General features: G+C 58.8%; 110 protein-coding genes, 2 tRNA genes, 1 other RNA gene and 1 pseudogene (1 of these 114 cut by a window edge). 54 read left to right on the forward strand and 60 right to left on the reverse strand.

All coding sequences use genetic code 11. From position 1 onward, the window contains the following. The 4 genes in view from I5L03_RS13480 to I5L03_RS12390 are tightly spaced (at most 5 nt apart) and all read left to right on the forward strand, a layout consistent with a single transcriptional unit that may run on beyond the window. On the forward strand, window positions 1-918 hold the 3' portion of the coding sequence (locus I5L03_RS13480) for an RluA family pseudouridine synthase (RefSeq protein ID WP_197922235.1). 225 nt of this gene lie to the left of the window's left edge; 918 of the gene's 1,143 nt are visible here — the last part of the coding sequence; its start codon lies beyond the left edge, outside the window; its stop codon occupies window positions 916-918. Between the two features lie 5 nt (window positions 919-923). Next, window positions 924-1,574 (forward strand): HAD-IA family hydrolase, encoded by a 651-nt coding sequence (locus I5L03_RS13485; RefSeq protein ID WP_197922603.1) that lies wholly within the window; start codon window positions 924-926, stop codon window positions 1,572-1,574. After that, window positions 1,567-1,794 carry a hypothetical protein gene (locus I5L03_RS12385; RefSeq protein ID WP_197922236.1) on the forward strand — a complete coding sequence of 76 codons (228 nt, stop codon included), beginning with the start codon at window positions 1,567-1,569 and terminating at the stop codon, window positions 1,792-1,794. The genes I5L03_RS13485 and I5L03_RS12385 overlap by 8 nt, the downstream gene beginning before the upstream one ends. Then, on the forward strand, window positions 1,791-2,486 hold the full coding sequence (locus I5L03_RS12390; protein ID WP_197922237.1) for an ATP12 family chaperone protein: 696 nt from the start codon (window positions 1,791-1,793) through the stop codon (window positions 2,484-2,486). The genes I5L03_RS12385 and I5L03_RS12390 overlap by 4 nt, the downstream gene beginning before the upstream one ends. Window positions 2,487-2,489: 3 nt before the next feature. On the opposite strand, the gene I5L03_RS12395 is transcribed toward I5L03_RS12390, so the two are convergent. Genes I5L03_RS12395 through I5L03_RS12410 form a run of 4 tightly spaced genes read right to left on the reverse strand, consistent with a single transcriptional unit; the run spans window position 2,490 to window position 6,034 of the window. After that, window positions 2,490-3,083 carry an ABC-type transport auxiliary lipoprotein family protein gene (locus tag I5L03_RS12395; protein ID WP_325100196.1) on the reverse strand — a complete coding sequence of 198 codons (594 nt, stop codon included), beginning with the start codon at window positions 3,081-3,083 and terminating at the stop codon, window positions 2,490-2,492. 14 nt (window positions 3,084-3,097) lie between these two features. Further along, on the reverse strand, window positions 3,098-4,045 hold the full coding sequence (locus I5L03_RS12400) for an MlaD family protein (protein WP_197922249.1): 948 nt from the start codon (window positions 4,043-4,045) through the stop codon (window positions 3,098-3,100). Between the two features lie 10 nt (window positions 4,046-4,055). Next, window positions 4,056-4,928, reverse strand: coding sequence for an ABC transporter ATP-binding protein (locus I5L03_RS12405; protein ID WP_197922251.1), 873 nt, complete (start codon window positions 4,926-4,928; stop codon window positions 4,056-4,058). Continuing rightward, window positions 4,925-6,034 carry an ABC transporter permease gene (locus tag I5L03_RS12410; RefSeq protein WP_197922253.1) on the reverse strand — a complete coding sequence of 370 codons (1,110 nt, stop codon included), beginning with the start codon at window positions 6,032-6,034 and terminating at the stop codon, window positions 4,925-4,927. Before I5L03_RS12410 ends, I5L03_RS12405 begins: the two co-directional genes overlap by 4 nt. An 88-nt stretch (window positions 6,035-6,122) precedes the next feature. Between I5L03_RS12410 and I5L03_RS12415 the strand changes: the two genes are divergently transcribed. Both I5L03_RS12415 and I5L03_RS12420 read left to right on the forward strand, forming a co-directional pair. Continuing rightward, window positions 6,123-8,822, forward strand: a complete 2,700-nt coding sequence (locus I5L03_RS12415) for a valine--tRNA ligase (protein ID WP_197922260.1) — start codon at window positions 6,123-6,125, stop codon at window positions 8,820-8,822. Window position 8,823: 1 nt separating this feature from the next. Then, entirely contained in the window at window positions 8,824-9,558 is a 735-nt protein-coding gene (locus tag I5L03_RS12420) for a 7-carboxy-7-deazaguanine synthase QueE (RefSeq protein ID WP_197922262.1), read from the forward strand. A gap of 273 nt (window positions 9,559-9,831) precedes the next feature. Here the strand turns inward: I5L03_RS12420 and I5L03_RS12425 are convergent, their stop codons facing one another. From I5L03_RS12425 to I5L03_RS12445, 5 genes are all read right to left on the reverse strand, one after another. Beyond that, the gene (locus I5L03_RS12425) at window positions 9,832-11,550 is read right to left on the reverse strand and encodes an ATP-binding protein (RefSeq protein ID WP_197922264.1); all 1,719 of its coding nucleotides are present in this window, start codon (window positions 11,548-11,550) and stop codon (window positions 9,832-9,834) included. A gap of 84 nt (window positions 11,551-11,634) precedes the next feature. Further along, the gene (locus I5L03_RS12430; RefSeq protein WP_234035243.1) at window positions 11,635-12,408 is read right to left on the reverse strand and encodes a TIGR02186 family protein; all 774 of its coding nucleotides are present in this window, start codon (window positions 12,406-12,408) and stop codon (window positions 11,635-11,637) included. Next, window positions 12,405-13,322: a sulfite exporter TauE/SafE family protein gene (locus I5L03_RS12435; RefSeq protein ID WP_197922266.1), complete on the reverse strand. Its 918-nt coding sequence runs from the start codon at window positions 13,320-13,322 to the stop codon at window positions 12,405-12,407. The genes I5L03_RS12430 and I5L03_RS12435 overlap by 4 nt, the downstream gene beginning before the upstream one ends. Before the next feature lie 54 nt (window positions 13,323-13,376). Next, a complete protein-coding gene (locus I5L03_RS12440; protein WP_197922268.1) occupies window positions 13,377-14,558 on the reverse strand; it encodes a hypothetical protein in 1,182 nt (393 codons plus the stop codon). Next, window positions 14,555-15,970 (reverse strand): glycosyl transferase family protein, encoded by a 1,416-nt coding sequence (locus I5L03_RS12445; protein WP_197922271.1) that lies wholly within the window; start codon window positions 15,968-15,970, stop codon window positions 14,555-14,557. The genes I5L03_RS12440 and I5L03_RS12445 overlap by 4 nt, the downstream gene beginning before the upstream one ends. A gap of 146 nt (window positions 15,971-16,116) precedes the next feature. Between I5L03_RS12445 and nhaA the strand changes: the two genes are divergently transcribed. Further along, on the forward strand, window positions 16,117-17,337 hold the full coding sequence (nhaA, locus tag I5L03_RS12450; RefSeq protein WP_325100197.1) for a Na+/H+ antiporter NhaA: 1,221 nt from the start codon (window positions 16,117-16,119) through the stop codon (window positions 17,335-17,337). 91 nt (window positions 17,338-17,428) lie between these two features. On the opposite strand, the gene I5L03_RS12455 is transcribed toward nhaA, so the two are convergent. After that, window positions 17,429-17,713, reverse strand: a complete 285-nt coding sequence (locus tag I5L03_RS12455; protein WP_197922275.1) for a DUF3297 family protein — start codon at window positions 17,711-17,713, stop codon at window positions 17,429-17,431. Between the two features lie 138 nt (window positions 17,714-17,851). Between I5L03_RS12455 and I5L03_RS12460 the strand changes: the two genes are divergently transcribed. Continuing rightward, window positions 17,852-17,936 (forward strand) — tRNA-Leu (locus I5L03_RS12460). Window positions 17,937-18,000: 64 nt separating this feature from the next. After that, complete coding sequence (tig, locus tag I5L03_RS12465; protein WP_197922277.1) at window positions 18,001-19,587, forward strand: trigger factor; 1,587 nt, start codon at window positions 18,001-18,003, stop codon at window positions 19,585-19,587. Window positions 19,588-19,664: 77 nt separating this feature from the next. On the opposite strand, the gene I5L03_RS12470 is transcribed toward tig, so the two are convergent. The 3 genes from I5L03_RS12470 to I5L03_RS12480 form a co-directional block, all read right to left on the reverse strand. Then, window positions 19,665-21,761, reverse strand: a complete 2,097-nt coding sequence (locus I5L03_RS12470; protein WP_197922279.1) for a TonB-dependent receptor plug domain-containing protein — start codon at window positions 21,759-21,761, stop codon at window positions 19,665-19,667. Between the two features lie 64 nt (window positions 21,762-21,825). Continuing rightward, the gene (locus tag I5L03_RS12475) at window positions 21,826-23,367 is read right to left on the reverse strand and encodes an amidase (protein ID WP_197922281.1); all 1,542 of its coding nucleotides are present in this window, start codon (window positions 23,365-23,367) and stop codon (window positions 21,826-21,828) included. A 41-nt stretch (window positions 23,368-23,408) separates the two neighbouring features. After that, window positions 23,409-25,499, reverse strand: a complete 2,091-nt coding sequence (locus tag I5L03_RS12480; protein WP_197922282.1) for a TonB-dependent receptor plug domain-containing protein — start codon at window positions 25,497-25,499, stop codon at window positions 23,409-23,411. 221 nt (window positions 25,500-25,720) lie between these two features. On the opposite strand from I5L03_RS12480, the gene I5L03_RS13490 reads away from it, so the two are divergent. From I5L03_RS13490 to I5L03_RS12500, 4 genes are all read left to right on the forward strand, one after another. Next, window positions 25,721-27,463, forward strand: a complete 1,743-nt coding sequence (locus I5L03_RS13490; RefSeq protein WP_197922283.1) for a methyl-accepting chemotaxis protein — start codon at window positions 25,721-25,723, stop codon at window positions 27,461-27,463. Between the two features lie 105 nt (window positions 27,464-27,568). Beyond that, the gene (locus I5L03_RS12490; protein ID WP_197922284.1) at window positions 27,569-28,264 is read left to right on the forward strand and encodes an ATP-dependent Clp protease proteolytic subunit; all 696 of its coding nucleotides are present in this window, start codon (window positions 27,569-27,571) and stop codon (window positions 28,262-28,264) included. Between the two features lie 186 nt (window positions 28,265-28,450). Further along, complete coding sequence (gene clpX / locus I5L03_RS12495; protein ID WP_197922285.1) at window positions 28,451-29,722, forward strand: ATP-dependent Clp protease ATP-binding subunit ClpX; 1,272 nt, start codon at window positions 28,451-28,453, stop codon at window positions 29,720-29,722. A gap of 17 nt (window positions 29,723-29,739) precedes the next feature. Beyond that, window positions 29,740-29,994, forward strand: a complete 255-nt coding sequence (locus tag I5L03_RS12500; RefSeq protein WP_197922286.1) for a hypothetical protein — start codon at window positions 29,740-29,742, stop codon at window positions 29,992-29,994. Between the two features lie 116 nt (window positions 29,995-30,110). Here the strand turns inward: I5L03_RS12500 and I5L03_RS12505 are convergent, their stop codons facing one another. The 8 genes from I5L03_RS12505 to I5L03_RS12540 form a co-directional block, all read right to left on the reverse strand. Further along, window positions 30,111-30,656, reverse strand: coding sequence for a fasciclin domain-containing protein (locus tag I5L03_RS12505; protein WP_197922287.1), 546 nt, complete (start codon window positions 30,654-30,656; stop codon window positions 30,111-30,113). 92 nt (window positions 30,657-30,748) lie between these two features. Continuing rightward, window positions 30,749-31,489, reverse strand: coding sequence for an anti-sigma factor (locus I5L03_RS12510; RefSeq protein WP_325100198.1), 741 nt, complete (start codon window positions 31,487-31,489; stop codon window positions 30,749-30,751). Further along, window positions 31,486-32,058 carry a sigma-70 family RNA polymerase sigma factor gene (locus tag I5L03_RS12515; RefSeq protein ID WP_197922291.1) on the reverse strand — a complete coding sequence of 191 codons (573 nt, stop codon included), beginning with the start codon at window positions 32,056-32,058 and terminating at the stop codon, window positions 31,486-31,488. Before I5L03_RS12515 ends, I5L03_RS12510 begins: the two co-directional genes overlap by 4 nt. Before the next feature lie 41 nt (window positions 32,059-32,099). Further along, on the reverse strand, window positions 32,100-32,417 hold the full coding sequence (locus tag I5L03_RS12520; RefSeq protein ID WP_197922293.1) for a hypothetical protein: 318 nt from the start codon (window positions 32,415-32,417) through the stop codon (window positions 32,100-32,102). Beyond that, a complete protein-coding gene (locus I5L03_RS12525; protein WP_197922295.1) occupies window positions 32,414-33,373 on the reverse strand; it encodes a cation diffusion facilitator family transporter in 960 nt (319 codons plus the stop codon). Before I5L03_RS12525 ends, I5L03_RS12520 begins: the two co-directional genes overlap by 4 nt. 5 nt (window positions 33,374-33,378) lie before the next feature. Next, the gene (gene mtgA, locus I5L03_RS12530; protein WP_197922296.1) at window positions 33,379-34,050 is read right to left on the reverse strand and encodes a monofunctional biosynthetic peptidoglycan transglycosylase; all 672 of its coding nucleotides are present in this window, start codon (window positions 34,048-34,050) and stop codon (window positions 33,379-33,381) included. An 82-nt stretch (window positions 34,051-34,132) separates the two neighbouring features. Further along, window positions 34,133-35,035 carry an RNA polymerase sigma factor RpoH gene (rpoH, locus tag I5L03_RS12535; protein WP_197922298.1) on the reverse strand — a complete coding sequence of 301 codons (903 nt, stop codon included), beginning with the start codon at window positions 35,033-35,035 and terminating at the stop codon, window positions 34,133-34,135. Between the two features lie 121 nt (window positions 35,036-35,156). Further along, window positions 35,157-36,110 (reverse strand): RluA family pseudouridine synthase, encoded by a 954-nt coding sequence (locus I5L03_RS12540; RefSeq protein WP_197922300.1) that lies wholly within the window; start codon window positions 36,108-36,110, stop codon window positions 35,157-35,159. A gap of 66 nt (window positions 36,111-36,176) precedes the next feature. Between I5L03_RS12540 and I5L03_RS12550 the strand changes: the two genes are divergently transcribed. The 6 genes from I5L03_RS12550 to rnpB all read left to right on the forward strand — a co-directional run bounded on the left by I5L03_RS12550 (window position 36,177) and on the right by rnpB (window position 40,184). Beyond that, a complete protein-coding gene (locus I5L03_RS12550; protein ID WP_234035244.1) occupies window positions 36,177-36,869 on the forward strand; it encodes a Mov34/MPN/PAD-1 family protein in 693 nt (230 codons plus the stop codon). A gap of 138 nt (window positions 36,870-37,007) precedes the next feature. Then, window positions 37,008-37,661, forward strand: coding sequence for a histidine phosphotransferase family protein (locus I5L03_RS12555; RefSeq protein WP_197922303.1), 654 nt, complete (start codon window positions 37,008-37,010; stop codon window positions 37,659-37,661). Then, window positions 37,661-38,368 (forward strand): N-acetylmuramoyl-L-alanine amidase, encoded by a 708-nt coding sequence (locus I5L03_RS12560; RefSeq protein ID WP_197922305.1) that lies wholly within the window; start codon window positions 37,661-37,663, stop codon window positions 38,366-38,368. Before I5L03_RS12555 ends, I5L03_RS12560 begins: the two co-directional genes overlap by 1 nt. A gap of 14 nt (window positions 38,369-38,382) precedes the next feature. Beyond that, entirely contained in the window at window positions 38,383-39,390 is a 1,008-nt protein-coding gene (locus I5L03_RS12565; protein ID WP_197922307.1) for a sodium-dependent bicarbonate transport family permease, read from the forward strand. A 27-nt stretch (window positions 39,391-39,417) separates the two neighbouring features. After that, a complete protein-coding gene (locus I5L03_RS12570; RefSeq protein WP_197922315.1) occupies window positions 39,418-39,732 on the forward strand; it encodes a P-II family nitrogen regulator in 315 nt (104 codons plus the stop codon). A 46-nt stretch (window positions 39,733-39,778) separates the two neighbouring features. Continuing rightward, window positions 39,779-40,184: RNase P RNA component class A (gene rnpB, locus I5L03_RS12575), an RNA gene on the forward strand. A 41-nt stretch (window positions 40,185-40,225) separates the two neighbouring features. Here rnpB and I5L03_RS12580 read toward each other — a convergent pair. Beyond that, window positions 40,226-41,041 (reverse strand): metallophosphoesterase, encoded by an 816-nt coding sequence (locus I5L03_RS12580; RefSeq protein WP_197922317.1) that lies wholly within the window; start codon window positions 41,039-41,041, stop codon window positions 40,226-40,228. Window positions 41,042-41,352: 311 nt separating this feature from the next. Between I5L03_RS12580 and I5L03_RS12585 the strand changes: the two genes are divergently transcribed. The 4 genes from I5L03_RS12585 to I5L03_RS12600 all read left to right on the forward strand — a co-directional run bounded on the left by I5L03_RS12585 (window position 41,353) and on the right by I5L03_RS12600 (window position 44,732). Continuing rightward, on the forward strand, window positions 41,353-42,123 hold the full coding sequence (locus I5L03_RS12585) for a TorF family putative porin (RefSeq protein ID WP_197922319.1): 771 nt from the start codon (window positions 41,353-41,355) through the stop codon (window positions 42,121-42,123). Window positions 42,124-42,236: 113 nt separating this feature from the next. Further along, a complete protein-coding gene (locus tag I5L03_RS12590) occupies window positions 42,237-42,674 on the forward strand; it encodes a VOC family protein (RefSeq protein WP_197922321.1) in 438 nt (145 codons plus the stop codon). Between the two features lie 58 nt (window positions 42,675-42,732). Continuing rightward, entirely contained in the window at window positions 42,733-44,229 is a 1,497-nt protein-coding gene (gene der, locus I5L03_RS12595) for a ribosome biogenesis GTPase Der (RefSeq protein WP_197922323.1), read from the forward strand. Continuing rightward, window positions 44,226-44,732, forward strand: coding sequence for a DUF2721 domain-containing protein (locus I5L03_RS12600; RefSeq protein WP_325100200.1), 507 nt, complete (start codon window positions 44,226-44,228; stop codon window positions 44,730-44,732). Before der ends, I5L03_RS12600 begins: the two co-directional genes overlap by 4 nt. Window positions 44,733-44,764: 32 nt before the next feature. Here the strand turns inward: I5L03_RS12600 and bfr are convergent, their stop codons facing one another. The 4 genes from bfr to I5L03_RS12620 all read right to left on the reverse strand — a co-directional run bounded on the left by bfr (window position 44,765) and on the right by I5L03_RS12620 (window position 48,153). Beyond that, window positions 44,765-45,256, reverse strand: a complete 492-nt coding sequence (bfr, locus tag I5L03_RS12605; RefSeq protein WP_197922325.1) for a bacterioferritin — start codon at window positions 45,254-45,256, stop codon at window positions 44,765-44,767. A 146-nt stretch (window positions 45,257-45,402) separates the two neighbouring features. After that, on the reverse strand, window positions 45,403-45,594 hold the full coding sequence (locus tag I5L03_RS12610) for a (2Fe-2S)-binding protein (protein ID WP_197922327.1): 192 nt from the start codon (window positions 45,592-45,594) through the stop codon (window positions 45,403-45,405). A 75-nt stretch (window positions 45,595-45,669) separates the two neighbouring features. Continuing rightward, window positions 45,670-46,953 (reverse strand): DUF418 domain-containing protein, encoded by a 1,284-nt coding sequence (locus I5L03_RS12615; RefSeq protein ID WP_197922329.1) that lies wholly within the window; start codon window positions 46,951-46,953, stop codon window positions 45,670-45,672. Window positions 46,954-47,028: 75 nt separating this feature from the next. Then, complete coding sequence (locus tag I5L03_RS12620; protein WP_234035245.1) at window positions 47,029-48,153, reverse strand: SPOR domain-containing protein; 1,125 nt, start codon at window positions 48,151-48,153, stop codon at window positions 47,029-47,031. A 274-nt stretch (window positions 48,154-48,427) separates the two neighbouring features. On the opposite strand from I5L03_RS12620, the gene I5L03_RS12625 reads away from it, so the two are divergent. Genes I5L03_RS12625 through I5L03_RS12635 form a run of 3 tightly spaced genes read left to right on the forward strand, consistent with a single transcriptional unit; the run spans window position 48,428 to window position 51,102 of the window. After that, window positions 48,428-49,138 (forward strand): ParA family protein, encoded by a 711-nt coding sequence (locus tag I5L03_RS12625; RefSeq protein WP_197922331.1) that lies wholly within the window; start codon window positions 48,428-48,430, stop codon window positions 49,136-49,138. Continuing rightward, complete coding sequence (locus tag I5L03_RS12630; protein WP_197922333.1) at window positions 49,138-49,611, forward strand: hypothetical protein; 474 nt, start codon at window positions 49,138-49,140, stop codon at window positions 49,609-49,611. The genes I5L03_RS12625 and I5L03_RS12630 overlap by 1 nt, the downstream gene beginning before the upstream one ends. Before the next feature lie 15 nt (window positions 49,612-49,626). Next, a complete protein-coding gene (locus tag I5L03_RS12635; RefSeq protein ID WP_197922334.1) occupies window positions 49,627-51,102 on the forward strand; it encodes an SPOR domain-containing protein in 1,476 nt (491 codons plus the stop codon). Window positions 51,103-51,176: 74 nt separating this feature from the next. Here the strand turns inward: I5L03_RS12635 and I5L03_RS12640 are convergent, their stop codons facing one another. From I5L03_RS12640 to I5L03_RS12650, 3 genes are read right to left on the reverse strand one after another with little or no spacing between them, the layout of a single operon-like run. Beyond that, entirely contained in the window at window positions 51,177-51,938 is a 762-nt protein-coding gene (locus I5L03_RS12640; RefSeq protein WP_199803283.1) for an SDR family NAD(P)-dependent oxidoreductase, read from the reverse strand. Next, window positions 51,928-53,157: a dihydroorotase gene (locus tag I5L03_RS12645; protein ID WP_197922339.1), complete on the reverse strand. Its 1,230-nt coding sequence runs from the start codon at window positions 53,155-53,157 to the stop codon at window positions 51,928-51,930. Before I5L03_RS12645 ends, I5L03_RS12640 begins: the two co-directional genes overlap by 11 nt. Continuing rightward, a complete protein-coding gene (locus tag I5L03_RS12650; RefSeq protein ID WP_197922340.1) occupies window positions 53,154-54,185 on the reverse strand; it encodes an aspartate carbamoyltransferase catalytic subunit in 1,032 nt (343 codons plus the stop codon). The genes I5L03_RS12645 and I5L03_RS12650 overlap by 4 nt, the downstream gene beginning before the upstream one ends. 158 nt (window positions 54,186-54,343) lie before the next feature. On the opposite strand from I5L03_RS12650, the gene sppA reads away from it, so the two are divergent. The 3 genes from sppA (at window position 54,344) to I5L03_RS13560 (ending at window position 57,332) form a co-directional block, all read left to right on the forward strand. Beyond that, window positions 54,344-56,245, forward strand: coding sequence for a signal peptide peptidase SppA (gene sppA / locus I5L03_RS12655; protein WP_197922341.1), 1,902 nt, complete (start codon window positions 54,344-54,346; stop codon window positions 56,243-56,245). A gap of 91 nt (window positions 56,246-56,336) precedes the next feature. Further along, window positions 56,337-56,411: transfer RNA gene (locus I5L03_RS12660), tRNA-Val, on the forward strand. A gap of 504 nt (window positions 56,412-56,915) precedes the next feature. Next, entirely contained in the window at window positions 56,916-57,332 is a 417-nt protein-coding gene (locus tag I5L03_RS13560) for a hypothetical protein (RefSeq protein WP_325100201.1), read from the forward strand. Window positions 57,333-57,428: 96 nt separating this feature from the next. Here I5L03_RS13560 and I5L03_RS12670 read toward each other — a convergent pair whose 3' ends face one another. Beyond that, the gene (locus I5L03_RS12670; RefSeq protein ID WP_325100202.1) at window positions 57,429-58,694 is read right to left on the reverse strand and encodes an MFS transporter; all 1,266 of its coding nucleotides are present in this window, start codon (window positions 58,692-58,694) and stop codon (window positions 57,429-57,431) included. A gap of 310 nt (window positions 58,695-59,004) precedes the next feature. Here I5L03_RS12670 and I5L03_RS12675 point away from each other — a divergent pair, with 310 nt between their 5' ends. Further along, window positions 59,005-59,769 (forward strand): alpha/beta fold hydrolase, encoded by a 765-nt coding sequence (locus I5L03_RS12675; RefSeq protein WP_197922347.1) that lies wholly within the window; start codon window positions 59,005-59,007, stop codon window positions 59,767-59,769. Window positions 59,770-60,266: 497 nt separating this feature from the next. Here the strand turns inward: I5L03_RS12675 and I5L03_RS12680 are convergent, their stop codons facing one another. The 3 genes from I5L03_RS12680 to I5L03_RS12690 form a co-directional block, all read right to left on the reverse strand. Continuing rightward, window positions 60,267-60,758 (reverse strand): 4-hydroxylaminobenzoate lyase, encoded by a 492-nt coding sequence (locus I5L03_RS12680; RefSeq protein WP_197922350.1) that lies wholly within the window; start codon window positions 60,756-60,758, stop codon window positions 60,267-60,269. Window positions 60,759-60,765: 7 nt separating this feature from the next. Further along, window positions 60,766-62,007: an NAD(P)/FAD-dependent oxidoreductase gene (locus I5L03_RS12685; RefSeq protein ID WP_197922352.1), complete on the reverse strand. Its 1,242-nt coding sequence runs from the start codon at window positions 62,005-62,007 to the stop codon at window positions 60,766-60,768. Between the two features lie 101 nt (window positions 62,008-62,108). Beyond that, window positions 62,109-62,318 carry a hypothetical protein gene (locus I5L03_RS12690; RefSeq protein WP_197922354.1) on the reverse strand — a complete coding sequence of 70 codons (210 nt, stop codon included), beginning with the start codon at window positions 62,316-62,318 and terminating at the stop codon, window positions 62,109-62,111. Between the two features lie 180 nt (window positions 62,319-62,498). Here I5L03_RS12690 and I5L03_RS12695 point away from each other — a divergent pair, with 180 nt between their 5' ends. Further along, the gene (locus I5L03_RS12695; RefSeq protein WP_197922356.1) at window positions 62,499-62,852 is read left to right on the forward strand and encodes a hypothetical protein; all 354 of its coding nucleotides are present in this window, start codon (window positions 62,499-62,501) and stop codon (window positions 62,850-62,852) included. A gap of 76 nt (window positions 62,853-62,928) precedes the next feature. Next, the gene (locus I5L03_RS12700) at window positions 62,929-63,780 is read left to right on the forward strand and encodes an NUDIX hydrolase (protein WP_197922358.1); all 852 of its coding nucleotides are present in this window, start codon (window positions 62,929-62,931) and stop codon (window positions 63,778-63,780) included. 12 nt (window positions 63,781-63,792) lie between these two features. Here the strand turns inward: I5L03_RS12700 and paaZ are convergent, their stop codons facing one another. Next, window positions 63,793-65,835, reverse strand: coding sequence for a phenylacetic acid degradation bifunctional protein PaaZ (paaZ, locus tag I5L03_RS12705; RefSeq protein ID WP_197922359.1), 2,043 nt, complete (start codon window positions 65,833-65,835; stop codon window positions 63,793-63,795). Window positions 65,836-65,876: 41 nt separating this feature from the next. Next, window positions 65,877-66,668, reverse strand: coding sequence for a 2-(1,2-epoxy-1,2-dihydrophenyl)acetyl-CoA isomerase PaaG (gene paaG, locus I5L03_RS12710; RefSeq protein ID WP_197922360.1), 792 nt, complete (start codon window positions 66,666-66,668; stop codon window positions 65,877-65,879). Between the two features lie 111 nt (window positions 66,669-66,779). Between paaG and I5L03_RS12715 the strand changes: the two genes are divergently transcribed. From I5L03_RS12715 to I5L03_RS12750, 8 genes are all read left to right on the forward strand, one after another. Next, complete coding sequence (locus I5L03_RS12715) at window positions 66,780-68,222, forward strand: 3-hydroxyacyl-CoA dehydrogenase NAD-binding domain-containing protein (RefSeq protein WP_325100203.1); 1,443 nt, start codon at window positions 66,780-66,782, stop codon at window positions 68,220-68,222. A gap of 34 nt (window positions 68,223-68,256) precedes the next feature. Then, entirely contained in the window at window positions 68,257-69,456 is a 1,200-nt protein-coding gene (pcaF, locus tag I5L03_RS12720) for a 3-oxoadipyl-CoA thiolase (RefSeq protein ID WP_197922362.1), read from the forward strand. A gap of 78 nt (window positions 69,457-69,534) precedes the next feature. Further along, window positions 69,535-70,533, forward strand: coding sequence for a 1,2-phenylacetyl-CoA epoxidase subunit PaaA (paaA, locus tag I5L03_RS12725; protein ID WP_197922363.1), 999 nt, complete (start codon window positions 69,535-69,537; stop codon window positions 70,531-70,533). A gap of 19 nt (window positions 70,534-70,552) precedes the next feature. Further along, complete coding sequence (paaB, locus tag I5L03_RS12730; protein WP_197922364.1) at window positions 70,553-70,837, forward strand: 1,2-phenylacetyl-CoA epoxidase subunit PaaB; 285 nt, start codon at window positions 70,553-70,555, stop codon at window positions 70,835-70,837. Further along, on the forward strand, window positions 70,837-71,589 hold the full coding sequence (gene paaC / locus I5L03_RS12735; protein WP_197922371.1) for a 1,2-phenylacetyl-CoA epoxidase subunit PaaC: 753 nt from the start codon (window positions 70,837-70,839) through the stop codon (window positions 71,587-71,589). Before paaB ends, paaC begins: the two co-directional genes overlap by 1 nt. A 6-nt stretch (window positions 71,590-71,595) precedes the next feature. Next, the gene (gene paaD / locus I5L03_RS12740) at window positions 71,596-72,102 is read left to right on the forward strand and encodes a 1,2-phenylacetyl-CoA epoxidase subunit PaaD (RefSeq protein ID WP_197922372.1); all 507 of its coding nucleotides are present in this window, start codon (window positions 71,596-71,598) and stop codon (window positions 72,100-72,102) included. A gap of 51 nt (window positions 72,103-72,153) precedes the next feature. Further along, entirely contained in the window at window positions 72,154-73,230 is a 1,077-nt protein-coding gene (gene paaE, locus I5L03_RS12745) for a 1,2-phenylacetyl-CoA epoxidase subunit PaaE (protein ID WP_197922373.1), read from the forward strand. Then, a complete protein-coding gene (locus I5L03_RS12750; protein WP_197922374.1) occupies window positions 73,223-74,008 on the forward strand; it encodes an enoyl-CoA hydratase-related protein in 786 nt (261 codons plus the stop codon). The genes paaE and I5L03_RS12750 overlap by 8 nt, the downstream gene beginning before the upstream one ends. 7 nt (window positions 74,009-74,015) lie before the next feature. Here I5L03_RS12750 and I5L03_RS12755 read toward each other — a convergent pair whose 3' ends face one another. Continuing rightward, window positions 74,016-74,612, reverse strand: a complete 597-nt coding sequence (locus tag I5L03_RS12755) for a TetR/AcrR family transcriptional regulator (RefSeq protein WP_197922375.1) — start codon at window positions 74,610-74,612, stop codon at window positions 74,016-74,018. A gap of 532 nt (window positions 74,613-75,144) precedes the next feature. Here I5L03_RS12755 and I5L03_RS12760 point away from each other — a divergent pair. Both I5L03_RS12760 and I5L03_RS12765 read left to right on the forward strand, forming a co-directional pair. Next, complete coding sequence (locus I5L03_RS12760) at window positions 75,145-75,483, forward strand: SGNH/GDSL hydrolase family protein (protein ID WP_197922376.1); 339 nt, start codon at window positions 75,145-75,147, stop codon at window positions 75,481-75,483. A gap of 3 nt (window positions 75,484-75,486) precedes the next feature. Then, the gene (locus I5L03_RS12765) at window positions 75,487-75,798 is read left to right on the forward strand and encodes a GDSL-type esterase/lipase family protein (protein WP_325100206.1); all 312 of its coding nucleotides are present in this window, start codon (window positions 75,487-75,489) and stop codon (window positions 75,796-75,798) included. Window positions 75,799-75,989: 191 nt separating this feature from the next. On the opposite strand, the pseudogene I5L03_RS13630 reads toward I5L03_RS12765, so the two are convergent. Continuing rightward, window positions 75,990-76,094: pseudogene (locus I5L03_RS13630) on the reverse strand (IS6 family transposase); the annotation flags it as partial. A 268-nt stretch (window positions 76,095-76,362) separates the two neighbouring features. Here I5L03_RS13630 and I5L03_RS13635 point away from each other — a divergent pair. The 5 genes from I5L03_RS13635 (at window position 76,363) to I5L03_RS13640 (ending at window position 79,402) form a co-directional block, all read left to right on the forward strand. Next, entirely contained in the window at window positions 76,363-76,518 is a 156-nt protein-coding gene (locus I5L03_RS13635) for a hypothetical protein (RefSeq protein ID WP_407647640.1), read from the forward strand. Window positions 76,519-76,554: 36 nt separating this feature from the next. Continuing rightward, window positions 76,555-77,082, forward strand: a complete 528-nt coding sequence (locus I5L03_RS12770) for a hypothetical protein (RefSeq protein ID WP_197922379.1) — start codon at window positions 76,555-76,557, stop codon at window positions 77,080-77,082. Then, window positions 77,082-77,717 carry a 4Fe-4S dicluster domain-containing protein gene (locus I5L03_RS12775; RefSeq protein WP_197922381.1) on the forward strand — a complete coding sequence of 212 codons (636 nt, stop codon included), beginning with the start codon at window positions 77,082-77,084 and terminating at the stop codon, window positions 77,715-77,717. The genes I5L03_RS12770 and I5L03_RS12775 overlap by 1 nt, the downstream gene beginning before the upstream one ends. A gap of 2 nt (window positions 77,718-77,719) precedes the next feature. Continuing rightward, window positions 77,720-79,084 (forward strand): NAD(P)/FAD-dependent oxidoreductase, encoded by a 1,365-nt coding sequence (locus tag I5L03_RS12780; RefSeq protein ID WP_197922383.1) that lies wholly within the window; start codon window positions 77,720-77,722, stop codon window positions 79,082-79,084. 96 nt (window positions 79,085-79,180) lie between these two features. Beyond that, window positions 79,181-79,402, forward strand: coding sequence for an SCP2 sterol-binding domain-containing protein (locus tag I5L03_RS13640; protein ID WP_407647635.1), 222 nt, complete (start codon window positions 79,181-79,183; stop codon window positions 79,400-79,402). An 84-nt stretch (window positions 79,403-79,486) separates the two neighbouring features. On the opposite strand, the gene I5L03_RS12790 is transcribed toward I5L03_RS13640, so the two are convergent. Beyond that, the gene (locus I5L03_RS12790; RefSeq protein ID WP_197922390.1) at window positions 79,487-81,838 is read right to left on the reverse strand and encodes a TonB-dependent receptor; all 2,352 of its coding nucleotides are present in this window, start codon (window positions 81,836-81,838) and stop codon (window positions 79,487-79,489) included. A 521-nt stretch (window positions 81,839-82,359) separates the two neighbouring features. Here I5L03_RS12790 and I5L03_RS13500 point away from each other — a divergent pair. Continuing rightward, window positions 82,360-82,731, forward strand: a complete 372-nt coding sequence (locus tag I5L03_RS13500) for a cupin domain-containing protein (protein WP_234035246.1) — start codon at window positions 82,360-82,362, stop codon at window positions 82,729-82,731. 18 nt (window positions 82,732-82,749) lie between these two features. Here I5L03_RS13500 and I5L03_RS12800 read toward each other — a convergent pair whose 3' ends face one another. The 4 genes from I5L03_RS12800 to ilvD form a co-directional block, all read right to left on the reverse strand. Then, window positions 82,750-83,937 carry a molybdopterin molybdotransferase MoeA gene (locus I5L03_RS12800; RefSeq protein WP_197922392.1) on the reverse strand — a complete coding sequence of 396 codons (1,188 nt, stop codon included), beginning with the start codon at window positions 83,935-83,937 and terminating at the stop codon, window positions 82,750-82,752. Then, window positions 83,934-84,539, reverse strand: a complete 606-nt coding sequence (gene mobA / locus I5L03_RS12805) for a molybdenum cofactor guanylyltransferase (RefSeq protein ID WP_197922394.1) — start codon at window positions 84,537-84,539, stop codon at window positions 83,934-83,936. Before mobA ends, I5L03_RS12800 begins: the two co-directional genes overlap by 4 nt. Next, complete coding sequence (gene moaA / locus I5L03_RS12810) at window positions 84,536-85,522, reverse strand: GTP 3',8-cyclase MoaA (RefSeq protein ID WP_197922396.1); 987 nt, start codon at window positions 85,520-85,522, stop codon at window positions 84,536-84,538. The genes mobA and moaA overlap by 4 nt, the downstream gene beginning before the upstream one ends. Before the next feature lie 165 nt (window positions 85,523-85,687). After that, entirely contained in the window at window positions 85,688-87,358 is a 1,671-nt protein-coding gene (gene ilvD / locus I5L03_RS12815) for a dihydroxy-acid dehydratase (protein ID WP_197922398.1), read from the reverse strand. Between the two features lie 77 nt (window positions 87,359-87,435). Here ilvD and I5L03_RS12820 point away from each other — a divergent pair, with 77 nt between their 5' ends. Further along, window positions 87,436-88,371 carry an NAD(P)-dependent oxidoreductase gene (locus I5L03_RS12820; protein ID WP_197922400.1) on the forward strand — a complete coding sequence of 312 codons (936 nt, stop codon included), beginning with the start codon at window positions 87,436-87,438 and terminating at the stop codon, window positions 88,369-88,371. A 10-nt stretch (window positions 88,372-88,381) separates the two neighbouring features. Here the strand turns inward: I5L03_RS12820 and I5L03_RS12825 are convergent, their stop codons facing one another. Next, window positions 88,382-89,179, reverse strand: a complete 798-nt coding sequence (locus tag I5L03_RS12825) for an SDR family NAD(P)-dependent oxidoreductase (RefSeq protein ID WP_197922401.1) — start codon at window positions 89,177-89,179, stop codon at window positions 88,382-88,384. Between the two features lie 217 nt (window positions 89,180-89,396). Between I5L03_RS12825 and I5L03_RS12830 the strand changes: the two genes are divergently transcribed. Next, window positions 89,397-90,275: a helix-turn-helix domain-containing protein gene (locus I5L03_RS12830; protein ID WP_197922403.1), complete on the forward strand. Its 879-nt coding sequence runs from the start codon at window positions 89,397-89,399 to the stop codon at window positions 90,273-90,275. Window positions 90,276-90,283: 8 nt separating this feature from the next. Here I5L03_RS12830 and I5L03_RS12835 read toward each other — a convergent pair whose 3' ends face one another. The 7 genes from I5L03_RS12835 to I5L03_RS12865 form a co-directional block, all read right to left on the reverse strand. Then, the gene (locus tag I5L03_RS12835) at window positions 90,284-92,566 is read right to left on the reverse strand and encodes a molybdopterin-containing oxidoreductase family protein (RefSeq protein ID WP_197922404.1); all 2,283 of its coding nucleotides are present in this window, start codon (window positions 92,564-92,566) and stop codon (window positions 90,284-90,286) included. 29 nt (window positions 92,567-92,595) lie between these two features. Beyond that, the gene (locus I5L03_RS12840; protein WP_197922408.1) at window positions 92,596-93,600 is read right to left on the reverse strand and encodes a Rieske 2Fe-2S domain-containing protein; all 1,005 of its coding nucleotides are present in this window, start codon (window positions 93,598-93,600) and stop codon (window positions 92,596-92,598) included. 146 nt (window positions 93,601-93,746) lie between these two features. Beyond that, the gene (locus I5L03_RS12845) at window positions 93,747-94,892 is read right to left on the reverse strand and encodes an MFS transporter (RefSeq protein WP_234035247.1); all 1,146 of its coding nucleotides are present in this window, start codon (window positions 94,890-94,892) and stop codon (window positions 93,747-93,749) included. Window positions 94,893-94,966: 74 nt separating this feature from the next. Then, entirely contained in the window at window positions 94,967-96,094 is a 1,128-nt protein-coding gene (locus I5L03_RS12850; RefSeq protein WP_197922412.1) for an acyl-CoA dehydrogenase family protein, read from the reverse strand. A gap of 4 nt (window positions 96,095-96,098) precedes the next feature. Beyond that, entirely contained in the window at window positions 96,099-96,737 is a 639-nt protein-coding gene (locus I5L03_RS12855; protein ID WP_197922414.1) for an enoyl-CoA hydratase/isomerase family protein, read from the reverse strand. Beyond that, window positions 96,734-97,462: an enoyl-CoA hydratase/isomerase family protein gene (locus I5L03_RS12860; protein ID WP_197922416.1), complete on the reverse strand. Its 729-nt coding sequence runs from the start codon at window positions 97,460-97,462 to the stop codon at window positions 96,734-96,736. The genes I5L03_RS12855 and I5L03_RS12860 overlap by 4 nt, the downstream gene beginning before the upstream one ends. Then, on the reverse strand, window positions 97,459-99,048 hold the full coding sequence (locus tag I5L03_RS12865) for a class I adenylate-forming enzyme family protein (protein WP_197922417.1): 1,590 nt from the start codon (window positions 99,046-99,048) through the stop codon (window positions 97,459-97,461). The genes I5L03_RS12860 and I5L03_RS12865 overlap by 4 nt, the downstream gene beginning before the upstream one ends. A 99-nt stretch (window positions 99,049-99,147) precedes the next feature. On the opposite strand from I5L03_RS12865, the gene I5L03_RS12870 reads away from it, so the two are divergent. The 3 genes from I5L03_RS12870 to I5L03_RS12880 are packed head-to-tail and all read left to right on the forward strand — an operon-like array spanning window position 99,148 to window position 103,165. Next, window positions 99,148-101,607, forward strand: coding sequence for a TonB-dependent receptor (locus I5L03_RS12870; RefSeq protein WP_234035248.1), 2,460 nt, complete (start codon window positions 99,148-99,150; stop codon window positions 101,605-101,607). A gap of 13 nt (window positions 101,608-101,620) precedes the next feature. Next, entirely contained in the window at window positions 101,621-102,331 is a 711-nt protein-coding gene (locus I5L03_RS12875; RefSeq protein WP_197922419.1) for a GntR family transcriptional regulator, read from the forward strand. Between the two features lie 33 nt (window positions 102,332-102,364). Next, the gene (locus tag I5L03_RS12880) at window positions 102,365-103,165 is read left to right on the forward strand and encodes a hypothetical protein (protein ID WP_197922420.1); all 801 of its coding nucleotides are present in this window, start codon (window positions 102,365-102,367) and stop codon (window positions 103,163-103,165) included. Here I5L03_RS12880 and I5L03_RS12885 read toward each other — a convergent pair. From I5L03_RS12885 to I5L03_RS12930, 10 genes are read right to left on the reverse strand one after another with little or no spacing between them, the layout of a single operon-like run. After that, window positions 103,162-103,974: a citryl-CoA lyase gene (locus tag I5L03_RS12885; RefSeq protein ID WP_197922421.1), complete on the reverse strand. Its 813-nt coding sequence runs from the start codon at window positions 103,972-103,974 to the stop codon at window positions 103,162-103,164. The genes I5L03_RS12880 and I5L03_RS12885 overlap by 4 nt on opposite strands. Next, a complete protein-coding gene (dmpG, locus tag I5L03_RS12890; RefSeq protein ID WP_197922422.1) occupies window positions 103,971-104,999 on the reverse strand; it encodes a 4-hydroxy-2-oxovalerate aldolase in 1,029 nt (342 codons plus the stop codon). The genes I5L03_RS12885 and dmpG overlap by 4 nt, the downstream gene beginning before the upstream one ends. Next, entirely contained in the window at window positions 104,999-105,928 is a 930-nt protein-coding gene (locus I5L03_RS12895; RefSeq protein WP_197922423.1) for an acetaldehyde dehydrogenase (acetylating), read from the reverse strand. Before I5L03_RS12895 ends, dmpG begins: the two co-directional genes overlap by 1 nt. Before the next feature lie 6 nt (window positions 105,929-105,934). Next, the gene (locus tag I5L03_RS12900) at window positions 105,935-106,720 is read right to left on the reverse strand and encodes a 2-keto-4-pentenoate hydratase (protein WP_197922617.1); all 786 of its coding nucleotides are present in this window, start codon (window positions 106,718-106,720) and stop codon (window positions 105,935-105,937) included. Then, window positions 106,720-107,544 (reverse strand): alpha/beta fold hydrolase, encoded by an 825-nt coding sequence (locus tag I5L03_RS12905; RefSeq protein WP_197922425.1) that lies wholly within the window; start codon window positions 107,542-107,544, stop codon window positions 106,720-106,722. Before I5L03_RS12905 ends, I5L03_RS12900 begins: the two co-directional genes overlap by 1 nt. 26 nt (window positions 107,545-107,570) lie before the next feature. Next, a complete protein-coding gene (locus tag I5L03_RS12910; protein WP_234035250.1) occupies window positions 107,571-108,398 on the reverse strand; it encodes an SDR family NAD(P)-dependent oxidoreductase in 828 nt (275 codons plus the stop codon). After that, window positions 108,398-108,967 (reverse strand): aromatic-ring-hydroxylating dioxygenase subunit beta, encoded by a 570-nt coding sequence (locus I5L03_RS12915; RefSeq protein WP_197922427.1) that lies wholly within the window; start codon window positions 108,965-108,967, stop codon window positions 108,398-108,400. The genes I5L03_RS12910 and I5L03_RS12915 overlap by 1 nt, the downstream gene beginning before the upstream one ends. Window positions 108,968-108,969: 2 nt before the next feature. Further along, window positions 108,970-110,301: an aromatic ring-hydroxylating oxygenase subunit alpha gene (locus tag I5L03_RS12920; RefSeq protein WP_197922429.1), complete on the reverse strand. Its 1,332-nt coding sequence runs from the start codon at window positions 110,299-110,301 to the stop codon at window positions 108,970-108,972. A gap of 26 nt (window positions 110,302-110,327) precedes the next feature. Beyond that, window positions 110,328-110,636 carry a non-heme iron oxygenase ferredoxin subunit gene (locus tag I5L03_RS12925; RefSeq protein ID WP_197922431.1) on the reverse strand — a complete coding sequence of 103 codons (309 nt, stop codon included), beginning with the start codon at window positions 110,634-110,636 and terminating at the stop codon, window positions 110,328-110,330. A gap of 14 nt (window positions 110,637-110,650) precedes the next feature. Beyond that, window positions 110,651-111,535, reverse strand: a complete 885-nt coding sequence (locus I5L03_RS12930; protein ID WP_197922433.1) for a VOC family protein — start codon at window positions 111,533-111,535, stop codon at window positions 110,651-110,653. A gap of 211 nt (window positions 111,536-111,746) precedes the next feature. Between I5L03_RS12930 and I5L03_RS12935 the strand changes: the two genes are divergently transcribed. Then, window positions 111,747-112,349, forward strand: a complete 603-nt coding sequence (locus I5L03_RS12935; protein WP_197922435.1) for a TetR/AcrR family transcriptional regulator — start codon at window positions 111,747-111,749, stop codon at window positions 112,347-112,349. The last annotated feature ends 154 nt before the right edge of the window (window positions 112,350-112,503 follow it).

Below are 112,503 nucleotides of genomic sequence, written 5' to 3' on the forward strand. Positions count from 1 at the left end.
GGCGCGCGCACAAAGCGCCAGCGCCGAGAGCTGACCGAGACAGAGATCGCCGAAGCCGAGGAAATGCTGATCACCCGCACCCGGTCGGCGCTGGTCCTCAACAAGCCTCCGGGCCTCGCCACACAGGGCGGCACCAAGACCACCAAGCATGTCGACGGATTGCTCGATGCCTTTGCAAGCGAGGACGAGCAGCGGCCCAAACTCGTCCACCGGCTGGACAAGGATACATCCGGCGTCCTGCTGGTGGCGCGCACATCTGGCAGTGCGGCTTTCTATTCCAAGCGTTTTTCCGGCCGTACCGCGAAGAAGATTTACTGGGCGCTGGTGGTCGGCGTGCCCGATATCCACGAAGGCACAATCGAGGCGCCGCTCGCCAAGCAGCCCGGCACCGGCGGCGAGAAGATGCATGTCGATATGGAAGGCGGCCAGCCAGCGAGAACGGTCTACCGCGTGGTAGAACGCGCTGGCAATGCCGCCGCCTGGGTCGAGCTGCAGCCCTTCACCGGGCGCACCCACCAACTGCGCGTCCATATGGCAGCGATCGGCCATCCGATCGTAGGAGACGGCAAATATGGCGGGCAGGATGCTTTCCTGACCGGCAGTGTAAGCCGCAAAATGCACCTCCACGCTCGCCGCCTGATTATCGACGGGCCGAAGGGCGAACAGCTCGATGTGACCGCTCCCCTGCCCGAACATTTCGCGCAGAGCATGGAGCAACTCGGCTTCGACGAAACGCTGAGCGATGCGGGCCCTGTCGCCACGCCGCCGCCCGAGCGCAGCAAGGAAGAGAAGAAGCAGGCCGCGCGCCAGCACGCCAAGCAATACCGCAAGAACCGCCGCGGCGAACGCAAGGGTCGTGGCCAGCCGGGCGGCAAGAAACGCGGAGCGAAGCCGAAGCCTCAGGGCAAGCGCAAGTGAGCGCTATCCGTCTTGCCGTATTCGACTGTGACGGTACGCTTTCCGACGGACAGGCGGGCGTGTGCAATGCGATGGATGTCGCGTTCGAGGCCGCCGGGCTCGGCACGCCGGACAGGCATTTCGTGCGGCGGATCGTCGGATTGAGCCTGCCGCAAGCCATCCGCCAGCTGGCACCGGAAGCGGACGACGATCAGCTGCTCGCGGCAGTCGAGGCCTATAAATCCGCCTTCCGCCAATCGCGCGAGGACGGTTCGCTGCGCGAGCCGCTGTATGATGGCATTCCCAACCTGCTGCGCCGCCTGCATGGCGATGGCTGGATGCTGGGCGTTGCCACCGGCAAGTCGGATCGCGGCCTCGCCAGCACGCTTTCGGCAAATGACCTGACTGACCTTTTCTCCACCCTGCACACGGCAGACCGGCATCCCTCCAAACCGCACCCGGCTATGCTGGAAGCGGCGATGGCGGATGTTCTCGCAGACCGCGGCGATACGGTGATGATTGGCGATACCGTCTTCGATATCCAGATGGCCGCTGCCGCTGGCTGCCGCGCTATCGGGGTCGACTGGGGCTATCATGAGCCGGACGAGCTGCGCGACGCGGGCGCTATCGGCGTAGCGACCACGATGGAAGAGCTGGAGGCGCTTATCAATGGCTGACAAGGCAGGTGAGGAAGCGCTGGCGAAGAAGCGCTGGATGGCCATTCAAATGCTGCGCATATCGGGCGCGATTCTGGTCGCGCTCGGCCTTGCCATAGCCAATGGTGCATTGGATTGGCCCGATTGGACTGCCTATCTGCTGATCGGGATCGGCATGTTCGATGTCTTCCTGTTCCCGATCATCCTTTCGCGCCGCTGGAGCACCAACAAAGTAAAATGAAGAAATTCTGGAAAGAGGTTTCGGTTCAGCAGTCCGACGCAGGCTGGCAGGTGACGCTTGACGGTCGCGGGATCAAGACGCAGCGCGGGGGGCAGCAGGTGGTGCCGACCCAAGCCTGCGCGCAAATGCTGGCCAAGGAATGGGCCGCGCAGGGCGACGAGGTCGATCCCAAAAGCTTCATTTTCCGCGATATGGCCGATTTCGCCATCGACATGGTTCGGCCCGATCGGGACGGCACGATTGCCAAGCTTTTGAGCTATGCCGACACCGATACGCTTACCTATCGCGCAAAACCTGATGAGCCTCTGTACCAGCGGCAGGAACAGATGTGGGAGCCGCTGGTGACCGCATTCGAAAAGCGCCACGATGTCTCTGTGCAGCGTGTGAGCGGGATCATTCATGCGCAACAGCCGGAAAAGACCATGCAGAGCGTGCGCGAGCGGCTGGAGCAGGAAGATGACTTCACGCTAGCCGCGCTGATGACGCTCGCTTCGCTTGCCGCATCCATCGTCGTGCCGCTGGCGGTTATCGATGATGAGGCAGACAGCGAGGCCATGTTTGCCGCCGCCAACGCCGAAGAGGATTGGCAGGCCGAATTATGGGGCTGGGATGCGCAGGCGGAGCAGGCGCGCAAGGCGCGACTGGAAGCCTTTGCCAGCGCCGCGCAATTTGCGAAAGCTGTGCGCGGCTAGAGCCTAATCGACCCAGTCAGCGACATCCGCAGCGATCTGGTTTGCCGCATCGTTCATCGCCGCACCCACCGCCGTCGCTTCTGCGGGAATGCCCGAAATGCGTTCTTCAAAACGGCGTGTGCGCACCTGCGCGCCGGGGGCTTCCAGCACTGCGTCATAGCGAATGAAGACGCTGCCGGTCTGCGCATCGTAATCCATCGCGGTCAGCTGTCCGGAAAGCTGCGTCTGCGCAACAAATTCCATTTCCGGGCCGCTCGCCACCAGGCGATTACCGCGCGCGCGGATCGTTTCGGCCAGTACATTGCGGAACAGGCGCGCGGGCTTTTCCACCCACCACGCATCGACAAGATAGGCGAGCGAGCTGTCGCTGGTGATCACAGGGATTCGATTGACATTAAGTCGCTGATTGACGCTGGGTACCTGCACCGCGAGCGCGTTGCTCGCCTCACCTTCGGTTCCGCTGCCTGCAGGCGCGTTGGTGGCAGGTGTCAGGGTCAGCAATTGGTCAGGCGCATCGGCACCGCCGATGCTTACACAGCCGCCCAGCAGAGTGATCGCCGCCAGGGTGGCGAGAACGGGTTTGGCAAAATTCGTCACAATCATTCTCCCGCTCAAGGTTCGTAATCGGGCAGCGACGGCCCGCTCAAAATCGAACCGGCGCCTTCGGTTTCAATACGTTCAGTGAGGCTGCGCAGGTTTTCGCTGGTCTCACGCAGATCACGCATCGTAGCCGTCGCGGCAGGCAGCGTGTCTTGCGAAAGCTGCTCGGTCAGCGGCTCGACATTGGCGAGTGTCGCTTCCAATGCTGCCGCTGCCTCGCGCGCGGAGCCCAACGTTGCGCGCAAATCCTCGGTCAGCTGAGCGCCATCGTTCTCGACCAGCGCATCGACGGAAGACAGCGTGTCTTCGAATGCCGCCAGCGTCGCTGTGGACTGGTTCAGCGTGCCCTGCAATTCCTGCAGCGTGCGCTCGATTTCGGGCGACGTGCGCGCAAGCTCTCCGCTGATGGCATCGGTATTGCGCAGAATGCCGGAAATGGAATCCTGATTGTCATCGTCAAGGACGCGGGTCAGCCGATCTGTCAGGGTCGCAAGCCGTTCCAGCAGCAGCGGCGCGCTGGCGAGGATTTCCCCCACTACGCCCGGTGCCGGCGGGATCACCGGCACGCCTTCGGGGCAATCGGTGGTTTCGCAGCTGATCAGCGGCAGATTGCTACGACCGCCGGCAAGCGAAATATTGGAGACGCCGGTGAAACTTGCAGAAACGCTCGCTTCGGTGCCGACATGGATGGGCGTACCATCGTCGATACGCAGGCGCACTTTCACGAATTCGGGATCGCGATCCCAGATGCTGATATCGAGAACTTGGCCCACTGGCACACCTGAATAGGTGACGACGGACCCTTCTGCGACGCCGCCTACCGATTGCTCGAAGAAAATGTCGTATTCCTTGTTGTTACGGTCATCGAGGCCCGCGAGCCAGATAAAGAAGAAAGCTGCGGCGGCGAGCAGCACCAGCGTGACTGCGCCGACCCAGACATGGTTTGCTCTGGTTTCCATATGCTTCGTCCTATGAACCTTCGCCCGCTGTCTTGTCTAATGCTTTCCCGCGATCGTGAGATTCTGCCGCGGCCCGGCTGCGTGGTCCGTTGAAATATTCCTGGATCCACGGATGGTCGGTTTGCAGCAATTCGGGGATTGTCCCGATGGCGATGACTTTTTTGTCTGCCAGCACCGCGACCCGGTCGCAAATCGCATAGAGCGTGTCGAGATCGTGAGTGATCAGGAACACGGTAAGGCCCAGCGTATCGGTAAGCTCGCGCAGCAACTCATCGAACTTCGCTGCCCCCACCGGATCAAGGCCCGCCGTCGGCTCATCGAGGAACAGCAACTCTGGATCGAGCGCAAGCGCCCGGGCGAGGCCGGCGCGTTTCTTCATCCCGCCTGATAGCTCGCTGGGAAACTTGGCTGCGGCATTTTCCGGCAGGCCCGTCAGCACGACTTTGTAACGCGCGATCTCGTCGAGCAATTCCTGGTCCAGCTCAGGGTAGAATTGCTTGAGCGGCACCTGCACATTCTCGGCGACGGTCAGCGTGGAAAACAGCGCGCCGCCTTGGAAGAGCACGCCCCAGCGCGAGCGGACCCCGATTTCCTCATCCGGCTCGGCTTCCACAATGTCGCGTCCAAAAACGTCGATTGCGCCTTCGGACGGACGCTGGAGGCCGATGATCGAGCGCATCAGGACGGATTTGCCTGTGCCCGACCCACCGACGATGCCGAGGATTTCTCCCTTACGCACATCCAGATCGAGATGTTCGTGCACCACGAAATTGCCAAAGGCATTGGTGAGGCCCCGAATGCGGATCGGATAATCCGTATCCTCCACATCGGGAATATTCTCCGCCGCCTCGGCGATGTGATCTGATTGGTCCTGCGCGCTCATCCGAAGCCAATCTCTGTGAAGAACACGGCGAAAAACGCATCTAGCACAATCACCATGAAAATCGCCTGCACCACGGCCATGGTGGTGCGCAGGCCGACCTCTTCGGCGTTCCCTTTCACCTGCATGCCCTGATAGCAGCCCGCGAGCGCAATAATCAGGCCGAATACGGGAGCCTTGATCATACCGATCCAGAAATCGTAAGTCGGCACGACTTCCTGCACCCGGGCGAGGAAAGTCCAGAACGGTATGCCGAGCATCATATCGGCAATCACGGCGCCCCCGATAATCGCCACGACCGAGGCGTAGAAGCCAAGCAGCGGCATCATCAGCACCGCCGCCAGTACACGTGGCAGAACCAGCGCTTCGATCGGAGAAACGCCGATGGTGCGCATCGCGTCGACTTCCTCGGTCAATTGCATGGTGCCTATCTGCGCGGCAAAGGCAGAGCCTGACCTGCCGGCCACCATGATCGCCGTCATCAGCACACCCAACTCTCGAAGGGTAATACGGCCGACCAGATTGACGGTGAACGCCTCTGCCCCGAACTGCTGCAATTGCACTGCGCCCTGCTGCGCGATGACGATGCCGATCAGGAAACTCATCAGCCCGACGATGGGCAGCGCGGTTACGCCGACAAGCTCCATCTGCCGCACCAGCGCGCGGACCCGCAAGCGGCGCGGATGCGCAATTGTACCGCCAATTGCCGCGATGATCGATCCCAGGAAGCCGATGTTGTGTGTGACGCCTTTGCCGAAATCGACGACCTTTTCGCCGACATCGGCAGTGAAATTCTTCAGCGACCTGTCACGTTCCGGCGCGATGTCGGCATCATGCGCGCATTCTTCCACCGCATCGATCAACACCAGCGCAGCTTCGCTCGCGCCGTTGATCTCCGCGCTCTTCTCCTCGGCGAAGCGGTGAACGATCCACGCACCGACCGTGTCGATCCGCTCCACGGCGGAAATATCGATCGTTTGCACCGAATCGGCGAAATCGCGCAGCGCCGGATCGAGCCGCCCGATGCCGGATACGGTCAGCGGACCGGTGATTGCCACGGTCACCCGGCCACCCCGCTCTTCCACAGTGAAATCGGCCCATTCGCGCATATTCGGCACGCTATGCGGGTAAACGTATGCGCCCGCAACACTTTACCATGTTGCCCTCGTTGAAAGAGGCTGGCAGTGGCCAATCATTATGACCCGCGAACTCGACAAAACTTTCGATCCCGCCGCGATTGAGGCGAAATGGTATTCCCATTGGGAGGAAAGCGGCGCTTTCCGGCCCGAACGTCCCGATGCAGAAGCCTTCACGCTGGTCAACCCGCCGCCCAACGTCACCGGCTCGCTCCACATCGGCCACGCGCTCGACAATACGCTGCAGGATATCGTCGTGCGGTATGAGCGGCTGCGCGGCAAGGATGCGCTGTGGGTGGTGGGCATGGACCACGCCGGGATCGCCACGCAAATGGTGGTCGAGCGCCAGCTCGAAGAGCGGCAGGACAAGCGCACCAATTATTCTCGCGAAGATTTCATCAACAAGGTGTGGGAATGGAAAGCGACAAGCGGCGGCCAGATCACCAAACAGCTGCGCCGCCTCGGCTGCTCGATGGACTGGAGCCGCGAGCAGTTCACCATGGACGATCATTTCACCAAGGCCGTGCTCAAAGTCTTCGTCGACCTGCACGAAAAGGGCCTGATCTACCGCGACAAGCGGCTGGTGAACTGGGACCCGAAGCTGAAAACCGCCATCTCCGATCTCGAAGTCGAGACCGAGAATGTCGCGGGCCATTTCTGGACTTTCATCTATCCGCTCGCCGATGGATCGGGCGACATCCGCGTGTCCACCACGCGCCCCGAAACCATGCTCGCCGATATGGCCGTGGCGGTGCATCCGGACGATGATCGCTATAAAGACCTGCTCGCACGCGGTGCGAAGGTTAAGCTGCCGATTACCGGGCGCGAGATACCCATCGTGGCGGATGAGCACGCCGATCCGGAACTGGGCAGCGGCGCGGTGAAGATCACGCCGGGCCACGATTTCAACGATTTCGACGTGGGCAAGCGCGCCGGGATTGCGCCTGCTGACATGCTCAACATGCTCGATGCGGAAGCGCGCGTGTGCCAGACGGCCGACGGGCTGGTGCCCGAAGAGCTGATCGGCATGGATCGCTTCGACGCCCGCAAACGCGTAGTCGAAATGATGAAGGAAGCGGGACATCTCGTTCCCTACATCACCAAGACCAAGAAGGGTGAGGAGCAGGAGCTCGACGCTGAGCCGCGCACCATCCCGACCCCCTTCGGCGACCGCGGCGGGGTGCCGATCGAACCCTGGCTGACCGACCAATGGTATGTCGATGCCGAAACTCTGGCCGTGAAGCCGGTCGAAGCGGTGAAGTCCGGCGAAGTTGAGATCGTACCCAAGACATGGGAGAAGACCTTCTTCAACTGGATGGAAAACATCCAGCCGTGGTGTGTGTCGCGCCAGCTTTGGTGGGGGCATCGCATTCCGGCTTGGTACGACGCTGACGGCAACGCTTACGTCGCGATGACCGAGGAAGAGGCGCAGACCGAAGCTGGCGAAGGCGTTTCACTCACACGCGACGAGGACGTCCTCGACACGTGGTTCTCCTCTGCGCTCTGGCCCTTCGCCACCCTCGGCTGGCCGGACCAGACCGATATGCTCGAAAAGCACTATCCCAACAGCCTGCTGATCAGCGGCTTCGACATCCTGTTCTTTTGGGATGCGCGCATGCTCATGGCGGGCTATTTCAACATGGGCGAACGCCCTTGGGACAGGCTCTATCTCCACGGCCTCGTGCGCGCGGCGGATGGCTCGAAGATGAGCAAGTCCAAAGGTAATGTCGTCGATCCGCTCGGCCTGATCGACCAATACGGCGCGGACGCGCTGCGCTTTTTCATGGCAGCGATGGAAAGCCAGGGCCGCGACATCAAGATGGATGAGAAGCGCGTCGAAGGTTATCGCAACTTCGCCACGAAGTTGTGGAATGCGACGCGTTTCTGCCAGTCGAACGGCATCGGCGCGAGCAGCACGATCAAGGCCCCGCAAGCACGCCTCGCCGCCAACCAGTGGATCATCGGCGAAGTGCAGCAGACGGTCGGGGCGCTCGATGCCGCCATGGCGGACCTGCGCTTCGATGCCGCGGCCAACACGATCTACCAGTTCACCTGGAGCCGTTTCTGCGACTGGTATCTGGAACTGATCAAGCCAGTGCTGCAAGGCGATGCGGATAGCCCCGCTGCCGTGGAAAGTCGCGAAGTCGCCGGATGGGCGCTCGACCAGATTTTGGTCATGCTACACCCTTTCATGCCCTTCGTAACCGAGGAACTGTGGCACGCCCAAGGTGATCGCGACTACGACCTGATCCTTGCCAAATGGCCTGATCCGCGCGCCGAAGTCTCGAAAGAGGCAACCGACGCGATCGACTGGACCATCGCCCTCACCACTGCGACGCGCGGCGCGCGCAACGAGCTCGGCATCTCGCCGGGCGAGAAGCTGGCCGCCTTCGTCGCCAATCCTTCGGCTGTAGCTCAGCGCGTGCTCGACCGCAGCTCTGCCGCCATCGAACGCCTGGCGCGCCTCACACCTGTCACCATTGGCGATGCGCCGGCGGGTGCCGCGATGCAGGTGACGGCGGGTGGGGACGTCTTCATCATCCCGCTGGAAGGCGTGATCGACATCAACGCCGAACGCGCGCGTCTGGAAAAGGCCCTCGCTGCCTCGCAAAAGGAAGCAAAGAGCCTCGAAGGCCGCCTCGGCAATGCGAACTTCGTCGAACGAGCGAAGCCGGAAGCCGTCGAAAAGGCGCGCGAGGATTTGGCGCATCACACGGCGGAGATCGCGCGGCTCGAAGGCGCGCTGGCGCGATTGGGGTGATATGACACTCGTTCTCGCCACCGACGATAGCGGCGGACCTGAGATCTTCGCTTCACTGCAGGGTGAGGGGCCGAGTGTGGGTAAGCCGGTTGCGTTCATGCGACTCTCGCGCTGCAACCTCGCCTGTGTGTGGTGCGACACGGCCTATACGTGGAATTTCGATGGCGACAATCGCCCGCATCGCTCTGGCGAGACCTTTGACCGGGCGGCCAATCAGCTGAAGCTGTCGCCTGGAGAGGCCGCCGAGCGGGTGGCGTCCATGGGGCAGGATCGGCTTGTCATTACTGGCGGTGAGCCGTTGATGCAGGCGGGAAAGCTCGCCGAGATGCTGGAGCATCTCCCCGATACCGCGGTGGAGATCGAGACCAATGGCACGGTGATGCCGCCCGCACGGCTCGATGTGCGCATCGATCAGTACAATGTCAGCCCCAAGCTGGCGCATAGCGGCAATCCGGCGGACCTCGCGCTCAAACCCGACATGCTGGATCACTGGGCGAGCGAACCGCGCGCCTTCCTCAAATTCGTCATCGCCGAGCCGGGCGATGTGGATGAGGTGCTGGCACTGGCAAAGCGCCATGACTTCGACCGCAGCCGCGTCTACCTGATGCCCGAAGGGACCGACAGCGAAACGCTAAGAGCGCGCGAGAAATGGCTCGCTCCGCTCGCTTTGAGGCACGGCTTCAGGATGACAGACCGGCTGCATATTCACCTGTATGGCGATACCAGGGGGACGTGATTGGTTTTTCGCACCGACATCCGTCGGTGCGTCCTCGCTCGACGCGCAGGCAAGCTGCGCCCGCTGCGGGCGGCCGTTCGGCCTTGCGGGCTGGTCGCCCGTACTCCGCGCAACCCATCGCATAATGTGCAAGAATCACTGACCGAAGGTCAGCGACAGCGAGCAACCGCGAAGCCCGCAGGTGCCGCGCAGGCGGACGAAGCCCGCCGGAGCGAATCGCACCGAGGACGCGGCCACGGATGTGGCCGCATGAGACAAGCAATCAAGGCAGCATCAGCTGCCTTGAGATCTCCAGCGCTGCACGGTGCGGTAGACCTTGTCTTCCTCGCCGCCGGACTGGTTCCACAGATCGACGAAGCTCGGGTCTTCGGATGCCGGACGCTTGCTCTCTTCAAGGTTGTCGAAGCTTACGCGGATCGGGATTGAGACACCCTCGCCGCAAATGATGCATTCGCGATTGCGCAGCGCGGGGATCGAGTCGAGGAAGCCGCGCGCGCCTTCGGGCATCGCCGCGCGGACGAAGTCCTGGTCGCGGTCGTTGTTGAGGCGCATCGAGATGATGGTACCGCACTGCGACAGGACGCCTTCGGCAAGGTCGGACGGGCGCTGCGTGATGAGGCCGAGGCTGATGCCGTACTTACGACCTTCCTTGGCGATGCGGCTGAGGATCGTGCCGACCGAGTTGCCATCGGCATTGCGCTCATTGGGAACGTAACGGTGCGCTTCTTCGCAGACCAGCAGGATCGGCGAAGTGCTTTCGCTGCGGCTCCAGATGGCGAAGTCGAAGGTCAGTCGGCTCAGCACGGCCACCACGGTGCTGGTGATGTCTGACGGGACACCCGACACGTCGATGATGGAGATCGGCTTGCCATCTGAAGGCATGCGGAAAATCTTGCCGATGAAATCCGCCATGGTGTCGCCAACCAGCATGCCCGAGAACATGAACTGATAGCGCGGATCGGCTTTCAGCTCGTCGATCTTGGTCTTGATACGCATGTAAGGCGCGGTGTTGGTCGCCTTATCGAGCTTGCCCATTTCATCCTGGATCATGCCGGTCAGGTCACTGAGCAGATAGGGAATGGGCGAATCGACGGTGATCTTCCCCATTGTCTCGGCCAAGCGGTTCTTCTGGCGCGCGGCGAGAAGGCACTTGGCAAGAATATCGCGGTCATTTTGCAGATCGTTGCCGCTGGATTTGAGGAGCACCTCGCAATGCTCTTCGAAATTCATCAGCCAATACGGCATCTGCAGGTTCGTCACGTCGAAGATCATGCCGGTATTGCGGAACGCCGCGGAGTACTCACCGTGCGGATCGATCATCAGGATGTGACCTTCCGGCGCAGCCTGACAAATGCGGTGAAGGATCAGCGCAGCGCTGGTCGATTTACCCGTACCTGTAGAGCCGAGCAGCGCGAAGTGCTTGCCAAGCATCGCGTCGATATACATCCCTGCGCGAATGTCGCTGGTGGGATAGACCGTGCCGATCTGGATCGCGCTGCGGCCGTCCGAGGCATAAATCTGGCGAAGATCCTCGCTGGTGGCGGGAAAAATCATCGCGCCTGGAATCGGATAGCGCGTCACACCGCGGCGGAAGCTGTGGATCTTGCCGGTGAGCTTTTCTTCCATCCCCTCGCCAAGGAAATCGATATTGGCGACAATGGAATTGCCGTCCCCGCGGCGATCCTGGCGCTGGTTGCGTACACTGGCGAGCAGCCAGCCATCATTGGTCTTGATCTTGATCTGCGAGCCGACCTGGCCGGCAAGCGCAATCGAAGGATCGGCATCGGCCATGCATTCATTGAGGCGTTGCAGGTCGAGCGCGATAGCAGAGCCAGAGCCGGCGATTTCGAGCACAACGCCGATCGGTTGCCGTGCGCATTGCACGCTTTGCGCTTCGCGTGCCTGATCTTGGCTATCGGCGCCTGCGGGCGGGGAATTGCTACTATCTACCGGAGTTGCGTTGGCAAACTGATTGGACTGCATGTCGTTCATTTGGCGGCTCACACGGCTGTTAATATGAGCCTGCGCTACGTAAGCGAGGTTAAAATCGCGTCAATTACGCCTTCGTGTAGGCTATCACACGAGCGCGAACAGCCGTCCTGCCGCCCAGCCCATTAGCACTGAGAGGCCGACGGCTAAGAGGCCATACAGAAGAGCATTATTGTTCGCTTCCTCCTCGACGCGCCGCTCGAAACCTTCCTTGAACACCTGCACTTCGGATGTCGCAGAGGTGATCACCCGGCCATCGGCAATGGCGAAAGTTTCCGCGACATAGCGGCCCGCGATCACATTGGACGGGATCGGCAGGCGCGCGCGATACAGCACACCTTCGGACACCTGCACTCCGGTCTCATATTCGGCAAAGAGCCCCTGCCGCTGCCGGAGATCGACGAGGCCGGCGGTAAAACGCGCTTGCTCGTTAGGATCAATCGATCCGGATGGCGAAAGCTGGAGATAATCGAGGCCCAGCTCAAAAATCAGCGCTGTGCGTTCATCGACGATATCATCGATCGGGCGCGAACTGGCGAGGGCGTAATATGACGGCACGGATCGGAAGTCGCTGCTTTCCGCGTTAACCCAGATGAGGCCAAGCCACCGCTCTTTCTCGCGCAGTCGGATTTGCTCGCTTGGGCCTTTAAGGACCACCACGACATCATATTGCCCTTGCGCCCGGCCACCGCGCGGATCGAGAATGGCTCCGAAAAGCAGCAGGTCCGCACCGGTAAAGCCTTGGCGAAGCACAATCTCATGCTCGGAAATATCGGGCACCAGGATGGGATCACGCGTCTGCGCCATAGCGGGTGAAGCGAGCATCATCGTCAGCAGGAGGGCGAGCAGCGCGCGGATCATAAGGGCACCACTGTATACACTTCGTCGGGTCGGACACCGAGGCCCCACAACATGCGTAGCGCAATCGCGACGACGATGGAGGCGAGGATGAGGCGCAGAAATTCGGGCTTCACCAATTGCGCAATCTTTGTGCCGAATTGTGCCCCGATCACAGAGCCGAGCAGGAGCAACCCTGCCAATACGATATCGACTGCGCGTGTGGTGAACGCGTGCACCATGGTCACCAGCATGGTGATAAAAAGGATGTTGAACAGGCTGGTGCCGACCACGACTTTTGCACTCATGCCAAGGATATAAAGCATCGCCGGGACCATGATGAAGCCGCCGCCCACACCCATCAGCATAGTAAGCGTGCCGACGACAATCCCCAGCAACAGCGGCGCAATCGGCGAAATATACAGGCCAGATCGATAGAAGCGCCAACGATAGGGCATGGCTGCGATCAAGGGGTGATGGCGACGCTTGGCCGCGCGCGGTTTGCCGCTGCCCACGCTGACATAACCCAGCGATTGCAGCGCTTCGCGAAGCATGAGCGCCCCGATCGTGCCGAGCAGCAGGACGTAAAGAATATTGATGACGGTATCTATCTGCCCGATCGCGCGCAGGAGATTGAACAATCCGGCACCGAGCAATGCTCCCAGCATGCCACCCGCAACGATCACCCCGCCAAGGTGATAATCGACACCTTTGTTCCGACCATGGGCGATAACGCCCGAAACGCTTGCCCCTGTCACCTGTGTGGCGGCCGAAGCGGCTGCAACGGTCGGCTGGATGCCGAAAAAGATCAGCAATGGCGTGGTCAGGAAGCCTCCACCTACGCCGAAAAGGCCTGAAAGAATGCCCGTCAGTGCGCCCAACAGGACGATCCACAGCCCGTTGACCGACAGATTGGCAATAGGGAGGTAGACGTCCATCCTTTGCGACTAACCCAAGGCGGCGAAGGTTTGAAGACGAATGCGTGCTGGCAGCTAAAAACCGGCCGACAGTGTGAGCGCAGGGCCACTAGATGGCTCAGCTTCGCCCGCCACTCTCAGTCGGTAATCGGCAGACACCCGGCCACGTGCGTCGCCAAGACGGAAGCTGACAGAAGCGCTCGGCCCGATATCCAATCGCCCGGAGCCTTCCTGCACCCCGCCCCAAGCGCCGGCACCTGCTTCAAGCCGGAAATCTTCCGTGCCAACCACGCGGCGGGTAATGCGCGCTTGCCCATCGACAAAGCCAGTGGCGAAGTCACCTGTCACATAGCCGCCTTGGATGTAGGCCTCTCCGGTCAGTCCGGCAGGCAGATTCACAGGCGGGAACTCGCTCACAGCATAGGCTGCGCCGCGCAATTCGGTGCCGCGATCGGTCTCGCTCACCCGCGCTTCTGCCGCCAGCCGAACGGGGATGGCAGGGATAGGCCTCGCCGATGCGCCGAAAGCAGCTTCACGCTCGCGCTGCCCCTCAAGCGCGTGGACACCGCGCAGGTGCAGCTGCGGATTGTGTCCGCTCGACGGGGCGAGATGATATCGAATTACTGCACCTGCTTGGCCGCGCCCATAGCTCGGTCGACCGGAGAGGATTGGTGTCGTCGTATCGTCCCGCCACAGCGCCCAAGCATCGAGCGACCAGCGCCGCAAATCGCCGCCGCCGCGCATGGTCGCGCTTGCCGTCGAATCGGTCGCCGACTGAGCACCGCGAAGTGTGAGCGAGCTGTCGGCAAAAAGGCTTGACGCAGCGACTGGCGCGGCTGCGCTGTTACGATAGCCGGCCTGCAACAGGAGAATGTGACCAACCAAGCGGCCTGCACCGGCAAAGCCGCGCATCGCTCCTGTCGAATGGCCGACCGATTGAAGCGCGCGCGGCTGGGGTTGGTGCGGCGGAGGGATACGCTCCGGCACGGGCTGCGGCACCCAGCGCGGCTGAGGCGGCATAATGCGTCCTGGCAATTGCTCGGGCGCGTCATCATCGCGTTCAGAACTATCTGGCTCGTCAGGCATTGGCGCCACAATGCCGAGCGATGGTGCATCCGCAATCACGTTGAGCGACGCGGGATCGAATGGCGGAGCCCAGGTGATCACACGCACACTCGCCCAAGCGGCGAGCAAGCCGACAAACGCGAATATCGCCTTGCCGCGCGGGCGGTATGCAGGGGCGGCGTTAGAGCTCATGAAGCCTGCTCCGCCAGCTCGTCACTGCCGCTCGCCTGCGCCGGATGATAGGTGTGGTCTGTCACTTCCCATTGCGGGGATTGGCCGCGCAAGGTGCGCGAATAGGCCATCAGCGCACGTCGGCCCGCCATGATCGCGATAATGTTGGAAACAGGGATGCGCAGAACCGCGCGAAACCCTTCGGCGAAGCCATATTCGCGCGTTGTGAAGGAAAATCGCATCACAATTCGCCACGCGAAAGCCAACATATTGGCGAGCAGCAAGCCATAGAGCAGCGGTGACAGCTCCCACGCGTTTCCAAATCCTGCAAGGTCGAGCAAAGCAAGTCCGCCGCTCAGGAGCAGCAGCGAATAGCCTGCAAACAATACGAGCGCCGAGAATGGCCCACGCCGATCGCGCAGTCTCATCCAATTCTCGGCAAGCGAATTTTCCCAGCCGAGCCTGTCCCAACCCTGGAACGCAATGCCATGGATCCAGCGCGATTTCTGCCGCACCGCCCGTGCGATGGAGGAAGGGAAATAGCTGCGCGTTGCAATCAGCTGGCCGTCTTCCCCGCGCACCCGCATGAAGCGGGAGCGACCGCCGAATTCCGCGACGCGCAGGCCCATTTCATAATCTTCGGTCAGCGATTGATCGGAGAATGGCGATTTGTCGTCATTATCCCGCGCCATCAGATCGAGGATGTTCCGCGAAAAAGCGCAGCCGACGCCAGCTGCGGGGAGGCCCGTGCCAAGCGCATCGCGCACGGCCATTGCCTTGCCATGCGCCTCGGCAAATTCCTCGCAATAATGGCTGCCGATCCAGCGAGAGGATGGCTGCGGTATCGGCAGGACAGGCAATTGCACGAAATCGGCATTGTCCAGCGTCCGGTCGATCAGCGCCAGCGCGGCGGGATCCACCAGATCTTCCGCATCATGCAACAGCACGCTTCTGATCGGCTGGTTGCGGCGCTCCTCGTCCTGCAGCATCGCGCGGTACAGGCGATTGAGGCAATCTGCCTTGGTCGATGGGCCATCCTTGTCATGCACCACCAACCGCACGCGGCTATCGCGCGACGCGGCCTTGATCGCGGCCTGAAGCGTGGCGGGATCATTGCGGTAGCAGCCGACGTAAAACACCAGGTCACGCTGCTTCCAGGCATGGAGAGTGTGGCCGAGCATATGTCCGATCACGCGCGCTTCATCCCAGGCCGGAATGAAAACGGCGATCCGGCCGCTCAATTCGCGATGCCGCAAATCGGCGCGCGACACACTGTGGGTGCGGATCTTGCCGCGCAGGCGAAGCCAGGCCCAGGCGAAATCCATGGCGATCTCGTCCAGCGCACCCAGCAGGAAAAAGACCCCTGCAAACAACAGCAATTCATATTCGGCCAGCGCCAGCCATTCCAGCACAGACCATTCCCCCAGGTCCATTCTTGCCCCCTGGAAACCCTGTCTTGGCAGGGTCTACAATCAACAATTGGAATTGCAAACGCTTAGCGCGCCGGGGCGGAGCTTTTTGTGGCGTACGCCCTTTGGATACTTGCATTCTCCGCCCAATTCCGAAATGGGGCATGTCCATGCCGACGATCATTTCCAAAGCCGTTCGAAATTTTTCCGCGCTGTTCAAGGCCGACGCGTTTGCAGGGATCCTGCTTATCATCGTGGCGATCGTCGCGATGGTCGTTGCGAATTCCGGCGTGTCCGATGCCTATTTCGAGCTGTTCAACGGCTATCTTTGGTCGAAAGATGTATTCTACCTCAACACCATTCACCTTTGGGTGAATGATGGCCTGATGGTGATCTTCTTCTTCGTGGTCGGCCTTGAAGTGAAGCGCGAAATCATTGCGGGCAACCTTTCCGATCCCAAGGCGCGCAACTTGCCCATCCTTGCAGCCATTGCGGGCATGGCAGCACCTGCCGCCATGTATTTTGCCATCGCCGGCGGTGACGCGGAGCTTGCGAATGGTTGGGCCATTCCTGCCGCAACCGACATCGCATTTGCAATGGGCGTCGTCGGCCTCCTGGGCACGCGAGTCCCCTCGGCTCTTCGCCTCTTCCTGCTGACTGTCGCCATCGTCGACGATATCGGCGCGGTGACTATCATCGCCATTTTCTACACCGCCAACCTGAAAGTCGCATACTTGCTCGGCGCGCTTGTCGTGCTCGCGGTCATGTTCTTCCTCAACCGCCGCGGCGTCAGCTCGAAGTTACCGTTCATCGCGCTGACGCTGCTGCTTTGGTATCTGGTACTGTATTCAGGTGTCCACGCCACGATTGCCGGCGTGCTCGCTGCGCTGATGATCCCCTTCCAGTGCAAGGACGGGTCTACAATGCTGGAGGATATGGAGCACGCGCTGGTGCCGTGGAACGCCTATCTCGTGGTGCCCATCTTCGGGTTTGCGAACGCCGGTGTGAACATGGCCGGACTGGGCATGGAAGCCCTGATAGAACCGCTGCCGCTCGCCATCGCTGCTGGTCTTGTCATCGGCAAGCAAGTGGGAATTTTCTCCACCGTCTGGGCGGCAGTCAAAATCGGCATCGTCGAGAAGCCGCCGGGCTGTAACTGGACGGAAGTCTGGGGTGTTTCAATCCTGTGCGGTATCGGCTTCACCATGAGCCTGTTTATCGGCGAATTGGCCTTCCCGGGCTCTGGCGAAGCTGCACGTTTGCTACGCGATGAAGCCAAGATCGGCGTCCTCACCGGCTCGCTTATTTCCGCCATCATGGGCTATACGGTATTGCGCCTGACCACATCCCATCCCGAGCAGAAGGACGATCCCAACAGCCCGGTAGTATGACCGGAGGCTAAAGGGCCAACGAAAAAGGCAGGCGGAGCAAATGCTCGGCCTGCCTTTTTGATTCGCATCGCTTGCGTAGCTGGTGTGCGTCTTAGTCTTTCTTATTGACCGGCGCGTCTTCGCCCAGATCTTCATACCATGCTTCAACCGGTCCATTCAGCTTGATCGTCAAAGGGCGGCCCTTGCGATCGACCGTCTTGCCCGCCTGCACGCGTACCCAGCTTTCGGGGATCGAGTATTCCTCAATGTCGGTGCGCACGCGCCCCTTGAAGCGGATGGCTACGCCGCGCTGCAGCTTTTCGGCATCGAAGTGCTTGCTGCGCGGATCGATCGAGAGGTGATCGGGCGGAAGGTCGGTTTGCTGTTCGTCACTCATGGCGCTCGCCCCTAACCCGATTGGCGCAAAAAGCAATCCAATTGCCGATCAGGCGCAAACCCGTCTTGCCCTTTTCCGCAGGGCCTTCTAAGGGCGGCGCTTCGTGCGCAGGCCTTTGCCTGCACGGTTCGCTTGGCCGCGGGCGTGGCGGAACTGGTAGACGCGCTGGTTTTAGGTACCAGTATCGCAAGATGTGGGGGTTCGAGTCCCTTCGCCCGCACCAGTCTCGCCGTGCCGTAAATGGCACGGCGTGAACCGGATAAAGAGAGTTTGAGTAAAGGCTGACAATGCAGATCGTCGAAACCACCAATGAAGGCCTCAAGCGCGCCTACACCATCACCATCACTGCCAAGGATATCGATGACAAGATCGATGCCGAGGTAAAGAAGGTTGCTCCGCAGGTGCGCATGCCCGGCTTCCGTCCGGGTAAAGTGCCCGCCAACCTCGTGCGCAAGATGCACGGCGAAGCGCTGCATGCCGATGTGCTGAACACCACGGTGCGCGAATCGGTCGATGGCCTGATCAAGGACAAGAAGCTGCGCCCGGCTCTGCAGCCCAAGGTCGAGATGACCGAAGGCTATGAGCAGGGCAAGGATGCCGAAGTCAAAGTCGAAGTCGAAGTGCTGCCCGAAATCGAGGCGCCTTCGATCGAAGGTCTGAAGCTGGAAAAGCTGAATGTCCCGGTAAGCGACGAGCAGCTCGACGAAGCCCTGGGCAAGATTGCTGAAGGCCAGAAGAGCTACAAGGACGCTGCGAAGACCAAGAAGGCTGCTGAAGGCGACCAGCTGATCATCGATTTCGTCGGCCGCGTGGACGGCGAAGAATTCGAAGGTGGCAAGGCCGAAGGCGCGCCGCTGGTGATCGGTTCGGGCCAGTTTATTCCAGGTTTCGAAGAGCAGCTGACAGGCGCCAAGAAGGGTGATGAGAAAACCATCACCGTGACTTTCCCGGAAGATTATCCGGCAGAGCACCTCGCCGGCAAGGAAGCCGAATTCGACATCACTGTTCAGCAGGTAAAGACCGAAGCTGAAACGAAGGTCGACGATGATTTCGCCAAGCAGCTTGGCCTAGATGGCATCGATAAGCTTAAGGAACTGGTGAAAGGCCAGATCGAGCAGGAAAGCGCCGGTCTCACCCGCACCCAGATGAAGCGCCAGCTGCTCGATACGCTCGCAGCCGATCACGATTTCGATGTTCCGCCGACCATGGTGGAAGCCGAGTTCGACCAGATCTGGAATCAGCTGACCCAGGAAGCTGCCAAGGAAGACGATACCGAAGCGGCGATGAAGGAATTGGAAGCCGAAAAGGACGATTACAAGCGCATTGCAGAGCGCCGCGTGCGTCTCGGCCTGCTGCTTTCCGAAATCGGCCAGGCCAATGGCGTGGAAATCAGCCAGCAGGAAATGCAGATGCTGATCCAGCAGGCTGCCCAGCAGTATCGCCCGGAAGATCGTGAGCGTTTCATGGAATATGTCCGCAACGAGCCGATGGCCCAGGCCCAGCTGCGCGCTCCGCTGTATGAAGACAAGGTCGTCGACTTCCTGTTCGACAAGGCTGAAGTCACCGAGCGCGAAGTGACGCGCGAGGAGCTGGAAGCTGCGATCGAAGCCGAAGAAGCAGCGCCTGCTCCGGCCAAGAAGAAGGCACCCGCCAAGAAGAAGGCATCGGCGAAAAAGGCTCCGGCCAAGAAGGAAACTGCAAAGAAAGCAGCTCCGAAGAAAGCCGCAGCCAAGAAGGCCGATGACAAAAAGCCCGCTGCGAAGAAGGCTCCGGCCAAGAAAGCGGCTGCGAAGAAGGACGACGCCAAGCCTGCTGCAAAGAAGGCTCCGGCGAAAAAGCCTGCTGCCAAAAAGGCACCGGCCAAGAAGAAGTAATCGCTCTCAGCACGACGTAAAAAGCCCTCTCCGGCCTCACGCTGGAGAGGGCTTTTTCTTTGCCGTGCATTGGCTGCTTAGAAGCTGCCCGTCAGTGTAAGCGTAATGCGCTGTCCCAGATCTCGGCGGCGCTCTTCTGTGAAGAGGATCGGGGCTGTATTGCGCGGTCCGTCGAACACCGTCCGGCGCAGGAAATCTTCATTGTCGAGCAAGTCTGCCAGCCGCACATTGGCGGTCATCCCGAACAGGTCCTTATACTCGACGAAAATTGCGGCCTGTCGAAGTGGCCCGAATTCAAGGATTTCCTGCGTCACACGAAAGCTTGGTGCGGGGTCCACCTCTTCGAAAGAGCCGCCATAGGCCCAGTCTGTCCCCGGGATGTCGTGGCGAAAATCGACCCGCATTTCGAAGGGACGAAAACGGTCGAACCGCCGGGCGGTATTGGTGACGGGATCAATCAGTTCCGACTCTTCCCATTGCACATCGACGTCCAGCTGTCCGCCTTCCAGTCCGATCGGCGCTAGCTGTAATGTGCCGACAAACCGAAAGCCCCGCCTGCTTGCGCTTTCCAGATTTCCGCGTGCTTCACCGCCGCCCGCAACAGGCACGATGATCAGCAGGTCCTCGATTTCCTGATCGAACAGGGTTAGCGTCGCGGAGCCCCATTCGCCGAAATTCTTGGCAATCTCCAGCTCGATTTCCCAACTCTGCTGCGGACGCAGTTCGGCATTCCCAGCGTTCTCCTGCTCTTCCGACAGATCGACGCTGGCGAGGAAATCCCCGAAATCAAGCTGGCCCACGCGGCGCGCGATCTCAAGATTGAGGTCGAGCCCATCGGTCGGCGTCCATGCCAGTGCCAGCGATCCCTTTGGCCGCTGGAAAGAACGGGTGCGCGAATTGTCGCCCGTTTGTGAAAGCTGGGAATATTCACCGCCCCCGATCAGCTGGACGGTGAGGTTGTCGGTGATCGGGAAACCGATGCTCAGCAAGGCTTCGTAGCGATCTTCCCGCACGCCGCCCACGCCCCCGTCGAAATCGACTTCGACGTATTCCGCGCTGACTGGGTCGAAGGCGAAGAGCTCGCCGACCTGGTCGAGCCGATTGAACGCGGCTTCGCCCGACAGCTGCCAATCGGCACCGAGCAAGCTCCAACTATATTCGGCCCGTCCGATCCGCTCGCCCTCTTCTGCCACGCGGACGAATTGCGAGCCGCTGAGCGGCAGCCCAGCCGTGTCGAGCAGCGAGCTCGACGTGCGATCACGGTAATCAAAGCTTTCAAGCGCGATGAGCTTCATCTCGCCGCCGAAAAGCGGGAAAGTGATGTCACCGCCCAGCTCGTAATACCATTCGTCGCTGTCGGTGTTGAATGTCTCCAGGAAAGGCTCGAGCGTGGTGTTGGCGACCCGCTCTTCCGCCTCATCCGCATCGAAGATCTCGATGCCACCGCTGAGGTTCAGATTGACCGCCACATCTGGCGCGACATCGAAAGACAGGAAGGCGTTGAGATTGGGTCGGTTGAACAGATTGGTCGATGTGTTGAGCCGCTCGTCTATCGTTCCATCGGCGAGTGTGATGAAGGACGGGCCAATCCGCCCACGCGCGAAATCGCGGTTTTCCAATGCGATTGTATAATCCACGCCGCCAAGTTGGCCGGTCAGCGACACTTCGCCTTCGAACCATTGCGCAGGAGCATTGCCGAAATTCCATTCAGGCCGCCAGCGAAACTGTCCGGCCGCCCCGCCCTGCCGTACGATGATATTGGCGACGCGCCCCGATAGACCGGGAATATCCAGCGTCGCGCCATCGACAATTTCGATGCGCACCACCTGATCGACAGAAATACGCGCGAGCTGATCTGAGGTGCTGGTGGATTTGCTGGAAATCCGCTCGCCATTGATCAGCAGATTTTCCGAAGCCTGGCCAAAGCCGCGACCTCCACCGCCTCCACCGCGATCAACATTGAAGCCAGGCAACTGCTCGATGATATCGAGGGCATTGCGCGGAGCAAAACGGGCGAAGTCCTCGGGCGCGTAAGTCTCACGAACTTCGCCAGCGGAGCCGCTCTGGATCTCTTCAGCAGCCTCACCACCGTCCTGCGCAAACGCAGGTGCCGACTGACAGACGAGTGCCGTGGCAAGCGCCAGCAATCCGCAGTGCGCAAAACGTGAAGTCACGAAAATCCTGTTCCCAGATCGTTATCAGGCGCGCGAATGGTTGCGCGGGCGCGCCATGGCTTGGTCAGTCAGTGTTTGGCAAGGGGCTTGGTTCCCAGCGCTCCATATCCGGAACGGCCAATTCCGCTGTGCGCGAACGCTCATAGGCGGCCCCAGCCTGAAGGATCGCATGGTCATCCCACGCCGCGCCCATGAAGGATATGCCGACGGGCAGGCCTTCGATATGACCCATCGGGACGGTCAGATGCGGATATCCGGCAATCGCGGCCAGCGAGCCCGCGCCGACGCTGCCGCGATAGTTGTCGCCATTTACAAGGTCTGTCACCCACGCCGGTCCGCGTGTGGGGGCAACGACAAAGGCGACATCGTTTTCCGCCAGCATCCGGTCGAGACCTTCCGGTCCGGCAAGGCGAAGCGCGGTGGCGCGCGCTTCTTCATATTCGGCGCGGTCGGTGGTGCCGAGCGCCATGTGGAACAGGTCCTGATCGAACCAGCGCATTTCAGCATCGGCATTGGCTTCGTTGAAAGTGATCAGCTCTTCCAGGCTGCGCACCGGAATATCGGCGGGCGAGGATTGCAGATAGGCATCGATCCCTTCGCGGAACTCATAAAGCAGCACGGTAAAACTCGCCCCGCCCATTGCGTTGTTCGCATCATAATCGATATCGACCAGCACAGCGCCCTGCGCCTCCAAATCGGCAAGCGCCTGCTCGTAAATCGCCTCCAGCGGTGCAAAGCCGCCCGAGCGATTTCGGATGACGCCGATGCGCACGCCATCGAGCGAAGCGGTCTCCAGCCCGGCAGTGAAATCGAACAGCAGGTCGCCCTCGCCGATTTCCCCATAGTCCGGCCCGGCGATGGCGCTGAGCAGCAATGCCGCGTCATAAACGCTGCGCGTCATCGGCCCGGCGGTGTCCTGCGTGTGGCTGATCGGCACGATATGCGCCTGGCTGACCAGGCCGACGGTGGGCTTAAGTCCCACCACGCCATTCATGCTGGCAGGACAGGTGATCGAGCCGTTGGTCTCCGTCCCGATGGCTCCCCAACTGAGACCTGCCGCAACCGCCGCGCCGCTGCCCGAGGACGAGCCGCAAGAATTGCGATCAATCGCATGCGGATTGCGCGTAATACCGCCCACCGCGCTCCAGCCGCTGCTTGAGCCGGTCGAACGGAAATTCGCCCATTCGGACAGATTCGTCTTGCCGAGCACCACACCGCCATTCTGGCGCAGGCGCTCGATCAGCGGCGCATCGCGACCGGTATCATTCTCCGCGAGCGCTTGCGAGCCAGCCGTCGTGGGAAATTCGCGCGTCTCGATATTGTCTTTCACCAGCACAGTGCGACCGTCGAGGGCAGTGCCGCGCACCGCAATTGCGACTTGTCGCGCAGCTTCAGGCGGCAGGTGAGCGATGACCGCATTCAGCTCCGGGCCGGCATTATCAAGCTGCTCGATACGACGAGATTGGGCCGCGGCGGCATTTCCCATTTCGTCAGAAGCTTCGCGCACAACGACGAAGCCGCCTCCCCTATCTGCTTGCTGCGCATCGGCGATGGAGGGAAGCGAAAGCGAACTCGCAGCGATCAAAAGGGATATGGCAATTTTCATGACGCTCCTTCTGAGCGCCACTGTCAGTTATGACAATACCTCTAAAACTCCCCGCTGAGGCGGAAGTTGAAGATCGGCTGCACGCTCAAATCCTGCGTTTCGCGGAACAGCAGGGGGGAGCGATCACGATAGCCGTCGAAAACGAGGCGGTCCTGCACTGCGCGGCCATCGGTCAGGTTGAACACCGTCAGATTGGCTGTCATGCCGAACACATCTTTATGCTCGATAAAGGCGAAGGTGTAAGTCGGCCCTTCGTAATTCAGCGACACTTCGCCCAGCCGATAGTTCGGCAGCGCATTGTTGTATTCGAAGCCCATGCCCCACGCGAAGTTTGATCCGGGAATATCGTGACGCAGCGTCGCTTCGATCTCGTGATTGCGATTGCCGCTCCAGCGGCGCTCTTCGCCCGTCAGCGGATCGACCAGGCTGGTGCGGTCAAAATCCAAGGTCAGGTCAAGCTGCGCGCCGTTGAAACCGATCGGTTCGAGCTGGAAAGTGCTGTTCCAGCGAATGCCCCATACACTGGCGCTATCGATATTGCCGCGCGTTTCCAGACCGCCTTCGACCGGGATCAATTCGATGAAATCCTCGATCTCGCGGATATAAAATTCGATTTCGGTACTGCCCCATTCGCCCAGGCTCTTCGCAGCCTGCAATTCCAGCTCCCAGCTCTGCTGCGGGACAAGTTCGACATTCCCGGCATTCTGCTGGTCCTGATTGAGCGAGACGCTGGCAAGGAAATCGCCGAAGCTCAGTTGCCCGACACGCCGCGCGAGTTCGAGCGAAATGTCGAAGCCTTCTTCGACCTGCCACGCCAGATTGACCGAGCCTTTCGGACGGAAAAAACTGCGGGTGAGACCCGTCTCGCCGGTCTGCGAAATAGTCGAATATTCGCCGCCTCCGCCGATTTGTAGGGAAAGATTATCGGCCAGCGATCGGCTTTGCGTCAGGATGCTTTCATAGCGATCTTCGGTGACGCCGCCGCTGCCATTGGGAAAAGCGATCTCGATAAGTTCGCCGCTGGGCTCAAGGCCGAAAAGCTGCCTTGTGCTGTCGAGCCGATTGAAAGCGGCTTCCACATCCCATTGCCAATCGCCGCCGAGCATGGACCAGCTATATTCCGCGCGACCGATCCGCTCTCCGCTATCGCTGACAGACGCGAAACGGCTGCCCGTGTCCGGACTGTCGTCGATGAAAACGAGCACGCTGTCAGACGTATTGCGGCTTTCCGAGAATTGCTCGAGCGCGATCAGTTTGAGCCGCCCGCCCATCAAGTCAAATTCGACATCGGCGCCGAGCTGGTAATTGTACCCGCGGCTGACATTGATGAAGTTGCGCGTGCGATCCACGCCAATTGTCAGGTCGCGAAACTGGTCGTCGCGAAAACTGCTATAGACGCGGCCATAGGCGGCATTCGCATTGACGACCGTGTCGCCCCCAGCGCGCCAGGTGATGTTTCCCGAAAGGCGCGGAAAATCCCCGACGAATTGCTGGCGCACGTCGCGTGTCTCGAGCACATTTCCGTCGGGATCGAAAATGAAGGACTCGCCTCCGCCAGCACCACCGCGGCCGACCCCATTGCCGAGCGCCACCGTCCAGTCGAGTGTATCTCCCGATCCGCTAAGCGATACCTCGCCCCCGATAAAGCTCGGCTCGGCATAGCGGGGCCGCGCGCTGGCGCGATAGGTGAAGCGGCCGGAAATATCGCTTGGCCGGGTGATGACATTGGCCACCTGCCCGGACAAGCCGGCAATGCCGAGGCTCGCCCCTTCGACAATTTCGATGCGGACCACCCGGTCAGTCGCGATGCGTTGCAGCTGCGTGAAAACGCCATCGGACTTGTTCGTGATCCGCTCGCCATTAATGAGCACATTTGCGCTTGCCTGCCCGAAGCCGCGCTGCCCGTCTTCTCCGCGCAGGGTAAAGCCGGGAACCTGGCTCAGCATATCGAGCGCATTGCGCGGTGCGAAGCGCTCGAAATCGGCGGGGGTGTAAACGCGCGCTCCGTCAGCGGCTTCGATGGGGTCGGGTGCTGGCTCCAGCACCACATCCCCGCTGCCCGCCTGCGCCATGGCAGGTTGCGCCACCGCCAGAATCGCGAGCACAGCTGCCCCTGACAAAAGCTGCTTCAACACCATTCCCCTCATCAACCACACTTGTAATCGGAAGCCTCTTAGAAGCACAGCGCTGACGATCTGGCGTGTTCATCGACCAGCGACATTTTCCGCCCGACCGGCGCATTTCCTTACGATGAGGCGTTGTTCGCTAACGGTAATTTAACCCTGTTCGCCTTAATCGCAGACGCTGACTTTCGCGCAATGAGCGCAGAAACAGTAATTCTTGGAGAATTGGCGTGAGTGAAGTGCAGCAAGTGGCCGGCGGCAAGCCAAATGGCTTCAGTGCGTGGCTGCAACGCGGATCGCTGGTGCGACAGGTGGGCAATGTCTTCAACCTGTTCGCTGTGCTCGCAGTTCTCCTGTCAGCCTTCACCCTGATTTCTATCTATCGCCTCGATCAGCGCGCAGATACGCTATCGGCGATAACGCGCGTCGCATTCGTTTCCGGCGAGCTCTCGCGGGAAATCACGCAAGCAAAAGACGATATGGGAGCTTATCGTGCGCGCGGCTACGAGGGCGAACTCATCAGTGAGGCTATCGAACACGGTGAGACTGCGATCGATCTGCATAGCGAATTGCATGATGCCGCTGAGGCTGTCGATCCAGAGATTGCTGCACGGGTAGAGGCCCTGCGTAGCGGTGTTGCCAATATCCCGGTCATCATGACAGAGGTGGCCAACACGCCGCAAGAAACTGTGGCGCAGGAGACCTATCTTGGTCCGCGCTACGACGCGATGGATCAAGTACTCGCCGAGCTGAACCAAATTAATGACGATGCCGCCATTCGTGCCGAAGAATTTTCCGCTGAAGGGCACACCGTTATTGAGACCTTGATGTACGCTTTGGGATTTGCTGCCATCTTCGCTATCGCATTGGTCATATTCGGAAAGCGCCTTGTCGCTCGCCAGATTGTCAATCCTATCGTGGACATGAGCGACACCAGTCAGCAGATTGCCTCCGGAGACACTGAAGTCACCATCCCGGGCCAAAACCGCACCGATGAAATCGGCTCGCTGGCAAAGGCGCTGGGCGTTCTGCGCGCAGTGCAACAGGAAGCCGAGCTGACAGCGGCGCGCGAGCTGGAAGAACAGCGCAGCGATGAAGAACAGCGCGAGCAGGACCGTGAAGAGCGCATCGCCTTCGTCCAATCGCTGGCCGACAAGTTCGAAAAGACCATTGCCGATGTGGCGAGCGAAGTCGCCGCTGCCTCTGCGCAATTGCACAATGCGGCAGACGAGCTGGCAAAGAATGTCGAGAATTCGTCCGACCGCGTGGTGACTGCGGACACCAATCTGCAGGAGGTATCGTCCGGCATGACAGGCGCTGCCGCTGCGACGGACGAATTCGTGCTCTCCATCACCGAAGTCAGCAAGCAGGCCGCCACCAGCTCGGACCGCGCCCAGCGTGCCGCAAGCGCCGCGACCGACGCCGACTCCACGATTGGCGATATGACCGATTCCGCCGGCAAGATCAGCCAGATCGTGGAAGTGATCGCCGGTATTGCCCAACGCACCAACCTGTTGGCTCTCAACGCCTCGATCGAAGCCGCGCGTGGTTCCGATGCGGGCCGGGGCTTCGCCGTTGTCGCTGCCGAAGTGAAGGAACTGGCTGCGCAGACCTCGCGCGCCACCGCCGAAGCCGAGGCGCTGATCCAGCTTGTGCAGGACTCGACTGGCAAGAGCGCGTCGGCCCTCACCACCATCGCGAACGAAGTGATGCAGCTACAATCGGCCTCCACCATGATTGCCTCTGCCGTGGATCAGCAGGCTGTTGCCGGACAGGATCTGGCTCGGAGTATCGATATGGCGGCGCGCAATACCGAAATCGTCAGCAGTTCCTTCCGCGAAGTGAGCGAGCTGGCGGTATCGACCGGCGGCACAGCTTCGCAATTGCGCGACAGTTCTGGCCATCTTATCAAGCAGTCGGAACGCCTGCGCCAGCAGGTTGCGGAATTCCTGCAGCATGTCCGCGCGGCCTGATTTGTGGCTTTTTGAAGGCTTTATCGACAGACCAGGGTTAACCCCCTTGCACATTGGCAAACCGCAACCGAAATAGGCGGTCAATCAAAGTGACAAGGAATAGTGATGCTCGACCTGTTCAATGACAATAAAGACCAATTCACCACCGATCCGCTGACCGGCGCGCTTGTGCCCGTTGTCGTGGAATCGACCAGCCGGGGCGAGCGTAGCTTCGATATTTTCAGCCGCCTGCTGCGCGAACGCATTGTCTTTGTCACTGGCCAGGTCGAGGACAATATGGCCTCGCTGATCGTGGCGCAGCTGCTATTCCTCGAGTCCGAGAACTCCAACGATATCTCCATGTACATCAACTCGCCCGGCGGCGTGGTGACGGCCGGCATGGCGATCCACGACACCATGGCTTACATCAAGCCGAAGGTTCGCACCGTGTGCATCGGTCAGGCGGCGTCAATGGGATCCTTCCTGCTCGCGGCAGGTGAGCCCGGCATGCGCGTGGCGCTCCCCAATGCCCGCATCATGATCCACCAGCCGTCGGGCGGTGCACGCGGCATGGCGTCGGACATCGAAATTCAGGCGAAGGAAATCCTGCGCATCAAAGCGCGGATGAACGACCTTTATGTCCAGTACACTGGCCAGAGCCTTGAAGACATCGAAAAGGCAATGGACCGCGACACGTTCCTTGAAGCTGACGAAGCAAAGAAATTCGGCCTCGTCGACGCTGTTTTCGCTCACCGTCCGAAGGATGATGAAGCGGGCGATGTGCAGGGCACAGGCGGCGCGCCGACCAAGGATAGCGAGTAATTCGCAGCCTCCCGGTAACCGGGGAAACCACATTGTAGCATTTTGGCAACCCTGCCTCTTCAGTCTGGAGCAAGGCGGGGATGTTAAGTGTTGCAATGATTGATATTGAATCTCGGTGCCCTAGGATGGGCAGTCGAGTCCCGCCACGCGTCGATTCCCGGCCGGGGCGGACAGGATTGAAGGATTATGACCAAGTTGAGCGGATCCGATAGCAAGAGCACCCTTTACTGCAGCTTCTGCGGCAAGTCGCAGCATGAAGTGCGCAAGCTCATTGCCGGGCCCACCGTATTCATCTGCGATGAATGCGTGGAGCTGTGCAACGACATCATTCGTGAAGAAGCGAAAAGCGGCCTCGGCGGCAAGAAGGATGGCGAAATCGCCACTCCGCATGAAATCTGCGCCACGCTGAACGATTATGTGATCGGGCAGGACCGCGCGAAGCGCGTGCTCTCGGTCGCGGTTCACAACCATTACAAACGCCTCGCCCATTCGGGCAAAGGCGGCGATGAAGTCGAACTTGCAAAGTCGAACATCCTGCTCGTCGGCCCGACCGGCAGCGGCAAGACGCTGCTCGCCCAGACGCTGGCGCGGACGTTCGATGTGCCTTTCACCATGGCCGATGCCACCACGCTGACCGAAGCCGGTTATGTGGGTGAGGACGTCGAGAACATCATCCTGAAACTGCTCCAGTCCTCCGACTATAATGTCGAAAAGGCACAGCAAGGCATCGTCTATATCGACGAGATCGACAAGATCACGCGCAAGGCGGAAAACCCCTCCATCACCCGCGACGTGTCGGGCGAAGGCGTGCAGCAGGCGCTGCTTAAGTTGATGGAAGGCACCACCGCCAGCGTTCCGCCGCAGGGCGGTCGCAAGCATCCGCAGCAGGAATTCCTGCAGGTAGACACCACCAATATCCTGTTCGTGGTGGGCGGTGCATTCGCCGGCCTCGACAAGATCATTGGCGACCGGATGCAAAAACGCTCGATCGGTTTTGGCGCAAATGTTGCCGAGCCGGACAAGCGCAAGATCGGCGAGCTTCTAGAAAAGTGTGAGCCGGAAGACCTGCTGAAATTCGGCCTGATCCCCGAATTCGTCGGCCGCCTGCCGGTGATCGCGACGCTGCACGATCTGGATGAAGACGCGCTTGTCACCATTCTGCAAGAACCGAAGAACGCGCTGGTGAAGCAATATGCCAAGCTCTTCGAACTCGAAGATGTAGAGCTGACTTTCACCGACGACGCACTGCGCGAAATCGCCAAGAAGGCGATTGCCCGCAAAACCGGTGCGCGCGGCCTGCGTTCGATCGTTGAAGCGATCCTGCTCGACACGATGTTCGACCTGCCCTCGATGGATGGCGTGACCGAAGTCGTGGTCGATGGCGATGTCGTACTCGGCAAGAAAGAGCCTGTGCGCGTTGTCGAAGGCAAGAACAGCAAGAAGGAAGAGGCCGCCTGAAGGGCGACTGACTCCAGATGGTTGCCAGCGGCAAAGTCCGGCTAAAGCGCTTCAGCATCGGGATGTCTGCGGGCTGCGGCTCGGCCCTGATTGCTGCACTCACCTTGGGTCCGCTCGTCGCGATGGCGATCGGCTTGATTGCCTTTCTGGCGAGCGTTTTTGTGGCCGATGACGGCGCCGGTACGTTTTTCACACTCGCGCTTCTTGCGGTAATGGCGGTGGTACTCGTGCTCGCAGTGTTCGTCGGCGTCGTTGTGATCAACGCGCCGTAATCTTTCCCGACCGCGTCCCTTTACCGGAAACACAAAACCCCGCCCGGCTTCTGAGCCAGACGGGGTCAGCGCGGCGCCGCGCAGAGGGGGGAACGCGGCACTCAAATCTGGGGTGATCAGCCCGGCAGCAGCACGCGATCGAGCACGTGGATCACGCCGTTCGACGTGCCGATATCGGCATTGGTGACCAGCACCTGGCGATCGGCATTGTCGGTCAGCACGATGTTGCCATTGTTGAGGCGCGCGACCAGCGTATCGCCCGAAAGCGTCTCGATGCGGGCATGGCCATCGCCATCGCGGATCAGGTGGATAAGGTCGTCAGATGTCACGCGGCCGGCGACCACATGGTAAGTCAGCACATTGGTGAGCGCGCCCCTGTTGGCCGGCTGCAGCAGCGTGTCGACAGTGCCCGCGGGCAGCGCGTTGAATGCAGTGTCGGTCGGCGCGAACACGGTGAACGGGCCATCGCCCGACAGTGTGCCGGCAAGGTCAGCAGCCTGAACGGCGGCTACCAGCGTTTCGAAATCGTCATTGGCAGCAGCGGCCTGAACGATATTCGGCTGGCTGTCATGATTGTGATTGTGTGCGGTAACCGGTGCAGCCAGCGCGAGGGTGGAAGCAGCGGCCAGTGCGGCGGCAAAACGTGCGGTATTCTTGAACATAAGTATTCTCCTTGTGTGCAAGTCCCGTCCATTCTTGCTGCACAAGCTACGAAGGCCCGCTGAAGAAAGTCGCAAATTATTTTGAGAAACGGTCAGATGGCCTGGAATTGGCCCTGCGCGACCACCGGCCCTGCATCCGCATCGGCAGGCTTTCCGCCAAGCGGCTCACGCGTGAGGACAAGCTGCGATCCGTCGACGAATTCATCGGCGAGGCCATCCGGCACGGCGAAGCGCGCTTCTTCTCCCGGGACGATAACGCCGAGCGAGTGCAGGTCTCCCTGCCGATCGACCAGCCACAGCTCGTGATCGTGTACGCCGTCCGCGGTCAGCCCTGCCGACGAGACACTCAATTCATCGCGGCCCGGCACATAGGTGAGCGCGAGACGAAGCGGCGTGTCACCGATCGGAATATTCGCGGCAAGCAGCGGCTGATCTTCCGTGACAGGTGCAATGGGCGTGCTCTTTTCGGCACCAGGTCCGACCATGACGACTACCGCAAGAGCGGCAGCAGCAGCCGTCGCCAGCCCCGTCATCATCCGCCAGCGATCGCGCGCCTTGGCGAGCGAGACGATCTGCGCCGACTGGTCTTCGACATCGCCAGAGGTTGCCGAGAAAATGCGCGACCATACCTCTTCGTGCGGATTTGCCGGGGGGAAGCTATCGAGCAAAGGTGCGCAGCGATCTTCCCACCGCGCCACCTCTTCCGCGAACTCAGGATCGCGCGCCAGCATGGCCCGCGCACGCAGCAGCTCTTCGCCCTCGAGCAAGCCGAGGACAAATTCGGTCGCAAGCAACTCACGCGGAGTCATGTCAGGGGCGGCTTCGGTCGTCACGGTTTCTCTATACACTTTTTCAGTTTGGCGAGCCCGCGATGGACCCGCGATTTGATCGTACTCAATGGCACATCGTCTTTTTCGGCAAGCTGGACGTAGGTCGCCCCGCCCAGGAAGGCACGGCGAATGGCGCTCTGTTGCCTTTTCTCGAGCTTGCTCAGGCAATGGTGGATGCGCGCATCGCGTTCGTCGAGCACCAGCTTTTCGTCTGCCGCAATGTCCTTGTCGGGCACATCGAAGGCTGCTTCTTCAGATACCGCACCGCTGCGCACTTTGCCGCCAGCCCGCAGCCGATCGACCGCGCGATTGCGCGCCATCGTGGCGAGCCAGCTGATCGGGCTCGCGCGCGAGGTGTCGAAGCGATCGGCGCGCTTCCATAAATCGATATAGACATCCTGCAGGGCATCTTCGGCTTCTTTTTCATCGCCCAAGATACGCAGGCAAATTCCGAAAAGTTTCGCCGAAGTGGCTTCGTATATGCGTCGCAGCGCATCGTGCTCACCGCCTGCCAGTGCGGCGATATCTGCGCTGAGCGCATCGCGAGCTTGTTTGGCAGGGGACTTATCCATCGGTTGGCTATTCGCAAGCCCGACGGCACTATGTCAATCGCCTAGCGGTCATCGTCCGGTGAAGGCATCAGTGCGGGTGGCGGAGCCAATTCGATACCCGGCGGCGGCTCTGGCGGAGCGATGAGTTCGCGCAGGCTTTCGCAAACATTGTTGCCGCGCAGGAACCCGCCGTCGCGATTGCGTCCGGCATTTCCAGCGACGAGACAGCCATCGCCCTGCGCTTCATGCAGGATCCGCTCATTGAGCGAGGGAGGAACATTGGGCTCAGCCAGCAGATCGCCATTCCCATCGACCCGATGGTCTGGCGAAGCGCAAGCGGCGAGCGATGAGGCCACTATTCCAACGATATAAATTTTCACGCGCAGTCCCCTTCTTTGCCCAGAGAGGCGCAGTCTCTATCAATCTCAACCTGAACGGTAGCATGACCGATGCGATGATGATGCGCGAGTTCTTCGGCAATGTCGCGGAGGAAGGCATCGCCCGGATGGCCGCCGGGCATGACGAGATGCGCAGTCATCGCGGTTTCGGTCGTGCTCATCGGCCAGATGTGTAAATCGTGCACTTCGGTCACACCATCCAGCCCTTCCAGATAGGTGCGCACACCATCGCAATCGATACTGTCCGGCACGGCGAGCAGGCCCATGCGAATACTGTCTTTCAGCAGGCCCCAGGTGCCCCAGGCGATCACCGCGACAATCAAAAGGCTGACCAGCGGATCAATCACGACATAGCCCGTCAGCAGGATAGCCGCGCCAGCGATCACCACGCCGACGCTCACCAGTGCGTCTGCCGCCATGTGCAGGAAAGCGCCGCGAATATTGAGATCGTGCTTACGCCCGCGCATGAACATCAGCGCGGTAGCAGTATTGATGACTATGCCGATGCCTGCGACCCAAATCATCGTCCAGCCTTGCGGCTCAACCGGATCGATCAGGCGATGCACCGTTTCGAACAGGATCGCCCCGATCGCTATCAGCAGCAATATTCCGTTGGCAAAAGCGGCCAGGATGGTTGAGCTTTTGAGCCCGTAGGTGAATTTCGTCGTTGCGGGTTTCTTGGCAGCCACGCTTGCACCCCAGGCGATCATCAGGCCGAGAACATCCGAAAGATTGTGCCCCGCATCCGCTACCAAAGCCATCGAACCGGAGAGAAAGCCGTAGGTCGCCTCGACAATGACAAAGAACGTGTTGAGCACGATGCCGATGGCGAAAGCCCGCCCGAAATCGGCAGGCGCATGGCTGTGCCCATGGCCCAAGCCATGAGAATGACCATGCCCATGATCGTGACCATGCGTATGTGAGTGTGCTGCGCCCATCCGCCCTATTCGTAGACGCAAGCATCGAGCGCGTCACGCCTTACAACGCCGATGCGCGCCTCAATCGTATTTCCATAGCGCGCAGTAAAGCCGCCCGGGTTCACCGCCTCGCGCGTTTTGGGTGATGGCAGGACAGCCGCGATCCGGCTTGCCTCATCGGCAGAAAGCCGCGCGGCGGAATGGCCGAAATAGCGCTGCGATCCGGCTTCGACGCCGTAAGTGCCGAGCCCCGTTTCCGCGACATTGAGATACACTTCCATGATCCGCCGCTTGGTCCACAAATTCTCGATCAGGAAAGTGAAATAGGCCTCGAACCCTTTGCGAAACCAGCCGCCTCCCTGCCACAGGAAGACGTTCTTGGCGGTCTGCTGGCTGATGGTGGAAGCACCACGCTGACGCTCGCCGCGCGCGCGCTCTTCCAACGCCTGCTCGATTGCCTCGACATCGAAACCGTCGTGCTCGCAAAACTTGCTGTCCTCTGCCGCGATGACGGCGGCGACCATGTTCCGGTCGATGCGGCTGAGCGGCTCCCAATCGCGGGTGACCGAGCGTTCGTCCATCAGCATGGTCGCGGTGTAAGTGACCGGCACGAAGCGCAGCACCAGCGTCAGCACAACGCTGAACAGCACGAAGATAAGAACCGTCTTGGCGATGATGGCGAGGATGCGTAGGGCCATGGAGTCTCTTTAAGTGCGCGCGCTGAAAAGAAAAAGGCCGGACGTTTCCGCCCGGCCTTCTATTGTTCGATAATCAGCGCGATCACGCAGCCTGAGGCATCAGCCTTTCGCCAGCGATCCGCTGCATCGCCTTTTGCAGCTTTTCAAAAGCGCGCACTTCGATCTGACGGATACGCTCGCGCGACACGTCGTAAACCTGCGACAGCTCTTCGAGCGTTTGCGGGTTTTCTGTGAGGCGACGTTCGGTCAGGATGTGCTTTTCGCGATCGTTCAGCGCATCCATCGCTTCGATCAGCATTTCGCGGCGCACCTCTGCCTCTTCATTGTCGGCCACGACCGTGTCCTGAAGTGGGCGATCGTCGGTGAGCCAGTCCATCCATTCGCCGGCACCTTCTTCCCCATTACGCATGGGCGTATTGAGCGATCCGTCACCGCCCATCATCATGCGACGATTCATATTGATCACTTCCTGCTCGGGCACGCCGAGATCGGTTGCGATCTTCGCCACATCATCAGGATGCAGATCGGAGTCTTCGTAAGCCTCCAACTGCTTTTTCATCCGGCGCAGGTTGAAGAACAGCTTCTTCTGCGCGGCCGTCGTCCCCATTTTCACGAGGCTCCAAGAGCGCAGGATGAATTCCTGAATGCTCGCCTTGATCCACCACATGGCATAGGTCGCGAGGCGGAAACCGCGTTCCGGCTCAAACTTCTTCACGCCCTGCATCAGGCCGACATTGCCTTCCGAAATCAGGTCGGAAACGGGCAGGCCATAGCCGCGATAGCCCATGGCGATCTTCGCCACGAGGCGCAGGTGGCTCGTCACCAGCTGCGCAGCCGCGTCGGGATCTTCATGTTCCTTGTAACGCACGGCGAGCATGTATTCCTGCTCGGGCGTCAGTACCGGGAATTTCTTGATTTCTGCCAGATAGCGGTTGAGGCTTCCCTCACCACTGAGCGCTGGCACGCTCGGTCGATTATTACTCACTTCGTCCCAAACCTTTCTTGCGTCGACCGCTGCTTACGAGCCCCTGATGGGCACCCGACCTTGCGGCCACATTGAGTGCGTTTATCGTTATATCACGCACGGAACCAATATAGGGTGCAATTCATCGATTAGAACCACCTAGTTCGTCGATCAGTTCCCGCATGTCATACGGTATTTCGCTGGTAAAACGGCATTGGTTACCGTTGACGGGATGATCGAAGCCCAGAGTCGCTGCGTGCAGCGCCTGCCGCTGAAAATTCAAAGCTTTCAGGGTCTGGCGGAGCGGCGATGGCGTGCGCCCATATGTTGGGTCCCCTAATAGCGCATGACCGATTGACGCAAGGTGAACCCGGACCTGGTGCGTGCGCCCTGTTTCGAGGCGACATTCGATCAGCGCGGCATGGTCCAGTCGCTGCACAGTCTTGTAGTGCGTGACCGCGTGTTTTCCGCGTTTCGTATCGTCCGGCAGCACCGCCATTTTCTTGCGATTGTTGTCCGATCGGCCAAGCCGCCCGGAAACCGTCCCAGCGGAAGGATTAGGATGGCCGCCGCAGAGGGCTAAATAGGCCCGCTCCAGCGAATGATCGGCGAACTGTTTCGCCAACCCCTCATGCGCGGCATCGCTTTTGGCGACGACGAGGAGGCCGGAGGTATCCTTGTCGATCCGATGGACGATGCCCGGCCGCGCGACCCCGCCAATACCGGAAAGCTGGCCGCGGCAATGATGCAGCAAAGCGTTCACCAGCGTCCCGTCGGGATTACCCGCAGCGGGATGCACCACCATGCCCGCCGACTTGTCGACAACAATCAGATGCTCATCTTCGAACACTACGCTGAGCGGTATGTCCTGTGGAAAAGCTTGTGGATCGCTTGGGGGCGGAATGTGGATCAAAAAGCTCTGGTCAACTTGAGCTTTAGCCGAGGGGCTGGTGGCGGGTCTACCGTCCACCTCGACCTTGCCCTCGGCAATCAACGCCTTGATCCGCTCACGGGAGAGATCGGTGACTTCAGCGAGCGCCTTGTCCAGCCGCGTGGCTGTGTGGATAATTCCGGTAAGGGTTTGGGGTCGTTTCAAGCGGCTTAGACTCCGATTGCCCTGAGCTTGTCGAAGGGCTGCACTTCACTTAACTCGAGCAGAGCAATGTTCTGGGCCTATATCCTCCACTGCCGAGCGGGCAAACTCTACACCGGACATACTGACGACCTCGAGCGCCGTGTATGGCAGCACGAGACCGGCCAAATCCCCGGTTTCACGCGGAATTTTCTGCCGGTCAAACTGGTTTGGTCTGAAGAATTTGTAACGCGAGAAGAGGCGAAGGAGGCCGAGAAGCAGATCAAAGGCTGGTTACGCCGCAAGAAGTTGGCACTGATCCGTGGGGACTGGGATGCGATATCGCGTTACGCAAAGAGCAAAAGCAGCCCTTCGACAAGCTCAGGGCCACCGGTGGTAGTTTCTGACGAAGTTCACAATCACCTCATCCGCGAAGCCCGGACCGCCCACCCCAATGAATGCTGCGGCATCCTCACCGGACATGGCGCGCAAATCACCGGCCTTATCCCGGCCAAAAACGTCCATTCCGCCCCCGCAACGCATTTCGAGATCGACCCGCAGGTTCTTATCAACGCCCACCGCGCCGAGCGTGAGGGTGGCCCGCAGGTCATCGGCTACTACCACTCCCACCCGCATGGCCCCGCCTATCCCTCGCAAACTGACGCGCAAATGGCCGCTGGCGACGACAAAATCTGGGCGATAGTAGCTCCGGGTGAGACGACGTGGTGGCGCGATACGCCGGATGGGTTTTTGCCGCTTCCCTACACTGTGACGAGCAGCTAAGCGCATCGCCATGGACCTTCACCAAAGCCTTGAAATCACCCGCATCGATCAAGGCGGGTGCATGCACCGGATTTTTGGTTTAGGACACTGTCACACCTGTCACACCCCCTCTCCTTTTGAGCATTGCCAACCCCAGCCATGACATCCTCCACCGATCTTGCCGCCCTGCTTTGTTCGCGCCTTTGCCACGACATGCTGAGCCCTGTCGGCGCGCTCAATAACGGCTTGGAATTGCTCGCGGATGAGAGCGATCCGGCGATGCGCCAGCGTTGTCTCGAGCTATTGGAGCAGAGCGCGCGGACTTCTGCCAGCAAGCTCAAGTTCTTCCGCCTTGCATACGGTGCGGCCGGCGGTTTCGGCGAAGCAGTCCCCTCGGACGAGCCGCGCGACCTGCTGGAAGCGCTGACAGCCGAGAATGAGCGACTGACTTTCGATTGGGCGGTGTCTGAAGCGACGCTATCCAAACCGGCAGTAAAGGTGCTCCTCAACCTCGCGGCCATGGGCCTTGAGTCGTTGGTGCGCGGCGGCACGCTGGCTGTCGGTGCGGAACGGCAGGGCGGCGCTACCGAGATCGCCATCCGCGCTTCAGGCCCCAAAGTCGCCTTCGACGATACCATCGGTCAGGCTCTCTCGGGCAAGCTCGACGCTGCGCAGATCACGGGCCGCACAGCTCCCGCTCATATGATCAAGCTGCTCTGCGATGAGCAGGGTGGCGGTGTGCAATATGCCAATACCGGCGAAGCGCTGGTGTTGGGTGCGGTGCTACCCGATCCCGAAGGGATGATCGGCTGATGCCTGACGAGCTGGTCCACCGCGAGCAGCTGTCGCCCAATTGCAATGACCGGGCGCTGCCCATTTCGATGGTGGTGCTGCACTATACCGAGATGAAGCCGGTCGAGACCGCAATCGAGCGGATGTGCGATCCTGAGGCGCAGGTGAGCGCACACTACTGCATCACTGAAGAAGGCGAAGTCGTCCGCCTTGTGCCGGAGGAAAAGCGCGCCTGGCATGCGGGCGTCTCTTATTGGCGCGGGCATAAGGATGTGAACTCGGCCAGCATCGGTATCGAGCTCGATCATCCCGGCCACGCGCTGGGCTATCGTGGCTTTGCCGATGCGCAGATCGATGCGCTCGTACCGCTGCTGCACCGCATCGTGAAGGCGCACGACATCCCGCGCGCCAATGTGGTCGGCCATTCCGATGTCGCCCCTGCGCGCAAGATCGATCCGGGTGAGCTGTTCCCGTGGGATCGCCTGGCCGAATACAAGCTCTGCCTGCCGCGCCCTGAAAAGCTGGAACAGGGCGATGTGTTCGACAATGATGCGAGCTTCTACCTCGCTCTTGAACGCTTCGGGTACGACATCACCGATGGCTACAAAGCAGTCGAAGCCTTCCAGCGCCGGTGGCGGCCTGAACGGATTGACGGGCAGATCTGCGGAGAAATCCGCGCGATCCTCTTCCAGCTTCTGCTTGATCGCGACCGCGGCCTAGCCCGGTAGAAGGAGCGATCGGTTTGGACGCGCTGCTATCTTTGCTTTCGAGCTTCGCCAACCAGCTGCAATCGCCGACCCTCGCTTTCCTGATCGGCGGCATGCTGCTTGCCGCATGCGGCAGCAAATTGGCGATCCCCGATGCGGTGTATCGCTTCATCATCTTCATGCTACTCATGAAAGTAGGCCTGAATGGCGGCATCGAAATCCGCAATGCCGACCTGGCTCAGCTCGCGCTTCCAGCCGTGTTCGCTGTTGTCATCGGATGCGTCGCGGTGCTGCTGGGGCTGGTCACACTGGGCAAGTTGCCGAATGTGAAGCGGGAAGACGCACTCGCTACATCGGGCCTCTTCGGCGCAGTGAGTGCATCCACACTGGCGGCCGCGATGGTGGCGCTTGATGAAGCCGAGATCACATATGAAGCGTGGGCGCCAGCCCTATACCCATTCATGGACATCCCCGCGCTGATTCTCGCAATCGTGCTCGCAAAGCTGGCGGGTAAGGGAAAGTCTGGGAGCAAGCAAAACCAGCTCACCGCAAAGCAGATCATCGTCGACTCGCTGCGCAGCTCCGCCCTGTCGGCGCTCCTGCTCGGCATGCTGATTGGCTTCGTGGTGCAGCCCGTCGAGCTCTATGAAGGCTTTTACGAGCTGCTTTTCCGCGGGTTCCTCTCCATCCTGATGCTCATCATGGGGATGGAGGCATGGTCCCGCCTGTCCGAACTTCGCCAGGTGGCCCAATGGTTCGCCGCCTATGCAGCGCTCGCGCCGATTGTGCATGGCCTCATCGCATTCGGCCTCGGGTACATCGCGCACATCACTGTGGGTTTCAGTCCGGGCGGTGTCATCATCCTGTCGATCATCGCAGCGTCCAACTCAGACATCTCCGGCCCGCCGACACTTCGCGCCGGCATACCATCGGCCAATCCCTCCGCTTATATCGCCGCCTCCACCAGCGTTGGCACACCCATCGCAATTGCCGTGTGCATCCCGCTCTTCATCGCTTTGGCCGAAGTTGTCTTTCCGGCCTAGGCTCAGTTCAAGTCACTGGAACCTGTCATGAGTGTTGCTGCAACCACCGTCACCATCATCGCAGAGCGAATGCTGCAGAGCCAGATCACGCGCATGCTCGATGAAACGGGCGCTACGGGCTACACCGTGGTGGAAGGCAGCGGCAAAGGCCATCACCTCACCCGCACGCATGAACGACCCAGCATCGTTCGAGACTTCGATATCGTGCGGATCGAATTCGTGATGCTTGACGGCGATCATGCCCGCGAAATCGCCCAGCAAATCGCCGATGATTTCTTCGTCGACTACTCCGGGATCATCTACATCACCCGTGCGGAAGTTCTTCGCGCCGACCGTTTCTGACCCTGCCTGCTTGGCAAAGCTGTAAGTGCGACCTATCTGGGCATGGCCGGGGAGCCGGGCAGCCGCGAGCCTTTGGTTCGAGGAAAGTCCGGGCTCCGCGAAACAAGGGTGGCGGGTAACGCCCGCCGTGGGAAACCACAGGGAAAGTGCCACAGAGAGTATACCGCCGATGGTTTCGGACCTAGTCCGGGGCACAGGCAAGGGTGAAAGGGTGCGGTAAAAGCGCACCGGGGGGCCGGTAACGGTCTCCGTCATGGCAAACCCCACCCGGAGCAAGACCGCATAGGGGTCTCGCGCCACTTGCTGGCAGGAGCGTTTCGCTCCGAGAGACCCGGGTTGGTTGCTGGAGCGCGTGGAGCAATCCACCGCCTAGATGAATGGCTGCCCCTGCAGCGCTGGTCCTTCGGATACCGGTTGCAGGACAGAACCCGGCTTACAGGCTCCCCGGCACTTTACATTTTCCTTTAGAGCTGAATGGCGCGCATGCGAGCTATCAGGCAGGCACTTTTTCGCCATCGACCTTGATATTGCCCTTCTTCGTTTCACGCGCGGTCAGATAACGGCGACCATCATCTTCCAGCACCAGCGCGGTCAAACGGCCGCTGGCATAGGCGCCGGTATCGATGCCGATGCGATTGCCCGTCTGCACCGGCTCATCGGTAATCGTATGACCGTGGACGACCACCACACCGTGCGAGCCGGTATGGCTCAGGAACGGCTCCCTGATCCAGCGCAGCGCGCGTGTCTTCTGCTGATCGAGCGGCACGCCCGGCGAAATGCCAGCGTGAACGAACAGGTAATCGCCAAACTGCACCATATCTTCGCATTTGCGCAGGAATTTGCGGTGTTTGGCCGGAACCGCCTCTTCCATCAATTGCTGGATTTCGGAGACCGAAAGCTTGGAAAAAGCCTTGCGGTCAATGCCATAGCTCATCAGTGTTTCGCGTCCGCCATGGCGCAGGAAGTGGCGCAGCACGTCCTTGCTTTCGAATGCGTCGAGGAACATTTCCTCATGATTGCCGATCAGCGTGCGCACGCTGCGGCGCTTGCCCCAGGCCTTCGCCTGATCGATGACCCCCGCACTGTCCGGCCCACGATCGACCAGATCGCCGAGCAGAATAATATGGCATTGAATGCCATCGGCATCGCATTCGGCAATTTCGGCATCGATCGCATCGGCCAAAGCGGCGAACAGATCCGCGCGGCCATGTATGTCCCCCACGGCATAGACCCTCTGCCCGGCGGGAATGCGGGGCAGGCTCTTCTTCGCCTTCTTGGAGCCAAACATGTTTGTAACGTACTGGATCATGGTCAAACTGCTAGCTGCACATAGGAATTACGCACAGGGACGCAATCAGGTGATCGATCAGTCCTTCTTGACAGCAGACCAATGAGCGCTGCCTTAATGACATTGCACAGGTTCTTAGATAGGCGAGAGTGATGCGTAATTGCCACAGATATTTTGCGGTGCAGCACTGAGTGCAATTTTCCTTGTGCAATGCACCAATTGCCTGCATGTTGATTTCGCTTTTGCACAAACTGGCACAATAAAGATGCCGGACGGGCAAAGCGCAGGTGGGACGAAGCATTGTTCAAAACAGCAATTTAAAGGAATTGCCCATGCTTACGTCCATTCGCGGCTTTTCGGCCGCATCGGTTTTCGCCCTTTGCGCCGCCACGGCCACCCCTGTATTCGCACAGGTCGTCAATCCTTCCGAGGAGGTGGAGGACGACGATGGTGCCGGCATAGACATCTCTGCCAATGTCGCAATCACCAGCGATTACAAATTCCGCGGTGTCTCCCTCTCCGACGGCGATATAGCCATTCAAGGCGGCGTCGATGTCGGCCTGCCCGCAGGCTTTTACATCGGCACCTGGGCCTCTTCGATTGACGAAGACACGGTCGGCTACGGCCATACAGAGCTGGATATTTACGGCGGCTGGGCCGCTGAATTCGGCAATATCTCCACCGATGTCGGTATCATCATGTATATTTACCCGAATGCCGGGGCAGGCGATTTCGACTATGTCGAGGTCTATGGCTCGGTTGGCGCGGCGCTTGGCCCGGTCGAAGCAACGCTCGGCGTTGCTTACGCTCCGGAACAGGATTCGCTTGGCGGCACGGATAATTTCTACATCTACACCGATCTGAGCGCCGGACTTCCCGGCACGCCGGTTTCCGTCTTTGCCCACGCCGGTTACACAGACGGATTCCTGACTTTTACGCAGGATAGCGAGGCATTCGACTACGCGATCGGGGTTGAAGCAGCGCTCGGCTCCGTAGTGTCCGTCAGCGCGGCTTTTGTCGGCGTTGAAGGGGACGTGCTGATCGATCCCGATGGGACGTTTACGGACGATTCTGTGGTGCTGACACTTTCAGCGAGTTTCTAATCGACTATTGCATAACGCGAGGAACCGGGGGGCCCGTGCCGGCAATGGCGTGGGCCCTTTCGCTTGTCCGACCTTCCCTGCTACAGCCGCGGCCAAAGCCAACGGGAAGCCCAATGACCAAATACCTCCACAGCATGATCCGCGTCGCCGATCCTGACGCCACTGTCGATTTCTTCAAGATCATCGGTCTTGATGAAGTCCGGCGGATGGAGAATGAAAAGGGCCGCTTTACGCTGATCTTTCTTGCCGCTCCCGGACAGGAAGGCGTCGCGGAAGTCGAACTCACATACAATTGGCCGCCCGAAGATGGCAGCGCGCCAGAGCAATATGGCGGAGGGCGCAACTTCGGCCATCTCGCCTACCGGGTCGAGAATATCTATGAGACCTGCCAGAGGCTGATGGCGGCAGGCGTCACCATCAACAGGCCGCCGCGCGATGGGCATATGGCCTTTGTCCGCACGCCCGATGGCATCAGTATTGAGCTGCTGCAGGATGGCTATCTCGACCCGCAGGAGCCGTGGGCGAGCATGAAGAACACCGGCAGCTGGTAAGTCAGGGATCACCTATCGCTTGCCTTTCGCCTGTAAGAACGCCACCTGACGGCCTATCATGCCTGCACGCAAGCTCCCCCAGGTCGTTATCATCGGCCGCCCCAATGTCGGTAAATCGACGCTGTTCAATCGTCTGATTGGCAAGCGGTTGGCGCTGGTCGACGATCAGCCGGGCGTTACGCGTGATCGCCGCATGGGTGAGGCAGGCCTGCTTGGCCTCGAATTCGAAGCGGTCGATACCGCCGGTTGGGAAGATGAGGACGATGCCTCGCTCCCCGGGCGCATGCGCGTGCAGACGCAGGTTTCGCTGAAAGGTGCCGATGCGGCGCTGTTCGTAATCGACAGCCGCGCCGGACTGACCCCGCTGGACGAAGAAATCGGCCGCTGGCTGCGCGAGCAGGAAGTGCCTGTAGTGCTGGTCGCGAACAAAGCGGAAGGCAATGCTGGCGAAAGCGGCATTCTGGAAAGCTATTCGCTGGGCTTGGGCGATCCGGTGCCCGTCAGCGCGGAGCACGGCGAGGGCGTGGCCGATCTCTACTCCGCGCTAGTGCCGCTCATCGCCGACAAGGCCGAACAGCTTGAGCTCGAAGCCGAGCAAGCCAAAGCCATCGCCGCAGACGAGCTTGCTGCACGCGCTGAAGCTGCCGCCGCTGCGGGCGAAGAATTCGAGCTTGAAGAGCACGATCCGAAAGCGCCGCTAAGCCTTGCCATCGTCGGTCGTCCCAATGCCGGAAAGAGCACGCTGATCAATCGTCTGCTCGATGAAGACCGCCTTCTGACCGGGCCCGAGGCTGGCATCACGCGCGATTCCATCGCAGTCGACTGGGAGTGGGATGATCCCAAGACCGGCCAGACTCGCATCATCAAGCTGATCGACACCGCCGGAATGCGCAAACGCGCCAAGGTTGTCGAGAAGCTGGAGAAGCTCTCCGTTTCCGATGGCCTTCGCGCAGTGGATTATGCCGAGGTTGTCGTGTTGCTGCTCGATGCGACGCGCGGGCTCGAAGTGCAGGATCTCAAGATCGCCAGCCGCGTGATCGAGGAAGGCCGCGCGTTGATGGTCGCGATCAATAAATGGGATGTGGCGGATGATCCGTCTGCCCTGTTCAATGGTATCCGCAGCGCGCTGGAAGAAGGCCTGTCGCAATTGCGCGGCGTGCCGCTGTTCGCTGTGTCGGCCAAGACCGGTAAGGGACTCGACACCATGCTGGGCGCCGCTTTCAAGCTTCGCGATGATTGGAGCCGCCGCGTGCCGACATCTGCGCTCAACCGCTGGTTCGACGATGCGCTCGGCGCCAATCCGCCGCCTGCGCCCGGTGGCCGCCGGATCAAGCTGCGCTACATCACACAGGTCGGCACACGGCCGCCGCGCTTCGTCATTTTCGGCTCGCGGCTTTTCGATCTGCCCAACAGCTACGAGCGATATCTTCTCAACGGCATTCGCAAGCAGCTGGGCTTTGGCGCGGTGCCGGTGCGACTGTCGCTCAAAAGCCCAAAGAACCCCTATGATGACAATCAGGGCGGCGGGGGCAAGTTCAGCGGGCCCAAGTCGTGATCGAGTATCTCTCGATTACCGGGGATTTGATCGAACGGACATCGAGCACCGCGCGCGTGCAGGAAATGGTGCAACTGAGCCTTGCGCCCGTCTTCCTGCTCGCCGGTATCGGCGCAATGCTCAATGTCATGAATGCGCGGCTGATTTGGCTGGTGGACCGGATAGAATTCGTCGATCGGCGGCGCGAGAAAGGGTTGGCCGGGCGCGATGCGGAAGAATTGCCGGCCCTGCGAGAACGTCAGAAATTCGCCCAGCGCGCGGTAAATCTTTCGACGGCCGCCGCGCTGACGATCTGCGTAGTCATTGCATTGCTGTTTATCAGCGCCTTCATCCAACCGCGCATCGGCACGCTCGTCGCCATCCTCTGGATCGCTACGATGGCTCAGCTATCTGCGGCCCTTTTGCTGTTTTTCCGCGAGACACGGCTCGCGACATCGACAGCTAAAGAGCGGCGCAAATTGAGCCGTGAGATAAAGGCTCGTGAGGACGGCGACTCCGAGTAGATCTCGGAGCGGCGTCCTGACGATTATCTAGCTCAGCCCTTCTCGCCTTCGCCTGCGGCCTGGCTCTGCAGCTGGACGTAGTTTTCAAGGCCCATTCGCTCGATCATGTCGAACTGCGTTTCGAGGAAATCGAGATGGTCTTCTTCATTGTCGAGGATGTAGGCAAACAGGTCGCGGCTGACATAGTCGCGCACGCTTTCGCAATACTCGATCGCATCACGCAGCAGCGGGATGGCATCATGCTCCAGCGCGAGATCAGCCTTGAGGATTTCCTCAACCGTCTCGCCGACCTTCAGCTTATGGATCGCCTGGAAATTTGGCAGGCCATTCAGGAACAGGACGCGCTCTGCCAGCTTATCGGCGTGTTCCATTTCCTCGATCGATTCCTTGCGCTCATAAGCAGCAAGTTTGGTCACACCCCAATCCTCTAGGACGCGATAGTGCAACCAGTACTGGTTGATCGCGGTCAGCTCATTGGTGAGCGCCTTATTGAGATATTCGATGACCTTTTCGTCGCCCTTCATGGGTGTCTCCATATGCGTGTCTTTGGGCGGACTTAGACCCCTTGTCGCATACTCTTGGCAAGCGAAACCGAGTGTCTGAGACACAAAAAAGCGCGGAAAACCGCGCTATTGAGAATGCGTAGCAGGATTAGCGGCGCTCCGGCCAGTCAGGCGGCGATGGCCGGATCGATCAGCGCTTCACGCTCTTCACGGATCACATCTTCAGCTTCTTCAAGGCAGTTGCCGCAATTGGGCTTTTTACCAAGCTTTGCATACACGCTTTCCGCATTGCCATTATGCTGGCGCGCTGCCTGGCGCAGGTCGCATTCGCGGATGGCATTACAGATGCAGGTGTACATGGGCAGCGAATCTCCGTGTTCGCCACCACAGTTAATGCGAGTCGATTGCAATAGCAAGGCTAATGAGAATTATTCTCAACGTTTCAGTGGAAACCTCTTGCCGTAGGTCAAGCAGCGCCACAGCCATTCAAGCGGACCGTAGCGATATTTCTCCAGCCATGGCTTCGACCAGGCAATCATAACTGCCCAACCCAGCGCGACCACCAGATAGAGTTCAGGCCGCGAAAGCTCGCCCCACAGCCCGCCCGCCCATGGGTGGAAAATCAGCATCATCAGCACCGATGTGCCGAGGTAATTGGTAAAGGCAGCGCGGCCTGCCGCCGAAAGCCGCTCCGCCAGCCAGCCCGAGGCATTGGCGCCATACAGCGCGAGCAAAGCCATCAAGCCGATTGCCACCGGAAGTCGCGGGTGGATCGAATAGGCCATGAATGCGGCAATCGATTCCCAAAAGCCGATCCCATTACGCGCCACTGCAATCGCGATAAGCAGCGTCAGTACACTCCCTGAAATCACGCCGATCCAGCCCCAGATGGCAGTCTTGGTCGGATTGAGTTTCCCCTCAAACAGGCCGACCTTGTAGAGGCCCATGCCGATCAGCATCAGCGGCACTGTCTCGAAAATCAGCAGGAAGATACCATTGCTGAAGGGATCGGTCAGGTGCTCGGCAAAATTATGGCGGACGAAGTCGAGATAGTTGCCGGTTGTGAGGATGACGGTCTCTGCCGCATCATCGCTGAGGATCCGCTCTTTCTCCGCATTCATTCCGGCCACGGCATCGGCCAGCATCGGATTACCTGCGGTGTCCATCTGCATCATCAGGTGCGGGACAGCATTAAGGAATGCAAAGACCAATCCGCCGATTACATAGGCAAGGACGCCCAGGATGATCAGCCCCTTGCCTTTCATCCGCAGGAAAATCAGCCCGGCCATACCGGCCATGGCGTAGAGTGTCAGAATGTCACCGCGCCAGATGAAGAAGTAATGGAACAGGCCGAATACCAGCAGGACCGCCATGCGCCTGACCAGCAGCATTTCATCGCCGCCGCGCTCCCACGCCTTTTCCATGAACAGGATGATGCCGACACCGAACAACAAGGTGAAGAGGCCGCGCATCTTCCCATCGATCAGGACGAATTGCGCAATCCACATCCAGCGATCGGGATCGTTCGCGTCGGTCACGAAGCCATCGGGCCACATATAGGCCATCTGCGGCTGCCCGAAGAAGACGATATTGGCCGCAAGGATCCCAAGCACGGCAATGCCACGGATCAGATCGAGGCTTGAAAGTCGTTCCGCCTGCGTTGTTGGCGCAATCGCGGCTGGCTCGCCATCCGGCGTGGCCTCAGGCTGTAATCCCATCACTGATCCCCATTCTCGTCCCCGTTCTTCTTAGCTGAGGATCACGATTAGGGAAGCAGGGAAATCCAGCTGACCTCAGTCGCGGCGCACGAGGCAGTCCACCCCTGCGCTGCGGAGCGAGTTGCACGCCCTTTGCGCTTCATCGCGTGTTGCATATCCCCCTGCCTGCAAACGCGTGACACGGCCTGTCGAGATCAGCAGACGCTCCCGACCGGCAATTTCCGGTCGCGAAGAAAGGCGATTCCACAATCGCTGCGCATTTCCGGCCACTCCGAATGCCCCGAGCTGTACGCGCCAAGGGCCGCTTGTCAGATCGCGAGCAGGAGCCGCAATTTCTGGTGCAGGCGCTGCAGGACGAAGCGCGTCAGCCACCCTTGCCGGCGGAGGCGCAGAACGCGGCTCGCTATTGGCGAAGCTTGCACCTGCATCGGCGGGGCTTTCTGCGCCCGTGGCCTCTCTCGCTTGTCTTACAGCATCGCGCGCAGCGGCAATCGACGGTGACACATCCACTGTCGGGATCGGACGCGGTACGCGTGGGCTTGCAGACGATGGTGGAGGTGCCGGAGAGACCGGAGCCTGTGCTCCCAGATCAGCAGCTGCCAATTCCACAGCCCGCGCTCGCTCCGCATCAGCTTCCAGCTGACGTGCCAAGCCGGCGGCTGCTTGGCGCTGATCGATGGGAATATGCTGGTCCATCTGCGTGATGGCGCTACTCGCTTGAGGCAGGCCAGCTGCATTCGCCAGCGTCAACAGCGCATAGGCGCGCGTCCAATCGCGACTGACGATATCGCCGTTGAAGTGCGCAATACCGAGCAGATATTGCGCGCGCGGGTCCCCGCGGCTGGCGGCACCTTGGACATAGGGCAACGCTTCCTCGCGCCGCCCATCCTGAAACAGCATCAATCCATACGTATCTGCCGCCTGTACATGGCCCGCCTGCGCAGCTTGGGCGTAGAGAGCCTCTGCCCGCGCTTCATCCTGCGGAACCCCGCGCCCCAGCCTGTAAGCCTGTGCGAGATTGAACAAAGCGTCCGCATCGCCCGCTTCAGCGGGAGCCTGCCACTGCGCCACGGCTGCCGCGTAATCTCCCCTGCTCCAGGCCTCGACACCTTCACGCACCTGCGCCCCGGCAGGTGCGGCAAGCGGAAGCATTGCGAGCGCGGCAGCTGCGATTCCAAATGCTTTAATCTTCAGCGACATTTTGGCGATCTCCGGTGGGAAATACGGTTAATGGAGACTGCCATAGTAAACGCCCCTTTAGCAAAGCGTTTATGACCGCCTTTTTATTGCGTCCCACAAGGGAACGGACATCGCATAGGCCTGCGCTCTGGCCGCGACTGGCGCTTGCAATATTGACCTGCCGGCAACTTGGTTCTGTGCAAATTAACTCAAAATAAACGGTATCCTGCGATCTCCATCCCCGGAAAGCCCGCAAACCATCCCGGTGCGGGTAGAGACTTTAGGGGGAACAGCCTTGCGCGTTCTAGCTTTGGCATCGCAAAAGGGTGGTTCGGGTAAAACCACTCTCTCAGGCCACCTCGCCGTGCAGGCTCAGCGTGCAGGCGCTGGGCCCGTCGTGCTTATCGATATCGACCCGCAAGGTTCACTCGCCGATTGGTGGAATGAGCGTGAAGCGGAATTCCCGGCCTTCGCGCAGACGACTGTTGCGCGCCTTGCGAATGACCTCGCGATCCTTCGTCAGCAGGGCTTCAAGCTTGCCGTGATCGACACGCCGCCCGCCATCACCATGGCGATCCAGAGCGTGATTTCGGTTGCCGAGCTGATGGTTGTGCCGACTCGCCCCAGCCCGCACGATCTACGCGCCGTTGGTGCCACAGTCGATCTGTGTGAGCGTGCAGGCAAGCCGCTGATCTTCGTGGTCAACGCCGCTACCCCCAAGGCAAAGATCACTTCGGAAGCCGCTGTCGCCCTGTCGCAGCACGGCACCGTTGCCCCGATTACGATTCACCACCGCACTGATTTCGCCGCCTCGATGATCGATGGCCGCACGGTGATGGAAGTGGACCCCGAAGGCCGCTCGGCACAGGAAGTCACCGCGCTGTGGCACTATGTCGCTGACCGCCTCGAAAAGAATTTCCGCCGCACTGTGTTTGCCGCTCCCGGCCAGCGCGCGCAGGCCAGCAATTCGCAGCAAGGTGGCTTTGGCCGCCGGGTGGCACAGTAATGACTAGCTCGGCAGCTACCGAAACAAAGGAATTTGCCTCTCTCGGGCCGATGCTTCTGGCCCGCAAGGGAACCGCAAAGCCTGCCATGCGCGCGCAGCTGACAACGTCGGATCGCACCGCGCAGCTGGGCGACGATTTCGACACGCTGGCTGACAGCCAGTCGGACCTCGGTTGGAACGACATGGGTGACGACAATCAGGTGATTGACTTCCCCGTCGTCGACAATCGCCCCCGCATCATGCCGAAGGCACCGTCCCAGCCGCAGCGCCAGAGCGCTGTCTCGCAGGGCAAGCGCGCTGCTTTCACTCTACGTCTCGATGCGGAGCGTCACCTTAAGCTGAAGCTCGCCTCGACGATGCAGAACAAGAGCGCACAGACGCTGGTGACTGAAGCGCTCGATCGCTTCCTCAGCGAATTCATCGAACTCGATGCCATCGCCGCGCAGGTGCACGGCAAGACAAGCAAGGCCTGAAGGGGAACTTGAATCATGTATTCACCGGATAAGCGCAATTCTACGCTGGGCTTGGGTCTGACGACAGCCATGGCTGCCGTCTTGCTGACCGGCTGCGCAGGCAATGCAGCCCCCAGCGCCAATGTTTCCGCAGCGCAAGCGCAAGCCGCCATCGCAAACGGGGAAGCCACCGCTGCCATCCAGTCGGCTGAAGCCGCCGTTGCTGCCGATCCGCGCAATGCGGCCTACCGCATGACTCTGGGCAATGCATATCTCGAAGCCGGCCGGTTCGCCTCGGCCTCGACCAGTTTCGAAGATGCGATGGCTCTCGGCGAAAACAGCCCGCGTGCTGCGCTCAGCCTCGCTCTCGCCCTGACCGGCCAGGCGCGCTATCGCGAAGCTGCCGGCGTGCTGAATGAGTGGGAAACCGCCATCGCGGTATCCGATCTCGGCCTTGCTTTCGCGCTGGCTGGAGAGCCGGAGCGCGGTGTGCATATCCTCACCAACGCCATTCGCGGCGGTGATAACACCGTCAAGAGCCGTCAGAACCTCGCCTATGCCTATGCCGTCGCCGGTCGCTGGCGTGAAGCGCGTATGATGGTCGCGCAGGATGTTCCGGCACATGAAGTTGGCGCGCGCATGGAAGAATGGGCGCAGCTTTCGGGCCCGCATGCCTATTCGGCCCGTGTTGCCAGCCTGCTCGGCGTGCCTGCCAACGCCCGCGACAATGGCCAGCCGGTGCATCTGGCGCTCGTCAATTCGCCGAGCGCATCGCAGCTCGCTTTCGAAGCTGCCGCGCCTGCTGCTGCTCCTGCGATGGACAGCGAAACGGGTGAACTTGCCGCGCTTGACGATGCTCCGATGAGCGTTCCTGCCACGACAAGCGAATTGCCTTCGGTCGGCTCGCCTGCGCCGCAGGGCGGATCGTTCGCCAGCGCTTTCGGCGGCACATCCTCGCCGCTCGCGGTGCGTGAGCCTGATGCACGCTATGCCAGCGAAGCTGTCGTGCAGACCGTGCCGGGTTCCGCGCCGAGCGCTTTTGCTCCGCCGCCTGCCGCCGCACCGACTGCCGCACCGCGCATTCCTGCGATCGCGCAGCCGGCGCTTGTGCCATCGCGTCCAGCCGCTGAAGAGCGCGCCGCTGCCCCGGCACCCCGCGCTGCTGCACCTCGCGCTGCTGCTCCGGCAGTAGCCGCAGCTCCCGCTCCGATAGATGATCCGACGCACTTGGTTCAGCTCGGCAGCTTCTCCAGCGAAGCAGGCGCGCAGCGGGCATGGAATATCTATGTCAGCCGCTACCCTGAGCTGGCCGACCGTGAAATGGTCATCACGCAGGCGGTCGTGCGTGGCCGCAATTACTGGCGCGTTTCGGCTGGCGGCTTCGACCGCTCAACCAGCCGCGCCATGTGCAGCCGCGTTGATGCCGCCAATGGTGATGGATGCATCAGCTGGGCCGCCAGCAGCCCGCTGCCCGGCGCCATCGACAATGGCATCCGCCTCGCGCGTCGCTAACGATTGAACCCCTTCTCAGCTGCTGAGAAGACTTGAAGCCCCTCCCCCTACGGGAGGGGTTTTTTGTTTGCTCATCAGAGGCGGAAACCGCCATCCGTGACAAGCGTGGAGCCGGTGATTGTGCCGCCCATATCGGACAGCAGGAACAGGATCTGCCCGGCGATCTCTTCCGAAGAGGCGAAGCGGCCCATGGGGGTGACTTGCTGCGCCATTGTGGCGATTGCGCCGGCCCTGTCACCCTGATGCTTAGCGACCAGATCATCAAAAAACGGCACGCCATCCCATAGTGCGGTGTCCACTCCGCCCGGCGCGATGGCATTCACGCGGATCTGCCGCTCTGCGCCTTCCTTTGCCGCTACTTTGGCGAGATGCATGACGGCCGCCTTTGACGAGGCATAGTGACCAATGCCTTTCTCCGCCTTTACAGCGGTGACCGATGAAGTGAGCACCATGGATGCGCCATTGCCGGCCATTCGCATAGCCGCACGAAGCGACAGGAACGCGCCGTCCAGATTGACGCTCATCACCTTGCGCCATTGGTCCATCGTCATTTTGGCGATGGGCGCAGCCTCGCCCGATATGCCTGCATTGAGGACTGCAAGATCGATCACGCCACCTTCCGCCTCGATATCATCCCACAGGCTTTCATCCGCGACATCGCCTGCATGAATCGCGGTGTCGCACGACAAATCGAGCGCGCCGAGCGCATCGGCATTCAGATCGACCAGGATAAGCTTTGCAGCCCCGGCATCGGCTAGCGCCCTGGCCGTGGCTGCGCCAATGCCCGACGCGGCGCCTGTGACGAGCGCGGTCTTGCCTGCAAAATCAAAGTTCAATGCGATGTCCTCCCTTGAACAGAGCGACAACCCGCCCCTGCACTGGCTGCCGATCGAACGGCGTGTTACCAGCCTGTGCTTCCATTTCGCGCGAGTCCACGATCCACGGTGCTTCGGGATCTATGATCGCGATGTCGGCTTCTGCGCCTTCGGCTATCGTGCCCGCTTCCACGCCCAGCAATTTTGCAGGTGTGGCCGCGAGCAGATCGAAAGCCCGCGGCATATCGATGATACCGTCGCGGACCAGCGTCAGTGTCATGGCGAGTAGCGTTTCGGCGCCCGCCATTCCCGGCGCAGCATCGGCAAAAGGCAGGCGCTTGTCCTCCGGCCCGCGCGGATCATGGCCGCTGGAAATGACATCCATGGTGCCATCGCCAATCGCTTCGATCACAGCCTGCCGGTCATCCTCGCTGCGCAGCGGCGGAGACAGGCTGGCAAAAGTGCGGAAATCGGCGAGCGCCAGATCCGATAGCATGAAATGCGCTGGCGTGACTCCCGCGGTGATGCGCACGCCGCGCGCCTTGGCCTGCCGCACCAGATCGAGCCCGGCGCACGTGGTCACCTGCCGTGCATGAATTCGGGCGCCGCTCGCTTCAGCGAGAGCGATATCGCGGGCGAGCGCAAGTGTCTCGGCTTCCTTGGGCGCGCTAGGCAGCCCAAGGCGTGTCGCCATTTCGCCCGCTGTCGCGCAGGCCTTGCCCACGAGTGCTGCATCCTCTGCATGGGTCACCACGACCAGATCGAGCATCGCCGCATATTGGAGCAGACGCAGCATCAGGCCGCTGTCCCCAATCCACTGCCGCCCGGTTGCAACCGCCTTCGCGCCTGCATCCTGCATCAGCGCAATTTCGGCGAGCTGTTCGGCTTCCAGACCCACGCTCGCGGCGGCCAGCGGATGCACCCAGAAATCGGGCTTTCCACTCTGCGCGGCGAAGCGAACCCGCGCGGGGTGATCGAGCGGTGGCGACTGATCGGGCATCAGCGCAGCGCGGGTGATCCCGCCAAAGTGAAACGCCGGCTTATCGATCGCGAATACACCGAGATCGACGAGACCTGGCGCGACGATTTTGCCGCCCGCATCAACCACCTCGTCACCATCGAGCGGAACATCTGCAAGCCCGACAATCTGACCATCCACACAGCGCACGGCCTTTGCCGCGAGGCCGCCTGCGGTGACGACCTGACCATTGGTGATGGCGATGGGCTGCTGCTGGCTCATACCCATTCTCCTTCGCCCCAACCGGCGATGCCGCGCGCTTTGCGGGTCAGCACATCAAGGCAGGCCATGCGGATCGCGACGCCCATTTCCACCTGGCTTGTAATGAGCGATCGTCCCGCAAGATCGGCCACATCGCTGTCGATCTCAACGCCGCGGTTCATCGGGCCGGGATGCATCACGATGGCATCTTCTGCAGCCAGAGCGAGCCGATCGGTGGTCAGTCCGTAGAGGTGGCGATATTCGCGTGGGCTCGGAATGAATTGCCCGTCCATCCGCTCATTCTGGAGACGCAGCATCATGACGACGTCAGCGCCATTCAGCGCCTCGCCAAAGCGGTGATGCACTTCCACTTCCATCCGCTCGATCCCGTGCGGCATGAGCGATGGTGGCGCACAGACGCGAACCGTAGCACCCAGCGCCTGCAAACACAGGATGTTGGATCGCGCAACCCGGCTGTGCAGGATATCGCCGCAAATCGTCACGGTGAGGCCGGTAAAGTCCTCCACATCGCGCCCGTTCTCGCGCAGCTTTGTGCGCAGGGCCAGCGCGTCGAGAAGGGCCTGCGTCGGGTGCTCATGCTGGCCATCGCCAGCGTTGAGCACAGGGCAATCGACCTTGCCAGCGATCAATCCGGTCGCGCCCGAAGAGCCATGGCGGATCACAATCGCATCGGCGCGCATCGCATTCAGCGTCACCGCCGTATCGATGAGCGTCTCGCCCTTCTTCACGCTGGATTGCGCGGCATGCATGTTCACCACGTCCGCGCCGAGCCGCTTGCCCGCGATTTCGAAACTCAAAAGCGTTCGCGTGCTGTTTTCGAAGAAGGCGTTGATGATGGTGAGGCCTGCCAGCCTGTCCGAATGCTTGCTCGCCTGCCGATTGAACGCGACATATTGCTCGGCCTCTGCCAGCAAATAGAGGATTTCGTGGCGCTCCAGATCGCCGATGGCGATCAGATCACGATGCGGAAACGCGCGGCCACCCGCGGGAAAGCGGGCGCTGGCGGAGGTGTTTGGCGGCGATGTCATTAAAGCATGGCCATTAGGCCGCAGCGCGCAGGCTGGCAATGGCTTTCCTTTGCGAAGCCCTCTGTCGAGCGGGATTGGCGCTGCGCCCGTTTAGCACTGGCGCAAACCAACGCGCGCCATTACGTGACAGGCAACACATCTCACCAAAAGGGTTTCGCATGGTATTCGCGCGCAAGGTTTGGAAGCTGCTGGTTGCCATCAAGGATGGCCTCGCCTTGATCTTCCTGCTGCTGTTCTTCCTGGCGCTGTTCGCTGTGCTGAGCGCGCGGCCAAATCCCGGCGTCGTGCGCGATGGCGCGTTGCTGCTGGATATCGACGGCGTGGTTGTTGAAGAAGTCGCGCCGGTCGATCCTTTTGCCGCGCTACTCAGCAATACCGTGCCCACCCGTGAATATGCCGCGCGCGATCTCGTGCGCACGATCGATGCGGCTGCGAGCGATGAGCGCATTCAGGCGCTGGCGCTGGACCTGACCGGCTTCCTTGGCGGTGGGGGCGTCAATTTGCAGGAAGTTAGCGGGGCGCTGCAACGCTTCAAGGCAGCGGGCAAACCGATCTACACCCATGCCGTCGCCTATGGCGATTCCGCGATGCTGCTCGCAGCGCATTCGGATGAAATCTGGGTCGATCCCTTCGGCGGCGTCGCCATTTCTGGACCGGGAGGCGAGAACCTTTATTACGCAGACGCGCTTGAGCGGTTCAACGTCACCGCCAATGTCTACCGCGTCGGCACATACAAAAGCGCAGTCGAGCCCTACACGCAAAACAGCATGTCCCCCGAAGCGCGCGAAAACCTCTCGCAGCTGCTCGCCACACTGTGGGAAGAATGGCGCGCCACTGTGCGCCAGGCGCGGCCCGATGCCGATATCGAATTGGTCACCAGCGATGTCGAAGGCTGGCTTGCCGCGTCGGGCAATGACATCGCCGAGGCCTCCGTTGCCGCAGGCCTTGCAGACCGCATCGGCACCCGCGTCGAATGGGGTGAGCGCATTGCGGAGGAGGTCGGCGAAGATCGCTGGAGCGAAGACCCCGGCTCCTTCGCCGCAACAGAGTATGATCCCTTCTTGGCCGAAGTGAATTCGGGCATCGATCTTGGCAGCGATGCGAAAGTCGGCGTTGTGACTATTGCTGGAACAATCAGCGATGGAACCGCCGGACCGGGCTCTGCCGGGGCGGAGCGGATCGCCAATCTGCTCGACAATGCGCTGGATGACGATCTCGATGCGTTGGTGGTCCGCGTAAATTCGCCGGGCGGCACGGTGACGGGCTCGGAAACCATCCGCCGCGCCATACTGCGGCACAAGGCCAATGGTATCCCGATCGCCGTATCGATGGGCAATTACGCCGCCAGTGGCGGCTATTGGGTCGCCACTCCGGCGGACCGGATCTTTGCCGAACCGCAAACGCTCACCGGCTCCATCGGTGTTTTCCTCGTCCTGCCGAGCTTTGAAGAATTGCTTGCCGAATATGGAGTGAATAGCGATGGTGTGCGCACCACCGGCCTATCGGGGCAGCCCGACATCTTCAGCGGAATCAGTGAAGAAGCGGACACGGTGCTGCAGGCGGGCGTCGAGACGACCTATTCCCGCTTCCTGAACCTAGTCGCAGAATCGCGTGGTATTTCGCTCGAGCGTGCCGACGAACTTGGCCAGGGCCGCGTGTGGGACGGGGGATCCGCCCGACAGCTAGGCCTTGTCGACCAGTTCGGCGATCTGGAGGCTGCCATCGCATGGGCAGCCGAGCGTGCGGAACTGACAGCAGATGAATTCGACGTGGTCTATCTCGGCGACGATGCGCCGCAATACGGCTCCATTCTCTCGCAATTGCTGGCAAGCGACAATGGGCAGACCGAGGGCGGCCGTGACATCGCATCGCTTTTCGCCCAGCGCGAAATGGCACGGTTTGCTCAAGTGACGAGCGATATCGACCAGCTGTTTGGCGCGCAGGGCATTCAGGCGCGATGCGCAGAATGCACGGTGCTCCAGCCCGTCAGCCGCCTCAGCGCGCGCCCTGCAGCCGATGCCGGATGGCTTGCGGCCATGCGAGCGCTCTGGCGCGACTAGGCACTCGGCAGGCATAGTCTTGTCAATCGCGGCGGGGCGTGGCAAAGGCCCGCCCCTGCCGTGAATCGCTGACACCAGCGAAAGGCCCGGCGGGCGCGTAGCTCAGTGGTAGAGCACACCCTTCACACGGGTGGGGTCGCAAGTTCAATCCTTGCCGCGCCCACCATCTTTTCAATGACTTAGAAGAGATTGATGCTCGTTGTATGAAACGAGTATGAAAAAGCCTACTCAAATCCTCAAGGCTTCATCCGTTCAAGAGAATGCCGTCAGAACCAAGTTACTTGCCTCGCGAGTGTGCCATTTCCCTTTCGCGAGTCGCGATATTCGGTGATCGCATACGGTGAGATGAAGCTATGGCGATGAGGACGGTTGATGGACTAGAGTAGTGATTAGCGCGCATCCATATTGCGAAGAGCAATCGCAATCTGCGCACTTGAAGGTTCCATTGGCGAATGGCTGCACAGCCTGTTGCGTCGGGCGAAGATCACGATCATCCCTGAGAAGTCCCAAATTCTGTTCTAGGAGGAAGGGCCTGCGGCCAGACGACCACTCAGCCGCAGGCATGCAATCAGCGCGAGGGCTCTTGCTTCGATACCAGCGCTGCCGAATCAGCGCTGAAGCCTCGACTTTGTTCAGATCAGAAAGCATTTGGCAGACGTTTCCTTGTGCGGTGTTAATTGGCAGCGAGGAGATAGGCGCAAACCTTGGCCTGAAACCGCGCGCCCGCATCATCGCTTTGGCTGCAATCGGGTCCGAACTTTGCCTTATGCTGGATGGCCCGGAACATGTGGTGACACGGCTATTTGCCAGGACCCGCCTCGCCGTAAAGGACATCGATATGTGGGAATTGAACAAATCCTTCGCCGCGGTAGTCCTGCGGCTTCTTCAGGCTCACGGCATCGACCCACAAGTAATGAACGTGAACGGCGGTGCGATCGCTATGGGGCACCCGCTGGGTGCCACCGGGGACATGCTGATCGGTACGGCGCTGGATGAGCTCGGACGTCGCGGCGGCAATAGGGTGCTGATTTCGCTGTGCGCTGCAAGTTGTCAGGCTACTGGTGTCATTATCGAGCGCTGCCATTAGCGTGCTCAGCTCACCAATCGCAAACGTCTAGTTATTAGACACGATCCGCATTGCTGCGGGTTTGGCGTTATCCAAGGATCTCTTCAGACCGATTGGCTACCGCGCGGTTTGACCGTGCGCACTTTGAGTGCGTTCCAGGGCGGGATATGGACCGAGCAACCGGAAGAGGAAAGCAGCAAACACCAACAGGCCTGCACCGATCAGAAGCGCCGCGAAATAGTCACCCCGGCTGTCGTACAAGATGCCGAACATGGTGGCACCGAACGGCAGCGCAAAAGCAAAGGAGATCATCAGCGTCCCATAGATCGCGCTATAAGCGCGCATACCAAAGTAGCGCATCGCGAGAAATGCGATCAGGTCGAGTTCCGCGCCTTGGGCCATCCCCAGCATAAGGACACCGAATCCGGCAAGCAGCACGTTCGTTGTAGAAAAAGCAATCGTCAGCGCCCCTATCGCGGCGAGGACGAGGACAAATGTCGCCACGCCGGGAGCCCATAGCCGATCGATCAGAAATCCGGTCAGGAACCGCCCGGTTATTACTCCCATCGAAAGGACCGAAACCATCAGCGCTGCGCTGGTGGCAGCCAAACCTCTTCCCTCGAACGGTGCGGAAACGTGAGCGGAGATACCGATTACCGGCAGGCCGGTGAAGAAGATGGCTGCGAAGAGGATCCAGAATTGCCGCTTGCGCACTACCTCGCGCAATTCGAAGCCGCCGACGATCTCGCCATTTTCGGTTGCCTGCTCCCTTGCATGGCCGCTTGCCAGGTAGGACAGCGGGGTTCCCAGAAACAGGGCGATTCCTGCCAATAACAGGAAACCCGCACGCCAGTCGTAGACATCGACCACAAGTGCCACGACCGGCGCAAAAACCATTGAAGTTATCGCTGCGCCGGAAAGCATTACCGCTAGCGCAAACCCGCGATTATGAATAAAGGTATCGCCGATGATGCGCGAATAGCCGAGCGCGGTCGTTGCGCCGCCGCCGGCCATCAGCACGAGAACCGCAACGTAGAAGGTCCACAGGGCATCGGATGCTTGGCTGGCAAACACGAACCCAACTGCCAGCATCATTGCCGAGACAGGGGCTACTGCCCGCACGCCTTTGCGATCAATCATTCGGCCGATGAAAGGGTAGAGCAAGGTGGCAACGACCAGCATCGATAGCGAGCCCGAAATCTGCGCAAGGGTCCAACCGAAGGAATCCTCCAGCGGCGTTACGAAAATGCTGAACAACTGGCCGAAAAGTGACGCTCCACAGCCCAGGGCCAAGGCGCTGGAGGCAAGCGGGCGCCAGTTAGCGGCCAACTCGTGCCAGAGGCTCGCTTCACGTGGTTCGCTTTGATCCATGCTCGGCTTCATCAGTAGGCCGCTCCCCCACCTCTAACGGACATGACTATGGCCATGACCAGATTTCGACACACAAAGGCAAGCATTTCAATCATTCGTTCTCCTTAATCCGGGCGAAGCCATAGCGCCTCAACCATTGCCATTGCCTGCGTTCTCGATAAATCTCTACGATAATGCCACTGTCGGAACTGGGGGTGTGTGATCGGAAAACGGCGTAGAATAAGGCTGCGTTGTATGACGACGTGAAAGTACTGTCATGGTTTGGTAAACTGGCGTCCGACAGTCGAAATCGCGGGAAGAACGAAAATTGCAACACCCCTGTTTGGCACGGCGGAGTGGCGGTGAAGCCGGTCCCTTACTGGTCCTATTGCATGGATTGGGCGCTACCGGTGCCGTCTGGCAACCGGTGCTGGAGCATATTGGACGATCCTGGCCCGGCAGGTGGCTTGCACCCGATTTACCCGGTCATGGGGGTTCTCCTACACTGCCATCTTATTCCAACCAGAAAATGGCATCGGCGCTAGCGTCGACAATTGCCGAGGAAGCACACGGCGAAGCGATTGTGCTGCTGGGGCATTCGCTGGGAGGTACGCTCTCTTTGCTGCTTGCCAGCGGTAATTTCGGGTTTACACCGGAATCTGTCCACGCGGTAGGCATCAAGGTTACATGGAGCGATAAAGATCTCGCAACTTTCGCGCGGCTCAGAGTGCGCGATTCCAGGGTCTTCGCGACACCGCAAGAAGCGCTGGCACAACATGCCAGGTATGCCGGACTTGCGCCAGATGCGGATAGCGACCTTTTGCAAGGTGGGATAATCCGGATCAAAGACGGGTGGCGAGCGGCAATGGACTTGCAGTGCTTTGCGGTAGAGCCGCCCGACATGCCGACACTGATGCAAGAAGCGTGCATGCCGGTTCATCTGGCCTGTGGATCGGAGGACTCGCTCGTTTCTATCGACGAATTGCGCCAGTTCGATCCGGCTGCACATCAATTTTCCGGAGCAGGCCATAACGCGATGGTCGAAACGCCCGCTGACGTCTGGCGCTGGTTCGACGAGACGTATTCTGGATGGCGGGTGCACTTGTAGTAACCTCGCGTGACGCAAGTTTTTTGAAATGCACGTCACATTGCTGCTATTCGTTTCCACATTTTGGCCGGATCCGCGTTCTTCGGCTGCAGTGAAGGGCCATCCGTGATAGAACTAAACCATACGGGCAAACTGGCGTTGGTGACCGGTACTGCCGAAGGACTTGGCTCAGAAGTACCCCGGCGTCTTGAAGTCGAAGGGGGGGGAAGTGCTGGTGCATGGCCGCAATCGGGACCGCGCCGCCGCAGTTTCCGTGGCGATCTGTGAAATGGCCGCTAGGCGTGAACTGTCCTTGGCGAACTGACGGACAATGAGGCAGCATACCGTATCTAGGAACAAGCCAAGATAATCGAGACTCTCAGCGACAATTCCGGAGGTAAAAGCAATCTAGGTGCAGGCTTTGCCGACCTAACTCCTTCTGAATGGTCAGAGGCGCCATTACCGCATCGGTGAAGGCACTTCCAGAGGGCAGCGCATAGTTATCGCTCACGCGCTGCTTAGCCCGCTGACGATGCGAAATCGATCGCACCGTCCGGCAGCAAGTACAGGACAAGCGCGCGTCCACCAGCAACCGTGGGTTCATGCACGGTATTCGGCCCATAGACCTTCCAGCCAGCCGCACAGCCATCGAATTCTGCCGGACCTTCCAGCGGCATAACCAGATCGATTTCGCCGTTCGGATGAGCATGCCTCGGCCCGGCGACATTTTTCATGTCCACCACATCCACCGACATCCCGGCTGTCGCTGACGACGGCTTCACAGGCCGCCCGAACCGTATTCCCCCGGCCTCCCGCGCACACAACCATCCATCTTGGCAACCTTGTTCACAAAGTTCCCTTGTCCGCGCGAACCACAATTCATCTGCAGGAAAATCACGATTGAGCTGCTCTACTAGGTGCCCATCCAGCGGCTTGCCAACGATAGCGCGGGTAACGACGGCAAGCTGATCCACAAAATCAGTCGGAGCCTCCACTCGTTCGGTAATCATTTCCTCCCTAGCCCGCGCTCGCGGCGGACTTGACCCAGTCCTTCAGCGGCCTTCCGGCATCGGCCAGTTCTGCCGGATCGATGCGCAAACCCATTTCCACCAGTTTGCGACCATGCGAGTAATCACGAACGTTGTTGACGCAATCGAGCGCCACCACCTTGCCGTCTCGCAGGTAGACGACGGAGAAACTGCGGTCGGCAGGGTTGCCGCGCATGACCGACCGCTCATAACCTAGCGACAGGCCGACGGTCTGCAATTTCACATCATACTGATCCGACCAGAACCAAGGTGTCGCAGTGTAGGTCGTCTCGCTGCCGCAAATGTTTTTCGCTGCAGTAGTTGCCATGTCGTTTGCATTCTGCACCGATTCGAGCCGCAGGACTGCCCCATCAGCAAATCTATTGGCGTGGGCAGCGCAGTCCCCGATGGCAAAGATATCCGGCAAGGAGGTGCGACATTGGCCATCGACCAGCACACCGTTGCCGCAATCCGCTCCAGCTTCAGCGAGCGGCGCCACGTTAGGCTCGATGCCGACACCAACGATGGCAAGATCAGCCTCGATCGTTGAACCGTCAGCCAATTCCACGCCCGTCACCATGGTTTCGCCCGTAAAACGCTTAGCCTGACCGTCCAGCAACAGGTTGACGCCCTGCCGGCGATGCTCCTCCGCAAAGAACCCCGACAAGTCTTCTCCGGCCACACGGGCAAGAAGACGAGGCAAGGTCTCGATTAACGAAACGCCCTTGCCCAGCTTGGTCAGGATGGCAGCAGCTTCCAGCCCGATATAACCGCCTCCGATCACAACCACAGTCCGTGCAGCATCCATTTCCTGCATCAGTGAATCGACGTCGGCTCGCTCTCGAATGGTGTGGATGCCTTCGAGGTTGCATCCCTCAATCCCCAACTTTCGTGGCTTTCCACCGGCGGCCCAGACCAGCTTGCCGTATGTGAACCGTTCCCCACCCGTACAGATGACCGCATGCGATTTGGTATCGACAGTGGTCACTGTACACCCGTGATGGAATGTAATCTCGCGCTCGCGCCAGTATTCGGGCGGGCGCAACAGGAGCTTTTCGAAAGGTTTGATTCTTGCCAGGTAATCCTTGGACAAGGGCGGTCGCTCGTAAGGTATGTCCAGCTCGCTAGAGACTATCGCGATGGTGCCTTCAAACCCTTCACCTCGGAGGGCGATTGCAGCTTGGGCGCCGGCGTGCCCTCCCCCCACGATCACCACGTCATAGTGCGACACTCGTGTCATCTATTCGTCTCCACCTCGAAGCAATGTAAGATAGCGCGAAGCTGCCATCTATCCAGCAACTCCGCCCGTCAAGTTCGTTCGCTCAAACCGCATCAGGCCCTACGGACGTACTCGAAATCTGCCAGCTGATTGTCGATGCCGCGATCGGACATGATTGTCCAGTTGGCGCATTTGCCGGGCTCGGTTTCCCCCACCATCGACGACCTCACGTAATCACGGTCTTCAAGGCTGGGGAAGGCGGCCGGCACGGTCGCCCAAACACGGCTTGCCTTGCGTGTCGAAGTCGAAACCGAACCAGACATCAACCTGACGATGGAAGCGTTCAAAAGGCAGGCTGAGCTCATAATCAAAACCGGCCTTCTTTATCAGCCTGGTCCATCGGGTCAGTCCGATAGGGCTGTCCTGCGGATAGGGCTTTCAGGTGAGGGGGTTCATCGCGTTACGCATCACCACCTCTTGTCTGCATCGCCGGGATGGCGATAGTGCATTTCTTCGGCTTCTTCGCCATCATCGCGGCCGAAATCGGCATAAAGCAGAAAGTTGATCGCCAACAGGTGCCTGCCCTCCTCCACGTTGTCCTGCAAAAGATTGGGCATGCAGCCGTCTTCGAGCGCCGCAATCTTGCATCGAGCGGCGTCTTGCCGCGGCGCTCTTCGGGCGCGATTTGCTTGACGAGCTTCTCCGCTGCGAGGTTCATTTCCGACGAAGGCGCGATTGATATCCTTGACGTGGATGAACTGCTCGCCTCGTCGCAAATGGCAACGAAACCGTCCGAACAAATCATCGCCAGCGCCAGCGATCTAAGTGCATTCGGGGGCGGCAAAGTAAGTTCCTGAACAGCAATTTTCCAGCGCTGACGCGTCTGGCGATTGTGCTATTGGGTTCCGACTGACTGGCGACCTGGGGAGTGCGATGACAACCGAGCAGCACAAGGGTGCGCGATCCCAAACTGTGGTCGAGGCAGCCACCGTTTTGGTGTTCCGGCAGCGGGCGAGGACACGCGCGCCAGAACTGCTGATGGTGCAGCGCTCGGGCGAACTGGCCTTTGCCGCGAGGGCAATGGTTTTCCCTGGCGGGAAGCTGCATGCCTCGGATCGGGCCCTGGCAGCACAACTTGCTCAAAGCGATCGGTCAGACGACCTCGCACATCGCCTCGCCGGGATCCGCGAGGTCCTGGAGGAAACGGGTCTCGTTATAGGTGTCGAGCAGCAGCTAACCGCGCAGCAGGCACAAGAGGCCCGTACCATGCTGGCGACTTCGGAAGACCTGGCACCCGTGCTGGCCCGGTTCGGGTGGAGCCTTGCGCCCTTGCAGCTGGTGCCTTTTGCGCGCTGGTTGCCGCGCGGAAGGGTTGGGCGGGCCTTCGACACGCGGTTCTATCTGGCCGATCTGGGGAGCGGACAGGTCGAGCTCGAACCCGACCTCGGAGAAATGACGCGGTTGACGTGGCTCACCGCTAGGGATGCGCTTGCGCGCTACGCCAGCGGCGAGATGCACATGATCTTTCCCACCCTTCGCAATCTGGAAAGGCTTGCCCAGTTCGACAGTTTTGCGGCTGCAGCCGAACATGCGCGCAACACCGCCATCTCCACGATTTCCCCGTGGATAGAGGAGGTGAAGGGCAGGAAGCTGCTGCGGATACCCGAGGGCGCCGGCTATCCCGTCACCAGCGCGCCGCTGGAACAGAGCGGCTTCCAGTCGAAGGATTCCTCACCGTCGGCAGGGAAGGACACGCCGGGTTCAACGCGTCCTGCCCCGGCCTGAACGGCTGACGGCTTAGATGGCGTCGGTTACAGCGTTCATGGTCAGCAGATCGTAGGTCGCCGCCACTTCGCCCTCGTCATCGGTGACGGTGACTGCCCAAACAACTTCGCCATATTCGCCCGGATTGCGGATCTTCTTCGACTTGACCGTCAGCGCCACCGAGATCGGCGTGCCCGGAGTGACCGGCTTCAGGAAACGAAGGTTGTCGAGGCCGTAGTTCGCCAGCACCGGCCCCGGCGCGGCATCGACGAACAGGCCGGCCGCGAATGACAGGATCAGGTAGCCATGCGCGACACGGCCGGGGAAGAACGGGTTGGCGGCCGCCGCCTCCTCGTCCATGTGGGCATAGAATTCGTCGCCCGTGAAACTGGCGAAATGCTCGATGTCCTCCAAAGTAATCGTGCGCGACGCGGTAGTGAGTGTGTAACCTATCTCCAGCTCTTCAAAATTAAGCCGGAAGGGGTGCATCTCCCCGGTTGGTTGCGGCGCGCCGGGTAGCCACTTGCCGATCGCGCCGGACAAGGTCCGCGGCGACCCCTGCAGAGCGCTGCGCTGCATGTAGTGCTTGACCCCGCGTACGCCGCCCATTTCCTCGCCGCCCCCGGCCCTGCCCGGGCCGCCATGGATTAGCATCGGCAAGGGGGAGCCGTGGCCGGTGGATTCGCCAGCACTGTCGCGGTCGATGAACACGATGCGGCCATGATAGGGGCCAGCGCCCTCGACGAACTGCCGCGCGATGTCAGGATCGTGGGTAAATACCGACATTACCAGTGAGCCCTGCCCGCGATTCGCCAGCGCGATGGCATCCGCGCAATCGCGGTAGGGCATCAGCGTAGAGACCGGGCCGAAAGCCTCCACGTCGTGAACGACCTTTGCCTCCCAGGGGTTGTCGGCACGAAACAGCAGGGGGGAGATAAAGGCACCGATGCCCTGCTCCACGCCGAGCGCTTCTACTTTGTTGGGGTCACCGAATACGAGCTTCGCCTCGCTGGCGATCTGCCGCGCCTTGTCACGAACGTCTTCGAGTTGCTTGAGTGATGCCAGGGCACCCATCCGCACGCCTTCCTGTGCCGGGTCACCCACGACGATCTTCTGCAATCGTGCCTTTATCGCCTCCTCGACGTCGTCCATAAGTGCTGCCGGAACGAATGTACGGCGAATGGCCGTGCATTTTTGCCCGGCCTTGGTGGTCATCTCGCGCACCACTTCTTTCACGAATAGATCGAATTCGGGACTGTCCTTGGTCGCGTCAGGCCCGAGGACCGATGCATTGAGCGAATCCTGCTCCGCGACAAATCTCACCGATTCACGCGAAATGACCGGATGGTTCTTCAACTTGGCCGCGGTGGCGGCTGACCCGGTAAAGGAAACGACGTCCTGACAAGTGAGATGGTCGAGCAGGTCTCCCACCGAACCGACAATCAGTTGCAATGCTCCCTCCGGCAAAAGGCCGGACTCCAACATGATGCGAAAGCATGCCTCTGTCAGCTGTGCGCCTTGTGTAGCTGGTTTGACGATGGCGGGGACGCCGGCAACCAGCGTGGGGCCAAGTTTTTCCAGCATTCCCCACACCGGAAAATTGAACGCGTTGATATGGACCGCTGCGCCATGGAGCGAGGTATAGACGTGCTGCCCAATGAAGGTGCCGCTCTTACCTATGGGCTCATAATCGCCGTCTGGCAGGATGTGCGCATCGGGAAGCTCACGGCGTGCCTTTGACGAAGTGACAAAGAGCGTGCCTGCGCCGCCTTCGATATCGATCCAGCTATCTTGGCGTGTGGCCCCCGTGCTGGCGGAGATCTCGTAGAGTTCCTCCTTGCGCTCCATGATGGCCAGCGCGAGGCCCTTGATCATACGGGCACGCTCATGAAAAGTCATTTGTCGCAGATTGGTGCCGCCGATTTTCCGCGCATGTTCGAGCATCCCTGCGAAATCGAGGCCTTCGGTCCCTGTTTGGGCAACGATGGAGCTGTCTACCGCCGACAGTATGTCTTGCAGATTCGCGCTGGCCTCGAACCAGCTATCGCGGGTGTAGTTCTTCAAAATCTTGGTCATCTCTAATCCTTATTCGGGAGCCGCCTTGCACTATCGTGCGGCTACTTTCCTTTGAACTGGGGTGCGCGCTTCTCCATGAAGGCGGCCACGCCTTCCTGATAATCCTCGCTTTGGCCAAGCTCGCGCATGAGGTCGCGCTCGTAATCGAGCTCCGTCTGAAGATCGTTCAGCAATGACCCGCGGATGGCTCGTTTGGTCGCGGCCAAACCGCGTGTCGGGCCGCCCGCCAAGCGTTCGGCCAACGCTTTGGCCTCCGTTAGCAATGCGTCATCCTCGACACATTTCCATATCATGCCCCATTCTTCTGCCTTGGCTGCCGACAAAGAATCGGCGGTCAAGGCCAGTCCCAACGCCCGAGCCTGCCCCACCAGCCGAGGCAGAACCCACGTGCCGCCCGAATCAGGTATAAGGCCGATATTGGCGAAGGACTGAATGAACTTGGCGCTTTGCGCCGCAAGCACGATATCGCAGGCAAGTGCCACATTCGCCCCTGCGCCCGCCGCAACGCCATTAACCGCGCAGACCACAGGCTTGTCGCGGGTTGCCAGGCGGCTGATCAGCGGCGACCAAAACTTTTCGACCGTCTGCCCTAGATCCACCCGATCATCTCCAGGGGAGACAGCACGATCGGCAAGGTCCTGTCCGGCACAAAACCCTCGGCCTGCCCCGGTTAGCAGGACCGCGCGGATGTCTGCATCACTATCGGCGTCGTCCAGCGCGGCCGCCAGCTCTATGTGCATTGCCTCTGTGAAACTGTTGAGCCGGTCGGGACGATTCAAAGTAATACGAGCGACGCCGTTTTCCTTCTCAACGATGATGGTCTCGAAACTCATGGCCAAGCCTCCTTAATTAATAGACTGCACGGTCAGTCGATTATTGGCAAGCGGTTTCGATGGCGCTATGCGGAGGCCATGACAAGAGCTCAAATCTCAACTTTCGACCCGGTGGCCGTCTTTGGTGCAGGGGCAATGGGCAGCGGCATTGCCCAGGTTGCCGCTCAGGCCGGTCACAGGGTCATGGTCTTCGATACTTCGGAGGAAACGCTTGTTCGTAGCCGAGACCATCTTGGATCGACTTTCGACAAGCTCGTCAGCCGGGGGAAGAGAACGAGAGCTGACGCACAATCGGTTCTGGCCAGGATTACCTGGTCAACCGATCTGCAACAGGCGGCCGAGGCCCGCTTGGTGATCGAGGCCATCGTCGAGAACGCCGAGGCAAAGCGCGGTCTCTTCGCAAGACTGTCCGAGATCGTCGCCAGCGACGCCATCCTTGCCAGCAACACGTCCTCACTTTCCATCGACGACCTATCGCCCGGCGTGAGTGAAGCAACGCGTTTTTTGGGATTGCATTTCTTCAACCCCGTACCGCTCATGAAATTGGTAGAAGTCGTACCTGGATCACACACTGCACCGCAGGTTGTCGACAGTTGCTGCGAGCTGATGAAGCAATGGGGAAAGGTCGCCGCAGTTGTGCGAGATGTGCCCGGCTTTATCGTCAACCGAGTGGCCCGGCCCTACTATGCTGAAGCGTTCAGAGCGTGGGATGAGGGTATAACGCCGCACAAGATCGACTCTTTGCTCGAATCTGCTGGCAATTTCCGCATGGGTCCGCTCACGCTGGCTGATTTCATCGGTCAGGACATAAATTTCAATGCCGCTCGCAATGTCGCAGATGCGGGAGCGGATAAGAAGCGTTTCCGCTTGCAGGTAAAGCAGGAAGAACTGGTGCTCGGCGGTAATTTGGGCCGCAAGACGGGTCAAGGCGTCTTCACCTATCCCGCAGAGCGGCCCGAACCCGATTTTGCCGAAGCGGCGAATGAGATTTCGACGCCTATCCAAGTGGCCAAGCGATTGCGAATTCTGGAACCTCTGCGCAAAGCCCTTGAGAGGGCGGAGATATCGCTTGTAGCAACGGACGACCTCGCCGACGACAGCATCAGGGTAAACGGCTTTGTTGTGGCAGCCAGCGACGGGAGGAAACTCGCTTCACGCGACGGCGTCGATGCCATTTTCGATCACACGCGTGATTGGGATGCTGCACGTTTAATCGGTGTCACAGCAAGAAATCCAGAGGTCGCCGGCGTTCTAGCAGCGCTGCTAGCCCCGCTGGAGAAGCGAGTGATTATGCTTCCCGACAGACCTGGACAGGTAGTGCTGCGCACTCTGGCCCAGCTAGCCAACAGTGCAGCAGATGCGGTCGAGGACGACGTCGCTAGCGCCGCTGATATAGACAAGGCGATGCGATACGGCGCTAACCACCCTGAAGGTCCGTTGGAATGGGCCGAGCGCGTCGGGAGAGAATGGCTTCGAGACGTGCTGCAGAACATCACGTCGGCCGAGGCTGACGCTCTCTACACCCCTTCACCGCGCTGGTCGCGTGCCAACTGATCAAATGATCAATCGATAAACTGAGGAAAATCTGATGCCGGAAGCCTTTATATGCGATGCAGTTCGCACTCCCATAGGTCGCTATGGCGGAGCCTTGTCAGGCGTTCGTGCGGACGATCTGGCGGCAATTCCGATTGCAGAGCTGGTCGCGCGCTATCCTGCCATAGTCGATCATGTGGACGACATCATCCTAGGTGATGCGAATCAGGCAGGCGAGGACAATCGCAATGTGGCGCGCATGGCTGGACTGCTGGCAGGCCTCGGCGAACAGGTCCCGGGCACGACGCTCAACCGGCTTTGCGGTTCGGGCATGGATGCCGTTGCCTACGCCGCGCGATCAATAAAGGCTGGAGATGGGGACCTGTATATCGCTGGCGGCGTGGAATCGATGAGCCGCGCCCCATTTGTCATGCCCAAAGCGGACCAAGCCTTCTCGCGCGGAAACGCGGTGTACGACACCACGATCGGGTGGCGTTTCGTCAATCCGCAGATGAAGGACCGGTTCGGCGTGGATTCGATGCCCGAAACGGCCGAGAACGTGGCACAGGAATTCGGGATTTCGCGTGCTGATCAGGACAAATTCGCGCTTGAGAGCCAGCGCCGTGCGGCCCTTGCGCAAAAAAGTGGCCGCTTTGCAGCCGAGATTGTCCCCGTCGAGATTCCACAACGCAAAGGCGATCCCCTTCTGGTGACGCAGGATGAGCATCCGCGCGAGACCACTTTCGATCAGCTGGCAAAATTGCGTCCTATCGCGCGTCCGGACGGAACTGTGACGGCAGGCAATGCGAGCGGAGTGAATGACGGTGCAGCAGCGATCATCATCGCCGGAGCTGCCGCAGTCGAGCGGTACGGGCTGACACCCCGCGCCAAGGTGCTCGGAGCCGCGACCGCCGGTGTACCGCCACGCATCATGGGTATCGGCCCTGCTCCGGCGAGCGAGAAACTGCTCAAACGTCTCGGTTTGAGTATTGCCGACATCGATGTGATCGAACTCAACGAGGCTTTCGCGTCACAAGGGCTGGCTGTCTTGCGCCGCCTAGGGCTTCCAGACGATTCCGAACACGTGAACCCGAACGGAGGCGCTATCGCGCTCGGTCATCCACTTGGCATGTCTGGCGCAAGGCTTGTCATGACAGCCACCGAAGAACTTGCCCGCAGGAAGGCGCGTCTTGCTTTGTGCACGATGTGCATCGGCGTTGGCCAAGGCATCGCGATGGCGATCGAGGCCATTTGAAAGTTATGGAAAAGATAGTTGACCGTCCGGTCGGTTAATGTTAGTACCTTGATAGTATTTGAGGCCAGGAGTTGAGCTATGTACACTACCGAACTGGACAAAAAGGCTGCCGATTCCCGGGTTGTGGAAGTCGGCATCGATGATCCGCAGCAGCTTGCCCGCTTCGAAGCGCGCGTGGCCGCAGATGATTTTATCGAGCCCAATGACTGGATGCCCGAAACTTACCGGAAGACACTGGTAAGGCAAATGTCACAGCATGCTCACAGCGAAATCGTGGGCATGCTGCCCGAGGGCAACTGGCTGACTCGCGCGCCGAGCCTTTCGCGCAAAGCTATCCTGCTGGCGAAAATCCAGGACGAGGCAGGGCACGGGCTATACCTGTATTGTGCTGCTGAAACGCTGGGCGTAAGCCGTGAACAGATGATTGATGCCCTTCACGATGGCTCGGCGAAGTACTCTACCATCTTCAATTATCCGACTTTGAACTGGGCCGACATCGGCGCGATCGGTTGGCTTGTCGACGGCGCTGCGATCATGAATCAGGTCCCGTTGCAACGCACGAGCTATGGTCCATACGCGCGCGCGATGGTCCGTATCTGCAAGGAAGAGAGCTTTCACCAGCGGCAGGGCTTCGAGTTGATGATGCATATGGTGAACGGCACCCCGGATCAGCGCGAGATGGCTCAGGATGCATTGAACCGCTTCTGGTGGCCCAGCCTGATGATGTTCGGCCCACCCGATGACAAGTCGCCCAATACCGAACGCTCGATGCGTTGGCGGATCAAGCGCGATACGAACGATGACCTGCGGCAGAAGTTCGTCGATGCGACAGTGCCTCAAGCAGAATTGCTGGGCTTGACCGTTCCCGATCCGAATCTGCGCTGGAACGAGGAGCGAGGCCATTACGATTTCAGCCCAATCGATTGGGAAGAGTTCTACGCGGTGGTCCGCGGGGAAGGGCCGGTAGCGCAGGAACGCATGCAGGCGCGACGGAAGGCGTGGGACGATGGCGCTTGGGTTCGTGAAGCGGCCGCCAGCTATGAGACGAAACACGCTTCGGCGCGCATTGCTGCCTGAGCTGACGGAGTAATAATCGATGAGCAGTGACTGGCCCTTGTGGGAGGTATTCGTCCGGGCGCGTGGGGGTCTTGATCACCGTCATGTCGGTTCGGTCCACGCCCCCGATGCCGGGATAGCAATCCGCCACGCGCGCGACACCTATACTCGCCGAGAGGAAGGGGTAAGTCTGTGGGTTGTCCGGTCGAACGAGATAACCGCCTCCGACCCGTCCGAGGCGGAGGAGATGTTTGAACCGGCGGCGAGCAAGATCTACCGCCACCCGACTTTTTACGACCTTCCGGACGAAGTGAAGCACATGTGATGGACAAGGCTCTTTTCGAATATCTCTTGCGGCTGGGTGACGACAGCCTGGTCTTGGCACAGCGGTTGTGCGAGTGGTCATCGCGCGCGCCAACGCTTGAAGTTGATCTTAGCCTGTCAAATCTCGGGCTCGATCTCGTCGGCCAAGCTCAGCTATTGCTTGGTTATGCCGGTGAAGTGGAAGGGCAAGGCCGCGACGAAGACAGGCTTGCCTATCACCGAGATGCCGAAGAGTACCGCAATTGCTTGCTCGTCGAACAACCGAACGGCGATTTTGCGCAAACGATGGCGCGCCACTTCCTATTTTCCATTTATCGGGAACTGTTGCTGGACGAACTAGTGGGTTCGTCCGACACTCGTCTGGCCGAGATTGCGGCCAAGGCGGTCAAGGAAACGCGTTATCATGCAGAACTTGCCTCCGACTGGGTGATCAGGCTGGGAGACGGCACCGAAGAGAGCCACCGACGGATGCAGGACGGTCTCGACTGGTTCTGGCGCTTCGTCGACGAGATGTTCGCGGTCGACGAAGTCGAGCGGGTGCTGATCGAGCGGGGAATTGCGGTAGATCCCGCAGTTACCAGGGAAGCGTTCGACGCGCGAGTGACGCAGGTTGTCAAGTCTGCCACACTGGAAGTCAAACCGAGCACTTGGCCGCAGACCGGAGGGCGCCAAGGCAATCACACCGAGCATCTGTCAACGATGCTCGCCGAAATGCAGGTATTGCCTCGCCGCTATCCCGAAGCCACTTGGTAAGAACCGATGGCTGCGACAACATCCATTTCTGAAGAGCTGCGCAACCGGATTCAGGAGGTTCTGGCAAATGTGCCGGACCCTGAAATACCTGTTGTCTCAGTTGTCGATCTCGGGATTTTCCGCGGCATTGTCGAGGACGATACTGGAAACGCCGTCGTGCAGATCACACCGACTTATACCGGTTGCCCAGCGACACTCGTGATCGAACAGTCGATCCGGGAGGCACTCGCCAATGCCGGATTGTCTGGCGTTAAGCTGGACACGGTACTCAGTCCGGCATGGACAACAGATATGATCTCAGAGGAAGGTCGCGATAAATTGCGCGATTATGGCATCGCGCCGCCGCCAAAAGGGTCTGCGGCTACGTCGGTGCGCCATTCCACTGCCGTCCAATGCCCCCGATGCGGATCGAAGGATACGCAGGAAGTCAGTCGTTTCGGTTCAACCCCGTGCAAGGCGCTCTGGCGTTGTTGCAACTGCGCCGAACCGTTCGACAGGTTTAAATGTCACTAAGCGTGATCCGTTCTGACCAGTCATCCTCTCAGGAATTAGCCAGGAACAAAAATGCCAGCAGGATTTCACCCTCTCGAAATCGCCGAAGTCCGCCGGGAAATCCGTGATGCGGTCTCGTTGCGCTTTCAGGTCCCGGACGAACTGGCTGAAGCCTTCCGGTATACGCCAGGACAACACATAACCTTGCGCGCCACGATAGACGGAGAAGACGTCCGGCGTAACTATTCCATCTGCACTGCACCGCAAGACAAGGAACTGCGGGTTGCGATCAAGCGTGTTGCCGGCGGACAGTTTTCCACTTGGGCCAACACCGAACTGACTCCTGGCCAGATGCTGGATGTTATGGTGCCGCACGGCAGCTTTACGTGGCAATTCGATCCATCCGCATCACGGCAGTACGCAGCCTTTGCCGGCGGTTCCGGCATTACGCCGATATTGTCCTTGGTGAAGACGGCGCTCGCAACTGAGCCCGATAGCCGATTTGTCCTGCTATATGGCAACCGCAGTTCGGACAGTGTGATGTTCCTTGAGGAAATCGCAGAATTGAAGAATTATTTCATGGGGCGGTTCCAGTGCTTCCATTTCCTGGAGGATGAGGAAAGCAGCGTGGAACTTTTCAATGGACGATTAGATGCCGAGAAGATTGGCGAGATACTGAGTTCGATCGTCGAACCCGAGTCCATCGATGTGGCCTTCATTTGCGGTCCTGGCCCCATGATGGACGCGGCAGAATCCGGATTGCTCGGAGCCGGTGTACCGGAAGATAAGATTCTTATCGAACGATTCACGGTCGGCAAGATGAGCGCAGAGCAGCTCCAGGTTGCGCGTGAACTGGAGCAGTCGGCCGCAGGCAAGCCGGTTGTGCTAACCATCGACGGACGCAAACGCAAAATCACGTTCGATCCAAGCAAAGAGACCATTCTTGAGAACGCACGGGCAGCGGGTGTTCCAGCTCCCTATGCGTGCAAGGCCGGAGTTTGCGCGACCTGCCGTGCCAAGGTGCGCAAAGGCGAAGTGAAGATGCTGCAGAATTACGGATTGAGCCCGGAAGAGGTCGAACAAGGCTATGTTCTCACCTGCCAAGCCGTTCCGGTCAGCGACGAGGTCGAGCTCGATTTCGATGCATGAACAGACCGAACGACTATTACTCGAGCGGCATGCCGAGGGTGCGGTTTTATTGCTTCGCCTGAATATACCAGAGAAACTAAATGCTCTGGCAACTCCGTTCCTGCGTGAAATCGCCGACGTTCTGGTGGACGCCGAAGGCGACGAGGCCATCCGGGTTGTGGTCATCACCGGCAGCGAGAAAGTTTTTGCGGCGGGCGCGGATATCAACGAACTTTATAACAGCGATGGCACCGAACCGATCGACAGTCCACGGTTCAATGCTTGGCGCGACATACGGCGGTTTGCCAAACCACTTATAGCCGCCATCGAAGGTTGGTGCCTGGGGGCCGGCACAGAATTGCTGATGTGCGCCGACATCGCGATTGCCGGAGACAAGGCGCGCATTGGTCTTCCAGAAACAAACCTCGGTATCATCCCCGGTGCCGGAGGAACCGCGATCCTCCCTCGCCTGGTTGGACGGGCGCTGGCTTTGCAAATGGTTTTGACAGGGGAGCCGATAAGCCCGGTCGATGCGAAATCAGCGGGCCTCTTGGCACAAGTGGTTACCGCTGGGCAAGCACTGCCGACTGCACTGGATCTGGCATCCAGACTAAGCCAGCGAGCACCTCTCGCTTTGGTGGCAGCCAAGGCGAGCATTCGTGACGCGCAAGAACTACCTCTTGAACAGCACATGCGTGCCGAAAGGCAACGTTTCATCGACTTGCTTGCAACGGCTGACAAAAAGGAAGGCATCGATGCCTTTCGCGAGAAACGCGAAGCTGTCTGGCGAAACAGGTAGCGCCAGACTAGCTTGCGCCCGAACCTTCTCCCAGTGCCATCTCGACCATCATATCCAAGAGTGCCTCGGTCGCGACAGGGCCATCAGGCTTGTACCAGTTCATGGTCCAGTTCAGCATTCCGAATAGAAGCATAGTGCGCGCCCGCGCCAGAGCGGGTGTAGCACAACAGTCTGGCCTCGCTTCGAGTAGTAAACGCTGAACGCAGTCAACGATCTCGCGCTGGTGCGAGACGATCGTTGCCCGGCGCTCGGCCGGTAGATTATGAAGCTCGTTGAGCAGCACCTTTTGCGCATCAGCCGCACCGTGGTAATGCCCCATGAACGTGGTCAACAAGGCCTTCAACTTGTTCGATGCCGTACCCTCTATGCGCTCGCAAGCAGACGCCTCCTCGAACAGCATTTCAACATGCGAAGACATCACTTCGTAGAGCAAATCCTCCTTGGAAGGGTAGTAGTGATACAAGAGCGATTTTGACATGTCGCAGCCCGACGCGATGTCCGCCACCGATGTGCCGTTGAAGCCGCGGCGAGCAAACAGCCGAGCAGCCTGTGCAATTATGGCGGCTCGCCGCTCGTCATAATCTGCTGCCCGGGGTCTTGCCATCGCAACCGCCTAACCGCACTCTTCGCGCAGGGCAACCGGCGCGACCGGCGGAGCCGTCGCTAAATCGTCCACGTCACTTAAAAGGAAATGCTTGCTCGCCAAAGAAACCTGCGTGTCTCAATTTATCTGACGACGGACACTGAACGCATAAACAGCGGAACATGCCGCTGCCATGCCATTCCGCCCGGTCTCGGTGGCGGATCAGCGCCAATTCGCCCGATCGGTCGAGCGCGAAGGTGCTGCCGATTTGGCGCGTCCATCGGCCGGATAGCTTCATCGTCAACATGGCGCGACTAAATTAAGCCTGGTCGTCCAACGCAGGCGCGGACATTGGCGCATGCAACATCGCAGGCTCGCCGCATAAACATCAAACCTAGACGAGGCTCACAGTCCGCAGCGCTACGCCGCGAGTTGTACCGAATATTCTGACGAAGGACAGGGGTGCATAACGAGCCAGCAGACCAAGGTACCGAAAAAGTGAAAGATCCGGACATTCATGACTAAGTAAGTGGTGCTAACGTTCGGCGCCCTATTGCTCATCCTCGTGATCGTTTCTCAGGTTGCAATACTCCTGTTACAGGAGATCGATTTTTTCAAAGACGATGTTGAGAAACTTGAGGAGCAAGCCGCATCCAGAGTATTGGAGAGACCAATCATTTTTTATGGCAGCTCGACTGTGGCTTTCTGGCCAGATCTTGACGAAACGCTCGCGCCCATACCCATCTATAACCATGGCTTTGGTGGCGCGAATTCGGCGCAGGCCGATTTTCATGATGAGCGCCTGCTCTCACCCTACGACCCTTCTATGGTTGTGCTGTACATCGGGACCAACGACATTCACGGCTTCTCTTTCAACTCCGCAGATGGGTAGGAATTGGGTCATCGAACGGTATCATTCATTGAGTCTATCGCGGCACGGTATCCAGGTATGCCGATCATCTACATCGGTATTCTGCCCACACCTTTGCGATGGCATGTACGGGATGAAGCAGTTGATTCGAACACGATAGTGAGCCGCTTCGCGGAAGAGCAAGGCACCGTCACCTATGTCGACCTGAGCGAATGGGTGCTCAATAACGGAAGCCCAGACCGAAGCCTCTTCAGGTCGGACCTGCAACATCTAAACGCCGCGGGTTACGAAGCGATCACACCGCCACTGAAATCTTTCATTCTAAATATTTTTTAATGATCAAACCGATAGGAGTTCTGACGACTACTGCAAATAGACTGCAGTTTTTCAGGATTTTCCATCACTCAATAAGTGGCACTGGTCCGTTTTGGACGATAGCTGCTGATCCGAAAAATCCGTAGCAACTTATCAGGACCGACATACCAGCGCCACTGGGTGTAGCCCTTCATCTAACTGATGCGATTCCACCAGAGCCACACAGTTTCATACCCGATGTCAATCCTGCGCTCGAATAGAAGATCTTCAACGTTCCGCAGCGACGGCGGATACCGCACGTACAGCATCATGACCATAGGGACGACTTCGGGTGCCAAGTGAGATCAGGCGAACGGATCCTTCGGCTTGCTCAACCAGTCCAGCTAGCAATGAGACCGTCAGGCTGCGAACCTTGTGACGGTGCCGGGCATGGTCATACCTTTGACTGTGCGGAGAATGATGCGAGATTCAGGGCGGTGTAAGCTTTTGCCATCTGGCAAGCTTAAAACATTTGTTGGCTGTTAAAGGTAAGCTGGCGCACATGATCGCGGTAAGGAAGGGTCTGTAGAATTTGGGAGCATTGTCATCAAACGATCCAGCGACTGGGACAAGGTCGTACGCACTGTATGCTCGTCCAATTGCACGGGCAATTGCGGCGTGAGCGCGTTCGTCAAGAATGCTGCATTCTCAAACTGGAGCCTACGCAATCCCCCGATCACAATTACGCGTGCATCTGCATGAATGGCATTGCGATCGTAACACGAAGAGGGCGTGCCAATGACCGGCTGCCGCATCCTCTGCGCCGTCTGGGCAAGCGAAGCGAAGGCAACTGGGACAAATCTCTTGGGACGAGGCCTGCCCCGTATTCAGGGTACGTTAGAAGCTATCGACGAAGCGGGACTGTTTGATAATGCGCCTACGAAGAAGCGCTGGAGCACGCCTTTTCTACTGCGCGATGGCAAGAATGACCTTCTGCGGGAGCGACTCATAGTGAACGGCAGCTCGGTCCATCCGATGATGTGCGACAGCGCTATCGGACAGCTGGCGAAAGCGAGCGAGGCGAAGGAGGCATTGCTGGCTGGCGAAGGCCCAGTCACGCGTAAAAAAGGTAATGAAGAAACTTACAGACCCTTAATGGAGAGGATGCGCCCCGGCATCTTCAGCATCCCGCAAGTTTCGCGGACCAAATATTTGGCAAGGCGTTATACCGAAGTGCAGCAATTGACCGTTTGCTATGCGCAGGATTCAATCAACGAGAGAGTCATGCGATTTCAATCATCTGGTAGAGATGGAGAAAGCCGTTAATGCCCGAAATATCCCTGCCAGATGACGCGCGCGCCAAAGCCGCCGCGCAAACTTCCGACAAGACGGGCAAACAGCTCGCTTTTGTGATCGACCTTAAGCGTTGTATCGGCTGCGACACTTGCGTCATCGCATGCAAGGTCGAGCATGTGATGGAAAACGGAAAATCGCGTTTGCAAGTTTATGATACCGATTCCGATCCGGTATTCGAACAACCGCGCGGCGTGTTCCCAAACTTGCAGCAATATTGGGTTCCTTCAATGTGCCATCATTGCGAGGACGCGCCTTGTGTCACTGTCTGCCCCACCACCGCGCTGTGGCATAATGACGAAAATGGGATGGTTGAGCTGACGAAAGATAAATGTGTCGGATGCCGCCGTTGCGAGGAAGTGTGCCCTTACAACGCGCTGTCCTTCTCCGACGATGTCGGCACGGCCAATAAATGCGATATGTGCAAGCACCGGCTAGAGGAGGGGCTGGTCCCATCGTGCCAGTTGGTCTGCCCGACCCGTGCGATTTATCACGGCGATATTCACGATCCCGATAGCAAGGTCGCGCAGATCCTCGCCACGCGCGAGACGAGAGTGCTGAACGAGCATACCGGCGCGAAACCGCAGATCTACTATACGGAACCTTGAGCATGGCTGGCGATCCAAAAGACAGCGCAAACCAGCGCGCCGTGATTATTGGCGGCGGTCAGGCAGCTTCACAGATGGTGGAGGAGGTGCGTCGGCACGGCTGGCAGGGCGAAGTCGTCTTGGTAAGTGAAGAGGCGGAATTGCCTTACTGCCGACCTCCCTTGTCGAAGAGCTTTCTGGTCAAGGATTATAACGAAGATTGGCTGCAATACCGCCCCGCAAGCTTTTACGAGAAACACAATGTCGCCCTGAAACTGGGTGTCAGCGTGGACGCTATAAATCGCGATGCACAATTGCTGGCGCTGTCCGATGGCAGCACATTAACCTACGACAGGTTGGCTATCGCGACCGGCGCAAGGGTTCGCAAACTCGACATTGCGGGCGCGGAGAATAGAGGCGTGTATTACATACGCACGCTGGACGACGTCCGCCAAATTCGCGAACACTTGGCCGAAGCGCGCAATGTCGTCGTGATCGGCGCCGGTTTCATAGGGCTGGAAAGCGCCGCTGCCTTGGTGGCCACTGGGCGTCAGGTGACGGTGTTATCGAGTGGTGAGCAAATCCTGCCGCGCGCTGTGCCTCTCCCAGTCGCCAGCTTTCTTGAACGTTATCATCAGCACAATGGCGTGAAGATCGAGCGAAATGTGACGACCTCTGAAATTCGCCGTGACGATCAGGCTGGACTCTGTGTTTGCACTGCTGATGGTCGGCATTTCGCCGCAGACTTGGTATTGGTTGGGATCGGTATCTTGCCGAATGAGGAGCTCGCCAGTCGAGCAGGCCTTGCCGTCGCAAACGGTATTGTGGTGGATGAGTACGGCGTCACAAGCGATCCCGCCATTGTTGCGGCAGGCGATTGCACCAATCATCCCAATCCGCTGATGGACGGGCATCGCTTGCGACTGGAAACTGTCCATAACGCCATCGAACAGTCCAAAACCGCAGCAGCCTCAATTGCCGGCAAACAGGTAATTTACGCGCAAACGCCGTGGGTTTGGTCCGATCAATATGATCTGCGCTTGCAAAGCGTGGGCGTGCCTGGTGAAAATTCCGAATTTATCGTTCGCGGCGATCCAGAAACTGGGCCAGAGGATGGGCAATTCGCCGTCTTCCATTTCGTTGGCGATCGCTTCACCGCCTACATGTGCATTAACCGTCCCGGCGAATTCGGCGCGGCGCGGCGCATGCTGGATAGCGGTGTGTCGCTTACACGCGAGCAAGCGGCAGACCCGTCCTATGTGCTCGACAACGTCGTGCCCCGCAAAGTGGTCATCGATTTTGACGAAGCGTGGCTTGAACGCAGCGAACGCAAGAAACAATTAGCCGCAACATCCTGGCCCTACAGTAAGGCTGAAACGGCAGGATAAGGCATCATAGCCCCTGTCTAGGTAATCGCAGAAATGTTCGAAAAGCGATGGAGGATGTCTGCGCCCTGACCAAATCCGACAAGTTCGATTTCAAGGATGTTGGGTAAAGTTACTTTGGGGCGAAAACGCCAACACCGACGACAGCCCCCCGATTACACCATCATTTTGACGCGTGAAACATTCGAATCAATGCCATTAGGTACGCTCGATCCGCAGCAGGAAATGATGCAAGGCGGTCTCACTATCGATGCAGCTTCAGCCTGCTGTGAAGCGTTTTCTCGAGGAGTGGGACGATCAACCAGATCCGCCAGTATATAAAAAAAAAGGCCAGCGCGAACCTTCCGTTCGCGCTGGCCTTTTTTATCTGCCGCTTCGATGGCGCAGATAGTTGTCGGCTATCACTTAAAAACTGTAGCCGAAGGACACACCGATTTCGCGCGGCCGTTGACCAAGCTGGGTTACAGCGACACCCAGCGCGTCTAGCGCATCGAGACCGCCGACGAGTACAGTCTCATCGGTTAGGTTGGTGCCATATACACTAAAAGACAGCCCGCTATCAGCTTGCGAGAGCATAATGCGAGCGCTGACCAAGGCGTAACCATCCTGATCTATATTTGGACTGTTACCGATATCGTTGAAATAGTCGGATCGGTAAGCCACATCACCCCGCACCAAGAGCTCCCAATCAGCCCCGATTGGCGTCACGTGCTGAGCGCCTGCGCTCACCGTCCAGTCGGAAATTGCCGGCAGGCTCGCATCCAGTGCAATCGGCACACCAGGGTCCAATCTCTCATACTGGGCATCCAGATAACCGACGGCAGCATTCAAGCTGAACCGCGGCGTGGGTTGCGCAAAAATTTCGACCTCAAAGCCTTTGATCGAAACCTCACCGGCGTTAACCACTTGCACATCGATCGAACCTGGAATTTCGCGAGTCAGCTGCAGATCGGTATAATCGTTGTAAAATACCGCCGAGTTCACCCGCAGCCGGTTGTCGGCGAGATCCAGCTTCAAACCAGCCTCGTAAGTCCAGACGTTCTCGGGCCCGAAGGAATTGAAGCTGGCGGCGCTACGGGCTCGCGCGTTGAATCCCCCGCTTTTGAAGCCCCGACTGGCCGATACGTATCCAAGGACGTTGTCGTTGAACTGATAGTCTAGCGCAATCGTTGGAGAGAAAGAACTGAACGTATCTCCGAAAGGCGTGTTCGGCGGCAGGATATCGCGTCCGCTAGCCGGGAAGCTGAGGCTGTTCACCACTCCGCCCTTTTCTTCCCACGTCTGCCTCACACCCGCTGTAACGCTCAGAGCATCGGTCAGTGCAAACGTCGTATGGGCGAACAAAGCATAGCTATCCGTGTTATACGTCGTCACATTGGTAGTGCTGTTGTCGAACGCCAAGTTTAATGGGTTTCCTGCCCCACCCGCGCATGGGAAAAGGGGCGGTTGGGGCGCGGGCGGCGGCGCAGGTGGGCACATCACCGGACCCAACGGAATGATCGGGCCCGGCAAAGCTTCAAATGCCTGATACAGGCCATCCAATGCAGCGCCAACATTTGCTTCGAAAGCGGTTTCGTTGAGATAATACGCGCCAACCAACCATGTAAGACGGTCATCGAACGCTTCGCCGCTGAAGGTTATCTCCTGACTGAATTGCTCTTGCTCGGTGCTGACATTAGTTGAGAAGAAGCTGGACGGAGTGCCATCCGCGTCAGAGAAGATGAAGCTGTCGAGCTCGCGGTAGGCCGTGATGGATTTAAGCTCCACCGCGCCCAGTTCGACAGTGATAGTAGCGCGAACGCCGAAGCTGTCGATATTTGCTTCGTTTGTCCCATTAGTGGCGAAACTGTCGAACCGTTCGGCTTGCGGGAATGTCGCATCCAACGGAAATCCGGTGGGGCCGGCCACAAATGCGTTGTACAGTTGAAGCAAGGGCGCGTTGGGATTGAACTGGCTGCCAACCGGAGTTGGCGTATCGCGCAGCCGCGAATAGTCACCGCCAACATCGATGCTGAACGTATCACTCACTTCGAACAGCAACGCACCGCGAACGACAATATCGTCACGCGCGCCCGCTTCACCTACCTGCTCGCCAGTAGCAACATTGAAGATGTCACCATAACCATCAGAATTGGTATATGTTGCGGAAAGTTTTGCAGCGACTTGGTCTGACAGTGGCCCGCTAACATATCCGCTCGCACGGTAGGTGTCGAAACTGCCGTAGCTAAACTCGAAATCGCCCTCGGGAGTAAAACTAGGCTGCCTGGTGACCACATTGATCGCGCCACCAATGGTGTTCTTCCCAAACAGAGTGCCTTGAGGTCCGCGCAGCACCTCTAGCCGGTCGACATCGCCTAGATCGAGCACACTTCCTGGCGAACGCGCCAGATAAACCCCGTCGACATATAAGCCCACGCCGGGATCGGTGCTGAAAATAAAGTCAGTCTGTCCTATACCGCGGATAAAGAACGATGCCGCGCTGGGGCTGGAGGATCGACCAGCGCCATTGATAATCCGCGCATTGGGAACGAAGGCGTCGATGCCCGTTAGAACTTCAACCGATCTGGTATTGAGATCATCTCCGCCAAGCGCAGTAATGGCGATCGGCGTTTCCTGCAGGTCCTGTTCACGCCTCTGCGCCGTGACGATAATTGTCCCGACGCCGACTTCCTGCGTGGGCGCAGCCGTCTCGTCAGTATCCGGTCCCGCAGGATCGTCTTGTGCATGAGCCGTAGTCGATGCGAGCGCGGCGGCCACAGGCAACGCTGCGGTCGTCAATAACGCACGCGTCAAACGTGCTTTGCAAGTGTAGGCCACTGTTCTCTCCCATAACGCGCCTTAATCTGGCGCTTGGTAGCTCGTTACCAACGACGCCGATTTAAGATTTGCTTAGAGCGGCCCGTTAGTGTTCTTATTGCGCCATAAGAACGGGTACGGATCAGAGCGGCGCGTAAAGTCTGATAGAACGTACTGCTCACGGATAGCTACATAATGGAGAGGTTGCTTTGACGCGTAACGTATTAGTCGGGCTTGGTCTCGCTCTAGCAATCACAGGCGCGGCACCAAGCGCAGGGCACGACCCGACCGAAGCTGATGCGGGTGTGCGCGTGGTTGTCACCGGGGAGAACAGCGAAGGCCGGTCAATCGCGTTACACGATGAATACGCTCAGCCCGTCGCGGGTTTGCCTGGCGTGATGAGCGCAACAGTGATGGGCGCAACCTCACCGCTCCGATGTTTTTTGCCTGTCACCAGCGCGAATGACTGCTTGGCCACCGAGATGGTGACAGAACTCGCGCCTGGTGAGACGTTGTTTGCGAAGATCGAATTTTGGCCGAGCGACCCTGAAGCGATGCAGCGCGCGGTAGAATCGATGCCGGAACTGGCCGGTGTAATGACCGGGGATCACCCAGATAGTCATCCGCTGATGCACAAAACCCCGACAATCGATTATGGTTACATCGCAGAAGGTGAGTTGGTGCTTATCCTTGACGATGAGGAAATCACGCTGCGCCAAGGTGATATGATGGTGCAGGGCGGCGCTAATCACACTTGGGAAAACCGCACTGACACCAAAGCGGTCCTGGTCGGAGTATTGGTCGGTGTGGCCAACGAGCCAATCGATGGTGAACCTGCAGCGGCTGAACAGTAGGCGCTCGCCGTTGAATTATCAGAAATTGATGGCCTGAATTTTTTCGCCTTTCGCGAAACTGCTTCCGGCTGGCGCGCGAAGGAGCAGATCGGCATCGACGAGCGCTCGCTGCGCGGCGCTATCCTGACTGCTGATTATATCGACGCGTCGATCATGCGCCAGCTTTGCGCGGTGGAAAACATCGCGTTCGCCGGAGGAAGACAGGTCGTGGTTTAGTTCGCACTCTATCGAATCAAGCGCCTCTTGCGGGTCAGATCCGCCCAATCCGAGCAACAGCGGCGCGAGCAATAATCGCGCCGTGACCATCGCAGAAACCGGATTACCAGGCAGACCGATGACCAGCGCATTACCTACGCGGCCGAACCAAACGGGCTTGCCTGGTTTCATTGCAACTTTGGAGAAGAATAGCTCTAAGCCGTGCGGCTCGAACATCATTTTGGCAAAATCGCGCTCGCCCACCGACGCGCCTCCTGTCACAACGACGACATCAGCGGTGTTTGAAGCTTTGCCCGCCGCGCGCTCCATCTGCGGCAAATCATCGCGCAGGCTGCAACGCGATACAATTGAAGCGCCGTAATGCTCCGCCAGAGCAGCGACACCGAAGGAGACACTGTCAGGAATAGTGTCGGGGGTGGTACTTGCCGTTCCTGGCTCGGTCAGTTCGTCACCTGTTGCAAGCACTGCCAAACGCGGCCTGCGCCAGCACGAGAACTGGCTTACATCACCACCAGCCGCCGCTACTACGGCGCGGTGATCCAATCGAATATTCGCCCTGAGCAGGGTATCACCGCGTCGAAAATCGAACCCTTGCTTACGAATGTTGCGGCTGCCCGGAGAGAACTCCGAGACAATCGCGAAGTCGCCATCCGTCTCGACATTCTCCTGCATCACAACCCGATCCGCGCCAGCGGGGACGAACCCACCGGTAAATATCCGCCGACAGGAACCAACTTTCAGCGGTGTCTCGTTCGACGCGCCAGGAAACACTTTCCCGTCGACCAGCAACCGCGCGGGCAGCGTGGCCAGATCCGCATCGGCCACTGCATAACCATCCATTGCCGACACATCAGCCGGCGGATATTCGACTGCTGCAGTCACGGATTGAGCGAGCACCCGTCCATGCACGTGTGCTAGGTCGACCATTTCGGCTGATAAAGGCCGCGCGCGGCTGAGAATAATGTCGCATGCCTCTTCGAAACCGATCATTGCGCGTCATCCTGCATCTGACGCGCCCGTTCCAACGCTCCTAATTCGTTCACATTCAGAAACGGATCGCGGTGCCCGACGGCCCACTGAACTGCGACCCCGCCGAGTTTTGCACTCAGCCGTTGCAGCGAGCGATGCCCAGCTTGCAGGTAGGATGGAAGCACTTCGCGCAGCGCAGCCACCGACCACAACGAGCAGTCGTAATGACTGTCACTACCACTCCTGGCGATTGCGCAGCTTGCAGCAGATTGAGCTTCAAGCGCCGCTGCCAGTCGATCCGGCAAATCAATCGGTAAGAAAGGCATGTCGCATGGAAGCAGCAAAAGCCGCGTCTTGCTGCAAGCGATTGCCTCATCCAGCCCAGCCGCCAACCCTGCCAGTGGGCCATCCACATCGCGGCGGTCATCGACAGTCCGACAATCGGGTGTCCCATCATCGCGCTCGCGTCGGACAGCGACCACTGGATCGTGCGACCACCGCCTCGCTAGGGAAACGACATGGTTCAGCAATGTGCCACTGCCCCATTTGCGCGAGGGCTTGACACCACCCATCCGCGACGCCGCGCCACCCGCCAGAATGAGCACGAAGGGCGCTTCGCTCATCCGCCAGTCACGCTCATATGCCGCGCGACTGCGGGCCTAGCGGCATGAATATCGAATTCGTGACGAAGCGGCTTTCCCGCGAGCAAGCGGTCGAGTAGCGCGGACGTATGTTCGGGCCCGCCCTCGCGCATGGCATCACGCAATTCAACTCGCTGATCATGGCCGAGACAACCGAACACCGTGCCCGTTGCCGCCACCCGTATGCGATTGCACCCAGCGCAGAAATTTTTCGACATCGGGGTAATGAACCCGATCATTGTGCCATAATCCGGAACCGCCATATAGCGCGCCGGCCCGCCTGTGCGATGGCCGCTTTCCGTCAGGCCAAACCGCTGCACAAGGTCTCTGCGCACACCGTCCAGTGGGAGGTAATACTCTATGCGGTCTTCCGCTACCTCGCCCAGTGGCATGGTCTCGATTAGCGTCAGATCGCGACCGTTTGATGCGCACCATTGTAGCATGTCGCCTATCTCCTGATCGTTGATGCCGACAAGCCCTACCATGTTTATTTTTACCGCGATCCCGGCCGCCTCGGCCGCATCAATCCCGCGCAGCACCTGTGCCAGATCACCGCCACGTGTCAGATGACGGAATGTGTCCGGGTCGCGCGTGTCCATGCTTACATTGATGCGTTTGATGCCAGCGGCGGCCATCGGCATGGCGAACCGTTCCAACTGTGAGCCGTTGGTTGTCATGGTAAGCTCGGTAAGCTGGTCCGCGCCTGGCCCAATCATCATGCCAACCTGCTCGAATACCAGTTCGATATTTTTACGCACCAGCGGCTCACCCCCAGTAAGCCGGATCCGCTTGACCCCGCGGCTAACAAACATCGCGGCTAAATCAACAATCTCGTCCAGCGTGAGTAGATTTTTGCGCGGCAGGAATGTCATGTGCTCGGACATGCAATACCGGCAGCGGAAATCGCACCGGTCAGTCACAGACATGCGCACATAATTGATATGTCGCCCGAAGCCATCCACCATTGGCCTGCCCGAAGCAGGCGCCTGCAAGTAATCACGTTGTCGTGCCGGTTCAGAATTCATGGTTTTGCTTTATACAGCCTTGGCGAAAAGAGCGGGGTCGGGTGCGTAATGCGGCATTCACACGCTCGCCCGCAGCCTGCTTGCCTATACTCGCCAATCGCACACCTAGTGCGTCACCGCACCGTCCGCAGCGCCGCCTACCAGCCTCTTGTACTTCGCTAAAGTAGGCGGCAGTGTCTCCTCTTCCAACTTTGCCAGACCCTGGATACGCCGCGCAATTTCCTGCTCGCTTAATTGGACTTCGATAGTGCAGGCATCGCCATCAATTCTGACAATATCACCATTGCGAAGTGCGGCTATCGGTCCACCTTGCTCCGCTTCGGGCCCGACATGGCCGATACACATTCCGCGCGTTGCGCCTGAAAAACGGCCATCGGTGATGAGCGCTACATCCTCCCCGGCACCTTGCCCGTAAATAAGAGCCGTCACACCCAGCATTTCTCGCATTCCGGGCCCGCCGCGTGGACCTTCGCCGCGTATGATCAGCACATCGCCTTTTTTATATTGCCTCGCACGCACTGCTTCGACAGCAGCCTCTTCGCCCTCGAACACACGCGCCGGACCTTCATGAACTAGCCGCTTTAGTCCTGCGACTTTCAGAAGCGCGCCTTCCGGAGCCAAATTGCCTGTGAGGATAACCACACCTCCGGTAGGGCTGATAGCGCGCTCAGCGGACCGGAACACCGTTCCATCGGGCTCCATCGCCTCATTCGCAATCTCGCCCAGCGTTTGCCCCGACACCGTTAGGCAGTCGGCGTGCAGAACGTTTGCGTCGCGCATGATGCGCAACAAAGTCGGCACGCCGCCAACGTGATGTGCATCGCGCGCCCAGAACCTTCCGCCTGGCTTGAGGTCAGCAAGTAATGGCGTGCGAGCAAATATTTCAGCGATGCGCGCCAGCGGAAAGGACAATCCGGCTTCATGCGCGATGGCTGGCAAATGAAGCGCCGCGTTGGTGGAACCGCCTGTTGCTGCGACGGCTGCCGCCGCATTCTCAAGCGCCTTGATCGTGACCAACTCGCGCGGGAGAATGCCGTCCTGCAGCACCAATTCCGATAGCCGCCGCCCTGCCGACCGCGCTAGCGCTTTGCGTGATGAATACACCGCCGGGGTCAACGCGGTGTGTGGCAATGACAGGCCCATCACCTCTCCGACCATCGCCATGGTGTTGGCGGTGAACTGCCCGGCGCAAGACCCTACGGTGGGTACGGCTATCTCCTCCATTCGCCGCAACTCATCTTCTTCCATTGCGCCGGAATACACCTCGCCCACGCCCTCATAGACATCAACAATCCCAACATCGCGACCCTGCCAAAGGCCCGGCAAGGCCGCGCCTCCATATACAAATATAGATGGACGGTTGACGCGCACCATCGCCATCATCATGCCCGGCAAGGTTTTGTCGCACGTGCCGAATGCCAGCAGTCCATCATATTCGTGGCCCCGCATCATCGCCTCGACGCTATCTGCGATGATCTCTCGGCTCACGAGGCTGAAACGCATACCCTTGTGATTCATCGACATCGAATCGGCTACGCTGATGGTGTTGAACGAAAACGGCGTCCCACCACCTTCCACAATGCCCGCTTTGCCTTCCGCAATTTGCGGCGGCAGAGACATGGTGCACGGCGTAACCTGATTATCCGTTCCTGCCAACGCTATGAATGGCTTGGCGATGGCGGCATCGTCCAGTCCCATCGCGCGAAGAAAGGCACGATGCGGGGCGCGGTCCAGCCCATCGGTAATCGCTCGGGAGGGCCATTTCGGTTTGGTCATGACATTGCGGCCTTTTTGTGTGATGGGGCTACGTCAGGCGGAGCGATGGTTTTACGCGCGCCAATCGAAAGACGGTGATGACGAAATACGATGCAGTCCAAATCGCGGCGTTTCCAGTCCCGGAGAGCTATACCGCCCCTACCGATTTGGTGATCAAAGCCCTGTTCGAAGAAAGTAATCCGCAAGGGTGGCTTGAGGCGAACGGTGCTGGCATACCAGTTATGCTTAGCCATTCCGGAGTGGCGGTAACTGCGGACATGATCGCGGCGATGCCTGATTTGATGCTCGTCGCCAATTTCGGGGTGGGAGTAGATTTGGTAGACCATGCCGCGTTGGAAAGGCGCGGTGTTGTGCTCACGCACACGCCAGATGCTTTGACGGATGATGTAGCTGACATGGCAATGGCGCTGATGCTGGGCGGGATACGCCGGATCGGTGCCGGCGACAGACTGGTTCGCGCTGGCAGGTGGTCTACGCCGCTGACGCGTTCGGTGCGTGGATTGTCGCTCGGCATATTGGGGCTGGGCCGAATCGGATCCGAAATTGCGCGGCTCGCCGCCGCATTTGGAATGGACATTAGCTACCACAATCGCAGTGCCATTGCGGACAGCCCCTATCAATATGCCAACAGTCCGGTCGAGCTTGCAAGAACTGTCGACGTGTTGGTCGCCGCCATTCCTGGTGGCGGCAGCGAACCGTTGATTAGCGATATAGTCATCGAAGCAATCGGACCGGATGGCCTGTTCGTTAACATCGCGCGCGGTAGTGTGGTCGATGAATCGGCTTTGCTCGACGCTTTGGAAAACGGCAGCTTGGGGGCCGCTGCGCTCGATGTCTTTATGAACGAGCCCAAGATCGACCCGCGTTTCATGGCTCTGGATAATGTGCTGCTTTCCCCCCATCGCGGCAGCGCTACCGAGGAAGCGCGTATCCGCATGGCGAATGAGACTTACGCCAATGCCGCGAATTGCGTTGCCGGTCGCTCGCTCGTGGATATCTATCGCCAACGCTGAACTGCCGGTGTTAATAGATCCCGACCGCGCCACCATCGACGCGCAGGTTTACGCCGTTGACATAAGACGCGCCTTCGCTGGCGAGAAACAAGGCTGCATGCGCGATTTCTTCAGGTCGCCCCAACCGCCCGGTGGGATTCGGCACGAATTGCTGCACGCCAGCTTTCTCGATTGTCTCCCAATCCTCTCCCCAGCCCATGTTACCCGCCATTTCGCGCCATAACGTTTCAAGCCGTTCGGTATGGATTGCGCCTGGCACAATAGCGTTTGCCGTAACGCCCGCAGAGCCGACATTTTTCGATAAGCTGACGGTCGCATTGCTTATCGCTGCCTTGTTGGCCGCATAGTGCGCCGCGATGGCTGCGGGCTGATAGGCAAAACCGGTGCTGACCTGAATTGCCCGTCCCCATCCGCGCGCCATCATACCAGGCACGAATGCCTTGGTAAGCCTCACAGCGCCGAGCAAATCGCCCTCAAACATATCGCGCCATTCTGAGACTTCCAGATCGAGCCACCCGGCCATAAGATTGCCCTGGCCGCCGGCATTGTTAACTAGGACGTCGATACCATCCCAATCGCTACCAATTGTGTCGATAATAGCGCCGAGCTGATCATGGTCGCGCAGGTCACCTAATACATAGCGTGCGCTGGTGCCGAGTTCGTCAGCCAGCGCCTTTGCGCGTGCCTCATCGCGTCCGTGCACGCAAACCTTTGCGCCCTCTGCCGCAAATGCTTTCGCCATCGCCATGCCCAGCCCACTGGTGGAGCCGGAAATAAATACGCGCTTGTTCGTAAGGCCGGTTTCCAAGTCTTATCCCCTTGTTCGGTAGACTCTACCGAATTCCCTATGTCGCCCTGTTCGTTCGCAGGCTTTCGTATATTGTCGTCTCATAGTGCTCGCGAAAGGTCTTGACCCGCTGCGCCGCGGACTAGCTCGGCTCGGCCAAAGCTGCTATTTGAAACCGATGGCTATCCCCCCCGATGCGAAAACTGTTTTGCACCATTTAGTGCCGAAGAATGCGGTAATGTCCGACCGCAGTCGTAACAGTTTCTCCGCCGTGCGCGTCGCACCGCACAGTAAATGCGAATTGCGCATCGTTGAAGTTGGCGATTGGTGCTTTAGCTGGCTGGAGGCCGACGGATCGCTCTATTTTGACTTGCCTGACGGTGCGAAGCCGGCTTTCGAGCGGCCAATTCTGTCGCTGATGCTTTCAGGCCGTTCGTGGCTCCACGAAAAAGAGAGCGTCCCGGTGGACCGTCCGAGCGAGCTCGTATTGGCGCGTAAACCGGTGCCGGTCCACGCAGGCAATGCCGAGGTTTGCCGGTATTTGTGCATTCACGTGCCGATGGAAGAACTCACCAAGTCTGCAAGCTTCGCCGAGCAAGCGGAAAACGTTGCCATTTCAGCATATATCGGCGGTGGGGCAATTGTGGCCGGGTTGGCGCGTTCATTGGCAAGCGAGGTGGCGAACGGCCGAACCCAGGGGCTCGATTCATACTTAGAAAATTTTGCGGGAATGATCGCCGCTGCCTTTTACGATCGGCGCACATTTGAACGGCCCGACAGTCGCAGTACGCGGTATGAGCGAGTGGTGGATTACCTCAATGCAAACTTCGACGATGCGGGCTTGAATGCAGCTAATGTCGCGGCAGCGTGCGGATTGTCGCGAAGGCAAATGTCGCGGGTTTTGTCAGAGAACGATGCCGATTTCCGCACCCTCTTGCGCAATGCCCGGATCGACCATGCAGCCAAGATTCTGACAGACCCGCTTAACCATATGTCGATCACTACTATTGCCTACGATTCAGGCTTTGTTAGCAGCTCTCATTTCTCTCGCGCTTTTTCCGACCGTTTCGATCAATCGCCTAAAGCGTTCCGCAAAAGCGCCGCCAAGAGCGACTAGGGAGTGCTTCAATTACCACCTGCCAACTCGATCTGCGCCAGCACATCCCAAACCGGATAATTCGCCTCGCCTATCACAGCCTCTTGCACAGCATTGGGTTTTATGTGGCCCAGATCGCTGGGATGCCCATCAGCAAAGCGTTCATGAGACCAACCCTGCGGCATCGATAGCACGCCTGACGGGGTTGCTTCAGTTACCGTAGCGGTACTTGTAAAGGAGCCGCGGTCATTGAACACCCGCACCGCATCACCGGTGGCTATCCCCCGCGACGCGGCATCGATTGGATTTATCTCCACGCGCGGTTCTGGCAGAACTTGGTTGATTAGCGGGAGGTTGAGGTGTGTACTGTGCGCCGAATGGACGTGTTTGTAAGTAATGAAAGTGAACGGATAGATTTTTGCCTTGGGCTGGCGACGGCTCTCGATCGGTTCCTTGTGTGTCATGACCCCCTCGCCGCTACCGACGAACGCCTCATGATAGAGCTCCAGCCTCCCAGAGGGTGTGGGAAATATCTTGTCACCGAACGGTACGCGCGGGCGCGGAATATTGACTTGAACTACGCCTTTTTCGCGAAGTTCTGGCCAATCGATGGCGGCGATGCCCGGATGCTTATTGTTCTTCAGTGCGAATTCGCAAATCTCGTCGGGCGTCATCCGCCAATGCTCGCCAGCGCCCATTTCTTCGCACAATCCAGCGAATATCTCATAATCGTTGCGCGATTCGCCGATCGGCTCGACCGCGCGCCGGCGTAGCTGGACGAACCAAGTCTCGCCGCCGCCGACCAGGTCCATATCGTCCTCGAAATAGGACGTGACCGGAAGCACATAATCGGCGTAGCGCGCCGTCTGTGTCATCACCTGTTCGTTGACCACAAACAGATCAAGCTTAGGCAACGCATCCTCAACGAAACGTTTGAAATATGGGCTTTGCGTGCTGAAATTATAACCTGCGAGCCAAAGGCTGCGGATGGGATAGGGATCACCATCGGCAATCGCGTCCAGCATCTTCACACCCGGCAGCGGTGTTCCAGCATTGCCACCTGGCATCGCCCATTCATCGGGTTGGTTCATCAGCAACATCAGATGTGCGCCGTCGATGACATTTACCCCCGAATAGGGCTTACCAATATTACCACATAGCGCAGCTAGCGTAATCCAGCCCCGATAGGCGAGTTGACCGTCATAATAGCGCTGCGGGCCTTCACCGAGCCAGATCCACGCCGGCTGAGTATTTGCATATTCATGCGCGGTCTGGCGGATTTGCTCAGCAGGAACCCCGCAGATTTCGCTAGCCACTTCAGGAGTGTATTGCTCCCATTCCTCCAGCATCACCTCGAACGTTGTGCGGCATTTGGCTACACTTCCATCCAGAAGCGTGACCTTTAACTCACCCCGCAGCCGTGCGCTCGCACCCATCGCGGCGATAGGTTCACCGCTCTCGGCGTCCAATACTACACGACCAGGCTCAGCTCCTTCGGCGATTTCGGCCATATCAAGCAAGCGGCCATCCTCGCGCACCAGAAATGGGCAGTCAGTATGGGCAGCGAGATAGTCCTCGTCCATCAATCCAGCATGGACGATCTCATGGATCATGCCCAATGTAAGCGCTGCATCAGTACCGGGGCGAGGCGACAGCCATTCATCTGCTTTGGCCGCCGTGCGCGAGAAGCGCGGGTCGACCACCACCAGCTTCGCACCAGCCTCCATCGCATCGAAAATGAAATGCATTTCGCTATGCGCGGTATCGGCAACATTGCGGCCCACCAGCATGATATATTTGGCATTTACGATATCGCCGATTTCGTTGCAATACGGCATCCCCATGGATGACATTACTTCGACGAAACCGGCAAAGTCGCTCATCAACCCGGCATTGGTGAGTGCGGTGCCATGCAGACAGTTGGCTGTGCGCGTGGCGGAAGTGATCGCCTTGAAGCCATAATTGCCGGTCATGTTCAGCCACGCGTTGGTCTGCGGGCCGTGCTTTGCAGCGGCTGCCTGAAGTTTAGCAGCAATATCGGCGTAGGCTTCTTCCCAAGTGATCCGCTCCCACATGTCTTCGCCGCGTTCACCAACGCGGCGAAGAGGATATTTCAGCCGATCGGGATGGTGCAATCGCTCCATCGCCATCGCAATACCTTTAAGGCAAATGCGCTCGAACCCAGGTACCGGAAATGATGCGGGCTCCAGTTTTGTAATGCGGTCATTCTTGACGAACGCATTGACCCCGCATGTGCCGGAGCAATTGGGCGAACACACCGTGCGCACCACTTTGTCATGCTGCGCAGGCATTACGCTCTCCGATCTGCTCTTCAAGATGGTTAAATAAATCCATCCGAAGGGTGCGCACGCGGATAATCGCGAACGTAGCGCAGCCATTTGCCCAAAGCCTTATCCGTGCGCGTTACAGTGCCCCAGTTGAAGCGCGAGGTTTCGAGCAGATCGACATCCTTTTGTGCTTCGTGATTATGGTGCCCCGCAATCATTTCCAACGCCTCGCGTCCTACTTCCTTTTTAACGCAGGTTATCATGAACATCTCGGTTTCCCCTGGTCGGCGCTGACAGCTGGCTGAGATATGCCCGTGCCATAGGCCGTCATTCGTGCCTTCCATAAAGATCAAATTGGTCCCGAACACATCGACTTCCCAACGAACTGGCGAGCCGTCGGCGATGATGGTTGCCGTGATTTTCTGGTGGGCGTGATGGTCGTGGAAGGTGAAGTCCTTATCATGCTTGGCAAGGTCGACCTCAAATTCATGGACCGCCCAGAAATGCTGCATGTCAAACGCGCCTGCCACGCCGATGGCCGGATCATGCGGGATGTGCGAGTGAAACTCTGTTTTGAATAGCAAATCATCTTCATTTTCTGAGAAACTAGGCAGATCATAGAGCGGCTCATCGCCGTTAAAGGCCCAAATCAATCCGTACTTCTCTTTGGTTGGGAAGCGAAAGACCTTGGCTGACTTTGGCACAGGATCTCCGACACGGATTTCGGTGCAAGCACCGCCACGGTCAAACTTCCAATGATGGAAGGCGCAGCGTAGTTCGTTACCCTTTACATCGCCCTTCGCAAGATTAGCACCCATATGCGGGCAAAACGCGCTGAGCACCTGCGCCACACCGTCCTCGCCCCTGAACACGACAATCTTGCCATCAAGAAAGTCGTAGCCTTTGACCTGTCCGGCCTCGACATCAGAACTCAGGCAGATAGGATTCCAGACCTGCGAGAAACCGCCCTCTCCTTCTGGGATGAGCGGCCAGTTCAACTTCTCATTGCGCGGTTTGCTTGCTGCCGCGGCCGAGCGCTGCAAAGTCTGTTGTTCCATTTCCTATCTCCCAAACTTAGTGAACGCCCACTCTCTTGCATGCATGCGCACGTGCAGGGGTTTCTGATGATTTTCTACCCTAAATGGTGTTCGCGCTACAGGGTTCTTTTTGCGGTTTGGGGCCAAACAGCATTCCGAAAACGCCATTACGTTTCGGCTTTTTGTGCAACCGGATATTGACCAAGGGCCAGAAACAAAGCCGCCGCAAGCGCAAAACCGGCTGCGGACATATACAGCGCGAGCGAGTATGAGCCGACAATATCAAAGCTGGCAGCGAATAGAGTGGCACCAACAGGCAGCGAAATCGCGAAGGCGAGATAGACAAAACTGTAGAGCCGCCCGAACGCTTCCATGCCAAAATAGCGCGCGGTAAGAAAAGCAATTAGATCGAGCTCTGCCCCTTGCGCCATTGCAATCAGAAATACGCCCGTCGCGGTCAGCCAGAAGACAGCATCGGATTGCGTAAGGAGCACCGCGCCAATCATTGCCAGCAACACAATTGCCGCCGCGACACCGGGTGCCCAAATTCGATCAATCAAAAGCCCCGTCGCTATCCTGCCCACCAAGACCGCTCCTCCGACAAGCGACACTGTGAAGACTGCCTCACCCGTGCTGAACCCACGGTCATCCAGCAATGCACGCAATTGCGATACCAGACCGAAAACGGGAAGCCCGGTGAAGAACACTGCGCCCATCAGTAATGGTAAGTGTCGCGAACGCAGATGTTGCACGATCGATATCGGTGCGCTCTTTGTTTCGCTTGGTTGTTCAACCGAGCGACCGCGAAGCCCGATCCATGCAGCAGGCAATCCAAAGATCGTCGCGACTGCAGCGAGAAACAGAAAGCCAGCACGCCATCCCTCGTTGCTGATCAACCACTCCACAGCAGGCGGCAGAAGAATGGCCGAAATCGATGACCCGGATAGCGCCAGCGCCAGCGCCATTCCCCGCGCTTTCGAGAACGCGCCCGCCACAGCACGCGAGTATGCAATGGGGCCGGAAGCAATTCCAAGCACGAGCGTAAGTGCCAAAGCTGCGTAGAACGTCCAGATGGCGCCTGAGACAAAGGTGACAAGAACATAGCCAGCACTCAGCATGAGGATAGAGGGGACCACCACGCGGAAGCCACCATGCTTGTCGATAAGCGCACCGACCACCGGCATAACCAAAGCCGAAGCGGGGATCAGAAACAGCGCCATTGAAATGGCGCTACGACTCCAGCCGAATTCCGCCGACAGCGGTGCAAGAAAGAAACTGAACACGAAGCCCAACATGACGGCACCCGATCCCATGCCGATTGCTGCGCCCAGTACAGTTGGCCAGCGCGCTTTAAATTCGCCTCGGATCGTGGGAGAGGAAGCTTCAGCTATGACAACAACTCGCGCGCGATAATCATGCGCTGCACTTCGGATGTCCCTTCACCGACGCGGTAGTGCCGTGTTTCGCGATAGATCCGTTCAATGCCCGTGCTGCGGACCATGCCCGACGCGCCGTGGATCTGCATTGCGCGATCCGCCACGCGGCCAACCATTTCTGACGCAGTCAGCTTGACCATGCTTGAAAGGGTCGTCGCACGTCCTTCGCTTTCCACCTTCTGAATGCATTGCTCGTAGAGCGCGCGGCAAGAGGCAAGTTCGACCGCACTATCAGCAATCATCCACTGGATAGCCTGACGCGATGCAAGTGGCTTCCCGAAAGTTTGACGGTTCTTGGCATATTCCACTGACAAATTGAGCGCGTGCTGCGCTGCGCCAATGCAGCCCGCAGCAACACCAAGTCGCCCTTCGTCCAAGCTGCTCATGGCGACTTTGAACCCGTTCCCGACCCCGCCGATGATCGTATCGTCAGACACGACGCAATCATTGAAGTGCAGCTCCGCAAGCAAATCATTGCCGATGGACACATCGACGCTGGCGACCTTGAAGCCTGGCGTATCCGCGGGGACAAGAAATGCGGTTATACCGCCTTTGGCGCGTTTCTCCCTGTCGGTCACCGCCATCACCAAAACATACTCGGCCTCCGCCCCCCAGGTGATCCATTGCTTAATCCCGTTGAGTTTCCAGCCACCGTCAACCCGCTCTGCTGTGCAGCGCATTGATTGCGCGTCTGAGCCTGCTTCCGGCTCGGACAGCCCGAATGCGATCTTGATATCGCCTGCGCACATACGCTTGAGGATGTCCTTCTGGCTCTCGCTACCGCCCAGCAGGATAGCATTGGAGATCGGCCCGCTGGTCATGGTGACCGCCAACATCATTGCGCTGTGCCCCTTAGAAAGCTCCTCCAAAACAACCAGATATTCGCGCATCGACAAGCCAGAGCCACCGTATTCTTCGGGAACTGTGCAGCCGAGGAAGCCGAACTCAGCGAGTTTCTTGTAGATCGATTTCGGTATCGGTTCGGGCTGATCAAGCTCATCGATATTTGGCCAAACTTCGGCCGAGACAAAAGCGGCAGCGGAATCGCGGATTGCGGTGATATTTTCGGTTTCGGCCATAATATTATGAACTCTTCTTTAGATAATCGAGGGAAGCCTCGCGCGCGGCGATGAGCCGCTTTTGCAGGGCAGAACTGGAGTAAGCACTGAGGGCGCGACGACCTGCTGCGGGATGCGCAGCCAGTTGATTTGACAGCATCATCGCATGGTCATCGGGTTTTAAGCTTTCGGCGAGTTTCGCCAGTCCAAGCGCGGCCAAGGTAGTGCCTGACAATGGCTCAGCATTGAAGATAGCGGCGGTGCGCAGATGAAGCGGGAGCCGGTCGCCTAGAATGTCCACAGCGACAAAGGACGGGATGCCAATCTTGACTTCCACCAGTGAAAATGTCGCCTCTGAGCTAGTAACAATCGTGTCGCACAGCGCGGCAAGCAACCATCCGGCTCCGCATGCCGCTCCTTCCACTGAAGCCACAACGGGATCGCGATACGAAGCGAGTGCATCGAACAAGTCGAACGTCAAATTCGTCGCCAAAAAAGGGTCACTTGCCGCGAACTTCAAGTCCACTCCGGTACAAAACGTACTGTTCTTTCCACCGATAATAAGCGGCCCTTCGCCAGATAGCCGCTCAATCAAGGCCGCCATTGTTGCAGGATCCAGCGCGTTGCCTCGCTCTGGACGGTCGAGGAGGAACTTCTCGCTCACCCGCCCATGGCCGCCATCATCGCGGAGAAAGCCCTTGCTGAGGCAGCGCGCTCCGCATCAAGGCGTTCAATCGCGTTGGCCATGTCCGCATCGCGTAGCAATGCTTTGAAATCGGCTGACAGCGCTGACGGCTTACTTGCCAACACAGTAGCTAGTTCGTGCGCTGCATCGGCAAGATTCTCGTCGGCGACTGCGCGCGATACCAGCCCAATCCGCATCGCCTCATCGGCGCCAACCTTCCTCCCCGAAGCAACGATTTCTGCAGCGGCGAAACGTCCGACAAGCGAAACCAGACGACCGATTGTCCCGGCAAGCGTCAGCGTGTTCATTCGCATTTCCGGAAAGCTGAAAAATGCTCCTTCGCCCATCAGAATTATGTCAGCGGTAAGCGCCAGTTCCGCACCTGCACCGATAATCGCGCCTTGCGCTGCAACCACCACTGGCTTGGAGCATTGCATTAACGCCTGTCGCTCCGCGTGCCCTTCTTCGACAATAGCCGCCTCGGCCACAGGCCATTTTGCGCGAGTATCTGCTCCCGTACTGAAATGTTTGCCAGCCGCTGTCAGCAAAACGACGCGCACATCATCGTTGGCATCTGCCGCCCGAACGAGATCCAATAGAGCGGCGAACTGATCGGGGCCGAGCGTGTTTTTCTGTTCGGCGCGGTCAATTGTCAGATGCGCAACGCCACCTTCATGAATGCCGACAATGCCATGGCCGCTCATATTTGCGCTTCCTTCTGGGCTTCGGCCAGCAACTCCGCCTCCAATACCTTGCCATCAACCTTGCCAGTGGGCGCGAGTGGAAACTCATCGCGAAAAATAATCAGTCGCGGCAGGCTGAACGCTGGTGAGCGATCGAGATACCATTGCTTGATCTGAGCAGGATCGGGCCTGTCGCCGCGTGACAAGATCACCGCTGCGGGAGCTTGTCCCTTTATCGGATGAGGGATTGGGCCGACAAAGGCTTGCGCGATTTGAGGGTGATCCAGCAATTGCCGCTCTACCTCTCGCGGATAAACGTTCTCTCCGCCGCAAACGAACATATCGTCTACGCGCCCGCGAAAGAAGTAAAACCCTTCATCGTCGCGAGAGAGTATATCGCCGGTCGCATACCAACCATCGCGAAACCTCTCGGCCTGTACTTCGGGACGATTGTGATAACCAAGCGCCAAGCCAGGTCCGGCGACAAACAACTCACCCTGATCCGCCTCGTCGCCGGTCTCAGGGTCGATCAGCTTGACTTCCACACCCGGCAAAGGCTTCCCGCAGCTGTCTAATGTATATTCGCGTGCCGGATCATGCCCCATGACAGCTCCACTTTCCGTCGTACCGAACATATGGAACAGCCTCGTCCCAAAGATGCCCGCAACCTTATCGAGCAACACGCGCCCACTGGGGCTGGCCCCGACCATAATCGCGTCCAGCCGCGAAAAATCGCCCGCTTCCAGCAAATCATCATGCGCCAGCATCATATTGAGCATGGCCGCGACTGCAGTGAACGTTGTGACCTCATGCGCAGCGATATTCTCCAGAAACGCCCGCGCATCGAAGCGCGGCATGATGACAGCGGTGCCGCCCGTGGCAAATACCGTTTTCATCATACCTGTGCCGTTTTTATGAAACATCGGCGCAGCGATCAGATTGACCGGAGGCTTGGTGTAAATTTGCCCGTAAAATGAACGTTGATCTTGAAAGTGACGAATTTGCGAACGATGCGGTAATCTGACACCTTTAGGCCTGCCGGTTGACCCAGAAGTATAGATTTGCAGCGCGATATCCTCATCGCTAGCTACGAATGCCGGGGCCGCTTCGCTTGCTTCTTCCAGAAGGTTCGAGAAGCACATGTAATCCGTACCATCACCAACATGAACTCTCTGAAGAGCAGAATTGACCTGGTCGATAGCATCGTAGGCCGGAGCAGAAAGAGTATCGGTGAGCACCATCTTCGCCCCAGCATCATTGATCATGAAGGCCAGATCATCAGTCGAAAGGCGCGGATTGAATAGTGCCGGCACGACCCCTGCGCGCATTAGGCCAAAGGTCGCGATCACGAATTCCAAACTGTTGCCAAGAGCTACACCAACGCGGTCGCCACCTTCCAGTCCGAGCGCCAAAGCTGCATTAGCCATGCGGTTGAGCTGTAGATCTAACTGCGCGTAGGTCAGCGAACGCGTGGTTCCATCGCTACCCGTATCGACGACTGCAAGCCGCTGCGGATCGCTCGCCAGCGTCTCGGCAAACAGATGTCCCAAGCTGTCCAAAACCTTACTCTCCCTGACCATATTTAAGGGCTCTGCAACGCCTTCCATGAAAAAGATGTTGGAAAGCGTTCGACCTTTTTGTATGACGATCTGATAACATGAAAAGCACAAGTGGCAAGAGGCTGCGATGTGCATGGGAGGGTAACAATGACGCACACCAGCGAGCGAGCACGCCCGCGGGCTATAAAACTGCGGAATGCGGCAATGATCCTCGGAGCAAGCGCGCTAGCGTTGGCGATGCCATACGCTGCGGCAGCACAAGAGCAGATCCCGGGTGAAAATGTCGAGCAGGCTGAGCCCCAGGCAGACAATGACAACGTCATCATTGTAACCGCACAGCGTCGTGAGCAATCATTACAAGAGGTGCCGATCGCAGTAACCGCAGTCAGCGGTGAAGAATTGGCGGCGCGGTCAGCTATCGATGTCTCGGACATCGCTCAATTCACGCCCAGCGTCACTATTCAAGGCGCTTCGCGCAGCTCCGGTGGCGGTACCAATGCAGCGATATTCGTTCGCGGCATCGGGCAGGATGAGTTTCTGATTACCTTCGATCCCGGCGTCGGCATCTATATCGACGGGATCTATCTAGGACGGACGACCGGCTCGATTCTCGACCTTGCAGACCTGGAACGGATCGAAGTTTTGCGCGGGCCACAGGGCACTTTGTTCGGCCGAAATTCGGTCGGGGGCGCGATCCAGATCGTGTCGAGGAAGCCGGAGCTCGGCGTTGTTGAAGGCTTTGGTTCTATTGGCATCCGCGAGGATGATGGGTTCGATATTTCCGGCGCACTAAATGTGCCGCTTGGTGACAATATCGCCTTTCGCGTCACTGGCCAGCATCGCCAGCAAGATGGGTTCGCCATCAATCAAACAACCGGCAATGATCTGTCTAATGTTGATCGCCAGGTCGTGCGCGCGCAGCTGCTGATCGAGCCGACCGACCGGCTCAGCGCGCTCTTTTCGGCGGACGCTTCATTTTTGAACGAGCGGGGCATTCAATCTAGCCTGGTTGATCTCGATACAAATTCCTCGTTCCTGCAACTTTTCAATGGTTTCAGCTCCCCTCCCGGTGGGCCACTTGCAATCGACGGGACAGACGTGGCGCGCGATCCTGATGTGTCGAACCTCAATCGCGACGGACTCAATGAGAATACGGCCTTCGGTTTCTCTGCGACCTTGGAATATGAACTCACCGATACGCTGACCGTTAAATCGCTCAGTTCTTACCGCGACCTCGCTTCTGATTTTACTGCCGACTTGGATGGCACCGATGCACCATTCGTCGACAACTTTTACAGCACGCGGCAAAACCAATTCAGCCAAGAGCTTCAGCTTCTTGGGACTGCTTTCGATGATCGGCTCAATTTCACGGTCGGTGCATTCTATTTTCGAGAGGAAGCCGCCGAGACGGGCCAAATCGATATATTCGCCGGTCTTTTCAACCTATTCCAAGGGCTGCCCGGCCCTATAATTCCGGCGTTTCCCGGTGTCGATTGCACGGTGACCCCTCAGTTCTGTGGCGGCGGCGCGAATAACCCGGTGAATGCCAACTTCGATTTGCAATTCCGCACCGACTCCGTAGTCGAGGTCGATAGCTATGCACTGTTCGGGCAGTTCGAATATGAGCTGACCGACCGCCTGACTGCAATTGTTGGTTTGCGGCAGAGCTGGGATACCAAAACGCTCGACTATAATGTGACCCGCGGCGGCGGTTCGGCAGCATTCTGCGCGCTGCCATTCGGCGGTGCGGTGGGCTGTATCGGCAATGACATCTTCGCCGTCCCACCAACACAGTTCAGTGATACCTTCCGCGCCTTCACACCTAGATTCGGCCTGAATTACGATTTCTCGCCCGACGTGTTCGGTTATGCCAGTGTTGCTAGAGGCTATAAATCCGGTGGATTCAACGGCCGTGCAACCACCCTCAACGATCTCACGATTTTCGCGCCCGAGGATGTCTGGACGTATGAAACCGGCCTTAGGACTACATTGGCCGGCGGCGACATCATTCTCAATGGCGCGGTCTACTATAGCGATTATCAGGACATCCAGTTCGCCATCGCAGTTCCCAACCCAGCTGGACCCGGAACGCTCAGTCCCGTTATCAACGCCGGTTCGGCTGAGATTTACGGGCTAGAACTTGAAGGTACGGCACGCCTAACCGACACAGTTCGGCTGTCTGGCGGTGCGTCGTTTATCAGCGCAGAATATACAGAGGACGTGACGTTTCTCGGTCAACCAACCGGTATCTTGAATGGCAACGATGTTCCGAAAACGCCGTCCACGCAGTTGTTCGGCAGCATTGATTATCGCCAGCCCGTCGCAAATAATCGCTTCCTGATCCATGCAAGGGTTGATGGTTCATACCGTAGCAGTATCCAGAATGAGCCGTCGAACTTCGCACCCGTCAGTCAGGACGGTTACGGCATCATTAATGCCCGGCTCGGCTTCGGTGACGCCGATGAAACATATGATCTCTCGATCTGGGCCAAGAACCTGTTTGATGAACGCTATCTGGAGAACGGTTTCCGTTCAGGCGGCGGCACCAATATCGGTTATTTCGCACGCGGACGGCAAATCGGCGCTACCCTAAGGTTCAGCTTCTAGATAGACTGCACTGATGAACGGTCCTCCTCAATTAGCTTCGCCAACCAGCACCAAATCTTCGGTTGTCGATGAATTGGTGGTGGCGTTGCGGCAAGCGATCGAGGAGGGGCGAATTGGTCCCGGATTCCGATTGGTACAGGACGAGCTATGCCGCAGTTTCGCAGTGGGCCGAGGATCTTTGCGGGAGGCATTGCAGCGGCTCGAATCCGAAGGCTGGATTGAATATGTCCACAATCGCGGCGCGGTCGTGCGCATCCTTTCGCGCACCGAAATTTTGGAAAGCATCGCCATTCGCGAGGTTCTGGAAATGGCGGCTGCAGGCATGGCCGCGGCCCAGTTCGAGCATGATCCCGCGGGCGAGGAATTGACCGATCTGGTCACTGCGATGGACGTCGCGGCGCAGGCGAATGACCGGCCGACATTCTTGCGCCTGAACAGCGACTTTCACGACAAAATTGTGGCGCTGTCAGGGAATAAGCGGCTGATGGCGCAAAACGATCTAAAGCTGACGCGGCTGGTGCAATTACAAATGTCAGGCGCACACGATTCCGACTGGCTCCCGCTAGCGAACGAAGAACATCGCGCTATCCTGCGCGCCGTTCGTACTGGAGATCAGGGCGGCGCAGAGCGCGCGATGCGGGCCCATTTGGGGCGGGTCAACGGTATCTTGCGGGATTTGCCACCGGAGGCTTTTGTGCCTCTGCCAACACTGGGAAAGAGATAGGAACAAGCGATGCGGATTGTCGATTCGAACGCAATGGAGTGGCAAGGAACGGCGAGTCACCGTGATGGTGACTACGCGGTGAAATCGCTGTTCGAAGGTGAGCCGGGACCAGATAATTACTGGTTCGTTCTGTTCCGCGTATCTGGCAAATACGACACGCCGCGCCACGCGCATAATTTCGAGCAGGTCCGCATCATGCTCGAAGGCGCGTTCGATTTTGGTGATCAGGTGCAAGAAGAGGGGACAGTCGGGTATTTCTGCGAAGGCACGCCCTACGCTCAAACCGCACGGGGCGATTCTGTCACGTTGCTGCTCCAATGTGAGGGCGCAAGCCGGTCCCGCTATTTGAATATCTCAGAACAGCGCGCTGCGGGCGAAGCCATGGTTGAAGCGGGCGGCACCTTTTCGGAGGGCCTGTATGATGGACCGAACGGACGCGGCGGAACCATGAAGCGGGATGGTGCGCTGGCGTTATGGGAATGGGAATGCGGTAGCCGGCCGACTATTCCGCCGGCGAAGTTTGAGAACCCTGTCATCATGCACCCTGATCGGTTCGTCTACCGCGGGGCGGGCGATGGTTTGGAGGAAAAGCATCTCGCCACATTTGGCGAACGTGACTTGTCACTGACGTATGTGAAAGTCGCTGCCGGAAGTTCCTTCTCACACGATACCGCCACTTCGGGTGATGCATTGTTCTACGCGCTCGATGGGAGCGGCACGGTTGAGGGCGAAGCGTTCTTTGCAGGCTGTGCAGCCGAAGCGCGCGCTGGGGACGTGTTTAGCTTCGAAGCAGATCAATCAACCACGCTCATCCGGCTGCGTTTGCCTAGCTAGCGCCGCAGTAAATCCAAACGCTCGCCGCCTCCAGGTGGCTCATATTGAATATGCTGGTTCGCGAGCATCGTCGCATACATTCCAAGCGGACGCTCCTGCTCCTCAGCAATATGGCCCAGCACACCTATTGCGCGCGCCAGGATAGGGATCGCCCGCGACATAAAGGGAGGAAAGCCCATATCGGCGCTGATCGAGGCTATTGGCGCCTGGACGTTGAGCACAAGATGTTTGCCAGCCTTACGGTCTGCTGCTGCAGAAAGCGAGTGCAGGAACTGCGTGTTGCGCCCTGCGACACCATGTTCGTCAGCTAATTCCAAGAGACGTACGCTGCGTGGATCGTCGGGTTTGTGTAGCGGATGACCAAAGCCCGGCAGCTTGTCGCCAGCGTCAAGAACACGCGCTACAATATCATCCGCTGCTTCTGTGTCGCTGGTGCCAGCGTCCATCATCGCCAGGCCTTCCGCCAGCAATGCCGCCGTTTCATCAGCCGATCCGAGCAATACCGAACCTGCCCCTAAAATTCCTGCTGCGACCGCGCCCTGTAAAGCCTCCGGCGCTGCGGAAATCGTCATTCGCGCAGCCAAAGCTGTGGGTGACATGCCATGTTCGGTTATGGAAATGATCAGCGCTTCCAGCATCTTGGCCTCGCCCTCGCTCGGCTCGCGAGCGGTCAGGTGGAAAAAGATGAATGCGCCGAGCCCCATCCCGCCGATCACATCCTCGCAGAAGTCCTTTCCGCGAAAGGTAATGCTCTTGCGATCTGCAGTGCAAATGCTGGTGACCGGATCAGCCTTGCCGAAATTGCTCATGCTTGTTCTTTCCGTTTTGCCAGATCGAGCGCGACATCGACAATCATATCTTCCTGCCCGCCGACCATCTTACGCGCGCCCAATTCGACCAGAATATCGCGCACATCGATCCCATATTCGCTGCTGGCCTTCTCCGCATGACGCAGGAAGCTTGAATAAACACCGGCATAGCCCAGCGTGAGGGTTTCGCGGTCGACCCGCACTGGGCGATCCTGCAATGGCCGAACCAGATCTTCTGCCGCATCCATCAACGCGAACAAGTCCGTGCCGTGATCCCAACCGTACACATCGGCCGCCGCAATAAACACTTCAAGCGGCGCATTGCCCGCTCCCGCGCCCATCCCCGCGAGCGAAGCATCGACCCGCAGCGCGCCATTCTGCACAGCTGCAATCGAGTTTGCGACGCCGAGCGAGAGGTTGTGATGCGCATGGATACCGCGCTCCGTCTCCGGCTTCAGGACCTTGTCATAAGCCTCAAAACGCGCCGCGACATCATCCATCGTCATCGCGCCGCCGCTGTCGGTGACATACACACAGTGCGCGCCATAATCCTCCATCAGCTTGGCTTGTCCAGCCAATGCATCAGGCGCGCTCATATGGCTCATCATCAGAAAACCTGCGACATCCATGCCTAGCTCGCGCGCGTATTCTATGTGCTGTTTGGAAACATCTGCCTCAGTGCAATGTGTTGCCACCCTTACTGATCGCACGCCGATTTCATAAGCGCGCTTCAAATCGTGGACGGTGCCGATTCCCGGAAGCAGCAACGTAGCCAACTTAGCGTGTTCCAACTCATCAGCCACGGCCTCCAGCCATGCCCAATCAGTCTGCGCACCGAAACCGTAATTTACGCTGGAACCGGACAGCCCATCGCCATGCGCAACCTCCAGCGAGTCCACCTTCGCATTATCCAAAGCGCGCGCGATTTCGCGCACATGCTCGAGCGAATATTGGTGGCGAATCGCGTGCATGCCATCGCGCAAAGTAACATCCTGAATATAAAGCTTCTGATCGGGCACAACCATCAGACGGCCTCCCTCAAGCGCGCCATCGCCTCAGCGGTTTTCATCGCGGCGGAAGTCATGATATCGAGATTTCCAGCATATGCAGGCAGATAATGCGCCGCCCCTTCAACCTCCAAAAACACGCTGGTTTTAAGACCGGTGAATTGCCCGCTTTCGGGAATATGAATCGGGTTATTGCCGCCGACCCTCTCAAACTGCACGTCTTGTTTTAGCCGGTAGCCTGGCACATAGCTTTGCACTTCCTCCACCATGCGCAGGATTGAGGCTTCGACCTCTGCTTCGTCCGCATCATCGGAGAGCGTGTAAACCGTATCACGCATAATCAGCGGCGGCTCGGCCGGGTTAAGCACAATGATCGCCTTGCCGTGATCCGCCCCGCCGACAACTTCGATCGCGCGGCTCGTGGTTTCGGTAAACTCATCAATATTCGCGCGCGTTCCTGGGCCAGCCGATTTTGATGCGATCGATGCCACAATCTCTCCGTACCGCACATTCGCCACTCGGTTGACGGCGTGAACAATCGGGATAGTCGCCTGCCCCCCGCAGGTGACCATATTGACGTTCGGCTCGGCCAGATTGGCCCGCATATTGACAGGTGGGATCGTGTAGGGACCGATAGCCGCGGGAGTCAGATCGACAATTCGCTTACCTGCCGCTCGCAGGACCGCATCATGTTTCTTATGTGCCCCCGCGCTGGTGGCGTCGAAAACGATTTCAATATTCTCGAACTCCGCCATTGCCGTCAGGCCGTCGATTCCGCCGTGCGTTGTCGCGACGCCCATGCGCCGTGCGCGCGCTAGACCATCGGAATCGGCGTCGATCCCGACCATTGCGGCTATTTCGAGCACTTCCGAAAGTTGCTTGATTTTGATCATCAGATCGGTGCCGATATTGCCTGACCCAATAATGGCAGTTTTGACTTTGGTCATGTCGATCTACTCCGCTGCAAAGCGGGCCGAAACCTCGCCCAATCCTTCGACCCTCGCAACAAGATGGTCGCCTGGCTCGATAGCCACCATCGGCCCCAAAGCGCCTGACAGCACAACATCGCCAGCTTTCAGCGGCGCCCCAAACTTGGCCATTACAGTTGCAAGCCAACGCACCGCATTTAGCGGATTACCGAGACAGGCGCGCCCTTCCCCCGTTGAAATCGGGTCACCATCATGTCCTCGGCGTAATTCCATCTTGCAATTGTAAAGATCGAGCGCTGAAAGTGGACGTGGTTGCCCGCCCAGAACGAAGTAACCGGAAGATGCATTATCAGCGACGGTATCAAAGAACCTGATATCCCAATTCGCAATCCGGCTGCCGACGATTTCGAAAGCTGGTAAAGCGAAATCAATCGCCGCAATGACCTCACCCAGACCCGGTTGCTCGGCGCCGATATCGCGGCCTAGAACGAACGCGATCTCGGCCTCGATCTTCGGTTGATTCACCGCACCCACAGCTAGCTCTTCATGTTCGCTTATCTCCATATCGGCGAACAATGCGCCGAAATCGGGCTGGTCGACGCCGAGTTGTTTTTGAACAGCTGGTGAAGTCAGGCCGATTTTACGTCCGACCAGACGACGACCCGCATCAAGCCAATGCTGCGTGTTGATCTTTTGAATGGCATATGCATCTTCGGCATTGCCTATCTCGTCGCGGATGGGCGGGATCGGTCCGGTGGAATAGGCATCGCGCAAACGCGCCGCGATATCTTGATTTATTGAAGCAGCCATCAGCGTGCCAGATAATCCAACACGACGCGGTTGAAGCGTTCGCGTTGCTCGGTTTGCACCCAGTGACCACATTCGGAGAACACATGAAGCTCGGACTGCTTCATCCTACCGAAAAACTGGAACACACTGTCATAAGGCGTCACCCGATCATCGCGGCCCCACAGAATCAGGCTTGGCGTATTAAGTTGCTCAATATCCTTTTCCATGAAGCGGTAAGGGCTTTCGGGTGATGGCGGTCCCGGCTGAGCGGCGAGCAATTTCGGGTCAGTCGCCGATGCAAATCGTTCATCGACCAACTCGTCGGTAATCAGCGACTTGTCGTGAACCATTGTCTCCAGCAAACCGCGCATCTTGGCTTTAGTCGGCCCCTCGCCCTGATACATTTCGCCCATCGCCTTCCAACCTTCGGTAGGGAACGGAGCGAAAGTCGGCATGGCGATTCCTGGGCCCATCAATACCAGCCTGCCGACCAATTCGGGCCGATGAATACCGATCCAGATCGCAACCGCCCCACCAAGCGAATTTCCGAGAATATGCGCACCAGTAATCTCCAGCGCGTCCATAATATCGACGATGCCCTTGGCGTAAAACGCAATCCGCTCGCCGTCGGGTTTCGCCATGGTGCTTCCGCCATAGCCGACGAAATCGGGGAGCAGCACGCGGTAATGCGCCGCAAAAGCCTGAAGATTGCCGCCGAAATTACTTAAAGCGGAAGCGCCCGCGCCGCCGCCATGAAGCATCAGTAGGGGCTGACCCTCACCAGCTTCTGTGACATGGATTTGATAATCGCCAGAGGTGATCAGCTGCGTTTTGGTTTCGATCATTGGTGGCCTTCCGGCTTTGGTTTATTTTAACTGGCAGCAGGGTCGAAATCGCCCCAGCCATTGGGGCCTGTCGCGCCGCGAATATTGTACCCACACATGCAGTCGATGGCAGTGCCGGTCATGGACGCGTTTTCGCCATCAGCAGCGAGCAATACATAAGGAGCGGTGAAGGCAGATGGCTCAGGCTGCTCGCCCATCGGCAAGAACATCGGCGCCGCCTCTTTCAAAGGAAGTTCCTTGATCGATTTGCCTTCCAAACCGAGCGAACTCGGTCCGCGCAAATCGGTCAGGGCTGCGCCAACTGCAACGCCGTTTACGCGTACATGCGGCGCGAGCTCGTACGCCAACTGCCGCATTACGCCGAGCCCTGCATGTTTGGATGCAGTATAGACAATCCCGCCGCCCGCGCTGTTCACAGACGCCGTGGAAAGCGTGAAGATCATACAGCCCTTGCGCTTGGCGAGTGCCACAGCAGCGGCTTTCGCACCGAGCATGTAACCCTTCAAGTTCGTGCCCAGCACCTCGTCATAAGTCGCTTCGAGCTGGTCGGGTGTCATGTCGACCATGCGGGTGCCCCAATCCCACACACCTGCGTTGGCGACGAAAATGTCCAGCCCGCCAAACGCTTCAACCGTTTCGGCCACCGCACGCTCATTATCGGCATAATTGCGGACATCTCCTGCGATAGAGATCGTATCGCCGCCTAGACTTGCTGTCGCAGCGTCCAATTTGTCGTCTGCGAGCCCCATTATGGCGACCTGCGCGCCTTCGGCTATGTAAGCTTTAGCGACCTCCATTCCGATGCCAGACGCGCCGCCCGTGATAAGTGCGACTTTTCCTTCAAGCCGTGCCATCAGAAGAAAATTCCCAGATTGGCACTCAGGATCAATGTCTGGTCAAAAAGGATGGTTCTCCGCGCGATTTCAAAACCGGCAGGCGCGGAGGAATTTTCGCGGATATGATCGTGGCGGGTGCCGAAGAAGAATTCCTCATCGTCCGCAGCGCGGGCACGGTAGACGGAAAAATTGCTGTCAACGATATAAGCATTCGCGCTGACCGAATGTGCCACCTGCACATTGGTGATCAGGTGGCGTGTGCGTGACGGCGGATCCTCCGACCAGCTCTTGTCGGTTTGCAGCCGCTTCACGCGCAGCTGCATATATTCCTTCGTGTCTTCGAAGTGCTTGGCTTCGTCCTCGGAGGCCCATTCCTTAGTCCGTTCACGCGGCAGGCGATTATAGCGCGCAGGCGCTTCGTAATGCAGGTCTTCGGCCAGCATTGCGAGCCAATCGTCAAACCGTCGCTCATCAATAGCTTGTGCTTCGGCATAGAGAAACTGCGACAAGCGGAACGTCGTTTCCATATCAGAGGCTTGGGCATCGCTGGGCCGCTGATACGGCATCGTCATTTCAAACGAGGACATAGCTATTCCCCTTGGACCGGCTGGAGCATAAGGTCGCGCCACCAGCTGTAAAATTCGCGGCTCGCGGCCTCACTTTGCGCACGGTCAGTGCGGCCAGGGTACTTGCCGCTCGGATCTTTGCTCTCATTGGCGCCAATCATGTTGTTGAACAGCGTCTTGCGCGCCTTGGTGCCGCGCAGAACGCGCTGTATCTCTGTCCAGTTCTCGGCATCGTCCTGTTCGAACACTCCCGATGAGGCGAAGGTCATCTGCGTCTTGATGCGGCATTGCTTTTTGATATCTTCGGGTGCGTCGCGGTCCACCAGAGTCCAAGCCCAGACCTCCATCGCATTGGGGCCCTTTGGCTGCCAAATCCGCAATGTCTGGTTCAGAGGCAGAATGCCCATATTAGGAAACATGTTGGCGTGGACGAATTGCGTTTGCTTGGCCGCCTGTTCACCAACCAGCTTAGCGTGAGCATCTCGCGTCGATTGATTGTAGCGCATTACCTCCATTCCCATCGCCATCGCGGTCTGCATGTCGGACATTTCGACCATAGGTGTCGCGACCCCGCCATGGCCGCGATCGCGGAACTGGCGCCCTTCGAGCGGTGGTGGTTCCTGATATTCCATGCCTTCGGGCATCATTGCCAGCGCGCTGGCGACATGCGTGTAATCGAAATGATAGATGTCGCTGGCGAACTGTTCCGCGCCGAATTTCCAATTGGCGGGGACTTCCCATTTCTGCACACCGCCTATCACCTCGGTGCCCCCCGGACGGTTGAACATTGCCTCCCAATACCATCGGGTTTCGCCTAGCGAATCCTCGAACGAAGGCGCATCCTCGTCCCAAGTGGCAAAGATGAGCCCATAAAAATTGTGGATTTTAGCAACCTTGATTGCGCCCCACTCGGATTTGTCGATCCGGTCGCCACCCACTGCGTCGGACTTGGAAATACTGACCAGATTGCCGCCGAGATCGTAGGTCCAGCCGTGATAAGTGCACTGGAACGCCTTTGTCTTCCCTAAATCGGCTCGGCATAACCTTGCGCCGCGATGACGACACTGATTGAGGAAGACAGCAATCGAACCGTCTTTCTGCCGAACCACCAGCACCGGATCCTCGCCCATACGGCTGGCGAAGAAATCGCCGGCCTTTGGTATCAGGCTCTCGTGCGCGACCAGCAGCCAACAGCGGCCGAAAACGCGCTCCTGCTCGAGCTCGTGCAGATACGGGTCGGCATAGATTTCGGGGCCAATCGTTCCGGTTTCGCTATCGATCAGCGACGCCACCTTTTCTTCCAGCGCGCTACGGACGCCAGGCGTGAGGGTTATGGGTGCAGGATGTAAGGCCATATCGTGTCCTGTCAGTCTTTCTAAATTCAACCGCGGTCCAGCATCACCGCGCCATCTTCTACCCGCACAGGATAGGTTTGGAGCGGCTCGAATGCAGGAGGACCCAGTGCCTCTCCAGTGCGCAGATCAAACTTCGACGCATGCCAAGGACATTCGACCGTGCAGTCATCACCCACCCATCCATCGTCCATCGGCGCGTCTTCATGCGTACAGAAAAACTGGGTGGCGAAAACATCGGTGCCCACGCGAAAGAGGACAATTTTGGGTTCGCCATCGACGACGAAAGTTCCCTCATCTTCGATATCATCGAGAGACGCTACAGTTTCAAAAGCCATGTCCAACCACCTTATTACATGGAAGGAATTTGAAAGCGGTGTCCCCATGCAGACGGCGCATCGTGAGTGAGAACGTGCCAAGATTCATCATCGACTTCGAGCCCGCCCCAACCATACTCGACATCAAATCCCGATGGCGTCTGATAATAGGCGCTAAGCATCTCGTCATTGGAATGCCTGCCTAAGGTGAGGGAGATATGGGTCTTGCGTTCTTCGGCGCGGTACAGGGCCCGCCCAACATCGTCGACGCTTTCGACTTCAAGCATGAAATGCTGGAGCTTCTTAGGATATGGCAATTGGAACAACGCCAACGAATGGTGGCGCGCATTGCAGCGCAGGAAAGCAAAGCTAAGTGACTCGCCCGACGGCGCTTGTGCATAGATATAGTCGGACAACTTGAGACCAAGCACGTCGATATACCACTTCTCTGCCGCCTTAGCATCTGAGCTATTCAGGACGATATGACCGAGTCCTTGCCGTCCGGTTTTGAAGCGAACGCCGAGCGGACTCTGGAAAGGCTGCTCTGTGCGCTGGCGCGGGCCGTAATAAGCCTCGCAACGCATTCCATCGAGATCATTGAAAGTAATAAGAGCCTGAACATACCGGTCAGCAGCTAGATCCTCGCTACCATCGGCCACCTCGATACCGGAGTCTTCCAGATTCGATTTCAATGCAGCCAATGCAGCAGCGTCGGCGACTTCCCAGCCGACATAGGCGATGTCATCTGGGCCATCCGGGATCAGTCGGATACGCGAGGCATATTCGTCTAAGCGCAAATCCACCGAGCCATCTTCACGTTCGACAGCCTGGAGGCCAAGGAAGTTCATCGCGTAATCGCGCCATGCCTCAAGATCGGACACGCCGAACCCCAGATAACCCAGCGCTTGTACATGACTCATCGAAATTGCTCCCAGAATATTGTTGCCATACGGCAGCGTATGGAAACACGCTAACCCATCCGGTACCGCAGATCAATCAGTTTTCGCTTAAGCTTGCCACATCGTTCACGACATGGACTCAGCAACAGCTAGTCAGATGTAAAACAGCTGGGCTATAGCCCCCTCCAGGACACAGTTTTTCTCTGAATTACTTACCTGGGGCACCGCGACCATGAACCAGCCTGATGAGCGATTAAAAACCAAGCAAGCGAGGCGAAAAGGTGTTTCGCGACTTGATGCTGCGGACTGGGTGACGGCGGCCAATGGAATGCTGCAGACAGGCGGAATTGACGCAGTGCGTATCGAACCGCTCGCCCGTAAACTTGGTGTTACCAAGGGCAGCTTCTATTGGCACTTTCAAGATCGCGAAGCCCTTCATACTGCCATTCTGGACCAATGGCGACTTCGCCATACAAGCGCCTTCATCAATCGCCTAAATCGCAGCGTGAACCGGCCGCGGGAGCGATTGCAATTGCTGGCGGCACTCCCGCGAAGGGGCAAGGAAGTCAGTAAGGACGTCAAATTGGAATTGTCGATCCGCGAATGGGCCAAACGCGATGATGCCGTCCACACAATCGTCAGCGAAGTAGACGCCAGCCGGCTGGACTATATCGCAACTCTGATGATCCAATGCGGACTCCCTGCAACCGTGGCGCACGACAGGGCATTCTATTTTTATAGCGGGCTGCTAGGGGAAGCATTGATCGTGGAAGAAGTCGCGGAATCGCTCAGCGGTTTGCTCGATCTTCTCTTATTCGAGACTACCTCTGACTAGCCTGAAGTCGATAGCGATTTTATCATTCTGGACCGCACCAAAGAGCGGATCTAAGGCTTCCGAAACGCTACTTAACCTGTTGAGCTTGGTCTATCGGGCAGCTTGGATCGGTGAGCAGAGACCAAATGTCGTGCAGACTGCTCGTATCCTGATG

It is taken from the genome of Aurantiacibacter sediminis (genome assembly GCF_016019885.1).
Classification (GTDB): Bacteria; Pseudomonadota; Alphaproteobacteria; order Sphingomonadales; family Sphingomonadaceae; genus Alteraurantiacibacter; species Alteraurantiacibacter sediminis.

What these genes read in the sequence shown, in the direction of transcription:
- I5L03_RS12385 (WP_197922236.1), top strand. Translation starts at nt 1,567, where the DNA reads ATGGCTGACAAGGCAGGTGAGGAAGCGCTGGCGAAGAAGCGCTGGATG.
- I5L03_RS12390 (WP_197922237.1), top strand. Translation starts at nt 1,791, where the DNA reads ATGAAGAAATTCTGGAAAGAGGTTTCGGTTCAGCAGTCCGACGCAGGC.
- I5L03_RS12400 (WP_197922249.1), bottom strand. Translation starts at nt 4,045, where the DNA reads ATGGAAACCAGAGCAAACCATGTCTGGGTCGGCGCAGTCACGCTGGTG.
- I5L03_RS12405 (WP_197922251.1), bottom strand. Translation starts at nt 4,928, where the DNA reads ATGAGCGCGCAGGACCAATCAGATCACATCGCCGAGGCGGCGGAGAAT.
- I5L03_RS12410 (WP_197922253.1), bottom strand. Translation starts at nt 6,034, where the DNA reads ATGCGCGAATGGGCCGATTTCACTGTGGAAGAGCGGGGTGGCCGGGTG.
- I5L03_RS12415 (WP_197922260.1), top strand. Translation starts at nt 6,123, where the DNA reads ATGACCCGCGAACTCGACAAAACTTTCGATCCCGCCGCGATTGAGGCG.
- I5L03_RS12420 (WP_197922262.1), top strand. Translation starts at nt 8,824, where the DNA reads ATGACACTCGTTCTCGCCACCGACGATAGCGGCGGACCTGAGATCTTC.
- I5L03_RS12425 (WP_197922264.1), bottom strand. Translation starts at nt 11,550, where the DNA reads ATGAACGACATGCAGTCCAATCAGTTTGCCAACGCAACTCCGGTAGAT.
- I5L03_RS12430 (WP_234035243.1), bottom strand. Translation starts at nt 12,408, where the DNA reads ATGATCCGCGCGCTGCTCGCCCTCCTGCTGACGATGATGCTCGCTTCA.
- I5L03_RS12435 (WP_197922266.1), bottom strand. Translation starts at nt 13,322, where the DNA reads ATGGACGTCTACCTCCCTATTGCCAATCTGTCGGTCAACGGGCTGTGG.
- I5L03_RS12440 (WP_197922268.1), bottom strand. Translation starts at nt 14,558, where the DNA reads ATGAGCTCTAACGCCGCCCCTGCATACCGCCCGCGCGGCAAGGCGATA.
- I5L03_RS12445 (WP_197922271.1), bottom strand. Translation starts at nt 15,970, where the DNA reads ATGGACCTGGGGGAATGGTCTGTGCTGGAATGGCTGGCGCTGGCCGAA.
- nhaA (WP_325100197.1), top strand. Translation starts at nt 16,117, where the DNA reads ATGCCGACGATCATTTCCAAAGCCGTTCGAAATTTTTCCGCGCTGTTC.
- I5L03_RS12455 (WP_197922275.1), bottom strand. Translation starts at nt 17,713, where the DNA reads ATGAGTGACGAACAGCAAACCGACCTTCCGCCCGATCACCTCTCGATC.
- tig (WP_197922277.1), top strand. Translation starts at nt 18,001, where the DNA reads ATGCAGATCGTCGAAACCACCAATGAAGGCCTCAAGCGCGCCTACACC.
- I5L03_RS12475 (WP_197922281.1), bottom strand. Translation starts at nt 23,367, where the DNA reads ATGAAAATTGCCATATCCCTTTTGATCGCTGCGAGTTCGCTTTCGCTT.
- I5L03_RS12490 (WP_197922284.1), top strand. Translation starts at nt 27,569, where the DNA reads ATGCTCGACCTGTTCAATGACAATAAAGACCAATTCACCACCGATCCG.
- clpX (WP_197922285.1), top strand. Translation starts at nt 28,451, where the DNA reads ATGACCAAGTTGAGCGGATCCGATAGCAAGAGCACCCTTTACTGCAGC.
- I5L03_RS12500 (WP_197922286.1), top strand. Translation starts at nt 29,740, where the DNA reads ATGGTTGCCAGCGGCAAAGTCCGGCTAAAGCGCTTCAGCATCGGGATG.
- I5L03_RS12505 (WP_197922287.1), bottom strand. Translation starts at nt 30,656, where the DNA reads ATGTTCAAGAATACCGCACGTTTTGCCGCCGCACTGGCCGCTGCTTCC.
- I5L03_RS12515 (WP_197922291.1), bottom strand. Translation starts at nt 32,058, where the DNA reads ATGGATAAGTCCCCTGCCAAACAAGCTCGCGATGCGCTCAGCGCAGAT.
- I5L03_RS12525 (WP_197922295.1), bottom strand. Translation starts at nt 33,373, where the DNA reads ATGGGCGCAGCACACTCACATACGCATGGTCACGATCATGGGCATGGT.
- mtgA (WP_197922296.1), bottom strand. Translation starts at nt 34,050, where the DNA reads ATGGCCCTACGCATCCTCGCCATCATCGCCAAGACGGTTCTTATCTTC.
- I5L03_RS12550 (WP_234035244.1), top strand. Translation starts at nt 36,177, where the DNA reads ATGTTCTGGGCCTATATCCTCCACTGCCGAGCGGGCAAACTCTACACC.
- I5L03_RS12555 (WP_197922303.1), top strand. Translation starts at nt 37,008, where the DNA reads ATGACATCCTCCACCGATCTTGCCGCCCTGCTTTGTTCGCGCCTTTGC.
- I5L03_RS12560 (WP_197922305.1), top strand. Translation starts at nt 37,661, where the DNA reads ATGCCTGACGAGCTGGTCCACCGCGAGCAGCTGTCGCCCAATTGCAAT.
- I5L03_RS12570 (WP_197922315.1), top strand. Translation starts at nt 39,418, where the DNA reads ATGAGTGTTGCTGCAACCACCGTCACCATCATCGCAGAGCGAATGCTG.
- I5L03_RS12580 (WP_197922317.1), bottom strand. Translation starts at nt 41,041, where the DNA reads ATGATCCAGTACGTTACAAACATGTTTGGCTCCAAGAAGGCGAAGAAG.
- I5L03_RS12585 (WP_197922319.1), top strand. Translation starts at nt 41,353, where the DNA reads ATGCTTACGTCCATTCGCGGCTTTTCGGCCGCATCGGTTTTCGCCCTT.
- I5L03_RS12590 (WP_197922321.1), top strand. Translation starts at nt 42,237, where the DNA reads ATGACCAAATACCTCCACAGCATGATCCGCGTCGCCGATCCTGACGCC.
- der (WP_197922323.1), top strand. Translation starts at nt 42,733, where the DNA reads ATGCCTGCACGCAAGCTCCCCCAGGTCGTTATCATCGGCCGCCCCAAT.
- bfr (WP_197922325.1), bottom strand. Translation starts at nt 45,256, where the DNA reads ATGAAGGGCGACGAAAAGGTCATCGAATATCTCAATAAGGCGCTCACC.
- I5L03_RS12610 (WP_197922327.1), bottom strand. Translation starts at nt 45,594, where the DNA reads ATGTACACCTGCATCTGTAATGCCATCCGCGAATGCGACCTGCGCCAG.
- I5L03_RS12615 (WP_197922329.1), bottom strand. Translation starts at nt 46,953, where the DNA reads ATGGGATTACAGCCTGAGGCCACGCCGGATGGCGAGCCAGCCGCGATT.
- I5L03_RS12620 (WP_234035245.1), bottom strand. Translation starts at nt 48,153, where the DNA reads ATGTCGCTGAAGATTAAAGCATTTGGAATCGCAGCTGCCGCGCTCGCA.
- I5L03_RS12630 (WP_197922333.1), top strand. Translation starts at nt 49,138, where the DNA reads ATGACTAGCTCGGCAGCTACCGAAACAAAGGAATTTGCCTCTCTCGGG.
- I5L03_RS12635 (WP_197922334.1), top strand. Translation starts at nt 49,627, where the DNA reads ATGTATTCACCGGATAAGCGCAATTCTACGCTGGGCTTGGGTCTGACG.
- I5L03_RS12645 (WP_197922339.1), bottom strand. Translation starts at nt 53,157, where the DNA reads ATGAGCCAGCAGCAGCCCATCGCCATCACCAATGGTCAGGTCGTCACC.
- I5L03_RS12650 (WP_197922340.1), bottom strand. Translation starts at nt 54,185, where the DNA reads ATGACATCGCCGCCAAACACCTCCGCCAGCGCCCGCTTTCCCGCGGGT.
- sppA (WP_197922341.1), top strand. Translation starts at nt 54,344, where the DNA reads ATGGTATTCGCGCGCAAGGTTTGGAAGCTGCTGGTTGCCATCAAGGAT.
- I5L03_RS12670 (WP_325100202.1), bottom strand. Translation starts at nt 58,694, where the DNA reads ATGAAGCCGAGCATGGATCAAAGCGAACCACGTGAAGCGAGCCTCTGG.
- I5L03_RS12680 (WP_197922350.1), bottom strand. Translation starts at nt 60,758, where the DNA reads ATGATTACCGAACGAGTGGAGGCTCCGACTGATTTTGTGGATCAGCTT.
- I5L03_RS12690 (WP_197922354.1), bottom strand. Translation starts at nt 62,318, where the DNA reads ATGTCTGGTTCGGTTTCGACTTCGACACGCAAGGCAAGCCGTGTTTGG.
- I5L03_RS12700 (WP_197922358.1), top strand. Translation starts at nt 62,929, where the DNA reads ATGACAACCGAGCAGCACAAGGGTGCGCGATCCCAAACTGTGGTCGAG.
- paaZ (WP_197922359.1), bottom strand. Translation starts at nt 65,835, where the DNA reads ATGACCAAGATTTTGAAGAACTACACCCGCGATAGCTGGTTCGAGGCC.
- paaG (WP_197922360.1), bottom strand. Translation starts at nt 66,668, where the DNA reads ATGAGTTTCGAGACCATCATCGTTGAGAAGGAAAACGGCGTCGCTCGT.
- pcaF (WP_197922362.1), top strand. Translation starts at nt 68,257, where the DNA reads ATGCCGGAAGCCTTTATATGCGATGCAGTTCGCACTCCCATAGGTCGC.
- paaA (WP_197922363.1), top strand. Translation starts at nt 69,535, where the DNA reads ATGTACACTACCGAACTGGACAAAAAGGCTGCCGATTCCCGGGTTGTG.
- paaB (WP_197922364.1), top strand. Translation starts at nt 70,553, where the DNA reads ATGAGCAGTGACTGGCCCTTGTGGGAGGTATTCGTCCGGGCGCGTGGG.
- paaC (WP_197922371.1), top strand. Translation starts at nt 70,837, where the DNA reads ATGGACAAGGCTCTTTTCGAATATCTCTTGCGGCTGGGTGACGACAGC.
- paaD (WP_197922372.1), top strand. Translation starts at nt 71,596, where the DNA reads ATGGCTGCGACAACATCCATTTCTGAAGAGCTGCGCAACCGGATTCAG.
- paaE (WP_197922373.1), top strand. Translation starts at nt 72,154, where the DNA reads ATGCCAGCAGGATTTCACCCTCTCGAAATCGCCGAAGTCCGCCGGGAA.
- I5L03_RS12750 (WP_197922374.1), top strand. Translation starts at nt 73,223, where the DNA reads ATGCATGAACAGACCGAACGACTATTACTCGAGCGGCATGCCGAGGGT.
- I5L03_RS12755 (WP_197922375.1), bottom strand. Translation starts at nt 74,612, where the DNA reads ATGGCAAGACCCCGGGCAGCAGATTATGACGAGCGGCGAGCCGCCATA.
- I5L03_RS12770 (WP_197922379.1), top strand. Translation starts at nt 76,555, where the DNA reads ATGACCGGCTGCCGCATCCTCTGCGCCGTCTGGGCAAGCGAAGCGAAG.
- I5L03_RS12775 (WP_197922381.1), top strand. Translation starts at nt 77,082, where the DNA reads ATGCCCGAAATATCCCTGCCAGATGACGCGCGCGCCAAAGCCGCCGCG.
- I5L03_RS12780 (WP_197922383.1), top strand. Translation starts at nt 77,720, where the DNA reads ATGGCTGGCGATCCAAAAGACAGCGCAAACCAGCGCGCCGTGATTATT.
- I5L03_RS13640 (WP_407647635.1), top strand. Translation starts at nt 79,181, where the DNA reads ATGTTGGGTAAAGTTACTTTGGGGCGAAAACGCCAACACCGACGACAG.
- I5L03_RS13500 (WP_234035246.1), top strand. Translation starts at nt 82,360, where the DNA reads ATGGTGACAGAACTCGCGCCTGGTGAGACGTTGTTTGCGAAGATCGAA.
- I5L03_RS12800 (WP_197922392.1), bottom strand. Translation starts at nt 83,937, where the DNA reads ATGATCGGTTTCGAAGAGGCATGCGACATTATTCTCAGCCGCGCGCGG.
- mobA (WP_197922394.1), bottom strand. Translation starts at nt 84,539, where the DNA reads ATGAGCGAAGCGCCCTTCGTGCTCATTCTGGCGGGTGGCGCGGCGTCG.
- moaA (WP_197922396.1), bottom strand. Translation starts at nt 85,522, where the DNA reads ATGGTGGATGGCTTCGGGCGACATATCAATTATGTGCGCATGTCTGTG.
- ilvD (WP_197922398.1), bottom strand. Translation starts at nt 87,358, where the DNA reads ATGACCAAACCGAAATGGCCCTCCCGAGCGATTACCGATGGGCTGGAC.
- I5L03_RS12820 (WP_197922400.1), top strand. Translation starts at nt 87,436, where the DNA reads ATGACGAAATACGATGCAGTCCAAATCGCGGCGTTTCCAGTCCCGGAG.
- I5L03_RS12830 (WP_197922403.1), top strand. Translation starts at nt 89,397, where the DNA reads ATGTCCGACCGCAGTCGTAACAGTTTCTCCGCCGTGCGCGTCGCACCG.
- I5L03_RS12835 (WP_197922404.1), bottom strand. Translation starts at nt 92,566, where the DNA reads ATGCCTGCGCAGCATGACAAAGTGGTGCGCACGGTGTGTTCGCCCAAT.
- I5L03_RS12840 (WP_197922408.1), bottom strand. Translation starts at nt 93,600, where the DNA reads ATGGAACAACAGACTTTGCAGCGCTCGGCCGCGGCAGCAAGCAAACCG.
- I5L03_RS12845 (WP_234035247.1), bottom strand. Translation starts at nt 94,892, where the DNA reads ATGGGATCGGGTGCCGTCATGTTGGGCTTCGTGTTCAGTTTCTTTCTT.
- I5L03_RS12850 (WP_197922412.1), bottom strand. Translation starts at nt 96,094, where the DNA reads ATGGCCGAAACCGAAAATATCACCGCAATCCGCGATTCCGCTGCCGCT.
- I5L03_RS12860 (WP_197922416.1), bottom strand. Translation starts at nt 97,462, where the DNA reads ATGAGCGGCCATGGCATTGTCGGCATTCATGAAGGTGGCGTTGCGCAT.
- I5L03_RS12865 (WP_197922417.1), bottom strand. Translation starts at nt 99,048, where the DNA reads ATGGAAGGCGTTGCAGAGCCCTTAAATATGGTCAGGGAGAGTAAGGTT.
- I5L03_RS12870 (WP_234035248.1), top strand. Translation starts at nt 99,148, where the DNA reads ATGACGCACACCAGCGAGCGAGCACGCCCGCGGGCTATAAAACTGCGG.
- I5L03_RS12875 (WP_197922419.1), top strand. Translation starts at nt 101,621, where the DNA reads ATGAACGGTCCTCCTCAATTAGCTTCGCCAACCAGCACCAAATCTTCG.
- I5L03_RS12880 (WP_197922420.1), top strand. Translation starts at nt 102,365, where the DNA reads ATGGAGTGGCAAGGAACGGCGAGTCACCGTGATGGTGACTACGCGGTG.
- I5L03_RS12885 (WP_197922421.1), bottom strand. Translation starts at nt 103,974, where the DNA reads ATGAGCAATTTCGGCAAGGCTGATCCGGTCACCAGCATTTGCACTGCA.
- dmpG (WP_197922422.1), bottom strand. Translation starts at nt 104,999, where the DNA reads ATGGTTGTGCCCGATCAGAAGCTTTATATTCAGGATGTTACTTTGCGC.
- I5L03_RS12895 (WP_197922423.1), bottom strand. Translation starts at nt 105,928, where the DNA reads ATGACCAAAGTCAAAACTGCCATTATTGGGTCAGGCAATATCGGCACC.
- I5L03_RS12900 (WP_197922617.1), bottom strand. Translation starts at nt 106,720, where the DNA reads ATGGCTGCTTCAATAAATCAAGATATCGCGGCGCGTTTGCGCGATGCC.
- I5L03_RS12905 (WP_197922425.1), bottom strand. Translation starts at nt 107,544, where the DNA reads ATGATCGAAACCAAAACGCAGCTGATCACCTCTGGCGATTATCAAATC.
- I5L03_RS12910 (WP_234035250.1), bottom strand. Translation starts at nt 108,398, where the DNA reads ATGGCACGGCTTGAAGGAAAAGTCGCACTTATCACGGGCGGCGCGTCT.
- I5L03_RS12915 (WP_197922427.1), bottom strand. Translation starts at nt 108,967, where the DNA reads ATGTCCTCGTTTGAAATGACGATGCCGTATCAGCGGCCCAGCGATGCC.
- I5L03_RS12920 (WP_197922429.1), bottom strand. Translation starts at nt 110,301, where the DNA reads ATGGCCTTACATCCTGCACCCATAACCCTCACGCCTGGCGTCCGTAGC.
- I5L03_RS12925 (WP_197922431.1), bottom strand. Translation starts at nt 110,636, where the DNA reads ATGGCTTTTGAAACTGTAGCGTCTCTCGATGATATCGAAGATGAGGGA.
- I5L03_RS12930 (WP_197922433.1), bottom strand. Translation starts at nt 111,535, where the DNA reads ATGAGTCATGTACAAGCGCTGGGTTATCTGGGGTTCGGCGTGTCCGAT.
- I5L03_RS12935 (WP_197922435.1), top strand. Translation starts at nt 111,747, where the DNA reads ATGAACCAGCCTGATGAGCGATTAAAAACCAAGCAAGCGAGGCGAAAA.